General features: G+C 42.4%; 108 protein-coding genes and 1 pseudogene. 39 read left to right on the top strand and 70 right to left on the bottom strand.

The window, feature by feature from the left end; all coding sequences use genetic code 11:
* The first annotated feature begins 275 nt into the window (after positions 1-275).
* Positions 276-914 carry a YczE/YyaS/YitT family protein gene (locus LCM11_RS15150; protein ID WP_224895112.1) on the top strand — a complete coding sequence of 213 codons (639 nt, stop codon included), beginning with the start codon at positions 276-278 and terminating at the stop codon, positions 912-914.
* Positions 915-996: 82 nt separating this feature from the next.
* Here the strand turns inward: LCM11_RS15150 and LCM11_RS15155 are convergent, their stop codons facing one another.
* From LCM11_RS15155 to LCM11_RS15175, 5 genes are all read right to left on the bottom strand, one after another.
* A complete protein-coding gene (locus LCM11_RS15155; protein WP_224895113.1) occupies positions 997-1,284 on the bottom strand; it encodes an HNH endonuclease in 288 nt (95 codons plus the stop codon).
* Entirely contained in the window at positions 1,285-4,986 is a 3,702-nt protein-coding gene (gene addA, locus LCM11_RS15160) for a helicase-exonuclease AddAB subunit AddA (protein WP_224895114.1), read from the bottom strand. It lies immediately after the preceding gene.
* Positions 4,980-8,486 carry a helicase-exonuclease AddAB subunit AddB gene (gene addB / locus LCM11_RS15165; RefSeq protein ID WP_224895115.1) on the bottom strand — a complete coding sequence of 1,169 codons (3,507 nt, stop codon included), beginning with the start codon at positions 8,484-8,486 and terminating at the stop codon, positions 4,980-4,982. Before addB ends, addA begins: the two co-directional genes overlap by 7 nt.
* A 144-nt stretch (positions 8,487-8,630) precedes the next feature.
* The gene (gene lepB, locus LCM11_RS15170; RefSeq protein ID WP_224895116.1) at positions 8,631-9,167 is read right to left on the bottom strand and encodes a signal peptidase I; all 537 of its coding nucleotides are present in this window, start codon (positions 9,165-9,167) and stop codon (positions 8,631-8,633) included.
* Between the two features lie 55 nt (positions 9,168-9,222).
* Positions 9,223-9,870: a TVP38/TMEM64 family protein gene (locus tag LCM11_RS15175; protein ID WP_224895245.1), complete on the bottom strand. Its 648-nt coding sequence runs from the start codon at positions 9,868-9,870 to the stop codon at positions 9,223-9,225.
* Positions 9,871-10,084: 214 nt separating this feature from the next.
* On the opposite strand from LCM11_RS15175, the gene LCM11_RS15180 reads away from it, so the two are divergent.
* Complete coding sequence (locus tag LCM11_RS15180; RefSeq protein WP_224895117.1) at positions 10,085-10,501, top strand: hypothetical protein; 417 nt, start codon at positions 10,085-10,087, stop codon at positions 10,499-10,501.
* Here the strand turns inward: LCM11_RS15180 and LCM11_RS15185 are convergent.
* Both LCM11_RS15185 and LCM11_RS20430 read right to left on the bottom strand, forming a co-directional pair.
* Positions 10,422-10,949, bottom strand: coding sequence for a competence protein ComK (locus tag LCM11_RS15185; RefSeq protein ID WP_224895118.1), 528 nt, complete (start codon positions 10,947-10,949; stop codon positions 10,422-10,424). The genes LCM11_RS15180 and LCM11_RS15185 overlap by 80 nt on opposite strands.
* A gap of 143 nt (positions 10,950-11,092) precedes the next feature.
* Entirely contained in the window at positions 11,093-11,215 is a 123-nt protein-coding gene (locus LCM11_RS20430; protein ID WP_263622596.1) for a hypothetical protein, read from the bottom strand.
* A 54-nt stretch (positions 11,216-11,269) separates the two neighbouring features.
* Here LCM11_RS20430 and LCM11_RS15190 point away from each other — a divergent pair, with 54 nt between their 5' ends.
* A complete protein-coding gene (locus LCM11_RS15190) occupies positions 11,270-11,734 on the top strand; it encodes a DUF3939 domain-containing protein (protein ID WP_224895119.1) in 465 nt (154 codons plus the stop codon).
* A gap of 568 nt (positions 11,735-12,302) precedes the next feature.
* Positions 12,303-12,851: a GNAT family N-acetyltransferase gene (locus LCM11_RS15195; protein WP_224895120.1), complete on the top strand. Its 549-nt coding sequence runs from the start codon at positions 12,303-12,305 to the stop codon at positions 12,849-12,851.
* Positions 12,852-13,596: 745 nt separating this feature from the next.
* Here the strand turns inward: LCM11_RS15195 and LCM11_RS15200 are convergent.
* From LCM11_RS15200 to LCM11_RS15210, 3 genes are all read right to left on the bottom strand, one after another.
* Positions 13,597-15,135: a fatty acid--CoA ligase family protein gene (locus LCM11_RS15200; protein WP_224895121.1), complete on the bottom strand. Its 1,539-nt coding sequence runs from the start codon at positions 15,133-15,135 to the stop codon at positions 13,597-13,599.
* Positions 15,136-15,290: 155 nt separating this feature from the next.
* On the bottom strand, positions 15,291-16,292 hold the full coding sequence (locus tag LCM11_RS15205) for a lipoate--protein ligase (protein ID WP_224895122.1): 1,002 nt from the start codon (positions 16,290-16,292) through the stop codon (positions 15,291-15,293).
* Between the two features lie 68 nt (positions 16,293-16,360).
* Positions 16,361-17,092 carry an MBL fold metallo-hydrolase gene (locus LCM11_RS15210; protein WP_224895123.1) on the bottom strand — a complete coding sequence of 244 codons (732 nt, stop codon included), beginning with the start codon at positions 17,090-17,092 and terminating at the stop codon, positions 16,361-16,363.
* A 118-nt stretch (positions 17,093-17,210) separates the two neighbouring features.
* Between LCM11_RS15210 and yhfH the strand changes: the two genes are divergently transcribed.
* Complete coding sequence (gene yhfH, locus LCM11_RS15215; RefSeq protein ID WP_087946050.1) at positions 17,211-17,339, top strand: protein YhfH; 129 nt, start codon at positions 17,211-17,213, stop codon at positions 17,337-17,339.
* A 305-nt stretch (positions 17,340-17,644) separates the two neighbouring features.
* Positions 17,645-18,109: a hypothetical protein gene (locus LCM11_RS15220; RefSeq protein ID WP_224895124.1), complete on the top strand. Its 465-nt coding sequence runs from the start codon at positions 17,645-17,647 to the stop codon at positions 18,107-18,109.
* Positions 18,110-18,278: 169 nt separating this feature from the next.
* Here LCM11_RS15220 and LCM11_RS15225 read toward each other — a convergent pair whose 3' ends face one another.
* The 5 genes from LCM11_RS15225 to LCM11_RS15245 form a co-directional block, all read right to left on the bottom strand.
* On the bottom strand, positions 18,279-19,292 hold the full coding sequence (locus LCM11_RS15225; protein ID WP_224895125.1) for a LacI family DNA-binding transcriptional regulator: 1,014 nt from the start codon (positions 19,290-19,292) through the stop codon (positions 18,279-18,281).
* Positions 19,293-19,422: 130 nt separating this feature from the next.
* On the bottom strand, positions 19,423-20,838 hold the full coding sequence (hemY, locus tag LCM11_RS15230) for a protoporphyrinogen oxidase (RefSeq protein WP_224895126.1): 1,416 nt from the start codon (positions 20,836-20,838) through the stop codon (positions 19,423-19,425).
* Positions 20,839-20,840: 2 nt separating this feature from the next.
* Positions 20,841-21,776, bottom strand: a complete 936-nt coding sequence (gene hemH / locus LCM11_RS15235) for a ferrochelatase (RefSeq protein WP_224895127.1) — start codon at positions 21,774-21,776, stop codon at positions 20,841-20,843.
* A gap of 12 nt (positions 21,777-21,788) precedes the next feature.
* Positions 21,789-22,826, bottom strand: coding sequence for a uroporphyrinogen decarboxylase (gene hemE, locus LCM11_RS15240; protein WP_224895128.1), 1,038 nt, complete (start codon positions 22,824-22,826; stop codon positions 21,789-21,791).
* Between the two features lie 111 nt (positions 22,827-22,937).
* Positions 22,938-25,112, bottom strand: coding sequence for a transglycosylase domain-containing protein (locus LCM11_RS15245; protein WP_224895129.1), 2,175 nt, complete (start codon positions 25,110-25,112; stop codon positions 22,938-22,940).
* A gap of 97 nt (positions 25,113-25,209) precedes the next feature.
* On the opposite strand from LCM11_RS15245, the gene LCM11_RS15250 reads away from it, so the two are divergent.
* On the top strand, positions 25,210-25,713 hold the full coding sequence (locus LCM11_RS15250; RefSeq protein WP_224895130.1) for an antibiotic biosynthesis monooxygenase family protein: 504 nt from the start codon (positions 25,210-25,212) through the stop codon (positions 25,711-25,713).
* Between the two features lie 33 nt (positions 25,714-25,746).
* Here LCM11_RS15250 and LCM11_RS15255 read toward each other — a convergent pair whose 3' ends face one another.
* The 5 genes from LCM11_RS15255 to liaF all read right to left on the bottom strand — a co-directional run bounded on the left by LCM11_RS15255 (position 25,747) and on the right by liaF (position 29,369).
* Positions 25,747-26,244, bottom strand: coding sequence for a thioredoxin family protein (locus LCM11_RS15255; RefSeq protein WP_224895131.1), 498 nt, complete (start codon positions 26,242-26,244; stop codon positions 25,747-25,749).
* Positions 26,245-26,257: 13 nt separating this feature from the next.
* Positions 26,258-26,665 (bottom strand): disulfide oxidoreductase, encoded by a 408-nt coding sequence (locus tag LCM11_RS15260; RefSeq protein WP_224895133.1) that lies wholly within the window; start codon positions 26,663-26,665, stop codon positions 26,258-26,260.
* Between the two features lie 175 nt (positions 26,666-26,840).
* On the bottom strand, positions 26,841-27,473 hold the full coding sequence (locus LCM11_RS15265) for a response regulator (protein ID WP_224895134.1): 633 nt from the start codon (positions 27,471-27,473) through the stop codon (positions 26,841-26,843).
* Positions 27,470-28,534 carry a sensor histidine kinase gene (locus tag LCM11_RS15270; protein WP_224895135.1) on the bottom strand — a complete coding sequence of 355 codons (1,065 nt, stop codon included), beginning with the start codon at positions 28,532-28,534 and terminating at the stop codon, positions 27,470-27,472. The genes LCM11_RS15265 and LCM11_RS15270 overlap by 4 nt, the downstream gene beginning before the upstream one ends.
* Before the next feature lie 13 nt (positions 28,535-28,547).
* Positions 28,548-29,369, bottom strand: coding sequence for a cell wall-active antibiotics response protein LiaF (gene liaF / locus LCM11_RS15275; protein ID WP_224895136.1), 822 nt, complete (start codon positions 29,367-29,369; stop codon positions 28,548-28,550).
* A gap of 195 nt (positions 29,370-29,564) precedes the next feature.
* Between liaF and LCM11_RS15280 the strand changes: the two genes are divergently transcribed.
* Positions 29,565-30,002, top strand: a complete 438-nt coding sequence (locus tag LCM11_RS15280; RefSeq protein ID WP_089752140.1) for a ferritin-like domain-containing protein — start codon at positions 29,565-29,567, stop codon at positions 30,000-30,002.
* A 430-nt stretch (positions 30,003-30,432) separates the two neighbouring features.
* Positions 30,433-31,617: a M20 metallopeptidase family protein gene (locus tag LCM11_RS15285; protein WP_224895137.1), complete on the top strand. Its 1,185-nt coding sequence runs from the start codon at positions 30,433-30,435 to the stop codon at positions 31,615-31,617.
* On the opposite strand, the gene LCM11_RS15290 is transcribed toward LCM11_RS15285, so the two are convergent.
* From LCM11_RS15290 to LCM11_RS15300, 3 genes are all read right to left on the bottom strand, one after another.
* Positions 31,614-32,321 (bottom strand): EcsC family protein, encoded by a 708-nt coding sequence (locus LCM11_RS15290; RefSeq protein ID WP_224895138.1) that lies wholly within the window; start codon positions 32,319-32,321, stop codon positions 31,614-31,616. The genes LCM11_RS15285 and LCM11_RS15290 overlap by 4 nt on opposite strands.
* Positions 32,322-32,505: 184 nt before the next feature.
* Entirely contained in the window at positions 32,506-33,720 is a 1,215-nt protein-coding gene (locus LCM11_RS15295) for an ABC transporter permease (protein WP_224895139.1), read from the bottom strand.
* Entirely contained in the window at positions 33,713-34,456 is a 744-nt protein-coding gene (locus tag LCM11_RS15300; protein WP_224895140.1) for an ABC transporter ATP-binding protein, read from the bottom strand. Before LCM11_RS15300 ends, LCM11_RS15295 begins: the two co-directional genes overlap by 8 nt.
* Before the next feature lie 147 nt (positions 34,457-34,603).
* Here LCM11_RS15300 and LCM11_RS15305 point away from each other — a divergent pair, with 147 nt between their 5' ends.
* From LCM11_RS15305 to LCM11_RS15315, 3 genes are all read left to right on the top strand, one after another.
* Positions 34,604-35,038, top strand: coding sequence for an HIT family protein (locus tag LCM11_RS15305; protein WP_224895142.1), 435 nt, complete (start codon positions 34,604-34,606; stop codon positions 35,036-35,038).
* A gap of 128 nt (positions 35,039-35,166) precedes the next feature.
* Positions 35,167-35,721: a tryptophan transporter gene (locus LCM11_RS15310; protein WP_224895144.1), complete on the top strand. Its 555-nt coding sequence runs from the start codon at positions 35,167-35,169 to the stop codon at positions 35,719-35,721.
* Positions 35,722-35,911: 190 nt separating this feature from the next.
* Positions 35,912-36,325 (top strand): YtxH domain-containing protein, encoded by a 414-nt coding sequence (locus LCM11_RS15315; RefSeq protein WP_224895145.1) that lies wholly within the window; start codon positions 35,912-35,914, stop codon positions 36,323-36,325.
* A gap of 42 nt (positions 36,326-36,367) precedes the next feature.
* On the opposite strand, the gene LCM11_RS15320 is transcribed toward LCM11_RS15315, so the two are convergent.
* The 3 genes from LCM11_RS15320 to proV all read right to left on the bottom strand — a co-directional run bounded on the left by LCM11_RS15320 (position 36,368) and on the right by proV (position 39,413).
* Entirely contained in the window at positions 36,368-37,315 is a 948-nt protein-coding gene (locus LCM11_RS15320) for a glycine betaine ABC transporter substrate-binding protein (RefSeq protein ID WP_224895146.1), read from the bottom strand.
* 66 nt (positions 37,316-37,381) lie between these two features.
* Positions 37,382-38,227, bottom strand: a complete 846-nt coding sequence (locus LCM11_RS15325; protein ID WP_224895147.1) for an ABC transporter permease — start codon at positions 38,225-38,227, stop codon at positions 37,382-37,384.
* Complete coding sequence (gene proV, locus LCM11_RS15330) at positions 38,211-39,413, bottom strand: glycine betaine/L-proline ABC transporter ATP-binding protein ProV (protein WP_224895148.1); 1,203 nt, start codon at positions 39,411-39,413, stop codon at positions 38,211-38,213. Before proV ends, LCM11_RS15325 begins: the two co-directional genes overlap by 17 nt.
* Positions 39,414-39,696: 283 nt before the next feature.
* On the opposite strand from proV, the gene LCM11_RS15335 reads away from it, so the two are divergent.
* From LCM11_RS15335 to LCM11_RS15355, 5 genes are all read left to right on the top strand, one after another.
* Positions 39,697-40,203: a GbsR/MarR family transcriptional regulator gene (locus LCM11_RS15335; RefSeq protein ID WP_224895149.1), complete on the top strand. Its 507-nt coding sequence runs from the start codon at positions 39,697-39,699 to the stop codon at positions 40,201-40,203.
* 142 nt (positions 40,204-40,345) lie between these two features.
* Positions 40,346-40,921: an HTH-type transcriptional regulator Hpr gene (locus LCM11_RS15340; protein ID WP_224895151.1), complete on the top strand. Its 576-nt coding sequence runs from the start codon at positions 40,346-40,348 to the stop codon at positions 40,919-40,921.
* 427 nt (positions 40,922-41,348) lie between these two features.
* Positions 41,349-41,897 (top strand): DUF3267 domain-containing protein, encoded by a 549-nt coding sequence (locus LCM11_RS15345; protein WP_224895152.1) that lies wholly within the window; start codon positions 41,349-41,351, stop codon positions 41,895-41,897.
* A gap of 126 nt (positions 41,898-42,023) precedes the next feature.
* Positions 42,024-42,206: a hypothetical protein gene (locus LCM11_RS15350; protein ID WP_041601224.1), complete on the top strand. Its 183-nt coding sequence runs from the start codon at positions 42,024-42,026 to the stop codon at positions 42,204-42,206.
* A 187-nt stretch (positions 42,207-42,393) separates the two neighbouring features.
* Positions 42,394-43,311 carry a peptidylprolyl isomerase gene (locus LCM11_RS15355; RefSeq protein WP_224895153.1) on the top strand — a complete coding sequence of 306 codons (918 nt, stop codon included), beginning with the start codon at positions 42,394-42,396 and terminating at the stop codon, positions 43,309-43,311.
* A 66-nt stretch (positions 43,312-43,377) separates the two neighbouring features.
* On the opposite strand, the gene LCM11_RS15360 is transcribed toward LCM11_RS15355, so the two are convergent.
* The 7 genes from LCM11_RS15360 to LCM11_RS15390 form a co-directional block, all read right to left on the bottom strand.
* Positions 43,378-43,572, bottom strand: coding sequence for a sporulation YhaL family protein (locus LCM11_RS15360; RefSeq protein WP_224895155.1), 195 nt, complete (start codon positions 43,570-43,572; stop codon positions 43,378-43,380).
* Between the two features lie 120 nt (positions 43,573-43,692).
* Complete coding sequence (gene yhaM / locus LCM11_RS15365; RefSeq protein WP_224895157.1) at positions 43,693-44,640, bottom strand: 3'-5' exoribonuclease YhaM; 948 nt, start codon at positions 44,638-44,640, stop codon at positions 43,693-43,695.
* Between the two features lie 772 nt (positions 44,641-45,412).
* On the bottom strand, positions 45,413-45,976 hold the full coding sequence (locus tag LCM11_RS15370; protein ID WP_224895158.1) for a GbsR/MarR family transcriptional regulator: 564 nt from the start codon (positions 45,974-45,976) through the stop codon (positions 45,413-45,415).
* Between the two features lie 89 nt (positions 45,977-46,065).
* Entirely contained in the window at positions 46,066-48,966 is a 2,901-nt protein-coding gene (locus LCM11_RS15375) for an ATP-binding protein (RefSeq protein ID WP_224895160.1), read from the bottom strand.
* Positions 48,963-50,213 carry a metallophosphoesterase family protein gene (locus LCM11_RS15380; RefSeq protein WP_224895161.1) on the bottom strand — a complete coding sequence of 417 codons (1,251 nt, stop codon included), beginning with the start codon at positions 50,211-50,213 and terminating at the stop codon, positions 48,963-48,965. The genes LCM11_RS15375 and LCM11_RS15380 overlap by 4 nt, the downstream gene beginning before the upstream one ends.
* 278 nt (positions 50,214-50,491) lie before the next feature.
* Entirely contained in the window at positions 50,492-51,745 is a 1,254-nt protein-coding gene (locus LCM11_RS15385) for an ABC transporter permease (RefSeq protein ID WP_224895163.1), read from the bottom strand.
* Positions 51,738-52,637 carry an ABC transporter ATP-binding protein gene (locus tag LCM11_RS15390; protein WP_224895164.1) on the bottom strand — a complete coding sequence of 300 codons (900 nt, stop codon included), beginning with the start codon at positions 52,635-52,637 and terminating at the stop codon, positions 51,738-51,740. The genes LCM11_RS15385 and LCM11_RS15390 overlap by 8 nt, the downstream gene beginning before the upstream one ends.
* Before the next feature lie 149 nt (positions 52,638-52,786).
* Here LCM11_RS15390 and LCM11_RS15395 point away from each other — a divergent pair, with 149 nt between their 5' ends.
* On the top strand, positions 52,787-52,972 hold the full coding sequence (locus LCM11_RS15395; protein ID WP_224895165.1) for a YhzD family protein: 186 nt from the start codon (positions 52,787-52,789) through the stop codon (positions 52,970-52,972).
* Between the two features lie 80 nt (positions 52,973-53,052).
* Here the strand turns inward: LCM11_RS15395 and LCM11_RS15400 are convergent, their stop codons facing one another.
* The 3 genes from LCM11_RS15400 to LCM11_RS15410 form a co-directional block, all read right to left on the bottom strand.
* Complete coding sequence (locus tag LCM11_RS15400; RefSeq protein ID WP_224895166.1) at positions 53,053-53,823, bottom strand: enoyl-CoA hydratase; 771 nt, start codon at positions 53,821-53,823, stop codon at positions 53,053-53,055.
* Between the two features lie 182 nt (positions 53,824-54,005).
* Positions 54,006-54,365 carry a YlbF family regulator gene (locus tag LCM11_RS15405; RefSeq protein WP_014642448.1) on the bottom strand — a complete coding sequence of 120 codons (360 nt, stop codon included), beginning with the start codon at positions 54,363-54,365 and terminating at the stop codon, positions 54,006-54,008.
* Between the two features lie 84 nt (positions 54,366-54,449).
* Complete coding sequence (locus LCM11_RS15410) at positions 54,450-55,586, bottom strand: DUF445 domain-containing protein (protein WP_224895168.1); 1,137 nt, start codon at positions 55,584-55,586, stop codon at positions 54,450-54,452.
* A gap of 577 nt (positions 55,587-56,163) precedes the next feature.
* Between LCM11_RS15410 and LCM11_RS15415 the strand changes: the two genes are divergently transcribed.
* Positions 56,164-56,340 carry a hypothetical protein gene (locus LCM11_RS15415; protein WP_224895169.1) on the top strand — a complete coding sequence of 59 codons (177 nt, stop codon included), beginning with the start codon at positions 56,164-56,166 and terminating at the stop codon, positions 56,338-56,340.
* Positions 56,341-56,394: 54 nt separating this feature from the next.
* On the opposite strand, the gene LCM11_RS15420 is transcribed toward LCM11_RS15415, so the two are convergent.
* Positions 56,395-56,676, bottom strand: a complete 282-nt coding sequence (locus tag LCM11_RS15420) for a metal-sensitive transcriptional regulator (RefSeq protein WP_041601223.1) — start codon at positions 56,674-56,676, stop codon at positions 56,395-56,397.
* Between the two features lie 131 nt (positions 56,677-56,807).
* On the opposite strand from LCM11_RS15420, the gene LCM11_RS15425 reads away from it, so the two are divergent.
* Both LCM11_RS15425 and LCM11_RS15430 read left to right on the top strand, forming a co-directional pair.
* Positions 56,808-57,704, top strand: a complete 897-nt coding sequence (locus LCM11_RS15425) for a PucR family transcriptional regulator (RefSeq protein WP_224895170.1) — start codon at positions 56,808-56,810, stop codon at positions 57,702-57,704.
* A 123-nt stretch (positions 57,705-57,827) separates the two neighbouring features.
* Entirely contained in the window at positions 57,828-58,925 is a 1,098-nt protein-coding gene (locus LCM11_RS15430) for an ABC transporter ATP-binding protein (RefSeq protein ID WP_224895172.1), read from the top strand.
* A gap of 100 nt (positions 58,926-59,025) precedes the next feature.
* On the opposite strand, the gene LCM11_RS15435 is transcribed toward LCM11_RS15430, so the two are convergent.
* The 3 genes from LCM11_RS15435 to fumC form a co-directional block, all read right to left on the bottom strand.
* Complete coding sequence (locus LCM11_RS15435) at positions 59,026-59,175, bottom strand: hypothetical protein (protein WP_224895173.1); 150 nt, start codon at positions 59,173-59,175, stop codon at positions 59,026-59,028.
* A gap of 111 nt (positions 59,176-59,286) precedes the next feature.
* Entirely contained in the window at positions 59,287-59,505 is a 219-nt protein-coding gene (locus LCM11_RS15440) for an alpha/beta-type small acid-soluble spore protein (RefSeq protein WP_014642441.1), read from the bottom strand.
* Between the two features lie 124 nt (positions 59,506-59,629).
* Positions 59,630-61,018 (bottom strand): class II fumarate hydratase, encoded by a 1,389-nt coding sequence (fumC, locus tag LCM11_RS15445; RefSeq protein WP_224895175.1) that lies wholly within the window; start codon positions 61,016-61,018, stop codon positions 59,630-59,632.
* Positions 61,019-61,366: 348 nt separating this feature from the next.
* On the opposite strand from fumC, the gene LCM11_RS15450 reads away from it, so the two are divergent.
* Positions 61,367-62,278: a zinc dependent phospholipase C family protein gene (locus LCM11_RS15450; RefSeq protein WP_224895176.1), complete on the top strand. Its 912-nt coding sequence runs from the start codon at positions 61,367-61,369 to the stop codon at positions 62,276-62,278.
* A 335-nt stretch (positions 62,279-62,613) separates the two neighbouring features.
* On the opposite strand, the gene LCM11_RS15455 is transcribed toward LCM11_RS15450, so the two are convergent.
* Positions 62,614-63,909 carry an MFS transporter gene (locus LCM11_RS15455; RefSeq protein WP_224895177.1) on the bottom strand — a complete coding sequence of 432 codons (1,296 nt, stop codon included), beginning with the start codon at positions 63,907-63,909 and terminating at the stop codon, positions 62,614-62,616.
* 102 nt (positions 63,910-64,011) lie between these two features.
* Here LCM11_RS15455 and LCM11_RS15460 point away from each other — a divergent pair, with 102 nt between their 5' ends.
* On the top strand, positions 64,012-64,632 hold the full coding sequence (locus tag LCM11_RS15460; protein WP_224895178.1) for an NAD(P)-dependent oxidoreductase: 621 nt from the start codon (positions 64,012-64,014) through the stop codon (positions 64,630-64,632).
* Positions 64,633-64,672: 40 nt separating this feature from the next.
* Here LCM11_RS15460 and LCM11_RS15465 read toward each other — a convergent pair whose 3' ends face one another.
* The 3 genes from LCM11_RS15465 to wrbA form a co-directional block, all read right to left on the bottom strand.
* The gene (locus tag LCM11_RS15465; RefSeq protein WP_224895179.1) at positions 64,673-65,521 is read right to left on the bottom strand and encodes a D-alanyl-D-alanine carboxypeptidase family protein; all 849 of its coding nucleotides are present in this window, start codon (positions 65,519-65,521) and stop codon (positions 64,673-64,675) included.
* A 398-nt stretch (positions 65,522-65,919) separates the two neighbouring features.
* Positions 65,920-66,162 (bottom strand): IDEAL domain-containing protein, encoded by a 243-nt coding sequence (locus tag LCM11_RS15470; RefSeq protein WP_224895180.1) that lies wholly within the window; start codon positions 66,160-66,162, stop codon positions 65,920-65,922.
* 523 nt (positions 66,163-66,685) lie between these two features.
* A complete protein-coding gene (gene wrbA / locus LCM11_RS15475; protein WP_224895181.1) occupies positions 66,686-67,291 on the bottom strand; it encodes an NAD(P)H:quinone oxidoreductase in 606 nt (201 codons plus the stop codon).
* Positions 67,292-67,623: 332 nt separating this feature from the next.
* Here wrbA and LCM11_RS15480 point away from each other — a divergent pair, with 332 nt between their 5' ends.
* On the top strand, positions 67,624-68,496 hold the full coding sequence (locus tag LCM11_RS15480) for a cation diffusion facilitator family transporter (RefSeq protein WP_224895182.1): 873 nt from the start codon (positions 67,624-67,626) through the stop codon (positions 68,494-68,496).
* A 47-nt stretch (positions 68,497-68,543) separates the two neighbouring features.
* Here LCM11_RS15480 and LCM11_RS15485 read toward each other — a convergent pair whose 3' ends face one another.
* From LCM11_RS15485 to LCM11_RS15500, 4 genes are all read right to left on the bottom strand, one after another.
* Positions 68,544-69,080: a GNAT family N-acetyltransferase gene (locus LCM11_RS15485; protein WP_224895183.1), complete on the bottom strand. Its 537-nt coding sequence runs from the start codon at positions 69,078-69,080 to the stop codon at positions 68,544-68,546.
* Between the two features lie 99 nt (positions 69,081-69,179).
* Positions 69,180-69,635, bottom strand: a complete 456-nt coding sequence (locus tag LCM11_RS15490; protein ID WP_224895184.1) for a hypothetical protein — start codon at positions 69,633-69,635, stop codon at positions 69,180-69,182.
* Between the two features lie 60 nt (positions 69,636-69,695).
* Positions 69,696-69,989 (bottom strand): AzlD domain-containing protein, encoded by a 294-nt coding sequence (locus tag LCM11_RS15495; protein ID WP_224895186.1) that lies wholly within the window; start codon positions 69,987-69,989, stop codon positions 69,696-69,698.
* A complete protein-coding gene (locus LCM11_RS15500) occupies positions 69,986-70,723 on the bottom strand; it encodes an AzlC family ABC transporter permease (RefSeq protein WP_224895187.1) in 738 nt (245 codons plus the stop codon). The genes LCM11_RS15495 and LCM11_RS15500 overlap by 4 nt, the downstream gene beginning before the upstream one ends.
* Positions 70,724-71,968: 1,245 nt before the next feature.
* On the opposite strand from LCM11_RS15500, the gene nhaC reads away from it, so the two are divergent.
* Together nhaC and LCM11_RS15510 are read left to right on the top strand one after the other, a co-directional pair.
* Positions 71,969-73,369, top strand: coding sequence for a Na+/H+ antiporter NhaC (gene nhaC / locus LCM11_RS15505; RefSeq protein WP_224895188.1), 1,401 nt, complete (start codon positions 71,969-71,971; stop codon positions 73,367-73,369).
* A gap of 89 nt (positions 73,370-73,458) precedes the next feature.
* Complete coding sequence (locus tag LCM11_RS15510) at positions 73,459-74,265, top strand: MBL fold metallo-hydrolase (protein WP_263622616.1); 807 nt, start codon at positions 73,459-73,461, stop codon at positions 74,263-74,265.
* A 24-nt stretch (positions 74,266-74,289) separates the two neighbouring features.
* On the opposite strand, the gene LCM11_RS15515 is transcribed toward LCM11_RS15510, so the two are convergent.
* A complete protein-coding gene (locus tag LCM11_RS15515; protein ID WP_224895191.1) occupies positions 74,290-75,060 on the bottom strand; it encodes a cobalamin-binding protein in 771 nt (256 codons plus the stop codon).
* Positions 75,061-75,157: 97 nt separating this feature from the next.
* Here LCM11_RS15515 and LCM11_RS15520 point away from each other — a divergent pair, with 97 nt between their 5' ends.
* From LCM11_RS15520 to LCM11_RS15530, 3 genes are all read left to right on the top strand, one after another.
* Entirely contained in the window at positions 75,158-75,985 is an 828-nt protein-coding gene (locus tag LCM11_RS15520; RefSeq protein WP_224895193.1) for an alpha/beta fold hydrolase, read from the top strand.
* 21 nt (positions 75,986-76,006) lie between these two features.
* Positions 76,007-76,864: a hypothetical protein gene (locus LCM11_RS15525; protein WP_224895195.1), complete on the top strand. Its 858-nt coding sequence runs from the start codon at positions 76,007-76,009 to the stop codon at positions 76,862-76,864.
* 194 nt (positions 76,865-77,058) lie between these two features.
* Positions 77,059-77,256 (top strand): cold-shock protein, encoded by a 198-nt coding sequence (locus LCM11_RS15530; protein WP_014642423.1) that lies wholly within the window; start codon positions 77,059-77,061, stop codon positions 77,254-77,256.
* A gap of 344 nt (positions 77,257-77,600) precedes the next feature.
* On the opposite strand, the gene map is transcribed toward LCM11_RS15530, so the two are convergent.
* Both map and LCM11_RS15540 read right to left on the bottom strand, forming a co-directional pair.
* Positions 77,601-78,356 (bottom strand): type I methionyl aminopeptidase, encoded by a 756-nt coding sequence (gene map, locus LCM11_RS15535; RefSeq protein WP_014642422.1) that lies wholly within the window; start codon positions 78,354-78,356, stop codon positions 77,601-77,603.
* Positions 78,357-78,445: 89 nt separating this feature from the next.
* Positions 78,446-79,000: a sugar O-acetyltransferase gene (locus LCM11_RS15540; RefSeq protein WP_224895197.1), complete on the bottom strand. Its 555-nt coding sequence runs from the start codon at positions 78,998-79,000 to the stop codon at positions 78,446-78,448.
* A 90-nt stretch (positions 79,001-79,090) separates the two neighbouring features.
* On the opposite strand from LCM11_RS15540, the gene LCM11_RS15545 reads away from it, so the two are divergent.
* The 3 genes from LCM11_RS15545 to LCM11_RS15555 are packed head-to-tail and all read left to right on the top strand — an operon-like array spanning position 79,091 to position 82,016.
* Positions 79,091-79,597, top strand: coding sequence for a GNAT family N-acetyltransferase (locus tag LCM11_RS15545; RefSeq protein WP_224895199.1), 507 nt, complete (start codon positions 79,091-79,093; stop codon positions 79,595-79,597).
* 60 nt (positions 79,598-79,657) lie between these two features.
* The gene (locus tag LCM11_RS15550) at positions 79,658-80,380 is read left to right on the top strand and encodes an ABC transporter ATP-binding protein (RefSeq protein WP_224895200.1); all 723 of its coding nucleotides are present in this window, start codon (positions 79,658-79,660) and stop codon (positions 80,378-80,380) included.
* Positions 80,373-82,016 carry a putative ABC transporter permease subunit gene (locus tag LCM11_RS15555; protein ID WP_224895202.1) on the top strand — a complete coding sequence of 548 codons (1,644 nt, stop codon included), beginning with the start codon at positions 80,373-80,375 and terminating at the stop codon, positions 82,014-82,016. Before LCM11_RS15550 ends, LCM11_RS15555 begins: the two co-directional genes overlap by 8 nt.
* Positions 82,017-82,075: 59 nt before the next feature.
* Here the strand turns inward: LCM11_RS15555 and LCM11_RS15560 are convergent, their stop codons facing one another.
* Positions 82,076-82,282, bottom strand: a complete 207-nt coding sequence (locus LCM11_RS15560) for a zinc ribbon domain-containing protein (protein ID WP_224895204.1) — start codon at positions 82,280-82,282, stop codon at positions 82,076-82,078.
* 85 nt (positions 82,283-82,367) lie between these two features.
* On the bottom strand, positions 82,368-82,787 hold the full coding sequence (locus tag LCM11_RS15565; RefSeq protein WP_224895209.1) for a universal stress protein: 420 nt from the start codon (positions 82,785-82,787) through the stop codon (positions 82,368-82,370).
* Positions 82,788-83,736: 949 nt separating this feature from the next.
* Between LCM11_RS15565 and LCM11_RS15570 the strand changes: the two genes are divergently transcribed.
* Positions 83,737-85,209 (top strand): SulP family inorganic anion transporter, encoded by a 1,473-nt coding sequence (locus LCM11_RS15570; protein WP_224895212.1) that lies wholly within the window; start codon positions 83,737-83,739, stop codon positions 85,207-85,209.
* A gap of 40 nt (positions 85,210-85,249) precedes the next feature.
* Here the strand turns inward: LCM11_RS15570 and LCM11_RS15575 are convergent, their stop codons facing one another.
* Together LCM11_RS15575 and LCM11_RS15580 are read right to left on the bottom strand one after the other, a co-directional pair.
* A complete protein-coding gene (locus tag LCM11_RS15575) occupies positions 85,250-85,801 on the bottom strand; it encodes a GNAT family N-acetyltransferase (protein WP_224895213.1) in 552 nt (183 codons plus the stop codon).
* A 41-nt stretch (positions 85,802-85,842) separates the two neighbouring features.
* Complete coding sequence (locus LCM11_RS15580; RefSeq protein WP_224895214.1) at positions 85,843-86,115, bottom strand: hypothetical protein; 273 nt, start codon at positions 86,113-86,115, stop codon at positions 85,843-85,845.
* Positions 86,116-86,302: 187 nt separating this feature from the next.
* Here LCM11_RS15580 and LCM11_RS15585 point away from each other — a divergent pair, with 187 nt between their 5' ends.
* Both LCM11_RS15585 and LCM11_RS15590 read left to right on the top strand, forming a co-directional pair.
* Complete coding sequence (locus tag LCM11_RS15585) at positions 86,303-87,175, top strand: DMT family transporter (protein ID WP_224895216.1); 873 nt, start codon at positions 86,303-86,305, stop codon at positions 87,173-87,175.
* Between the two features lie 243 nt (positions 87,176-87,418).
* The gene (locus LCM11_RS15590; RefSeq protein WP_224895218.1) at positions 87,419-88,606 is read left to right on the top strand and encodes a cation:proton antiporter; all 1,188 of its coding nucleotides are present in this window, start codon (positions 87,419-87,421) and stop codon (positions 88,604-88,606) included.
* A gap of 924 nt (positions 88,607-89,530) precedes the next feature.
* Here the strand turns inward: LCM11_RS15590 and abc-f are convergent.
* The gene (gene abc-f / locus LCM11_RS15595; protein ID WP_224895219.1) at positions 89,531-91,114 is read right to left on the bottom strand and encodes a ribosomal protection-like ABC-F family protein; all 1,584 of its coding nucleotides are present in this window, start codon (positions 91,112-91,114) and stop codon (positions 89,531-89,533) included.
* Positions 91,115-91,386: 272 nt separating this feature from the next.
* Between abc-f and LCM11_RS15600 the strand changes: the two genes are divergently transcribed.
* Together LCM11_RS15600 and LCM11_RS15605 are read left to right on the top strand one after the other, a co-directional pair.
* On the top strand, positions 91,387-91,908 hold the full coding sequence (locus tag LCM11_RS15600; RefSeq protein WP_224895220.1) for a dihydrofolate reductase family protein: 522 nt from the start codon (positions 91,387-91,389) through the stop codon (positions 91,906-91,908).
* Positions 91,909-91,986: 78 nt separating this feature from the next.
* Positions 91,987-92,967: a S66 peptidase family protein gene (locus tag LCM11_RS15605; protein ID WP_224895222.1), complete on the top strand. Its 981-nt coding sequence runs from the start codon at positions 91,987-91,989 to the stop codon at positions 92,965-92,967.
* A 53-nt stretch (positions 92,968-93,020) separates the two neighbouring features.
* Here the strand turns inward: LCM11_RS15605 and LCM11_RS15610 are convergent, their stop codons facing one another.
* Positions 93,021-93,779, bottom strand: a complete 759-nt coding sequence (locus LCM11_RS15610) for a (S)-benzoin forming benzil reductase (protein ID WP_224895223.1) — start codon at positions 93,777-93,779, stop codon at positions 93,021-93,023.
* 150 nt (positions 93,780-93,929) lie between these two features.
* On the opposite strand from LCM11_RS15610, the gene LCM11_RS15615 reads away from it, so the two are divergent.
* Positions 93,930-94,565 (top strand): YczE/YyaS/YitT family protein, encoded by a 636-nt coding sequence (locus tag LCM11_RS15615; protein WP_224895225.1) that lies wholly within the window; start codon positions 93,930-93,932, stop codon positions 94,563-94,565.
* 52 nt (positions 94,566-94,617) lie between these two features.
* On the opposite strand, the gene LCM11_RS15620 is transcribed toward LCM11_RS15615, so the two are convergent.
* The 8 genes from LCM11_RS15620 to LCM11_RS15655 form a co-directional block, all read right to left on the bottom strand.
* Positions 94,618-95,058: a hypothetical protein gene (locus LCM11_RS15620; RefSeq protein WP_224895226.1), complete on the bottom strand. Its 441-nt coding sequence runs from the start codon at positions 95,056-95,058 to the stop codon at positions 94,618-94,620.
* 114 nt (positions 95,059-95,172) lie between these two features.
* On the bottom strand, positions 95,173-96,063 hold the full coding sequence (gene dat / locus LCM11_RS15625) for a D-amino-acid transaminase (protein WP_224895228.1): 891 nt from the start codon (positions 96,061-96,063) through the stop codon (positions 95,173-95,175).
* Positions 96,064-96,148: 85 nt separating this feature from the next.
* Positions 96,149-96,898, bottom strand: a complete 750-nt coding sequence (gene pyrH / locus LCM11_RS15630) for a UMP kinase (protein WP_412098154.1) — start codon at positions 96,896-96,898, stop codon at positions 96,149-96,151.
* A gap of 186 nt (positions 96,899-97,084) precedes the next feature.
* A complete protein-coding gene (locus LCM11_RS15635; RefSeq protein ID WP_224895232.1) occupies positions 97,085-97,612 on the bottom strand; it encodes a hypothetical protein in 528 nt (175 codons plus the stop codon).
* A 144-nt stretch (positions 97,613-97,756) separates the two neighbouring features.
* Positions 97,757-99,169 (bottom strand): SpoVR family protein, encoded by a 1,413-nt coding sequence (locus LCM11_RS15640; RefSeq protein ID WP_224895233.1) that lies wholly within the window; start codon positions 99,167-99,169, stop codon positions 97,757-97,759.
* A gap of 92 nt (positions 99,170-99,261) precedes the next feature.
* Positions 99,262-99,759, bottom strand: a complete 498-nt coding sequence (locus LCM11_RS15645) for a GNAT family N-acetyltransferase (protein WP_224895235.1) — start codon at positions 99,757-99,759, stop codon at positions 99,262-99,264.
* 471 nt (positions 99,760-100,230) lie between these two features.
* A complete protein-coding gene (locus LCM11_RS15650; RefSeq protein ID WP_224895236.1) occupies positions 100,231-100,770 on the bottom strand; it encodes a YhcN/YlaJ family sporulation lipoprotein in 540 nt (179 codons plus the stop codon).
* A 126-nt stretch (positions 100,771-100,896) separates the two neighbouring features.
* The gene (locus LCM11_RS15655) at positions 100,897-101,364 is read right to left on the bottom strand and encodes a hypothetical protein (protein WP_224895238.1); all 468 of its coding nucleotides are present in this window, start codon (positions 101,362-101,364) and stop codon (positions 100,897-100,899) included.
* Positions 101,365-101,555: 191 nt separating this feature from the next.
* Between LCM11_RS15655 and LCM11_RS15660 the strand changes: the two genes are divergently transcribed.
* Complete coding sequence (locus LCM11_RS15660) at positions 101,556-101,789, top strand: YhdB family protein (protein WP_224895239.1); 234 nt, start codon at positions 101,556-101,558, stop codon at positions 101,787-101,789.
* A 106-nt stretch (positions 101,790-101,895) separates the two neighbouring features.
* Here LCM11_RS15660 and LCM11_RS15665 read toward each other — a convergent pair whose 3' ends face one another.
* From LCM11_RS15665 to LCM11_RS15685, 5 genes and pseudogenes are all read right to left on the bottom strand, one after another.
* Positions 101,896-102,621, bottom strand: coding sequence for an SDR family oxidoreductase (locus LCM11_RS15665; protein WP_224895240.1), 726 nt, complete (start codon positions 102,619-102,621; stop codon positions 101,896-101,898).
* A gap of 15 nt (positions 102,622-102,636) precedes the next feature.
* A complete protein-coding gene (locus LCM11_RS15670; protein WP_224895241.1) occupies positions 102,637-104,199 on the bottom strand; it encodes a GNAT family N-acetyltransferase in 1,563 nt (520 codons plus the stop codon).
* A 321-nt stretch (positions 104,200-104,520) separates the two neighbouring features.
* Entirely contained in the window at positions 104,521-105,942 is a 1,422-nt protein-coding gene (locus tag LCM11_RS15675; RefSeq protein WP_224895242.1) for a dihydrolipoyl dehydrogenase family protein, read from the bottom strand.
* Positions 105,939-106,340, bottom strand: coding sequence for a DUF1499 domain-containing protein (locus LCM11_RS15680; protein ID WP_224895243.1), 402 nt, complete (start codon positions 106,338-106,340; stop codon positions 105,939-105,941). The genes LCM11_RS15675 and LCM11_RS15680 overlap by 4 nt, the downstream gene beginning before the upstream one ends.
* A gap of 74 nt (positions 106,341-106,414) precedes the next feature.
* Positions 106,415-106,889: pseudogene (locus LCM11_RS15685) on the bottom strand (hypothetical protein); the annotation flags it as partial.

A 106,889-nucleotide genomic window follows, 5' to 3' on the forward strand; every position in this document is an offset into this window, starting at 1 on the left:
CGAGGAAGCTCACCGTTCCCCCATAGGAAAGCGAGTTATTTCCCCACCAGCCCTTTTCCACATAAAGTAACGGACCCGTTTATCTCGAAACTGAGTCTTCAACAAACGGGAGCTTTACCTTAAAAGCATCACTAAAGTTAAAAAAGACGGAAAAATAGCAACTTTTATCTGGAGAATTTTGTGCATTGACGCACTAAATAATCGCTAATAGAATGTGGTCACGATTTTAGAGAAACCCCTCTAATGTCAATCTATTTGGAAGGGAGGAGTACCTCATGCTTTATCGATCCTTGGTTTACTTATTCGGAATGCTCGTCAACTTCTTCGGAGTCGCCCTCTTAATTAATGCGACACTTGGGGCAGGATTCTGGACATCCTTTTTTATTGGAGTTTCTGATCATCTTGGTTTTACGGTTGGATTCTGGTATGGTGCTTTTCAGCTGCTTATTATATTTATTAATGCGAAACTAATGAAGAATCTGCCCGAGGTAAGAGCCGTCGTACCTGTTATTATGGAAAGTCTGATTCTCGACTTTTGGCTTGAGATTGTATTCGCAAATGTCGATCTATCGACAGCTCCATTTATTCTGCAAACCGCAGCTCTGTTCACCGGCGTAGCTATCATTGGACTGGGAGTAGCCATTTATATTCTACCTCAGTTTCCGCGTGCCCCGGTTGACCAATTGTTCTTAGCAGTTAGTGCACGGTTTAACTTGAGCCTCCAAACAGGTCAAACCCTGGTTGCGGTAACCATGACGTCTCTTGCCCTGCTCATTGGAGGCCCAGTAGGACTTGGAACTCTAGCCCCTATGCTGTTTCTCGGTCCTGTCATCCAGTATTGTTATACCAGAGCCTATCCACTTTATTATAAATTTCACCCTGATGGTGAAAGGGTTTATCAACAAGCAGTATAATGCACTTATATGTGAAATCCGCATGGTTCGAAATAGAACCATGCGGATTTTTTCATTGATATTTAATTCGGACATTGTCTGGTTATCTTCGGCGTCTGCGGTTGGACTTTCTGGTGGTGACTTCTTTTTGAGGATCCTGCTTTTTAATCCAGTTCAAATATTTTTCCATATCAGGATGTTCACGCAGACGCTCAAGAGTATGATAAAAGTTCGCAAGTTCTTCATTGGTGAAAAGAGCATGAACCTGCCGGTGACAGGCATCACACAGCCACACCGTCACGCCCATGGCTCCCCCATGCTGTCTTGGAATTAAGTGGTGCTCCGTCGTTCTGACCGGCGTACGAAAACACAATTCACATGTACCTTCCATTTAATCGACCTCCACAAGTATCGACCCTTCAAACAAGTACAGACAACTCTTACGAACGGGCTCTTTCCATATCTTTTCTAGTGCATACCGATACATTTCTATTTGGGTGCGGTAGCGATCCTTCATAGTTTCTTCTACCGACTTCTTCTCAGGATCAATTTGATCAGATTTGTAATCCAGGATCATCCAGCCATCTTCATAAGGAATCATAGCGTCAATAACCCCCTGAATAAAGACCTGTTCATTTTCTGGTGACTCCCAATCAGGATACACCTCATGAGCCGGCAGCGTGAGACTGAACGGCACCTCGCGCTCCACGTGATCCGCTTCGAGTACAAATTGACCCACAGAGGTTTCAAAGAATGCTGCAATAGCTGCTGTGTCAATAACATCTGCTTCTTCACGACGAAGCACGTCTGTTAGTACCAGATGTTCGACAAACTCTTCTACTTCTTCAGAATTGTGTTTATGGGACAATGGAATATGCTGCATGACCGTATGCATAGCGCTTCCTTTCTCAGCCGCTGATAATCTTTGATCAGCTTGCATAAATCTTGGCCGTTTCTGGATTGGAGCCTGATAAGGCACCAGGAGCTGGTCGCTTGAATACTCATCTTTCGTTTCGCGCTGCCTTTTAATTTCTGTAACGGTCTGTTTAGCCCGCGAGTAGGCCGCTTTATGATGAGGATAAACGAAGCTTAACCGCTTCTCGACCATATCTTTTTCTTGGTCATAGTCTTCTGCAGGCTGCCACTCTTCAATAGCAGTGCGCAGCTCCTCATCCCTCTTCTCTTGGGATTCATCAAGGACGGCGAATTGACTGCCATGCGCTATATTCACTTTCCACTCTGACGCGTCTGCATAAATGTCATCGGATGTGGTCACTTCAATACTGCCTCGGAGCTCTTCCGCATGCCGATGGCGGATCAGTGCAGGTCCTACCCAGTCCAGGTAGGATTTAGCATCAAGCCGATCATGAGGCGGGAGCACCCATTCCGGTGTATCCAGAAATGTCTGCCACTTTTCCTGTTTTTTATCGAAAGAAGCAACATTCCCCACCATAATCAGCTTTTCCTTGGCACGGGTCATGGCTACATATAAGACTCGCATTTCCTCTGCCAGCAGTTCTCTTCTCTTGGCCTGCTTTAAGGCGTGATAAGCAAGCGTCGGATACATCAGCCGCTTATGGGGATTTATATATCTTGAACCAAAACCATAATCTTTATGAAGCAAGTACCGATCCTTCAAGTCCATCATATTGAACTGTTTATCCATCGCCCCTAAGATGACGACAGGAAACTCCAGGCCTTTACTTTTGTGAATGGTCATAATCCGGACCACGTCTTCCTGTTCGCCAAGAGCACGTGCCGCTCCCAGATCATCGCCTCGCTCTTCCATCCGTTCAATGAACCTCAAAAATCGGAACAGTCCTCGGAAGGATGTAGTCTCATAGGATCTCGCTCTGTCATAAAGAGCGCGGAGGTTGGCCTGACGCTGACGTCCGCCTGGCATGCCTCCCACGAAATCATAATAACCCGTTTCTCGGAAAATATCCCAGATCAGTTCTGATAAAGCTCCCTGCCTGGCCCGCTCTCTAAAGCTTTCAATCAGTTTGAAAAAGTTGGCTACCTTTCTGCCTAATTCATCATTTCCAGGGTACTCTTTCATAGCTTCGTAATAGCTGACCCGCTTTCTGGCGAGTCTCAGCCTTGCGAGCTCGTCCTCATTCAGTCCGACGATTGGAGACTTCAGAACAGAGGCGAGGGGTATATCCTGCATCGGATTATCAATAACTTTTAACAAACTGAGCATAATCTTAATTTCAATTGCTTCAAAATAGCCGGTCGAAAGTTCCGCATAAACCGGAATGCCCTGCTGTTTCAGTTCATCCACGATCATTGGCGCCCATGTCATGGAACGCATTAACAGGACAATATCCCGGTACTGAATCGGACGCTTTGTTCCCGTTTCCTTATCCATGACTTCAAGCGGCGGTTCTCCGTCGTGACCAAGCCATTTTCGAATCATCTGGCCGTATGCTCTCGCTTCTAACTGGGCTTTCTCCAGGTCCTTATAATCCTCATTCTCTTCCTCATCATCCTCTTTGGACTCCCGGTCGATTACAAATAGTTCAGCTTCAGGACTTGAAGGTGCCCATTCGTCATACGTTTGATTACTATAGATAAGCTCGGCTTCTTTCTCATATTCCATTTCCCCGACTTCTTCATCCAGCACCTGACGGAAAATATAGTTGGTCGCGTCCAGCACCTGCTTCCGGCTTCTAAAATTGCGGGCTAAGTCAATCCGTTCCCCTTCATTTTCAAGATAGCCGTACGATTTATATTTTTGGAGAAACAAAGAAGGTTCGGCATGACGGAAACGATAAATACTCTGCTTCACATCCCCTACCATAAATAAGTTCCCGGCTTCCGGAGCATCGGTTAATAAACGAAGCAGCGTCTCCTGTACCAGGTTCGTATCCTGATATTCATCAATCAGTACTTCACTGAACTGCTGATGAAAGCCGGCTGCTACTGAGGAAGGAACCGGCTGTTCCGGCGTAGAGGATTCATCAAGCAGAATCTGCAGGCAGTAATGTTCCAAGTCTGAGAAGTCCACAATTGCTTTTTCTTTCTTTAACTGTTCATAGCGCTGCTTGAAATCTTTCACCACTACAGCCAGTTGTTCCATGACCGGATAAAGCTCCTGCATATCCTGTAAATAACTGCTCAAGGATCTTGAAAACCATTCATCACGCATTTCATTCCAGCGTTTCTTATAGCGGTCCCGGATTTTCTTGGCCTGTTCTTTCTTCTCTTCATTACATTCCATTTTCTTTTTAGAAAGGGTAGCGAAGGACTGCTCACTAATATAAGATTGTAATTCTTCCCAGGAGTGAGCCATCGCCCCTTTTGCCTGTTGAATCATTTCAAGATCGGAGTCAGCGGTTTCCCCGTACGTATAAGGACCATCCGGCTCTTTGGTAAGATCCATAAATTTCTGAGCTTCCGCTTCCATTGCTTTTAAATGACTGCTGACTTCATCTTTCAATAGATGAAGCCATGGTAGCTGATCTTCTCCATCTACTTCCTGGACGTTGTACATCTCCACCATTTGATCCAGCCATACTTCCGGCCAAGGGTTCTGCGTAGCAAACGTGTACAACTCAAGAATCACCTTCTCTACATCCAGATCACTGCGATCACTCGAGAAACGGTCCACAATATCAAAGAATCTCTCCTGCTCTTCTCCTTCTTTTCCATACCAGTCCTCAAAAAGCTCCTCTAATACTTCCTGCTGAATGAGGTCGGCTTCTACCGTATCGGCAATTCGAAAGCCCGGGTCAAGATCAAGCCGGTAAGCATACCTCCGCACCACTTCCATACAAAAAGAGTGCAGCGTCGAAATGGATGCATTCTGTAGCAGCGACAGCTGTTTCTTCAAATGATGGGAGCCAGGATTTGCTTCCAGCGCTTTACTTAACGCCTGCCCCACTCGATTTCTCATCTCCTGCGCTGCTGCATTCGTAAACGTAACGACCAGTAAAGAATCAATGTCCGCTGGATCCTCTTCATGCAGCAGTTTTTGAATAATCCTTTCAACAAGAACCGCTGTCTTCCCTGAGCCAGCGGCAGCAGCTACCAGAATATTTGATCCATGCGTATAAATCGCCCGCTCCTGTTCTTCCGTCCAACTTACCAAGCAGATCCCTCCTCTCTATTCACCATTCGTTCCAATACATCTTCATCCTTCAGTTCTTTCAGTTTCCGGAAATTATTCTCCTCAAGGGTAGGGTCAAATTGACAGACGGAACGGTACGGACAGAAATTACAGGCGCTTTGCTGTTTCTGCTGATAAGGATTCAAATCCACTTTTCCGTCCGTAATATTTGTGCCCGCACGGCTCATCAGCTCGCGGATGTAATGGCTCAGCTGTTGGAAACGTTCAGCATCAGCGGTTTTAGAATTTTTATAAAAACCGCCTTTCGCTTTCAAACCAGCCGGAACGATCTGACTGTGGCCTTTTTCAAGTCCTGTATCCATCATCTGGATGATACGCTCGTTTTCAAGCAGAAGCCCCTGCATTTTGAACTTCTTGAAAATCTCTTCTTCGATCGCCGCATCCTGAAGCATCCGGCTGCCTGTAATCATAGGATTATGAACGTGGAAATAAAGAACCCCGGCCGGTGAAGCTGCTGTTCCAAGCCAGTGCTCGGCATTGGTGAGGACCACGTCCAGATAAGCGAGCATCTGGAGGGACAGACCATAGTAAACATCCATCAAACTTAAGCCCTTGGCGCTTGATTTATAATCTATAATTCTCAAGTAAAGGTCTTCTTCTGTTAAGGCTTTATCCACACGGTCAATCCGGCCGCGCAGCATCAGTTCATAACCATTAGGTAAATCCAGGGAGAGCGGCGGAAGTTTTGCATCATTACCTGTTCCAAATCCTAATTCCAATCCTACAGGTGAAAAGTCACTGCTTCTCGCCTGCTCACTCAGTACGAACGCGGCACGGGCGATGACCTGCTGCAATTTCTTCTGGATATATTGATATCGGTTGGAACTATGAAGAATCTGATTTTGAAGGATCGGAGCCAGCTGTTCAGTCGCTTTAGCGGCATAGCTGTTCGTTTCCTCTTTGTTCAGCTGGGCAAAATCCCGGCCTTCTCCTTGTATCCACTCTGTAATCTGCTTCAACGCCTCATGGAAAAGCTGCCCGATATCCGGAGCATCCAGTTTATACGTACGGCGCTCTTCCAGGTTCAAGCTATGTCTCGCAAAATATTGATAGGAACAGCTGTGATAGGTTTCAAGTCTTGATACACTCGTTTTCACCTGCTTGTCAAACAGCTGTCCCGTCGTTTCTTCCCCGAGATCCACCGGCTGATTATTGTAAAACAGACTTTCCAGCACACGATGGGTTAAGCCATTGGAATCTTCCCGTTCGATATACCAATTCAGCACACTCCACCATACAGGCTGCATCGCATATCCTTTTAAATACCTGGCAAGCTGTGAAGTAAGGGCTGATCTCGTTTTGACCGGTGTCGTAATAAAACGATCCGCTTCATGAAGATCATCTGGATCCTGCAGCAGGACATGGTCTTTGCAGGAAGGAAATAATTCTTCCAGTCTTTGAATAATCGATGCCGGAACTTTTGATTTGCCTTCTTCATTGCTTAATGGGTAGCTGACCCACAAATGATTTTTAGGCATGGTTAAGGCTAAATATACATAAAAGCGGTCATCAAGCAACTGCCGGTTACTCCCGTCTGCGAGCTGCAGTCCGTGCTCCGCCAAAAGAGAACGCTCCTGTTCGGAGATCATCCCGTCACTAGGCGGCTTCATCGGCCACAGACCATCGGTGACCCCTAACAAAAACGAGGCCTTAATACCCGTGATTCTGGAACGATCCACACTTCCGACAATCACATGGTCCATACTCGGAGGCACGTGAGCGAAATTAAGAGATTCGAGGCCACTGTCCATCGTATTCCGGAACACCTGGAGAGACATTTTTTCATCTCCTGCCATTTCCACCATTTCGTCCAGAAGCTGAAGGAACGCATCATACACCTGCTCCTGTTCACGGCCTCTCTCGATCTCACCGTTTTCATCATAGCGGTTACGCCACTCTTCAAGCTGTCTGGGTACTTGCAGGTGTTCAAGCCACTCGTAAATAACAACGGCTTTTTCTTCAATCGTGTCAACGGCGCGAAGTCGTTCGTCGAATTCCTCCAGCGCATCGCGTACCTGCTTCCGGTACGCATTAATCCGCTGTTGTTTTTGCTTTTCCTCATCGGTCTGAGAAGCCTGCTCAAATCCTCTAAATCGCTGATAAATCCAGTCCTTACTTGAGAACCACTGAGTCCTCGAGCGGATACCGTATTCGAGGACATAGTTCTCCAGCTCATCGATCGCATTCTCATTGAGCGGATACGTTCGATTTGTCGCCGGAATAAACCCAGTTTTCAACAGGCGGAAAAGCGCATCGTACCGGAAGTTTCCTTCTACGACATCAAGTCCTGAGCGGATGAGCTCAATCATAGGGTGATTCAGCATCGTCCTTTTTTCATCAATAAATACTGGAATTCCGTAGTCATTAAACAAGGTTTCAATTAAGCTGTGATAAACCTCAGGTTCCCGCATCAGAATCGCCATATCCTTATAACGATATCCTTCTTCACGTACCAGCCGTAAAATTTCCTGAGCCGCACCTTCCACTTCGGCACGAGGGTGAACTGCCTCCGCAATGTGAATGGGTGCCTGCCCTTCAAAAGCAGGAGCCGGGCGCTGATCAAAGTATTTCTCCAGATGCTGAAAGGCCGGCTGATCCTTCATGCGGCCTTTCGTATGATCGAGAATGACCACCTCATCCACCTGAGACCCAGCTATCCTTGTAATTTCTTTTAAATTCAAATACGTTTCTTTCGTTTCATGAAAGAGATCAAGTTCCGGATTTGCATCTCCCTCCGGCCGTTCCGTCGTTAGAGTAACGTGAACCTTGTCCACCTTTTTCAATAACTCTTCCAGCACACCGCATTCCTGGGGCGTGAAACTATGGAAACCATCAATATAAACTTCTGCGCCTTCCAAAAAACCTGCTTCCGGAATTTTACTGGCGAGCAGCTGCAATTGATCTTCGCTGTCTATGTACTGCTCGCGTAAAGCGTCCACCAGGCGGTCGTAAATATAATTCAAATCATCAAGCTTATCCCTTAGTCCTTCTTCCTGGCTCGTTGTGTGCTGAAAGCGGTCGAGCCCTTCCATTTGAGCATGAAGGTGTTCCGGAGTAATCCGGTACCGCTTGAATTCTGTTATCATACCTTCCAGCTGTTCAATAAACCCCTGCTTTTCGATCGCCTTCTGAAATACTTTCCAGTCGGAGGTACGCTCTTCCACGATTTTACGAAGCATCATTTGCACACCGGTAGACGTCAAAAACTTCTTCGTACCGCCCCCGGTCTCCTGTAAAACCCTCCAGGCCAGCCGTGAAAAGCTGAACACTTGCGCCCGTATCGATCCTTCAATGCCCTCCCGTTTCAGCAGCGCGTATTCCTGCTGAAACGTCATTTGTTCTGGAACAATATAGATAATAGGAGGCCCTTTAGGGTCTTCTTTTAATCTGCTTTCAATTTCTTCTAAGCATCGTGTGCTTTTCCCTGCTCCTGAGCGGCCGAGCAATAAACGCATCCCCATAAAACACACTCCTTCCTTCCATTTCCTTTCCTACTAGTTTATCATTTTTTTCGTATTCTGCAGCCGAATGTGCTTTCTTTTCACGAACCCGTTATTAATAAATCCACATAAAAAAACCGCCCGACGGACGGCTGGAATTATCTTCTAAAATTGTAAAGCTAACTGGGAAAATGGCCAGTAGCGGACATCCACTTTTCCCACTACCGCTTCGATCGGTACGAAACCAAAATAGCGGCTGTCCAGACTGTCCCTGCGATTATCTCCTAAAACGAACAGGTGACCTTCAGGAACCTGCACCTGACCAGTGACCCCTACTAAGGTAAAGTCGCTTGTGAAAGCCTGACCGTCATGCGGTCTCAACGGTTCCAGGTACGCCTCGTTTACGCGCTTTCCATTCACATAAAGCTCGTCATTGCGCATAGCGATTTTATCTCCACCTACACCGATCACACGCTTCACATAATCTTCCTTTTCGTTAGCATGGAAAACGATCACGTCCTGTCTTCCAATGTCCTGTAAATCATAGACGACTTTATTGACCATCAATAAATTTCCGTCATACAAAGTAGGTTCCATGGACTCACCGTCCACGATATAACTTGCGAAAAAGAAAGAACGAAAAACGAAAGCTAGCAATAAAGCAAGCAATACAGTCCGGATGAGATTACGATATTTTTTCATAGTTTAATCCTCCAGGTCTTCTTTCTAACCTTATTTTACCCTTCCCGGATTAAACTTAATCACTTATGCTCCCCCTTCTCTCTGCTCTTCTCTGAATCCGTTTTTCTATGTATTTGCCTGCCGTCCAGAATAATAGAATACAGATTCCAACAATGACCGATTTCATCGGATTTTGAGCAAACGAAGCGATACTTGAGCCCACATAAGCAATCGTAAAAATCATAACCGACTTTCCTAATATCGCTGCCAGCATAAATTGCTGCCGGCTCACGTTCGATAGACCTGAAACGACATTAATAATGGATGAAGGTGAAAATGGAAAGCACATTAAAAGAAACAAGGGACCGAACCCATGCTCTTCCACCCACGTCATGACTTTTTTCACCTGTTCATGACGTGTGATAAAGCGAAGAAACCGTTTTCTTCCAAGCTTTCGAATAATAAGAAAAACGCAGAGAGCGCCCGCTACGGAACCAATCCATGAATACAAAAACCCTTTAAACAAGCCGTATACGACCGAGTTTGCCAGTACAAAAGCCACTAAAGGCAGGATCGGAAGAAAAGCTTCCAGCAAAGGAAAGAGGATTCCCGGCAGTGGCCCAAAGCTTTCTAATTGCTCCAACTGCTGGATCACATAATCAAAAAGCTGATCGTTTTCAGCCATTCTTCTGTAACGTTCAAGTGAGAAAGTAAGTAAGTACATGAGACGGTGCTGCTCCTTATTCACACCGAAAAAACCAGTGCTTCTTTTCTCCATTTTATATGAAACCTTCTCGTATGCCTACCACAAATCTGTTTATTCCTAGCTTCCCCATCTATTGCCATTTATAACCTTTTCCGAAATTTACTTGCATAATACGTTCCCTCACGTGATATAATAAAAACAGAACAAACGTTCCCTTTTGGAGGAGAATAGTATGCGTTATTTAAAACAAAAAGAGCTGGATCTGGCTTCACGCTATTTATTTCTTTCAATGGCGATTGCCGTCATCAAGCAGGATCGAAAGCACTTTGAATTAGGGAAATTCAAAATAAAAGAACCTTATTTAGAACTGTTGGGAAAGATGGAATTGGAAGCCCGCGAAGAACGGAGAAAGCTCCGCCAGAAAATGGATCATCACAAGCTGCAAGTCGTGGAAACTGGCAGGAATGATTCCTTCACCTCATTCCTCTTCTTAGCTCATGGCTACGAAGAGAAACGAAACTACTTTAACCCGGCCATCCGCAAGAAAGTAGAAGTGATTCTATCAGAACTTATGAGGAGGTCCCAAACCTCAAATCGTGAGAAGCATCCAGCGGGGGTGGAGAAGCGTGCAGGCGATCCTCAAGAATAAATCTGAAATGAGCGGTACGGTGAAGCTGGTTAGCAAACATTCCCACCGATACGGGGAGATTGAGGCTTGTCCCATTGGAAAATTGTATCGTTGTCGTATGATCGCTTTCACCCTTGTGGGTATGGATGTATTTTAAAGCGATCCAGGAGCACTCTTTACGTTTAGGAGAAATAATGGGGAAGAAATAGATACCCATCGCTTCAGATATCACAATAGGAGGTTTGTGGGTATAGCTGGTCACTTGCTTTGTACCTAGAATACGACCTTCCAGACTGCTTGCAAAATAACGGCAGGAATCATCGACCACCTGGCTTGGACATTTTAACACTTCAAAGCTTCCATGCTGCTCAACCACATGTGTAATCACCTGCCCTTGCTGATCATACTTAGCAATCAAGGCCATCGTTTGAGGGTTCACCTCATATTCTTTTTTTTGAAGATACTCCATTCTAGTAATCATCCTTTCTATTAAGCCGGCGGTAGTTCTTCCTGGACCCCGCCGCTTATCTTCTTAAATTTACCATAATACTGAGTATAAAGTCTAAACATTCTTAATAAATGTGGAATTATACCAATTCTGATATACTACGGTTATGCCTCCTCTTTTTGCCTGGCTTGTTGTTCTCTGTCTCCTTCTTCCTCCCTTTGACCGAAGTCCGGATTCAGCAATGTAAAAAAATCGAGTTCTGGCTGAAGATTTGGTTTGTCTTTCATCTGATGTGCCCCCATGTCATTTTCAATTTCAATTATTCTAAAGGAGGAATATACGTGTGGAACCGTAAAAAAAAGCAAAAACCTAATCATAATGATCAACCTCTGGAAATCAGTGATCTCTCCATCGACGATATCAGAAAAGCGGTTCATGCTTTTGCTGATCATAAACCTAACGAAGTTCCTCTTAGTGTCGTGATCAATCAGGATTTAACGCTTGATTACGAACTTCTTGCTCCCTATTTACACGCTATTCCCAGAAAAAACTTTTACATGTCACGAAAAACGTACGAGCTGTTTGAAGAGGAAGATTTACAACTTGCTAAAGATATTGATGCCGTGCAGCAGGCTGTAGATGAATACATGAAACAAACTCAGGAAGTTCCCATAATCGATAATGACCCCTATAAGAAGATAAATTATTATAAGCTTGAAAAGCTCGACCTGTTACACGAAAGGCCAAAACGGGACTTTTATATGACTACGGAAGAATTTATGATTACGTACAAGAAACCAAAGTAAGCGAGTCTGGATAGAATCGAGCAGAAATGCTTTATTAAAAAAATACAAAAAAAGGACCAATGCTATTAGAAGCATTGGCCAAAGAGACGACTGGTTAACTTTTGAGTGAGGGATTAAATTTGAAAAAGTTCCTGTAAGGAAACTCCTTCACAGAATACACTCATCAGTAACAAAGTTACTGACCTATTTATGATCACCACATCATAAATAGTAAATCGATAAGCTTCATCGCTTATCTATTCTTATTGTAATATACAAATAATCCAGATTCACCGAAAAGATATTGCGGAAGACCGCAACCGATTGCGAAGTTACTAGGATATGACATCTTACATCCAATACTTTACAAGAGAACCGCTTATACTTGGGCTATATAGCTTCATTTGCACCTTGTCCATTCAAATATTCTCCATTGCCTTTCCAGGACAAAAAACATGCAAACTCTTTAATTAATTGATTTTCTTTTTTTGTTTGCGGGGTGCCGCAGTAGCTGCATGCACTCTTCCGAAAGGTATATTCAATAATTTTGTAAGATAAAATCCTTTTTCCGCTAAGAAAGGAGCTGACCATGAGAATTCATTTCGTAGAATTAAAAGATCCGGACGACCATCTGGTTGATACATTTAACCGATGGGAAAACGATCCTGAACTGATCCCACTCACACGGCCTAATCAAAACCAGTCTGAGGTAGAACGACGGTCGTTTATGACCATGGAAGATTTACACGAAAGCCTCGCTCATCACAATATTTATCTTATCTACATGAATGAACAACTGGTCGGCTCGATGAATTACATGATTGATCCAGCACACCTTTACAAAAAAGAACCTGGAACAGCCTGGATCGGGATTACAATTGGCGAGCCGGAAGCAAGGGGTAAAGGAGCGGGGTACAAAGCGATCCGATTTTTGGAAAAGCAAATCAAAGTGCAAGGTCTCGTCCGTATCGAACTGGGAGTATTTGCGTTTAACCTCCCCGCCCAGAAACTATACAAGAACCTGGGCTATAAAGAAATTGGCCGCATTCCTGAATTTACTTATTGGCAGGGACAGATGTGGGAAGATATCCGCATGGAAAAGTATACGGAGGAGATTGAATTAACCCCCTCAAAATAGTAACCCGTAGGAACCAAAAAAAGATTCCAGAGAACAATATGTTCCCGGAATCTTTTTTAAATGGAGACATTGATAAAACGACACTGTCAAACTCCCTGTTAATTATTAAAGATAAGCTCCCATTATTTGAAGACTCGATTTCGAGATATTGGGTTATGAAGAAGGTCCTCCGGGGGACGATTTCGCTTTCCGCGGGCATGTGTTGAGCCTCTTCGAGCAAGCTCTGCGGGGTCTCACCGATCATGTTCATCCCGCAGGAGTCTGCATCATCCCCCTCCGGACTTGCCAAATCAGAAACTCGAAAACCTCCAAAAATGTCTCCTATAATGAACCGGAGAGCACAAGAACATCTAGCTTATTTAAGTGTACAATCCCTTACATATAAGGATTGATTGCTTATCCAGAACGATCATCTCACTTATAGAATGGTCCGTTCACTCCTCGTCATAGGGTGGCGGAGGAAACAGCGAGACTCCCGCGGGAGAAGGAGCTAGGCGAGACCCCACAAGGAGTGGTAACGACTGAGGAGGCTTGCCAGTTCCCCCGCAGGAAAGCGAGTTGTTTCCGTAGCCAGCCCCTCTCTATATCAGCAACGGACCAAATATATCTCAAAGTCGAGTCTTACAGTAACCGGCCCTATACTTTAATAAGCCTCTTATGAATAATCATCAGAAGTTTATAAAGCAAACAATCCCCTATCTACTCATATAATCTCTGTACCATCTCCATTTTAGAATCTAACTCATTAAGATTGGGCCAGTTTTTCGCGCAGATTCTTCCGCAGGATCTTACCAGTCGTGTTTTTAGGCAGTTCCTCCATGAACTCTATCCGGGAAGGAACTTTATATTTAGCTAAATGCTCCCGGCAGTACTCATGCAATGCATGTTCATTAATAGAAGGATTGCTGGATACTACAAAGCTGATGACGGTCTCTCCAAGTTCTGGGTCTGGTGCTCCGACCACAGCGACTTCTGTAATATCCGGATGATTATATAATACTTCTTCAACTTCTCTTGGATAGACATTGTAGCCGCCTACAAGAATCATATCCTTTTTACGATCCACAATATAAAAATAACCTTCTTCATCCATCCGTGCCATATCCCCTGTGTAAAGCCAGCCCTCCCGTATGGTTACAGCTGTCTCCTCAGGAAGCTTATAATAGCCTTTCATCACGTTCGGACCGCGGACGATCAATTCGCCTACCTCCCCGACCGGTACCTCATCCCCAAGTTCGTCCACCACTTTATTTTCTACATTACGAATGTTGCTCCCAATAGAACCTGCTTTTCGAGGGCGATCAAGAGGATTGAAGGTCGTAACAGGAGAAGCCTCTGATAAACCATAGCCTTCTGAGATTCGCACATTAAATTGTTTTTCAAACGACTCCAGCAAAGCAACAGGAAGAGAAGAGCCGCCGGATATACAGAGTCTCATATTGGAAAAGGTGTGAACTTGATCCTTGCCGGTTTGCTGCAGGTAGTTATACATAGTTGGTACGCCTGCAAAGACGGTAGCTTGATATTCCTCAGCTATGGTAAAGACATTCTGAGGGGAGAATTTCGGTACAATTAAGACCGTCCCTCCGTTCATAATCGGAGCATTTAAAGCGACCGTTAAGCAGAAGACATGGAACATAGGTAATGTAGCTATCACGCGATCGTCCGATGATATTTGCAAGTAATTCGCGACATCTACCGCATTGGAATACAAGTTTTTGTGCGTGAGCATGGCTCCTTTGGGTTTACCTGTCGTGCCGGAAGTATAGAGGATAACGGCCGTATCTTCACTATCCAGACTTGGGGGTTCGTAATCCAGTTTCCCTTCGGATAATACAGTTGTAAACGATTTCATTTTTTGGGATAACGGAGAGTTGTTCAAATCAATGCCTGAACCTGTGTCTGCAGTAAAATAGTGATACACCTCTAACTGATCGTCCATTTTCTCAAATAGTTCAAGTAATACATCCATCGTGATAACAGCTTTCACATCCCCGTTCTTCAGGATGTAGCTCATTTCATCGGCCGTATAAGTCGGATTGATGGGAATAACCGTAATCCCTGCGCGCAGTGCTCCGTACAAGCCGATCATAAACAGCGGACTGTTTCCACTGACAAGGGCAATGTGGTCATGCCTCCCGTAGCCTAATTCGGTCAATCTGGAAGCAAACTTGGTAACCGATGCATCAAATTCCTGATAACTTACTTTTTGTCCCTGAAATATGTAAGCATCTTTAGTAGGGTTACGCTGAGCTGTTATGGACAACTGTTCACTTAAGTTCATGAATGACTCCCCTTTTTTTATTCTGAATGAATAATCATTCATATTTTATTTTTAAATTTTCAATCTAATTATAAAATACTGACAATTAATTAGCAAGTTTCGCCAAAGAAGTATAAAAAAGATCCCTCATCGCATGAGGAATCTTTCCTTAGAGTTTAATATACGATATCCAAAAATTGATCCATACTGATTTTACCTAAATACTGGGAAATATCAATGTCTTCTAGAGTCTCTGCAATTGCCTGACGATTGTATTGCGTGCCGATCAGCTTCTCTTCTACATCACGGATGTCCCCTACGCCGAAGAAGTCGCCATAGATTTTAGCGTTTTTAATATAGCCTTTTGCTACATCCAGACGTACATCATAACTGCCGGCACCTTCAATGCGCTCGGTATGCTGAATATTGAATTTAGGAGATTTTCCATAATTCCAGTCCCAGTTACGGTATCTCTCTTCTGATAGCTTATAGATCTTCTCCCAATCTTCTTCCGTTAATTTATACTGAGGCACATCTTTTACATCTTCAACGTCGAAAATATGGCGTAGAATAAGGTTTTTGAATTCCTGCATGGAGATTTTTTCTTCGAGAAATTCAGAAATATTTGCTACGCGGCTGCGGATGGATTTGATGCCCTTGGATTTGATCTTTTCGGTTTTTACATTAAGAGCAGATACTACATTTTCAATCTCTGAATCCAGCATGAGCGTTCCATGACTGAACATCCGTCCTTTGGTTGAAAATTGAGCATTCCCTGAAATTTTCCGACCATCTTCAGCAACTACATCATTTCGGCCGGATAATTCCGCATTCACACCGATCTGCTTCAGCGCTTCTGTTACTGGTTTGGTGAATTTAGCAAAGTCGTGAAAGCTGTCACCGTCGTCCTTTGTAATAAAACTAAAGCTTAAATTACCAAGGTCATGGTAAACCGCTCCTCCGCCAGATAACCGGCGTACGACATGAATACCGTGCTCCTCCACATAATTGGTATTGATTTCTTCAACGGTATTCTGGTTTTTCCCAATGATAATGGAAGGCTCGTTCACGTAAAAAAGCAGGTATGTTTCGTTAATATCCAGGTTTTTCAACGCGTACTCCTCAATCGCAAGGTTAATCGTAGGGTCATTGATTCCTTCGTGATCAATAAAAAGCATTATTCTCATCCTTTCTGAAAAGACTGTTCTAATTTCTTATTGTAATGGTTTCGACATGTTTAGACAATCTATTCCCCCCACGTTAAACCTTCCGCAGCTATTTGGATCGTTCCCTGAAACACATCCTGCGCTTCCTGCAGAAGTCTTCCCTGTACACCGAAATGAGGAAGATGGCTGAGCCATAAGGTACCCACGGAAGCCTCAGCTGCAATCGAAGCTGCTTCTGTACTCGTCATGTGTCCAGGTCCTTTTCCATCCATTCCTTTAAAGAAATTCGTATCCGTGATGAGAAGATCGGCATTCTTAGCAAATTCCCCCCACTCAGAGAAGTAACTAGTATCTGCTGTGTAAACAACTGTTTCATTTCCATCCGTAATGCTCATCCCATAACAAGGCACCGGGTGCTCTGTTTTTTGAAAATCAATTGTAAAAGGCCCTACCTGCAGACTCTTGTCCGGGTCATACTCCACCCCTTTGGTGTATTGATGAGTCAAAGATTTAAACGCTTCTTTATCTTTCTTGTGGCCGTAAATTGGAAGAACTTCTTTGGTGTCATTCAGGGAGTTCTGTACAAGATAAGCGTACTGTAAAGGGCCAATGTCGGCTATATGATCGTGGTGGTAATGAGACAGTACCACCGCATCCAGGTCCATAAGGTTAGTGAATTGCTGCAGCCTGGATAGCACACCACTCCCACAATCAATAAGCATTTTGAACCCGTCCTGTTCATATAAATACCCTGAAGTAGCGCTTCCCGCCTCAGGATAAGCGCCCCAATAACCGATTACTGTAACTTTCATCTTTACCACTCCTTGTATCTTTATGCCTATTTTTAAATTGTTTTATAACAGACTGTTGATTTCTGCATATTGTTATAATACAATGACTTTACACTAAATTAATTGGAGGCGATGTAACATGATGAGCGTAATTGAATTCTTCCGTAATTTGCCCGAGAAACAATGCTCCAAGTGCGGTGATGTTATCCAGGAAAAAGCTGATTGCTACGGTAACGTTTGCGACGAATGCGACCACCCGGCTCACTAATTCTAGTATTCCACAAAAAAATGAATCTGGAACATGTAATTTGGAGCAGCTGAGCAAAAGCTGCTTTTTTTTTGTGATTTTTTTTAACGTACAGAGGCGGCTGATATCCAAGATTATCTTTTAAAATATTATTATTGGAATCTGCAGGCAAGTGATGGGAGCCGGACTTGTATATAGAGATCATCCTTGAACTGCAGCAGCTAAAGAAACATGCCGCGAACTTACATAAATTAACATTTATAACAAATACGTACTGTCCCATAATAATAATGACGGTCATTACTAGCCATTAGGGGGACTCCACTTTGCTGATTAATATTGTATTAGGATTTATTTTTCCCTGGATCAGCGGAGTTTATCTTTACAAACGCGCCCGGGTGTTATTTTATACCGTTGTTCCAATTACTGCTTTGTTTTCTGTGACAGGTAATCAGTTAGGCGTGCAACTGGGCTTATGGCTCCTAATTCCTGATGGAAAAATTTCGTTAATCAATACCATCTTTATAGATTTTGGTTATAATCCCATCATTGCTGCATGGTTTATTTTTTTTCTTTACATGAAGCAAATCAGTCGTTGGATTATGTATTCCTTGTTTATGGTGATCTTAAATGGTCTTGAGGTTTTCGCCTTATCAATAGATAAAATCATCTACGATCATGGGTGGAACATCCCATATTCCGTAATGGCTTATGGAATAGGTCTAATCCTTATCGATTGGTATTTCTTCAAATTTAAAAAAGCCGTTACATCCTTCTCAAACCTTTCCTGAATCATCGTTCTAATTACTTCATTCCCCAAGTTCGCTCCCCTCCGAAGCGAAAACAAAAAGGGTGTATAACTAAATACAGCACGTACTGGGGCACATTCACCGTCCAGGTAAAGAAACTGAAATTAAACAGAGGACTTTCTAAAACAAAAAACCCACTAAGTAGTGGGTTTTAGTGTATAATTAATTCTTCTTTTCTTGTTGATCCCCTGACTACGAGTTTGTGGTCAAAAACATGACTCTTCCTGCGCACGGGATCGGGATGAAGCAACTGTTTCAGTAAGACTTCCACAGTTTTATCAGCTAACTTCTTTACAGGCTGCTCTATTGTTGTAATGGAAGGCACCATAAGAAGGGAGAGCATCTGATTGTCAAAGCCGACCACCGAAAGGTCTTCTGGAATTTTCCAATCAGAATGGGCAGCTTCATAGATAATCCCGGCCGCCACTTCATCCGAACCCGTAAATACTCCATCAATATGAGGCATTTCTTTTTTAATATAGGTGAACAAATGTCTTCCGTCCCCCACATCCATCGGCCCCTGGATCACTTGCTCCTCCGAAGAAGAAAGACCATGGTCCAGCAAAGCTTGTTCAAAGCCACGTTTTCTTTCTAATGTTAAGTGACCTTCCTGCCCTCCATGAACAAAAGCTAAGTGTTTACATCCTTGCTCAATTAAATGCTGCACTGCTTCATAAGCCGCCTGCCTGTGGTCCATATGAATCATCGGTACAGGTTTATTTTCCATATATTCATTACATAATACAATGGGGCCATGCTCCAGGTAAGGATGTATCAGCTCCCAATCATTTACTAAAGAAGTCATAATAATGCCATCTACTTGCTTCGTTTTTAATAACTGCAGGTAATCAAGTTCTTTCTTCTTTGAATCATGGGTTTGACACACAATCACTTGATAGCCTGCTTTAGAAGCTTTCTGCTCCATGGACTCTATTAAATTTCCGAAGAAAGGATTCGTTATACGCGGAAGCAATACAGCAATGGTTTCGGTGCGCTGGCTGCGCAGGCGCCGAGCGGAAGAGTTAGGAACATACCCCAGTTCGTCCATTGCATGAAGGATGCGCTGTTTTTTCTCATCTGTTACATAGGGCTGGTCATTAATGACTCTGGATACCGTCGTTCTGGATAAGCCAGCCAGCTTTGCTACATCTTCTATCGTAGCCATTTGATCTCCCCCTGATGATGTTTACGATAACTTGAAAACGTTTCCAATTTAAATCATACTAATCCTTCTCTTTTCTTGCAAGCCCTTTCATAACTTAAGAGAAAAAAACTGCCGCCCGCGGGCAGCAGTTTTAAATATGATTATCTTTTATAGAGCTAAGCACCTTTTCTACCGCTGCTTCCCCTTGGTCAATACAATCAGGAAGGCCAATTCCACGGTAGGAACCTCCTGCTAAACAAATACCAGGCAGATGCTGTTCCATTTGTTCTGTGATCTCTCTTAAGCGGTCTTTATGTCCTACCTGATATTGAGGCATAGCATCATACCAGCGGGTCACAATGGAGAAGTCAGGCTTATCGGTAATATTCATCGTTTTATTTAAATCGTTCAAGGCGATTTCCACAATGTCTTCATCCGGCAGATTCACCACGTCCTGGTCATCCGGCTTCCCTACATAGCAACGCAGCATGACTTTTCCAGCCGGGGTCGAATGAGGCCATTTTTTATGCGTCCACGTGCAGGCCGTAATTCTGAAGCTGCTGTTCCTTGACACAACAAAGCCTGTACCGTCGATATCTTTTTTGATAGCAGACGCGTCAAAAGCCATCGCGACATTAGCTACAGAGGTAGCATTTACTTCTTTAAATGGATCCATAAAATCGAATTGAGAAAGCATACGCTGCGCCTGAAAATGAGGAACAGCCAGTATGACAGCATCTGCTTCTTCTACAGTTCCATCACTCAGGAGTACATGATAACCTTGAGGCTTTCTTTCGATATGGTCGACTTTTGTATTCTTTCTTACAGAGCCTGGCTCAAGTTTTTCATCCACAGCATCTACCAGGGATTCAAGCCCATGCTCAAGTGTCCGGAACATGCTTGGTTTCTTTTCCCCTTTTTTTGGTTTACTGATGGAACGCGTTTTGCGTAACCCTTTAATTAAACTTCCGTATTCCTGCTCTAAACGGTAAAAATCAGGGAAGGTGGCTTCAAGACTCAGCTTATCAATATCCCCTGCATAAATGCCGGAAAGAAGGGGTTCGATTAAATTCTCCACCACTTGACTGCCAAGCCGCCTGCGGAAAAAGAGACCTAATCCCTGATCGCCTTCCACCTGTTTCTTAGGTTTAATTAAATCTAAGGACGCTCTTACTTTTCCCGCGGGGGTAAACAGGCCGGAAAATAAGAAAGGCCGAACTCGAGTCGGGATCCCCATAAATGAACCACTTGGCATTTTATGAAGTTTACCATTGACCAGAATGTAAGACTGACCCGTTCCATTTGGCACAAGCTGATCGCCAAGACCGACTTCTTCTGCCAGTCTTGCAGCGCTTTCTTTACGAGCAAGAAAAGAATCAGGTCCTCTTTCAATCGTAAAACCATCTCTCTTTTCTGTCTTAATTTTGCCTCCCAATTGATCACTTGCTTCAATCAATTGAACATCAAGAGGTAAGTTCTTCTGTTTTTGTTCTTTTTGCAGATAATAAGCTGCTGTTAATCCTGAAATGCCTCCGCCGACAACAAGTACTCGTTTTTGCTCTGTCATCTTTATCGCTGCTCTTCTGCTTTTTCAAGTACGACACCAGCAAGCGTATGAATAAACTTATCGTTGGTGTTAGGCATTTCAGGACGGTAGTAATCTGCTCCTACTTCATCACAAACGACCTTACACTCGTAATCATTATCATACAGAACTTCCAGATGATCGGATACAAAGCCTACGGGAGCATAAATAAAGGACGTGTACCCTTTATCATGATACAGGTCTTTGGTCAGATCCTGCACATCCGGTCCAATCCAGGGATCCGGTGTATTGCCCTCACTCTGCCAACCGATTTCGTATTGAGTAATTCCAGTTGCTTCACTAATCATTTCAGCGGTTTTTTTCAGCTGGTCCGGATAAGGGTCGCCGCCTTCTAGAATCTTCATTGGAAGACTGTGAGCCGATACGATGAGGCACGTATTTTTCTTCTCTTCTTCTGCAATTTTCGAATACTCTGCGAGGATTTTTTCTTTCCAGAAGTCGATGAAGCCTGGAGCATCATACCAGCTTACTACGGAACGAATGGTGATGCCATGCTTTTCAGCTTCCTCTTGAGCCCTTCCGTTATAAGATTTAACGCTGAAGGTAGAATAATGAGGAGCAAGTACAATCGACACGGCCTCTTCAATTCCGTCTTCTTTCATCTGTTGAACGGCATCCTCGACAAAAGGTTCGATGTGTTTAAGCCCAATGTATAATTTGAATTCAATTTCGTCCTGATTTTCATTCAAGTCATTTTTAAGAGCTTCCGCCTGGTTGTCCGTAATTCTTGCTAAAGGAGAAATACCTCCAATGGCGTCATAACGGTCTCTAAGATCCTGAAGCATTTCATCCGTGGGCTTCCGTCCGCGTCGAATGTGTGTGTAATATCGCTCTAAATCTTCTTCCTTATATGGCGTACCATAAGCCATTACCAGCAATCCCATTTGTTTTTTACCCATGATCGTCACCTCTTACTTAGATTTTGAATACTCATGGACCAGATTGGTCAATCGTTTCAATGTTTCCGGTTTGATATCAGGTGTGACGCCGTGTCCGAGATTAAATATGTGAGCCGGATGCTCGCGCCCTTCATCAATAATACGCTTCGTCCGCTCTTCCATCACGTCCCAATCAGCCAGGAGTAGAGACGGATCCAGATTTCCCTGCAACGGCTTTGTAATGCCATTACTTCTTGCTTCGGTAATGGACATTCTCCAATCAAGTCCCATCACATCTACAGGCAGGTCATTCCACTCAAGAGCCAGATGGCGGGCACCTACACCGAATAGAATAAGCGGTACTCCCTCGGATCGTAACTCGCTGAAGATTCTTTCCATAACTGGTTTAATATATGTGCGGTAATCCTCTACATTTAAAGCACCAACCCACGAATCAAAGATCTGAATCGCTTTTGCGCCTGCTTTCACTTGAGCACGGACATAAGTAATTACCATATCAGCCAATTTGTCCATTAAAGCAAACCATGTCATAGGTTCGCTGTACATTAAGGATTTGGTCTTATTATAGTTTTTGGAAGGACCACCTTCCACCATATAACTCGCCAGTGTAAATGGTGCACCACTGAAGCCAATTAAAGGAACCGTCAGCTGCTCTTTTGTGAGAAGTCTGATCGTATCCAGTACATAAGGAACATCGGATTCAGGATCAATGGTTCCCAGGTTTTCCACATCGGCTTTGGAGCGAATTGGATTGTGAATTACCGGCCCGATCCCCTTCTTAATCTCCACATCTACGCCCAGTGCGGGGAGAGGAGACATAATATCTTTATAAAGAATGGCGGCATCGACTCCGTACTGTTCCACGGGAAGGCGGGTCACATAAGCGCAAAGTTCAGGCTCGTGTGTAATTTCAAATAACGAATACTTCTCTTTTAATTTACGATATTCAGGCTGGGATCTTCCCGCCTGGCGCATAAACCAAACCGGTGTATGCTCCGTCTTTTCTCCTCGAAAAGCCCTTAATATCGTATCGTTTTCAATTTTATTCATAATCACCTAGCTCCTTTATCCACGTTCATCGTTCATCCGCTTTCCACTATAACGATATATCCCTCGTCTGTATAGAATAATGAACTAATTTTCACGAGATTGTTCGTTTTTTCACAGGTCCCAATTCAGGGTTACTTTATTGGACGGTTTCCCTTCTCTTCCGGTCAACGGATCAAAAGGAACGATGTAATACGTGGTCTGATCGAATATTCCAAAGGCATTCACTTTAAACTCGCCTTTTCCAGTTACTTCCCCTACTTTTACATCTTCTCCTTCTTCTTCTCTGTAAATACGGTAAACCAGACGATCGTCGTCCGCAGGTGTCCAGCTTATGGTTCCGCGGAATCTAGCAAGTCCCGATAAGCTTAATGATCCTGATGCGTCTTCGATAACAGGCATTTCAATCGGTTCCGGCAAATCTTCTACTCCCTCAGGACGTTCAAAACTTTCCTGTAAGTTCTTCTGCTCGTCGATCTGGGATAATATTTCCTTCATCAGTCTGGTAGGATAACTGCTTCCACCCTCTAGCCGGAAATTATCACCAGCCTGATCATAGCCCATCCACAACGTTCCAACATACTCTGGAGTATATCCTGCGAACCAGACGTCCTTGTTATCCCCTGCAGTGTGCTGCTGGGTTCCCGTTTTTCCTGCCAGTGCTTTTCGGTAATTGCCTGCACTAGCCGTGCCCTCACTGACGGCACTTTGCAGCATTTCCGTCATGTACCAGGCGGTTTGTGGACTGAATACTTCCGTTTCTTCTTCACTTTGATGTTTATGGATCACAGCCTCGGACCTATCCTTAATTTGTGTAATCGTATAGCTTTCTGTGACCTTTCCGTTTTGAGCAAAACTGCGATAAGCTTCTGTCATCTGGAGAGGGGTATATCCTTCTGAAAGTCCTCCAAGAGCAATGGCCAGCCCTTTATCTTTCGTATCAAGACCAAGCTTTTTCAAATAACCTTTTGCATAACCAATACCCATTTGATCCAGAAGCCACACAGCAGGGACGTTTTTGGACTGGCTAAGTGCCTGATAAAGAGACACAGAGCCGGCATATTCACCGTCGTAATTTTCCGGTGTCCAATTATCCGCGAATTCCTGCTTTTCATCTGGAAGCACCGTATAAGGGGTGTACTTTTCAGTCATTAGGGCTGGTCCATAAACGGCAAGAGGTTTGATGGCAGAAGCCGGCTGATGCGAGGTTAATACACGGTTAATATCACCGTGTTTAAAATCTCTGCCTCCGACAATTGCGCGCAATGCCCCTGTTTTATGATCCATCAATGTAAATGCCCCTTGAACTTCCCCGTTCGTGCCTGGAACAAATTCCCCATTCTTCACATTTTCAGCGGCAATCCGCTGGGCAACAGGATCCATTTCCACAATCACGCGGTATCCTCCACGCTTTAACTCGTCCCTGGAAATGTCATATTTCTCTGCAGCTTCTGCGATTACTAAATCCACGTAACTATTCGTCCACGTTTCGCTTTCAGATTCAACTTCTTCCGCTCCCAGAGTTGCACCCTGATAGCTCTTCATATCGGCAGCCGATATACTTCCTGTGTCATGCATGCGCGAAAGAACAAGGTTACGCCGTTCTTTCGCTTCTTCCGGGTTATCAAAAGGAGAATAGGAATTCGGAGCTTTCGGCATACCGGCAAGCAGCGCACCTTCAGCTACCGTAAGTTCTGAAGCAGGACTTTGAAAATAGTGCTCGGCAGCGGCCTCAATTCCATAAACACCCTCTCCAAAATAGATCCGGTTTAAATAGAGTTCCAAAATTTCATCTTTCGTAAAATTCCGCTCCAAATAAATAGCAGCCATAACTTCTTTCGTCTTCCTCATCCACGTTTTATCATTAGATAAAGATATATTCTTTGCAACCTGTTGTGTAATGGTACTGGCTCCTTCAACCTTCGCCATAGCGATGATATCTTTATAAACGGCTCGAACAATCGATTTAAAATCAATTCCTGAATGTTCATAGAAGCGGCTGTCTTCAATCGCTACAAACGCCTGCTGGACGTGCTCAGGGACATCGGATATATCGATAATCTCCCTGTTTTTCGTATAAATCTCTTCAATAACCTCTCCATCTTTTGTTTCAACAAACGATTTTTCGTCTAATACCAGATCTTCTTCACTAACGACTAAACGTCCTCCAAACAGGATGGTTATATACCCTAACACACCGGCCATGACCAGGATAGCAAGGATTATGCCAGCCCATCGTACACGTCTTGCTGCACGCTGAATTGGCTTAAGATAATCATATTGTTTCACTTTCTATGCACCCTTTCTTGTGCAATCTCTTTCAAACTTGCGGGTTCACCATTCCAATTGCTAAACTGAAATTAATGTTGGAAAGGAGACATCCATTATGAAAGTATCGATGACAAATGGCACTTTGAATTACTTAGCTAAATTAGACAAACAACACCCAGATGCTCACCTCTTATTTATGCAGGACCAGGATAAAACAGTGGCTTATTACGAAGGAGAGAATCCAATTTTTGAAGAAGGGCGCGAGTACGAAATTGTGGACTCCGTCGGCAGCCTTCAACCTAAGGGATATGTTGTAATGAATAATATCCCTGTAGCTGACGAGGGACGTCCTGTATTCGAGGACCGTTTCAAAAATCGTGCAGGGAATGTTGAGAATAGGGAAGGCTTTCAAGCGCTCCGTATTCTGAGACCTGTCAAAGGCAATACGTACGTGGTGCTGACTCAGTGGCGCAATGCACAGGACTTTGAAGATTGGAAGAACTCCCAATCCTTCGAGCAGGCTCACAAAAATTCAGGACCAAAGCACGAGAAAAAACCTTCATTTATTGATGGAGATGCCTACATTACCAAGTATCAAATGCTTCAATTAGAGGAATAAACGAAAAGTGAGCGGACAGTGCCGCTCACTTTTTTATTCTTCTGACTGTCCGGACTCCTCATCTAAAACTTCTTGACGGAAAAAGTTATCAAAAGTGGTTACGGGCTGTTCGCCTGAAATCCGTGCCGTTTCTTCGCCATTCTCAAAATGAACGATGGTCGGCGTTCCTTCAATACCATATTTATCCCATTGATCTTCAAACTCAAGCAGATTCAATTTCTTCATATCAACGCCAAGCTCCTGAGTCATCGGCACAACGACAGGAGTCGTACGCTGGCAATGAACACAGGTAGGGCTGTAAAAGTAAACGGTTGTGTCTTCACCGGATTCAATTTGTTCTTCTAATTCGTCAGGCTGAATTTGGTTTTTATAATTTTCATTATCCAGCTGATCGATTGTTGCTTGATTAAGGTTATCCTTACCATAAGGATTATCGGCTGTCTTCTGACTGTTCTGGTAGTTCACTACAAAGATCAATACAGCGATTAATACAGCCAAGCCTGTACCAAAAATGACCATTTTTTTCTTCATGTTAAATTCCCCTTTACTTCCTTACCATGGATAGATGAGTAATGAAAATAATAATAAATGCTGTTCCTGCCAGAAAAGGAATGGTAATAAAGCCAAAAACATTAATGTACTGTACGTTACATGGAACCAGTCCACAAGCATCCCCTGCACCTATTGCGGGAACTTTCTGCAATAAGTAATGATACAGGGAAACAATGGTCCCAATTCCACTAAGAATGAGCCCCGGCAGCGTCATAGCTGCATTTTTCTTAACCAGTCCAACCCCATATATAATCACAAGCGGATACATGAGGATACGCTGGTACCAGCATAGCTCACAAGGTTCATAGCCCATAAACTCTGAGAAGAATAAGCTTCCGGCTGTGGCGGTAAGCGCGGCCGCCCAAATGATAAACAATCGATTTTCATGATTCGCCTTCATTCGTCATTTTCCTTTCTACCTCTCTAACTTGATATTATACTAGGGATTGTTTCGAAAACAAAATAGTTTTGCATCTAATCTACACTTATCACAAAGTTGTCACAGAAACGAAAAAAGCCACACGAAGTGGCTCTACATGTATCGAGAAAGTAATGGCTGTGTAAAAAACTTGGGCTTATGATTCCTTTTTCAAAAGACCATTGCGGTGGACATAGACGGCAGCTTGAGTACGATCCTGTACTTCTAACTTGCTGAGCACATTGCTCACGTGCGTTTTTACTGTTTTAATCCCAATGAAAAGGTGGTCACTAATCTCCTGATTAGTCATCCCTTCTCCAATACATAATAAAACTTCCCGCTCACGGTTGGTCAATTCTTCATGAGGTTTCTTATCCTGTCGGAAACGAGTCATCATCTTAGTGGCCACTTTAGGCTCAATCACGTTTTCGCCACGATATGCTTTTTTGATTGCTTCGGCAATTTCGTCAGCTGACGAAGTCTTCAGCATATAGCTGAACGCCCCGGCTTCAAGTGCCGGAAACACCTTTTCATCGTCGTAAAAGCTTGTCAGAATAATAATACGGCATTTCTCTGTTTTCATTATTTCTCTTGTAGCTTCAATTCCCGTTCCGTTTTCCATAATTAAATCCATTAACACAACGTCTGGTTTTAATTCTTTTACTAGGCTTGCTCCTGTATAACCATCTGAGGCTTCCCCCACAATCTCGAGCTCCTCTTCCGTATTCAGGTAGGCGATCACGCCTTTGCGAACCACTTCATGATCATCAACTACTACGACACGTATCATTCCTCTGCCTCCTTTAAAGTTAACTGTTTGGGAACTCGGAGATCGATGTGAGTCCCTTCTCCTACGCGGGAACGGATCGTGAATTCGCCGCCTACCTCTTCACAGCGTTCTCTCATCGTTTTCAACCCATAGGATGCTTTGTTGTCTTGTTTGTGTTCTGCATGAAACCCCGCACCGTCATCAGCAATATGTAAAAACACTTCCCGGCCGGAGCTCGTCATTTCCACCCTCACTTCCTTAGCGTTGGCATGTCGGAGGATGTTCGAAAGCGCCTCCTGGACTACTCTGAAAAGGTGTTCCTCCGTCGTCTTCGACAAATCTGAAACCTCTTCCATTTGAACCTTAAAATCAAGGGAACATTTTTGCTTCAGTTCTTCAATAAGCGAAGCAATCCCCTGTCCCAGGGGTTCACCTGATAAGTGAACCGGCCGTAAATGCAGAAGCAGTGCTCTCATTTCTGTTTGAGCCTGCAAAGCCATTTGAGTAATTTCCTTCAGCTGTTTTTTGGCTTGTTCAGGTTTCTTTTCAATTATACGGTCAGCCGCCTGAGCCATCATCGTTAAAGCAAACAGCTGCTGACTGACCGCATCGTGAAGATCTCTTGCCAAACGCTGCCGTTCTTCAATGGTCGCTGCTTTATGTGCAGAACGTGCTAACTCCCCTTTTTCATCCGCAAGTTTTAGAAGAGATTCCCGCTGCTGATGCAGTTTCTCCCCAAGGGTGTTCAGCTCGTCAGCGATTCCTGTAATTTCGTCCTCCTCATTAAAATAAAGCCGTGATGACAACTCGCCGCGGGCAAGTCTGGTAATCATCGTAGAAATATAGTCCATGCGCTGCTTCATATCCCCGCTCGATTTGAATCCGGCGTAGACCGCCATTACAAATCCCACTAAGAGATAAGAAGCGATAAAAAACAATATCGCACCAGGGTGAAGCCAGGCGGGATTAAACCACACATGAACAGAAAGAAGAAGAGCAAGCATAATAAATATATTCAAGATAAGCCCGTACAAATGCGAACGGATGTACATATATCGAATACTGTTCAACTGCTTAAACATACTGCTTCCCCCCCTACACACGCTCGACCTTAATTGAACCGACATTGAAATCAATCCAAAGAGATAATCTCCTATCAGCCGTCTGGTAATCATCTGTTTCATACACAATCTCTCTTCGTAGACCATCAGCTGTCTGGCCGCCCACTTTTATATCCCCCGTCTTAATTTTCGCTTCAACACGGAACGCAAGGTTATTTGGAATAATCATTTTCACGTCTCCAATCCAGCCTCTTACAATGATCGGAGTATCCCCATCGGGAATGAATGCTCGTGTAAAATCAAACTTGTAGTCCCCTATGCCATTCCATAAATCCATGGGTTCGACCTTCCAGTTCTCAGCATTATAGGAATGATCTCCAATGAGCATCTTAGTTGATTTTCTCTTCTTGCCTGAAGAAGGTTCGTGGTAGGAAGCTTTAACTGTATCAAATTCAAATTTTTTCGTTTTCTGACCACCTAGAAAAATACTGAAACCGATATATATAAATAACAACGGCCACAAACGCAGAACATCCGCAAATTGAAATGTGATCACTTCAAAACGATCCATAATCAGTAGAACTCCAAACACTGTAAGAAAGGAGCCTAACGTCCAGGATCCCCCTTGTTTCAAAAGAGAGTCTCCCCACAATTTCAACCCAAACCCAGCTAACAGAACTGGATAAATCGTAGCCCATGAAAACTCTATTTCCAAGGAAATAATCCCGAGGTTGGCTAATAGAAGAATGGCACCAACCACAACCAATCCTGTGGCTAATAAAATATTTCCTGCTCTTTTTTTCAATTGAATCACCCTTTTTTCATCCTGCGATGAGTTATTCTCTATTTCTTCCAAGAATCCCTTCCTCAAAAAAGAAACGTTCTCCATATCCTTACTTTAGCGTTTATCCTGTTACTTAGAAACAAGCGCAAGATGGGTTTATTCTCCGCCTTAAGTCGGAGACTTAGAAAATAAAGAGATAGGGTTTAAACAGCAAGTCTCAGGGAATATCTAAACTGTGCAACTTTTTTATAGAAAGGATGTTGTCATATGGATGAAAAAATGAAGGTATTAATCGAGGGACTAAATGAAGACTTGGCCAACGAATATGCCGCTTCAATCATGTACACGTATAATGCAGCGGTCGTTTCCGGTCTATATCGTTCTGTATTGAAACCATTTTTCGAAAGCGAAGTGGCTGATGAACAAGGACATGCCCTTTACTTATCCGAGAAAATCAGCATACTTGGCGGCACGCCTACTACAACTCCAGCAGAAGTGAAGCAGCATACTGAAGTGAAACCGATGCTTGAAGAAGCTAGAGAAGCTGAACGTCAAACCATCAAGCGTTATGAAGAGCGTAAGGTTCAGGCAGAAGAACTAGGCCTGACTGAACTCTCAGTTAAACTTGATGACTTGATTTCTGATGAAACAGGTCACTATGAAGAAATCGGTCGTATGCTACAGGATTCTCGATTAGCTGAATAAATGAATTCAAAACCGCTGCTCAAGCAGCGGTTTTTTTGTACCTAATAAATGTTATAAAAATTAAAAAAGATATTACACAATAGGACCGAATAGTTGAAGACTCAGTTGCGAGATATCTTTGGCCCGATACTTAATACAGAGGAGGGATGGCTACGGAAACAACTCGCTTTCCTGCGGCCCTACAAGACGTAGGATCGATCGACGTTGCATCGTGCAGGGCCGAAAAGCGAAATCGTCCCCCGCAGGACCAAATTCTCACAAAAGTCTCGAAACTGAGTCTTACAGAAAAGGGAGCTTTTGTTGAAAGACTAGAGATTTAGCAGAGTCTTTTAAACCTCTCATTTTTTAGACTAATCTAATTTGTTTGAGAATTAGGGTTACTTATATTACACTTTATGCAATCTATAGAAATCATAGGAGGAAATTACGAATGTGGAATGACGTCTTTCAAGCAATCGATGAACAATATGAAAAAATGGTTCACACACGCAGGCACCTGCACCAGCACCCTGAAGTTTCTTTCTATGAAGAAGAAACTGCCCAGTACATTGCAGATACATATAAACGTTTAGGGGTTCCCTACGAAGAAAAAGTAGGCGGTAATGGAGTGCTGGCTACACTTGAAGGTGGAAAACCCGGAAAGACAGTAGCCTTAAGAGCGGATTTTGACGCTCTTCCAATACAGGAAGAAAACGATCATCTTGAATTCAAATCCCAAAACGATGGGGCTATGCATGCGTGCGGTCACGACGGCCATACTGCAGCTCTGCTTGGTCTCGCCGAAGCACTTGTCCCTTTTCAAGACGATCTCCCCGGCACAGTGGTCTTTCTGCACCAGCACGCCGAAGAATATGCCCCTGGTGGAGCCAAGCCGATTGTGGAATCAGGCAAACTCGATCATATTGATGCTGTATTCGGTACTCACTTATGGGTTAACACGCCCATGAATGTAATTGAAACAGCAAAAGGACCCTTCATGGCAGGAGCCGATCGTTTTGAAATTGTCATTCAAGGTAAGGGCGGGCATGGAGCTCAGCCGCACCAGACGAAGGATGCAATTGTCATTGCCTCTCAGCTTGTCACTTCTTTACAGCAGGTGGTCAGCCGCAGAGTGGATCCACTTAAAACAGCCGTATTATCTGTAGGAACATTTGAAGCCGGCCATACATTTAACATTATTGCCGATTCAGCTAAGCTGACAGGAACAGTCAGAACGTTCGATCCCGAAGTACAACAGCTGATCATTGAAGAAATGGAAAAAATCATAAAAGGTACATGTACAGGCTATGAAGCTGACTATTCCTTTAACTATGAAAAAGGCTATCCGCCAGTAGTCAACCATGAAGCAGAAGCCGAACTTGTCCTGGATCGGGCTCACGAAGCAGACAGCAGTCTCCGCACTCAAGAAGTGGAGCCGGTCATGGCCGGTGAAGACTTCGCTTATTATCTGTTGGAAAAGCCCGGCGCTTTCTACTTTACCGGAGCTCAAATTCCCGAACATTATTATCCACACCATCACCCAAAATTTGATTTTGATGAAAAAGCGATGAACCATGCAGCAAAAACTTTATTGCAGGCTTATCGAAGTTATCAGGAAAGACACCAGAATTCTTAATTATTCAGTAAACGGAGGCGGCTGGCATTTTTAGTCGTCTCCCCTAAATGCTGAAGCAGCCTTCCATTCGCAATATACCCTACAGCCGCTCCGATTCCGGGAAAGAGCTGCAGCAATTTCACGAAATCCAATGTATCCCGGTATTCAATCTGCAGCGTTTTCCAATCAATTTGTTTACGACTTTCTGGAATCTGCTCCCAGTCCAATACCACATCTTTCATATCTCTCCGGGCATCATCACTGGAAAATGCCAGCATGAATATGTGCAGTAGGTATACTTTTTCTTCATATGACTCCACATTAAACCCGTAGAGCTGTCCTGCATCGAACAGGAACTTCATTTTAATACTAAGGAACAAAGGGAAATCTGCTAAACCGAGCCAAAATCCACCGAAACCCGTTCCTGCTCCCTCAAAAGCTGCCGTCTGTTTATACTGCTTTAGAATTTCCTCTAACTTTTCTTCTCTTTCCTCTAAAGTCCATTCAGGATTTACTTCCAATGGACGGATGTACTCAGAAGTTGTAAGTGCAGTTTCAATCATCCTTCGAATACTTTCTGTCACCACGCTATGAACTTTGTCCGGAATTTTGTTATTAACAGCCGCCTGGACTCTTTTCGATTGCCTCTGCATTAAAGAAGATCTTTTGTCTAAAGAACGTCTCCAGCGTAAAGCTTCCTTCAGCGCTTTTTCTTCATAGCTCACAAGTAACAACTCCTCTTTATTCAAATATCTTTACCATACAATTAAACACACTTTAAAAGCCCTCGTGACGAAACGTCCAAACATTAATGAAACACTCACTAGTTCAAGTTGTTCTTTCAAAGCAATTCATTAATTAAGATTAAAACTTTATAAAAGAGGAGCGCATCACTTTGCGCCCCTCTTTTTACGTTAACTTCTGTTTAACATAACCCTGGATAAAGGCAATGCTGAAGGCACTTCCTCCAATCCATACGATCAACAGCCCCAAAAGGTTCCACTGAATAATAAACAGCACCCCAAATACAAACGTTTGAAAAAGCATAATCTGACGCAGCCAATCCAGTAATGCTCCTTGCTTCCACTCTTTTTTTATAGGATATAAATCGAGCCATATATTCGTACGGTGATGATTCCAAAGCGTCATCATCTGGAAAGCACTCAAATATAAAAATAAAATGGCAAAGGCAACTTTCATCCAAATGTTTGGCACAAACCAGATCGCAAGTCCACCGATCACCATTAAACGAAGATACATCCCTAGATAATCACTGCTCCGGATAAACGTAATCCGGTACAGATACGTAAAGGTGTGGCTTTGTTTGTACGTAACCGGTTTAAGCAATGTCCGGATGAGCGAATGACGCTTCTTGACGGTATTTTTCAAATGCGGTACATCGATAAACATGTTCGCAATGCGATAAAACGTTCTCATTCTCTGCTGATCTTTTTCAACCAGCAGATCCCAGGCGAGGCCGGCTTTTTTACTTGAAAGACTGTAGGTGTACAACACGAGTGCAGCGAGCAGAATCGTTACAATACTTGCATACAGCCATTCACCCTGTGACAGAAAGTAGAAGATCATAATGTTCAAAGCGACTTTTACCACTTGGTCCGTATTCCGGATCCTTGCATTTCTTTCCTTCAGCATCCACCAGTTGGAGAGCATATTCCAAATTTTCACCACAAACACAACACCAATCATTACAAGGTAATGACGACTTCCAAGATCAGGATAAGAAGCAAAGTAGAGCGGTCCCAGTGCTGCCGCCACAAGAAGAACCATATAAATCTGCACGATAAAGCTGTAATAAAGACTTCTTTTAAAATAAGCATCCAATTGATATTCAGCTGGCAAAAGAAAGACCAGGTCAGGTTCTTTCAGAAGGGTCCGTACAGGACTGTAGCTTGCAATCAACCCAAAGGCAATTCCCACTACCCAGTTGGTCGGGAATGCTTCCGGAAGATCAGCCAGCCATTGCTGATAATAATAAGCGAGAGCCGCTAGAAAGAAGAATAAAGCTATACCAATATGCTCGTTAAAGATATACTTTAAGTAACGGCTTGTCTCTTTCATATGTTCCGAAAATCGGCGCTTCCAGAGTTCTTTAGCATTAATCATGATCGTCTTCCTTTGTCAGCTGAACGTAAATTTCGTCCAGAGAGGCACGCGGGCGTCCAAAGGACTGCCTTAATTCCTCCAGCGTCCCCATTGCACGTATTTTGCCATCATGAAGAATAATAAAACGGTCACAGTATTTTTCAGCAGTAGCTAAAATGTGAGTCGACATGAGCACACCGGCCCCTTTGTCTTTCATTTCTTCCATCAAGTGCAGATACGACTGAATCCCAAGAGGGTCGAGACCCACGAATGGTTCATCAACAATATATAATTCCGGCTCAATTAAGAAGGCGCACATGATCATGACTTTTTGACGCATCCCTTTCGAAAAATGAACAGGAAACCACTTAAGCTTCTTCTCCAATCGGAACTCCTTCAATAAAGGATCCAGACGTTTCTTAAACACATCTTCCGGGACATTATAAGCCATAGCTGTTAATTCGAGATGTTCAAACAAAGTCAATTCATCGTACAGAATCGGCATTTCGGGTATGTAACCAAGCTGCTGGCGGTATTCCTCAGGGTTTTTCTCAAATGATGTTCCGTTAATGGAAACTTCTCCATCCTTCGCCTGCATCATGCCTATAATATGTTTAATCGTTGTACTTTTCCCCGCTCCATTTAAACCGATCAGCCCGACAATTTCACCAGGCTGTACTTGAAACGAGATTCCATGCAGCACATTTTTATGGGTATAACCTCCGTGAAGGTTCTTTACTTGAAGTAACGAATTCAACTTGATCCCTCTTTTCATAAGCATACATTCTTATCAAATTCTACCACAATTCCTTCAAGACTTGCATAGACGGAGATAGGAGGCTGACCATCGAGGTCCCACCTGCTTTTATGGTACAATATAACAAAAGTTAAAGGAGTGTTGGACATGTCTGAAGCACAAGATTGTGTTTTCTGCAAAATCGTAGATGGAGATATTCCATCAGCTAAAGTTTATGAGGATGAAGACGTTTATGCGTTTCTTGATATCAGTCAAGTAACGAAGGGCCACACGCTGGTCATTCCTAAGCAGCATTCCAAAGACATTTATCATACGCACCCGGATGTGGCGGAGAAATTATTTTCCCGCATTCCAAAGATTGCGAATGCCCTTAAAGAAACCTATGATCCTATTGGAATGAATGTTTTGAATAACAACGAAGCCCCGGCTGGTCAATCTGTTTATCACTTACATATCCACCTGCTTCCAAGATATGGAGACCAAGATGGATTTGAAGCCAAATGGGAAACACATGCCGATGATTATTCCCCAGAAAACTTACAAAGTATTGCCGGAGAAATCAATCAGAATATCCCTAAATAACTTTGCGATGCTTTGATTTTTCAACATTTGTTTTGGTATAATACAGCTATGCATTCGCAAGCGGCCACGAGGGCACGTTTGGATTGTAAATTAAAAAGAGACTAGTTTAGTTGAGGAGAGATGTACAAATGAATACTCGAGTGTTAGTCATGCTATCTTTATTTGTTGGTATTGGAGCCGTTCTGCACGCTATTGTCCCCCCGTTCTTCCTGGGGATGAGGCCGGATATGATGCTTGCCATGATGTTCTTAGGTATTTTATTATTCCCTAAGCTTCCGTATGTGCTCATTCTATCGATTGCTACCGGTTTTATTTCCGCATTAACTACGACGGTACCAGGGGGTCAGTTAGCGAATTTAATTGATAAACCTGTAACAGGCTTAGTCGTGTTTGGAATTGTTTTATTGATTCGTCCTTTACGCACTTCCAAGTGGGGCGCACCTGCCTTGGCAGCTGTGGGGACCGTAATCAGCGGGACGATCTTTTTAAGCCTTGTTCTAAATGTTATCGGTTTAATGCAAGCAAGCTTTTCTGCCATGTTCCTAACAGTTGTTTTACCAACTGCGGCCCTGAACCTCGCGTTCATGGCGGTTATATATCCAATTGCTGTTTCCATTTTAAGAAGATCCAGCATAAAGGAAGTTCTCCCCGCTTCTTTCCCTTCCATTTCTAAAGGGAACTGAAGGGTTATTAGAAAGAAATAGTAAGAAGTTAAAGGCACTGCAGCAAATGTAGTGCCTTCTATTTACCATCACCCGAGAAATCTCACCTACAGTTTATCTTCATGATGCTCTATTTTATTTATTATTTTATGTTTGGTTCTTTTAATATAAGAGAAAATAATAAAACAGGAGATAGGAAAGGAGATTTTTTATGCCAAATGCAAAATCTTTAACTTTAGGTTTTATCGTAGGCAGTATCGCAGGAGCCGCTTATACACTTCTCAGCGCCCCTTCATCTGGACGTGAATTTAGAGAAGGCGCCCGCTTAAAAAGCGAAAACTTAAAAAACACCGTACTCAGTCTGCGGGAAGAAGGTATGCAGTTGAAGGATCAAATTGCCCAGACCTCCAAAGAAGGAGCAGATTTGATCAAAGAACTATCTGAAGATGTAAAAACATCGATTGAAAGCTGGAAAAAAACTGTAGAGCCCCACCAGAAAAACATCCAGAAATACTTAGAACAAATTGAAGAAAGTCTAAAAGAGTTGGAAGAGAAGGCAAAAGCTGAGCAGGGAAATGATGTCGAGGATGATAATCCCCCCAAAGATGAAGTAAATAACCATTAAAAAAAATCGGAAGGCGGTTTCCCGCCTTCCGATTTTTTATTATTATTCAGCTGGTTTTAAATCTTCAATGGAGTCAACTTCCATATACTTCGGAACAACTAATCCAACTCTAGCGCCTTCTAGATTTGCACCTAGGTCTTCCAGGTTATCCTTATGCTGTTCATAAAGGTCACCATGTGTTGCTGGAAGCCAGGCAGCTACCATTCCGGTTACTTCTCCTTCTGAGACAGCTTCCCACATTGGTCCATTATCAAGTGGTGTAATGGTCACATTAAAACCTTGCTGTTTCATTACTTCCGCTACTACGTTCGTAGAAGCAATTTCTGAATCCCAGTTTACAAAAACAAGTTCAACTTCTGTGCCGTCCACTTCTTCTGTACCTTCTGTCCAAGAGTTCACAGCTTCCTGGTTATTCTCAATCCAGTTTTTCGCTGCCTCTGCAGGTTCAGCCCCTTCATTGATTTCAAGCATAACTTCTTCCATATCAGCGGCTGTCCAATTAAACTGATCTAAAATTTTGTAAGCATTTGGTTTTTCTTCTTTCAAACCTTTACGTACCATTGTTTTAATTTGCTCTTCTCCACCAAAAACTTCTTTAGGATCTTCAAGATACTTCAAATCGTATTTAGCGAATTTCCAGTGTGGTGTCCAGCCTGTTACAATAATAGGCTCTTCATTCTCAACAGCCTGTCCTAGAGCTGTAGCCATCGCACCTGAAGAGGATGTAGATACTTCCCATCCAGCCAGGTTTTCATATTCTTCTACAGCGCTTTGAGCAGCCTTAACAACACCTGCACCTGCCTCGATACCTGTAATTTCATAGTTCATTTCTTCTCCGTAGTTTACTTCTTCTGAAGTAGATTCTCCACCTTCATTGCTATCTCCACTTGTTCCTTCAGAACCTTCATCAGACGATCCACAGCCTGCTGCTACAAGAGTCAGTGAAAGACCAGCTGCTACACTAAGACGTTTCCAATCAAATTTAAACATGTCATTTGCTCCTTTTTATAATTTATTAGATGAGGACTGGGCTATCCAGCCCTCACTTAAAAACAATTATTCACCACGCTGGGTGTTCAAATTCTGGGTAAAGCGGTCAATAATAATAGCCAGAATTACAATTCCAAGACCGGCCACAAAACCTGTACCTACGTCAGCACGCTGGAGTCCGGTAATAACCGTTTGCCCCAGCCCTTTGGCACCGATCATGGAAGCAATAACAACCATAGACAAAGCAAGCATAACCGTCTGGTTAATTCCTGCCATAATCGTTTTCTTAGCCATTGGCAATTGAACTTTAAATAATTTCTGCGTGTTCGTTGTACCAAAGGAATCAGATGCTTCGATTAATTCGTGAGACACCTGACGAATTCCCAGGTTAGTAAAACGCACTGTAGGCGGTGTCGCGAAAATAACGGATGCAGCTACCCCTGGAACCATTCCAATACTAAAGAATGCTACAGCCGGGATTAGATATACGAAGGCCGGCATCGTCTGCATAAAGTCCAGAATAGGTGTCAGGATTTTCTCCACAGTCGCGCTTTTGGCCATCCATATGCCAAAAGGAACACCGATAATGACAGAGATCAAACTGGCGAATATGACAAGTGTGAATGTATTCATTAGTTCTTCCCATAGTTCCTGGTTGGAAATGAACCACAGGCCTACAACCGAGAAGGCGGTTAAGCCCAGTTTCTTACCAGAGATAAAGAAAGCAATAACACCTACAACAATAATAAATAGCCAAATTGGAATATTCATTAACCAGTCTTCAGCAAACATTTCAATAAAATCGCCAAAGTCATTTTTTATAAAATCAAATAAAGGTTCAAATGTATCGGTAACCCACTCCGTAAAAGAGGATACCCAATCGGCTACAGGTATTTTAGGAATCAATTCCATTGAGATTCACCTCATTTCCAGCTAGTGCGGCAATTACTGCTCCTCGAACAATAATGCCTAATAATCTGTCGTTTTCTACGACGGCGACAGGGACCGGTGCATCATGAATCAGGTTGAAGATTTCCGACATGGATGTGTCTTTTTCAACTTTCAGAATGTCCGTACGCATAATCTCTTTCAGATCTTTCTGCTCATTTTTAACAGCCTCAGCCACATCATCGGCCATTACGTATCCATACAGCTTACGTTTGGCATCCGTAACGTAAATGCTTGAAAGGCCTTCCTTACGCATTCGCTCAAGTGCTGTTCTTGGCCCATGCTTCTGAACATCAACAGTTTCAGGACGTTTCATAATGTGTTCGGCCGTTAATACTTTGGAACGATCCACGTCTGCTACGAACTTCTCTACATAATCATTCGCCGGGTTGACCAGAATTTCTTCCGGCGTACCTATCTGAACAATTTTACCATCATTCATCAAGGCAATTCGATCTCCAATGCGGAGAGCCTCATCTAAATCGTGTGTAATGAATAGGATGGTTTTCTTCATTGTTTGCTGCAATTCCAGCAGCTCATCCTGCATCTCTTTTCTAATTAATGGATCTAAAGCTGAAAAGGCTTCGTCCATAAGCAGAACTTCAGGCTCGTTTGCTAAAGCACGGGCAAGTCCTACACGCTGCTGCATCCCGCCAGACAATTGCGACGGGAACTGATTAATATATCCGCCAAGTCCCACCATTTCTAACGACTCGCGAGCTTTTTTCTTTCTTTCTTCTTTATCGATGCCCTGAACCTCTAGACCAAATTCGGCATTTTCAAGGATTGTTCGGTGCGGAAACAAAGCAAAGCGCTGGAAAACCATGCTTAATTTTTGACGGCGGACTTCCCGAAGACTTTTACTATCCATTTTGGCTAAGTCCTGTCCATCAATATAAACGCTTCCCTCTGTCGGCTCAATCAGTCTATTGACCAATCGAACGAGCGTTGATTTACCACTTCCGGATAACCCCATAATTACGAAGATTTCTCCCTCTTCAACATTAAAGGAAGCCCGATTGACCCCTACGGTATTACCAGTTTTCTCCAGGATCTCCTCCTTGGATAAACCTTCGTCCAAATACTTGGTGGCTTTCTTAGCCTGCTTACCGAAGATTTTGGATAAGTTCTCAACTTGAATAATCGGCACGTCTATCACCTCTAGTTTTTATTATTATGGTACGTCTATGTCGAAATTTTATCCGCACTCATCTTTCCACCTTATAACTGTAACCTATTTGTAATAAATAGTTCAAACTATAAATTCATTTATTTTAGTTTGAAATTTACGTACAGTATAAACTTTACAGAATGATTTCAGTAATTTATTTTGAATTACTCTAAAATACTTCATTTTACTTGCTTATAGTGAATTTTCATTTTTATCCATATAATAGTAATGTGAATGTAGCAATGAATTGAAGGAGGATCTTATGGTATTAAAAGATCATCAATCACTGGAAGACATTCATACAAAAGTCATAACCGAATTCTCTAAAACCTTAGAAATGTTTGGATTAACACCCGCAGAAGCGAGATTATTCGTTACGATCTACATTAATCCTCATCCTATGACCCTCGATGAAATGAGTCAGGCTCTTGGTAAGAGCAAAACCTCCATGAGTACAGGTGTCCGTTCCTTGATAGATCAGGGGCTGGTGAACCGTGTATGGAAAAAAGGGGTACGCAAAGATTTGTTTCAAGCGAATAAAAGCATCTATAAAATTTTCATGTCCTCCTATATTAATAAGTGGCAGACGGCCACCAACGAACAGGAAACGAATTTAAAAAAAGTAGAAAATCAGCTAAAAAATCGTTATCGCGAGTTTTCCAGTGAGAAGCAGATGGAAGAAGCTGATCTTTTATATCAAAGGCTGGAACAAATGATAGGATTTCATGAAAATATATTGAAAACATTCCATAAATTGGACCCAAAATAGTCTTTATTTGTTGGAAGCTACTAAACAGGACGGAAAATATTAGAATTGCTTTACAAAAATAACATTCTTGCGCATTATCACTTTCAATATGTAAACAAACCTGTCACAATAGATGTAACCTATACGTAAAGAAGGTGAGATGATGAAGGAAAGAATTTCCAAGCGAGAAGCTATTTTTTATAGTCATAAAATGGCCCAGCTATCCAAGGCGCTTTGGAAAGCCATCGAAAAAGATTGGCAAGAATGGGCGAAGCCCTTTCAGCTCAACATCAATGAACACCATATTCTATGGATCGCCTATCATTTGAAAGGGGCCAGCATCTCTGAAATTTCCAAGTTTGGAGTCATGCATGTCTCTACAGCGTTTAACTTCTCAAAGAAACTTGAAAAACGCGGTCTCCTTCAATTTTCCAAGCGTGAGAATGATAAAAGGAATACGTATATAGAACTTACGGATGATGGTAACGAGCTTCTTGAGGCTACGTTAAGCGAATATAACCCGGAAGATAATTCTGTTCTTCGCGGTTCACTTCCAATGACGGAAATGTACGGTAAATTACCGGAATTTCTAGACTTATCCGCCCTCATAAAGGAAATTTACGGGGAAGAATATATGGAAATCCTTGAACGATCATTGGAAAACATTGAAGATGAAGCTTCCGTTCAAGAAGAGCCTGCTGATCTTGAAGACTTTAAAAACCAAACTAAATCTTCCTAATCATTTCCCTTCCATGAAGTCACCACTTCAGGAAGGGATTTTTTTGTCTGGGGAAATATTCAAAACATTTTTCCTGTTGCCTGACATAGACCATCTTTTTACAGGATGCGCGGAATTGCCCCTCCTCTTTAGATCTCTTCACGCTTTTAAACACCCTGTCACTATGCCATTCCTATCCTGCTGCTTAATTTTTCACAATTTTCCTACTTTAGTCTTTCATCTCTCCATAATTCTCTCCACGTTCAGCCCCACCATGGCGGTTTATAAAGCAATTATTTTTTTTACGAAAAACCTATTGCTTTTTCCTTGTAAAGGTACTATTATTCCAAATGTGCAAGTCAAACAAGAACGCATTATAAATACTAATTTTATATAAAATTATCGTAACTTACTCACACCAATTTCTGCAGTAAAGGGGGATTCTATGATGAATTGCTGGAAATCAGTGAACATCAATAAAGAATTCGGTCTCAATCGTGTTTATCTGATGTCATTTTTAACAGGACTACTGTCCTTTTTGTTACTATATCTTCCATTTTCCATGCTGCATGGCACGCATGATATGAAAGATCATGGCTTTCTGCCATTAATTGTTATTTTATTCTTTTTACCGGCTATACATCGGCTTATGCATATTTTGCCTTTAGTGCTGCTTTACAAGCGTTTTAGTGTAAAATTCAAATTCAGAAGAAGAATGCTGCCGACGTTCACTTACCAATGTAAATCTAAATTATCAAAACAGACATCCATGATGATGGCCTTAGCGCCGACTTTCTTTATTACGATTCCAACACTCATCATGAGCTGTGTTTTCCCTAATTACTTTGCATATTTGGTAATTTTTGCAGCAGTTAATATTGGATTATCATTTCCTGACTTTCTATATTTAAACTATTTTGCAAGAGCACCTAGAAAATGCGTGATCGAAAACGCTAAAGATGGCTACGATATTTTAATCCGTCAAAGAGAAGCGTAACCCTTTTAATTAAGCAGCTTGCACCCCTGTGTATCAGCTGCTTTTTATTTTTCACGCCTTTCTTCTGTTCAATTACTGGAAATTTTGATAGAGTAGTTTCATAGGGAATAAAGGAGGTACATCGTCATGGCATTCGGATTCATCTTGTATGCGCTCGTTATTTTATTCGTATTCAATTCACTCACTCATTCCTTATGCTTGAAAACAAAGATGTCGAATGAAAAGCAAACTCGCGTATTCCGGACTATCAATGTCCTCATTACAATATTACTCATATCTTCATATGTAGAAGTGCTTATAACACTTTAAACAGACAGGCCCGGTTGCCCATACAGCCCGGCCTGTTTTTTAGATTCGGCAGGTCGTAAACAGCCTGTCACAAATTTTTAATGAAGAATATGGCAGTCGCCAGTCATTCTGTGTTATATTTACTCATGGGCTTGAAGAAAACCTCTACGTTAACCATAATAAAATGTTTTATAGGAGTGTACGTGATATGAAAAAAATAGCAATTACAGCGGCTCTTGCAGCTAGCGTATTCACTTTATCTGCCTGTTCTTCCAATGCGGATGAATCAGAAACCGTAGTAGAAACCAGTGGCGGAAACGTAACCAAAGAAGAATTTTATCAGGAACTGAAAAGCAAGAACGGTGAACAAGTACTTCAGCAGCTTGTGATGAAAGAAGTTCTTGCCGATAAATATGAAGTATCCGACGAAGCCGTTAATAAAGAACTTGAAGCATTAAAAGAACAATACGGTGACCAGTTTGAAATGGTTCTGCAACAAAGTGGTTTTTCCGATGAAGAACAATTTAAAGAAACCATACGATTCAGCCTTCTTCAGGAAAAAGCAGCAGCTGAAGATGTAGACATTTCAGAAGAAGAAATGAAACAGTACTATGAACGTATGAAGACGGAAGTACAAGCGAGTCATATTTTAGTCTCAGACGAAGAAACGGCTAAAGAAGTAAAACAGAAGCTTGAAGATGGTGGCTCATTTGCCGAACTTGCCAAAGAATATTCGTCTGACGGATCTGCTCAGCAAGGCGGCGAACTAGGATGGTTTGGCCCAGGCAAAATGGCTCCGGAATTTGAAGAAGCAGCTTACGGTCTTGAAAAAGGTGAAGTCAGCGATCCAGTTAAAACTCAGTTCGGCTTCCATATTATTAAAGTGACTGACAAGCGTGACGCTGAAGATGTTAAGCCATACGAGGAAGCGAAAGAGGAAATTAAACGTACCCTTGTCAGCCAAAAGGTAGATCAGGCCAAACTTCAGGAAAAAATGAATAAAATGATGCAAGAAGCTGAAATTGATGTCAAGCTTGACGAATACAAAGATCTATTTAAACAGCAGGCAGAACCTGCACAAGCTGAAAATGGCTCTTCAGAGGAGAACAGCTCTACTGAAGAATAACATTCATTCTACAGCGAAAAAGTCCCTGATGTGTATAAACACCAGGGACTTTTTCATATTATTAACTTACATCATCACTTTTCTGTGTTGATTGCGTCTCTCTTTTTCTTCTTCCATACGAGTTAAATAAACTTGTCCTTCCTGCTCAATATGCTGCTGTTCCAGATGATATTCCGCTCGCATTGCTCGCAGAGCCATATAACCGCTAACAAATATAAACACAATACAAAAGAAGACCCAAATTGGAATTCCGAACAACATGGTTGTTTCCTCCCTATTCCATTTGTATCTATTCTATGAGCAGCATTTAATAAATATGAACAAGCTTAGAGATCCGCTTCTATTTAGTCTATTAAACTTACAGGACAAGCCTTGCCCATTCTACTTATCTTCAAACGAAGGTTTATAAAAAGCTCGCTGTTCCATTGGGTAAATCTTCTCCGTAAACTCGCCTGGAGCTGTTTTCTTCAAAGCTCTGTCCAGCATATTCATTCGTGCATCCAGCATATCGATGTGGTGTAAAAGCTCGGCTTCTCTAATTAAAGGCGGCCTTGGACTACCCCACTCGCTTTTTCCGTGATGGGAGAGAATCATATGCTGCAGAACCGTGACTTCTTCGCCTTCAATCTGAAGGTCATTAGCGACGATACGAACCTCTTCTGCCATGAGCGAGATATGGCCAATTAACTTTCCTTCCGTGGTATAAGACGGAGCCGTGGCATTGGAGAATTCTTTTATTTTGCCGAGATCATGCAGGATAATTCCAGCGTAAAGCAAATCTTTATCAATATCTGGATAGAGCTTACTCATCTCCTTCGCTATGTTCAGCATACTGACTATATGATGGGCGAGTCCCGATACATATTCATGATGATTTCTCACAGCTGCCGGATAACTGAGCAAATCTTCCTGATACTGTTTTACAAACTGGCGTGTGATGCGTTGAAAATTAGCATTTTGCATTTCAAAGATGGCCTCTGTAATCCTCTCCATCAACACTTCCTTATCCACCGGAGCTTTTTCAATAAAATCGTTATGAAAGACACCATCTGTGGGCTGGGAAGGCCGAATACTGTGGATTTTCAGTTGAGGCTTATTGCGAAACTGGCCTACTTCCCCAGTCACCTTCACTAGTTCTCCCTGTTGGAATACCCTCTCATCTTCCGAGCTTGCTTCCCAGAGTTTAGCATCAATTTCGCCGGTCTGATCTTTAAGCAGGAGGGTTAAGAATGGCTTGCCATTGCTTGCTACTCCTTTTACTGCCGTTTTTATTAATAGAAAGTAGTCAAATGAATCTCCGATTTGGTAGTGTGCTATTCCCTTTTTCAATCCTCCCACTTCCTTTCTTTGTTATTTTACAAGTTATTATCATCGATATTTCTTCAATAGATTGTTTCACTAAAGGGTCGGTTAGTTGAAGACTCGAGTTCGAGATAAATGGGGGCCGTTGCTATGAAAGAGAGATGGATGGCTACGGAAACAACTCGCTTTCCTGCGGGGGAACTGGCAAGCCTCCTCGTTCGTTTCACTCTCTGTGGGGTCTCGCCTAGCTCCTTCTCCCGCGGGAGTCTCCTTGTTTCCTTCGCCATCCTATGCTTGAAAAGCGAACGGCCCTTCTATAGGCGATAGAAAGGTGTTTGACCCGCCTCAAATGCTTCTATAGCAGGAGTTCCACAGACGTATACGCTTATTTAAAGTTGATCTCCATCATAAACCGGCGCGTTTCGAACAAGATTTCGAGCTCCATATATCGCAAGGTCCGGAGGGGGACGGTGAAGACTCCTGTGGGATGAACATGATCGGTAAGATCCCGGAAGGCGAAGCCTGAGGAAGCTTACCACAAATAGGAAGTTCGACTAAGACCGCCACATCCTGTGGCAACGTCGAACGACCCTGCGTCGTGCAGGGCCGGAAAGCGGAATCGTCCCCCGAAGGACTGTCCTCTCAACCTAAATATCTCGAAACTGAGTCTTCAAGTAATGGGAGCTTTTCTTTAATAGTCAAGGCGAAGGTATAATAGAGCCTATAACAAAGAAGCTGGACCCTTCCCTCAGCATGTGATTTTAGCTAATGGAATAATAAGCCAGCTTCTGTCTGTTCTTTATTTCTTTTTTTCCCGCTGATCAATCTTTGGAACATATTTAAAAATCTCACCGGATTCCACCACATGAATAAATTTAATTAACCATCGGTAATAATCCTGGGCATACTCCAGTCTGTATATGTCCTGATCAATTTTCTCCTGAAGTTCCTGATCAGCTGTGTTCTCTTTCAATTCTCTCAATTCTTCAAGAGCTTCATCAGCTTCTTCAATATTGGTTTCAGTATGGTGTTTCCAACGGCTGCTGAATAAAGAAGTAAAGGACTTGTACCAATCTTCTTCTGATTTATACAAGTCTTTACGTACCCCTTTTTTAAAAGACGGCTCCACCATCTTCATATCCGAAAGGGCCCGTACACCAGTGGACATACTGGTCTTGCTCATCGCCAGAGCTTCTCTCATATCATCAAGAGTCATTGGCTCCTCCGCAAAATATAAAACCCCGTATAAACGGCCGATTGAAGGAGTGATTCCGTACAAACTCATGTTTTTAGCAATCACTTGTATGAATTGTTCGATTGTCTCTTCATATTTATTCCATTCTTCGTTGTGTGTGTTTGGCAATGGAAACCCTCCATTTGCTATTTCCTCTTTATAATCTTAAAACATTTTATCACTAATGACAGTACTTTGCGACCTTATTCCCTATTTTACTAAAGTTTATGCTCCTCAGCACTTTGGAAACTACTGGAGAGATCGCTTCTCCATGTAAAAAGAATAGTCTGATGGTCGTTAGACATCTCTTCTATGATCTCCAGCATGACTGGGAGACGCTGCTCGTCAAAATGTACGAATGCATCATCTAAAAGAAAGGGAAGCCGGACAGTTTTGGCCATTACTTTTCCTAAGCTTAAGCGTAAGGACACATATAGCTGGTCCCTTGTTCCCCGGGAAAGCTCAAACACCTCATAAACCTTACCGTCATAGTCTTCTATCCTTAAAGCTTCACGCTCCTCAAGCAAGTGCACAGCCACATATTTACCGCTCGTTAAACGGGAAAAATACTTTCCTGCCTGTTCTAGAACTTGGGGTAAGTAAGTTTGTTTATACTTCTCTTTTGTTTTGTGAACCACATGTCCCGCCAACTGGTATTTAGCCCATTCAATGGCGAGGTCTTTAAGCTTCGATCGTTCCGCTTCGTAATGGTGAACCAGTTCAGAATATTGCCCGGAACTTTCTAAAGTCTTCAATTTACTTTTCGTATCAGCCACCTGCTGCTGCAGTTCCCGCTGCTCCTTCTCTTTATCCTGCCGTTTTTCTTTGATGGCATTCCATTGCACCTGCAACTCGGATTCATCAGGGGGATGCTGCCAGACAGCAAATTGCTTCTGCTCTTTTTCAGACAAAAGCCGGTGGATCTGCTGAATAAGTGAATGATGTCGAGCATTTTGCTCTCTTAAGGTTTCGGTCTGCTTTAGTCGAAGGTAAAATGCTTCTTCTGAGGGAACCCCAGCTTGATTGAATAAATCCTGACGCTTTTCATAGTAGACATGAAGTCTAGCGTTGATTTCTTTCAGCTGTTGTTCTGTCTGGGAGATTTGTTTGTTCACGGATGACAATTCGCTTTGAAGCTGCTGTTGCTGGTTTGCCCAGCTTCTCAGATCGCTCCATATATCAAGTGCCTCTTTGGAATCCGATTCCCAATTCAGACGCTCATAAAACCTTTTCAAGTCATGAAGAACACGTTGTATCCATTCCTCATGTTCTGTAATGGAGCGTTCCAGCTTTTCAATTTCCGACCACTTCTGCTTAGCCTGGGTTAGCCAGTGATATAATTTGTCCCAATGATCAATAGACAAAGATGCTAAAAATGGATAGAGGGTTTCCTGCTCCTGTATTCCAGCTTCAAGCCTTTTTTTCCGCTGATTCAGGTGTCTCCTTCTTTCTTCCAGGCGTATTTCTTCCTGGCTGACGTTTCGCTCCTGATCTTCCAGATGAGCACGTTCAGCTTTATCCTTTTCATGCTCAGAAAGCTTTTGCTGAATTTCCGATACGGAATGGACAGGTGCGGAAGGATTCTCTTTTACTGGTACCACCTTCTGCAAAGAGCGATGGCTCCGAAAAGCGCAATAAACAGTTATTCCACTCGCGAGCGTTGCTAAGAGACCTATTACCATAAGGGATGAAAGCAAAGCGATCGTCCATCCGGCTGTAAACAAGATCATGGTAACGACAATCCACATCAAGCGATAAACTTTCAATAACTGAGCCGGTGTATGTTCAGGAGAAGAAGCTCCAGTCTGACCGTGCATAGTTAACTGTTCTGAATAGCTTCTCACTTCGCTTTCATCCATCATCTTTTGTGCCAGGGATTCCTGACGCTTGTGAATGGAATGCTTTTCCACTTTCAGCTCAGAGTCCCATTCATCTAAACGAGCCTCTTCTTGATCAATCGATTTCGCTTCCTGTTTTAAACTGCTCCAAGTTTCTTCTATATAAAAAGGAAAAGAATAATCGTTCCACTCGTCGTCCTGAATAGGAACATGCATCTGCTGACGATCATACTCTAATTTCTCCTGAAGCTCAGCTTTTCTCTTCTTCCACTGCTCTATATCATAAGAGGCACGTTCAAAGCCAGCCTGTTTTTCAAGAAGAGATTCCGCTTCCTTCCAATCCTCTTCTGAGACGAGCTGCTGCTTAATAGCTTGCTGTCTCGATAACCATTCCTCCTGCTTTGTCTTTGTTACATGTTTTTCACTTTCCAATGGAAGAATAGCTTCTTTAATTTGCTGATAGCGCTCACGGCCTTCTTCCGGAAATGAACGATCCACATCAGCTTCATGCATTTCAGATTTTAGTTGATGGAATTCAAGGACGAGCGGTAGAGCTTTAGTCATTTGCTCTAAACTATACTGCTCGTTTCTTTTATCAGCAATCTCTTCGTTCGTTTCCTTCACCTGTTCGATCCATTTTATCAAGTCTGATTTTAATTTCTGGTAGGAGCCTTCTTCTTTTTCTGCCATGGCTTGTTTTCGATATAAATCCTCCACAACTTGAAGCTGCTGATTAAATTCCGGTTTTCTGCCCTTAGGTTTAAAAAGTTCCTGGCTCATTTTGTCCAGCCATTTTTCAGTCTGGTAAATTTGTTCCGAGCCAGTTAGTCCTATGTTTAATAGTACTTCTCCAATCTCACTCCCTTTTAATTGGTTCAGGTTTGTTAAGTCTTCGGCATTAAAACTATAAATGGAATCGTACACATTCCGGTTCATTCTGCCAAGCTGGTACTTAAGCCACTCTTCTCCTTCTTCCCTGCCGTCCTTCATGCGGCAGACGACTTTACCGTTATCTTTTTCATGCAGCCTTTCAATCCCTACCTCTCCGAACTCGCTAGTGGACACGATCAGCTTTCCACCTACCGATCCCCCGCTTTTAGGACGATAAGATTCGCGTTCCTTTGGAGGGAGTCCAAAGAGGATAAAGAGAATAAACTGATACAGTGTAGATTTGCCAGCTTCATTCTGGCCGGTTATGAGCGTAACCTGCTCGTTCTCAAGCTTTATAGAATGGTCCTTCCATCTTCCAAATCCATAAATATGGATTTCTTTAATCTTCATGAGTGCTCACCCTCTTTTGTTAACAGCCGGTTCAATGTGAGTGTTTTTGCTGCCCCAATGATTTCCTGTTTTTCTTCGTGGGAAAGCGCATCTAAGAACCTGGAAGCCTTCCGGTGTCGAAATAAAGCGGACAGGCAATCCTCTAATTCTTCTTCTCCCAGTCCATCCATTTCTCTAAGCAGTTCACCGGTAAAATGCTCACCTTTTCTTAGATCTTCTTCATCCTGTAACGGCTTATCTTCAATACGGACGCGATCGATCCACACCCATTGATCTTCTTCCCCTTCATCTTCATTCATAAGCTCTATCCAATCTAAAAGCACTCCCTCAGACTGCCATTTCTTAAGACGCCCATGAGTAGAAGTAAGAATAACTTCCAGCATGACGCCCCCCTCATTTCGTTGTACCAATGATTTAGCTTCATCCAGGACTTTTTCAAGGTCTTGAGGAGTACCCATGCTTTCCCCTGAAAGAGATATGGTGTCATACACGAAACTCTGCAGAGGCAGGAATGTTTTTTTCCACTCCCCTTTATCATAATCAATCAAGTAACAGCCTTTTTCACCCGATTCCTTCCTTGAACGTCCCTGAATATTCCCAGGATAGACAATCGGTGGATCTTCCGATAAGAACTGACGTTTATGGATATGACCAAGCGCCCAATAATCCATTTGCTTCTCATACAGTTCTTCCAGACGGAACGGGGCATACACATCGTGTTCGGTATTTGTATCGAGACTTCCATGAAGCATAGCGATATGCAGAGGAGCTCCACCTTCGCGGATATACTCATTCACCTTACGATCTGTGACCTTCTTCTCCACGTAGCTGAAACCATATAGATTAGCCAGCGCCTCTCCCTTTTTCTTATATGTAAAAGCTGCTACATCCTGAGAAGAAAATATATGTACATTTTCGGGAAAATCAATGGGGTAATGAGCCCCTTGTAAAAAATCATGATTTCCATAACTGACATACACCTGTACAGCATGATCGCGCAGCCTTTCAAAGCCTTTTCTCAAGTGTATTTGAGCTTTCAGACTTCTCATTTCCTCATTGAATAAATCACCAACAATTAAAACGAAATCTACCTGAGACCGGATAGCGGCATCGATAAGCCGGTCAAAAGCTTCGAAGGTACTCATTCTTAAACGTTCTAACAGCGCTTTAGATACATGACTTTTACTTTTAAACAAACTGTCCAGATGTAAATCTGCCGCATGAATAAATCGAAGCTTTTCTAGCATATCCTCACCTCTCTTTATCTATTTTCCTTTATTTTAACAAAGGTATATTTCGAATGCACGTTCGCCTTTTTAATTTCTATTTTTATCTAGGCACTGCTTTTACAGGGAACCTGACTATTTCGTTGCGAAAAGTTGATATTTGCGAGGTGAATCTTCTTTTTAAGTGATCAACCCGCCCTGTATCATGCTAGTAGTGATCCTCTTCCTCCTGTCCATAAGTGTATAGTTAACGAAGGAAATAGAAAACCGCGCTCCCATTTCGGAAACGCGGATTGGTTCTATTTTTCCTTTTTAGAAAGCTGCAAAGCTGTTTTCAAATCCTTCAAGGATGAAGACTTTCCATACATGAGGACTCCACCCCGATAAATGCGTGCTCCCAGGAAGGCAAGCAAGGCAATGGAACCAATTAGTATTCCGATGGAAAGCAGCACTTCCCAAATCGGTATATCGAGCATCCCCACCCGCAGAAACATGGTCAGGGGAGCGAAAAATGGAAAGTAGGAACTGATGGTGATAAAAGCAGCATCCGGCTGCGCAAGGCCAAACATAGAAATAAGAAATGCAGCAATAACCAGCATCATCATAGGGGCTACGATTTGCTGGGCATCTTCAAGCCGACTGACTAGTGAACCCAGCGTGGCGGCGAGTGTAGCGTATAGCAAATAACCAAGCACAAAGAATACAAGGGCGTATACCACAGTTAAAGGATCTACATTTGTGAGCCCGAATGATTCAAGCAACGAGCCGGTTCCGGAATTTTTGCTTTGTTGAATACCTAAATAACCTACCAGAATAAAAATCCCGTACTGCGTCAACCCAACCAGAGCAATGCCGATAATCTTGGCAAACATCTGTTTTACAGGAGATACACTTGAAATCAGAATTTCCATAACCCGGCTGGATTTTTCAGTGGCTACTTCAGTTGAAATCATATTGCCATACATCATCACAGCAAAATACATGAAAAACAGCATAACATAGACGAGACCTCGTGTCTGGTTCAGCTCCTCCGCCGTTTTCGCACTTTCTTCAAGTGCATTTAATTCAAAGGCTACAGGAGCCGAAATCTGTTGAAGGACTTCATCATTCACGTTCGCTCTTTCGGTAATAATTTGAACTTTAAGCTGCTGGAGAGCCTGCCTGATCGGTTCACTCGTTCCTGTATTTGCAACCTGATTGGCATAATAATCAGCTTGAGGCAGGCCATTCTCTGCTTCTTCAAGAACCGTAACGGATTGAAAATCTCCCGCTTCCACCTTCTCTTGTGCCTCTTCCAGACTTCCACTGTAGGCTTCAACAGCCACTTCCTGATTTGTCCCCAACTGCTGCTTAATGGATTCAATCCAATCTTCGTTCTCAGCAATCATGGCAACCGTCTTTTCTTCTTCGTCACTACTAAAAGAATTAATAATTTGCTGTAAATTTGTCAGTCCAAAAATAATAAGCACTGTAATGATCGTGGTAATTAGAAACGATTTTGATTTTACACGGTTCCGATAGGTGTGCCCCATCATAATGAAGAACTTATTCATAAGAAGCCCCCACCTTCTCAATAAAGATATCGTTCAAAGTCGGCTCCTCCAGGTCAAACGTGCGGACAAACCCTTTTCCTTGCAGTTCTCGGAAAACTTCCTGTGAAATGCTTTCGGATTCTACTTCCAGTTCACAACCGTCCTGCACAGGCTTATATTTGGTTACGCCAGGAATTTGCTCCAGGTAAGTTGTGTCAAAGTCCGCATGCACACGGATGTTCTTTTTGCCAAAGGAACGCTTAATATCTTTCAAACGTCCACGAACCACCGGGGTTCCGTGATGAAGGATACATAGATACTCACAAAGCTCCTCCACATGCTCCATTCGGTGAGAAGAAAAAACAATGGACGTTCCCGATTCTTTCAAGTCCACGACCGCTTTCTTCAACATTTCTACATTTACTGGATCAAGGCCTGAAAAAGGCTCATCCAATATGAGCAATTTAGGTTTATGTAACACAGCTGAGATAAATTGAATCTTTTGCTGGTTTCCCTTGGACAGTTCCTCTACTTTTTTATTTTTATATTCAGGTACTTTGAATCGCTCCAGCCAATAATCCAGTTCTTTTATCGTCTCAGTTTTGTTCATCCCTCGTAGTTTAGCTAAGTAAATAAGTTGTTCCTGCACTTTTAATTTCGGATAAAGTCCTCTTTCCTCTGGTAAGTAACCAATCAAATGGCTTTGGTCATATCCGATCGATCCCTCGTTCCAGGAGATGGACCCTTTTGTTTGATCCAGAAGTCCAAGAATCATACGAAAGGTCGTGGTTTTTCCTGCTCCGTTAGCCCCCAGAAAGCCAAAAATCTGCTTTTCGGGAATCTCCAGCGATAAATCATCGACCGCTGTAAATGATCCGAATTTCTTAGTTACATTCTCTAGTCGTAAAGTCATCCTCTGCACCCCTCTCTTTCTAATTCTACTACGAAAAGCCCACCGTTTAGTTTCATTTAATTAAAAAATTTTCTAGAAGGCAGGAATTTCATTCATCAATCGCTAATGTAAAATAATGAACACTTATTCAGTTCAAGGAGGAAATAGTTGTGAAGACGTATTTTTTAACCGTATTTAAGAGTGATGGCACGAATGTGCTGGATGAGACCTTCCAGGCGGAAAATGATGATGAAGCAAAAAAAATAGGGCAGGAAAGATTAGCAGAAGAAGGGTACAGTGAACAGACTCATCGCTGTGTTGCACCTGAGGGACACCTGGTTTTGTTTCACAGATAACAATTGCCCGCTATTCATTAAACCTGTCATAACCGTAATAGTCTCACGTAAAAAAGCCGCGCTTATCTGCGCGGCTTTTTTTATTCTCCCTTAAAATTAGGCTGTCTTTTTTCTTTAAATGCTTTTACACCTTCATGATGATCGTCTGTCTGTTTCATATCCCACTGGGCTTTGCGTTCCTTTGAAAGGTAAAGCATTAATTGATCAAGTCCATACTGATGATAAATCTCCTTCGTCGCAATCATGGATTTTAAAGGACGCCTGCTCCATTTCTTAGCGAGTTCATGAGCTTCTTCCTGCACGGATCCGTTCACAACGATATCCACCAGTTTGTGGTCATACGCCTCTTTGGCCCTCATCTGTTCTCCTTTCCAGGCAAATTGCTTCGCCTGGTGAGTCCCTAGACGCTGCTGGAGCCAAAAGTGAGCCCCTCCATCCGGAATAAGACCAATGCCAATGAAATTCATTGAAATCGTAGCATCCGGCTCCGCCACTACGTAATCCGCTGCAAGAGCTATGCTTAACCCAAGCCCTACTGCTGGACCATGGATGGCCGAGACTACGATTTTCGGCATGGTATAGATGGAAGACACGATGGTTTCAATATGGTTCATTACCTCATCATATTGTTTTGCATCACTCACAGTGTCCATCATGCTAAGATCTCCGCCGGCGCAGAAGCCATCTCCTTTTCCAGAGAGCACCACTACCTGTCCTTCATATTCTTTAACCTGTTGAATCGCTTCGGCGAATTCCTTCAGCATTTCTGCATCCAAGGCATTGTATTTCTCACCACGGGCTATCTTCAAATGGACCACATTGTCTATTTCTTCAATAACGAAATATTTCATTCTCAAACCCCTTTATAAAAATTCTCTCTCTTTATTCTATTTCTCCATTTGTAAGAATTTTCCCTGCACAAAACGACATAAAACTGGAGATAGAGACACAAGTATGCAGGAGGTCTCCCCTCCCCGTTCTATTAATGAATACACCATAAAAAAAGCCACCCTCGAGGAGGATGACTTTTTTATTATTGCTGTGGCTCTTCCGGATTTCCGTAAAGCTCTTCCAACGGCTTAGTGATGATTTTACTAACATCATTGATAACCGTGTTCAAGCGCTGCTCTTCTTCCATCAGTTTAGAAATCTGAGGGTGCTGTTGAACAAGTTCAACAACTTTACGAGCTTCTTCAACTTCTTCTTCAGAAATCTCTTCACCTTGCATTTGTTTCTGTTGAAGAGTTACTTGGGTCTGACGGAAATCTTCAAACATTTTTTTAGCAGCTTCATCATTCATAACTGCTTCGTAAGCTTCTTTCAAGCTTGTGAATTCCTCACTGTTTCTAATTGCTTTTTCAAGATCATACGCGTGATCGTAGATATTAGACATAATTAAAAGCCTCCTAAATGGTTTCGTTCTTTGACTCCTACACCACTATAACAAACTGAAGATGTGATGTATAGGAATCCCTATTTATCCGAGAAATAAAACAATTAAACCCTGCAGCAATCCAATTAGACCACCAAGCAATGCCCCTAGATATGTGATCATTTTGAATTCCCGCCGGGAGATTCCAAGAACCATTTCCTCCAGCCGATCAACCTGAAAAGCTTCCACTTCTTCCTGTACAATTTCTGAAAGGTGCATGGATTCCATCATACTTTCCATCTTACCGGATAATAGAACGCTTGCCTTCTTAACGAGAAGAGGCACGAATTCCTGAAGAATTTTATGCTGATAAGGTTTGGACCATTCCGCTACCGTTTTCTGAAGCCATTCTTCAAGCGGAAGGGCTTTCGCGACGGCTTGCCCTAATGTATGACCAACGGCCGTTCGCCCGATCTTATCTTCATAAAACCCTACAGGCTGCTTCATCGCCCGCTGTAGTTCGGACTGAAGCATGCCCCTGAGCCAGTAAGTCATTTCTTTATCTGAAACGTAACGAATAATCGCAGGGTAGATGCGCTCTGTAATCCCGTCCGGTCCCATAAAAGAGGAAATCATATTTCCAAGAAACCCTTGGTTATCCAGATAATTGTCTATTAGTGCAGTTACTTTATATCTGCCTTCTGGACTTTGAAAGTACAATGTAACCTGCTCTTGAATATGATCAGCCAGCTGATCCGCTCCCACCTCAATTTTTTCTTTCCATTCATAGGAGAGGAGATTTTCCAAGGTTTCTTCCCGGTAGTTATCCATTACAGAATGATAGCGATTCTCTACCCAGCTGGAAATCGACTGTTCAAGATGAATCGTATTCATGTCCAGGTCAAGTTCCTCAAGCATCTCTTGAAGAGTGGCCGGATGGTTAAGTATTTTCTCAATCTCTTCTTGAGCCCATTCCGTCATTTGGGTTTGGAAAGCAGGCCGTTCCAGTTTACGACGCAGACCTTCTGCGGTCAGTAAATGCTCGACCACCATTCGCCCCAATTGTCTGGCGAGTTCTTTCTGTCTCTTTGGAATCAATCCAGGGGTGAAAGGCAGGCGGAAATTCTTAATATACAACGCACGATAAGGTCGAAAAAGCATCTTTATAGCAAGGGAGTTGGTCAGTCCTCCGATTAACGCACCGATTCCTATCATCATTAACACGAGCAATACAGGATTCATGGGTACAACCTCTCTTTATTTAATCTCACCCAAGTATAAGACATTTCAAGGGTTGTGCCAATTTTTATGTAAAAAATCCGCCTGCTTATCATTTCCTTTAGCTTTAGCTCTAATAAATATCGATATTGTTTTTTGCGGAAAAACTCCTATTACTTTAAGACTCAGTTTCGAGATAAGTGGGTCCGTTACTTTTTGTGGAAGAGGGCTGGCGGGGAAATAACTCGTCTTGTTCTATCACCCAGACACTCGAGACATAAGCCGTTCATCAACGGACGGAAAGACCACCGTCCTTTTGATGCTCGGCTTATGCTGGTCGTGTCTTGCGGGGTGATGCCACATTTGAACACTTTCCTATGGCTCTACACGACGCAGGGCCGGAAAGCGAGCCGTTCCCTGGAGCCCCTTCTCCACACAATATCTCGGAACTGAGTCTTCAACTATCCGGCCCTCTTCTTAAATAAGCGTCCTATGGGCAATCATTACATTATATAGGAAATATAAAAATCCATGAGGGCATCTTTTGAAACCTTCATGGTTCTTTTATTACGGGACAAACTAATAAGGGAGGTGAATTGTTATGAAGAAAAATGAAAACAATCGAGTTCCTGAAGGAAAAGATAAGTATGAACTTGATGTCGATCGCATGATCAACGAAGGAATGGCCGGAGGAACTGTGAAACCCGTACATGGGCATGAACAACTTGGTGAAGCACACGAAATTCCAGAACAGCCCAAAAGAAATTCCCAGCACTAACGATTGGCAAAGATGAAAAAAGCCGGTGATGCTTCGTACATCTCCGGCTTTGTGTTATCGGCTTTTTACAATCATTTGTACAGCTTCATTAATTAAATCTTCTGCAGATTCGCCTTCTTCATGGGCTTCCCTGATGCAGCCTTCCAGGTTTTTGGCTACAATATATCCGATCGCACGATCCATAGCTGAACGGGCGGCTGATAGCTGAGTTATGACATCTTTACAGTCTTTATCTTCATCCATCATTTTTAATACGCCTCTGACTTGTCCTTCAATTCGCTTTAAACGGTTTTTTGTTTCCTGACCGTATAAATTACTGTCTTTCACTTGTTCCATAGAGGAACGACTCCCTTCTATACCTATAAATTAGGCCTATACCATAAACCCATCTGCGGGGTGCTGATTTTAAGTTTATTGTGCAATGTACTACTATAATAGTAAAGAATCTATAAAAAAGGAAGATATTCATGACCATAATTGCCGAGCTTAAAGCTATCTACCCTTCATTAATCATATCAGATCCTGAAGGAACCGACCATTCCGATGCCTACAATTGGTATTTAACCCCTTCAATGGACACTATTGGTATTTCAAAAGAAGAAACGGAGACACGAGATACCAAACTTCTTTCCGTTTTTCTCACTCCAGCACCGGTTGATCTTCCGGCAGAAACGGAACGGGAAACGGCCTGGAATGACTTTTTAAAAGGCAGCCAGGATCAACTGGCAATTCAGTGGCCAATTCAATATCGGTTTGTGTTCTTTTCAATAGCGAACCTTCCTGAAGATAAAGAATCCTTTCAAGAAGCGTTCCAATCCCTTTTCCCGAGAAAAATGCCAATTATATGGGAAAACAGTGGAGAAGGATTTATTATTGAAGAAATTCATGAAAAGAACCAGGAGCCCTTATCTTTCCAAGGGATTGTGGATGTACTAATGAGTGATTTTTACACCAATATCCAGTTCTATATCAGTGAATTCTCTCAGGATATCCCTTCTTCGCCATCCATCTATAAGTGGGCGGCCTACTGTCATACGATTGCCTTAAAATACCGGATTGATTCGGCCGTTACTTATAAGGAGGTTATGCCTTATTTGTTTATCGAAGCGATTCCCGAGCATCAGTGGGAGCATATTCATCGGTCTATCTTTCAGGATATTAAGAAAGATAAAGACCTATTGCAGACTATTAAAGTTTTTCTTCAATCCGGCTCCAATGCGACCCTGGCAGCTAAAAACCTTTACATGCACAGGAATAGTCTTCAATACCGGGTCGATAAATTTATTGAGAAAACAGGTATAGATGTGAAACAGTTTGAAGGAGCCATGATTACGTATCTCGCCTTGATCACTCTGGATCACTAACAAAGTGCACAAAGATCAATGACGAATCTTTGTGCACTTTGTCCATTTACCCATTTTTCAGAATTCGCTACACTGTAAACAGTAAAGAAAGCGATTTCAAAAAACACATTGGAGTGACTCATAATGGCAGAATTGAAACTCAATAATATCGAAAAAGTTTATGATAAGAATGTAAAAGCAGTTGAAGACTTTAATTTAGATATCAATGATAAAGAATTCGTCGTATTCGTAGGTCCATCTGGTTGCGGTAAATCTACAACGCTAAGAATGATTGCAGGACTTGAAGAAATAACCGGCGGCGACTTTCTGATTGATGATAAACGTATGAACGACGTAGCACCGAAAGACCGGGACATCGCGATGGTTTTCCAGAACTATGCTCTTTACCCTCACATGAACGTTTATGACAACATGGCTTTCGGATTGAAGCTTCGTAAAATGGACAAAAAAGAGATTGAGCAGCGTGTAAACAATGCAGCCAACATTCTTGGTCTGGAAGCTTTACTTGACCGTAAACCGAAAGCTCTCTCAGGTGGTCAGCGTCAGCGTGTTGCGCTTGGACGTGCCATCGTTCGTGATGCTAAGGTATTCCTGATGGACGAACCGCTTTCCAACCTGGATGCTAAACTTCGTGTACAAATGCGTGCGGAAATTCAAAAACTTCACCAGCGTCTGCAAACTACAACAATCTATGTAACACACGACCAGACAGAAGCGATGACAATGGCCACTCGACTTGTCGTTATGAAAGACGGCATCATTCAGCAAGTCGGTAAGCCAAAAGATGTTTATGACAAACCAGAGAATGTTTTTGTAGGCGGATTTATTGGTTCACCAGCCATGAACTTCCTGCAGGGTACCTTAGAAGAAGGTAAAGTTGACCTTGGTACCGTCAAGATTACGGTTCCAGAAGGAAAAATGAAGACGCTTCGTGAACAGAACTATGTAGGAAAAGAACTGATCCTTGGCGTTCGTCCAGAAGATATGCACGATGAGCCGGTATTCATTGATGCTAACCAGGACAAGAAGATTACAGCGCATATCGAAGTAGCTGAAATGATGGGATCTGAGTCTTACCTTTATTCTCGACTTAATGATCAGGAATTTATTGCTCGTGTAGACTCCCGTACAGATATTAACGGCGGTGAAGACATCGAGCTTGCAATTGATATGAACAAAGTTCACTTCTTCGATAAAGATTCTGAATTACGTATCCGCTAATAGCTATAGCGCAGCTCTTAAGAGCTGCGCTTCTTTTATGAACTTTGAACGTCTTGGAGGTCACACTTGCGGCATATAAACAAATGAATACATTCATCTGTTATTGAAGAATCTTCATCCCCGTCGACCAGATTTGTCCATTTTTGATCCAGGTACGGGCTATAATCATCCAGAAAATCAGTAATTCTACCCCGATCCTCCATCTTTCCGTTGCACTTAGGACATGTTTTTTCTGTCTTACCCCAGCCATTACAAATCCCGCATTCCTGCATATGATGCACTTCTTTCCGCAGTCATAAATTTGAATTTTCCCCACAAAATAAAGAGGAAGGGCGCACCCTTCCTCCTTCGTCACACATATTTATTTTTGTTGTTGTCCGTACTGCTGTCCACCGAACTGTTGTTCAGCCATTTGTACAAGACGCTTAGTGATTTCTCCACCTACAGAACCGTTAGCACGGGAAGTAGAATCAGCACCAAGCTGTACTCCGAATTCTTGAGCGATTTCGTATTTCATTTGGTCTAGAGCTTGTTGCACACCAGGTACTACTAACTCATTTGAACTGTTGTTGTTAGCCATGTTGTCTCACCTCCTGTGTAAAAGTAGTATGAGCCGGTATTGTATTTTTTATGTCAAAAAAATTACTGGAAATTAATGGAGGGTTTTCAACAGACTCATTCCATGGCTAACAACAATTAAATCTCTATGCGTTTGGCTTTGTCATTGCCTTTGGATCAACGTATTCATCAAACTGCTCAGCAGTTAAAATACCAGATTCCACGGCTGTTTCTTTTAATGTTTGATTTTTTTCAAAAGCCGTTTTAGCAATCTTGGCTGCATTCTCATATCCAATATGAGGATTAAGAGCGGTTACGAGCATAAGCGAATCGCGGAGATTCTTTTCAATTTGCTCGTGGTTCGGTTCAAGTCCGCGAACACAGCGCTCTTCAAATGACACCATACTGTCCGCAAGAAGCTGGGCGGATTGAAGGAAGTTATAAGCAATCACTGGTTTAAATACGTTCAGTTCAAAATTCCCCTGACTCGCTGCAAAACCAATGGTCGCATCATTTCCCATAATTTGTGCGGAAACCATAGTGACTGCTTCACTTTGAGTAGGATTAACTTTCCCTGGCATGATGGAACTTCCCGGTTCATTAGCTGGAATGGTAATTTCGCCAATCCCGCATCGAGGTCCACTCGCGAGCCAGCGAACATCATTCGCAATCTTCATTAGATCTGCAGCTAATGCTTTAAGCGCACCATGAGTATGCACAAGCTCATCGTGAGATGTGAGCGCGTGAAATTTATTCGGTGCTGAAACAAATTCTTTACCGGTAACTTCATTGATTTTGGCAACGACTTGCTCCGAGAAATCTTCATGAGCATTTAACCCTGTCCCAACGGCTGTACCGCCAATTGCAAGGTCTTTTACATACTTCGTACTATCTTTAATCATATTTTCAGTTTTATCTAACATACGATGCCAGCCGCTGATTTCCTGCCCTAGAGTAAGAGGCGTTGCGTCCTGCAGATGGGTACGTCCAATCTTTACAATCTCGTCAAACGCTTCCATTTTTTCTTTTAAGGTATCTTTTAGTTGAGTTAATGCAGGAAGAACCACATCCTCAAGTTTCTGAACAGCTCCTATGTGCATAGCTGTCGGGTAAGTATCGTTAGAACTTTGTGATTTATTCACATCATCATTCGGGTGCAGGCGCGTTTCGCTTTCCTGTTTTTTAAGCCATTCATTTCCTACATAAGCAATAACTTCGTTCACGTTCATATTAGATTGCGTGCCGCTTCCTGTCTGCCAAACGACAAGAGGAAAATGCTCTTCAAGATCACCGGAAATAATTTGATCCGCAGCGTGTTCAATAGCATCTGCTTTCTCTTCTTCCAATAATCCCAATTCAAAATTGGCTCTCGCAGCACTCTTTTTTAAAATCGCAAAGCCTTCGATAACTTCTTTTGGCATTTTTTCATTACCGATCGGAAAGTTCTGTTTACTTCGCTGGGTCTGCGCTCCCCAATATTTTTCACTCGGTACTTGTATCTCACCAATTGTATCTTTTTCTATACGGTAATCCATGATAAATCCTCCTTATTTTGTTCATCCGCTCCTCCATTATTGTATCAAGAATCTTTTGAACATTCATCTCAAGCTTAAATTTAAAAAAACAATTTTCGATAATTTATTATCAGATTATTTACAATTTTCAGTTTTTAGTGTATAGTGAGTTTTAATAAAAGAAAGGAGGCAGAAACAATCGTACTTAATACCACAAGGAAGGAGGTCCCCGGTAAAAAGCATTATTGTTTTTGCTCGATCTTTTCAAATGGTCCAGTTAGGTGGGAATAAAAAGAGTCTGTCTGTACAGGCTCTTTTTTAATGAATTCTTTTCAAATTCCTTTATAATAAAGTTTGGAGGTGAGAATCATGCCAAATATTTGGACACATATCTTATTTGTCGATCAATTATGCAACGAGCTGAATCGAAATGATCTTATTCAGACTTCCGGCCATTCTCTTCATTTAGGAGCACAGGGACCGGATCCGTTCTTTTACCATAATTTCCTGCCTTTTTCTCAAGACGAACACGTGGATGAAGTGGGGATGAGATTACATACCGAACAATGCGGCCCACTCTTAATAGACATGATTGAGCGGGGTGCTTATCATAAGAATCACCTTCAGGCCTTCATTCTTGGATTTGTAAGTCACCACATTCTTGACCGCCACACTCACCCTTATATCCATTACCATGCAGGTTATGAGTCCAATAAACATCAGGAGCTGGAAACCATCATTGACACGATTATGCTTGATCGCTTCCGTTCTATAAAAACTTGGAAGAATCCAGTTCACAAAGAAATAAAAAGCAGATCGCTGCCTTCTATTGCTCAACTGATGGACTTGCTCCTGGACACGCATTTCCCAGGCTTATCGGAAGACTATCCTGATAACTTTATTCACCAGTCCTACCGCCATATTCAGTTAGCACAGCGTGTGCTGTATGACCCCTGGAAATGGAAAAACAAATACTTCGGTTCCCTGGTCTCTTCTTTTTCTCATCAACCGGTTAACGATGACAAGGATTATCTCAATGAGCAAAAAAGCCGCTGGCACCACCCAGCGACTAATGAGCCTCATACGTCTTCTTTTCTTGACCATTATGAAGAGGCCCTCGCGGAAGGAAAACTTCTGTTCCAGCTCATTTTATCTTATTGGGAGGAACCCAGTAGAAGCCGCCTTGATGAAATAAAAGTCGTTCTGGGCAACCGCTCGTATGACACAGGAGCTCCTCTATCAGAAGGACTCGTCAACCGTTTCAGCAATCCCATCGTGTGAATTTTTGCAATACCTCCAAATGGATTTTTAGAGAAAAGCTCCCGATACTGGACGACTCAGTTTCGAGATAGTTGTGGCCGTTGCAAACAATTGTGGATGGCGGCTACGGAAACAACCCGTCTTGCTCTCTCACCCATACCCTGGAGACACAAGCCGCTCGTCACCGCCACGTCCTGTGGCAAAGTAGAACGCCCCTGCGTCGTGCAGACCCGTGAAAAGCTAGCCGTTCCCTGGAGCCCCTCTCTCCACCCCATACCTCGAAATCGAGTCTTACTCTATCCGTCGCGTTTGAATAACTTATTAAGAATGAAAAAAGAGAGGAATAGGCTCCTCTCTTACGTATGGATGACAGGCTTTTTATCAGGGTCGGTGTATTGACGGGCTTCTTTCATTCCTTTATCGATGTCCACCTTATACAATAAAAGGATACCGACTACAAAAAATACAATAAGTGATAAAATCCCGAGCCGGCTGGACCCTGTCAGTTGGCCGACAAGGGCAAATACGAAAGGCCCAAAAATAGCAGCGAATTTTGATGATATACCATAAAACCCAAAAAATTCTGCATGCCGGTCTCCAGGAACCATTCTCCCAAAGATCGAGCGGCTTAAAGACTGAGCTCCTCCCTGCACAAAACCTACACATACGGCCAGAATATAGAAGTGAAGAGCAGTCGTCATGAAATACCCAAGACCTACGATGGCAAGGTAGATAAATAAAGCCAGCATCAAAGCACGCTTCGCTGTAATCTTTTTCGCAAGCCAGCCAAAGAAAAAGGCAAAAGGAATACCCACAAACTGAGTAATCAAAAGGGCCGTGATAAGAGCCGTACTATCAATTCCTATATCTCTTCCATAAATCGTAGCCATCTTTATAATGGTGGAAATACCATCGTTATATAACCAGAAAGCAAAAAGAAATAATAACAGCTGTTTAAAATGCTTCAATTCTTTAAATGTTTTCCCTACTCGGTTAAAACCGATGGAAATATAAGAAGCCGTCCGTTTCTCATAGACCTTTTTTTCTTCTACGATATTTTTAAAAAGTGGGATGGAAAAAATCAGCCACCATACCCCTACAGACACAAAAGAAAGTTGTGTACCGGCCAAACTGTCCGGAAGTCCAAACCACTCATATTTCATAATCATCAGCAGGTTAACAGCGAGCAGCACGCCACCGCCTATATACCCAAAGGCAAATCCATAGGCCGAGACCTTATCAATCGTATTTTCATCTGACACTTCCGGCAAGAAAGCATCATAAAAAACGTTCCCTCCTGAAAAACCGATGGTTCCTATAATCAGCAGGAGAGAAGCTAATACATAATCCCCTTCACCTACAAAAGCTAGCAGTACACTCGCAATCATTCCCATAAAAGCGAAGAACATTAAAAATCGTTTTTTCGCCGCTGAATAGTCACTAATGGCCCCAAGAATGGGAGCGAGAATGGCCACGATTAGAACAGCAATAGATTGGGAATACCCCCAGTAACTCGTGGCAAGCGATTGATCTACCCCTTTGGCCGCTACATCATAATAAAAAACGGGAAGGACCGCAGCCATAACCGTTGTTGCGAAAGCAGAATTTCCAAAGTCGTAAAGCATCCAGCTCCATACAGGTTTCTTTTTCAACGAGGTACCCCCTGCCAATTTGTTATTTCATTAAGCTTAGCAGACTATTCCGTCAAACAGATGAATTTTATTCAACTTTTACAACATTTTTGAGGTGAGACTATGAGAATTGCTATTTTTGGTGCCACCGGCCGTGTTGGTCAGGAAGTGGTAAGATTAGCTTTAGCAGAAGGATACAAAATAAGTGCCCTGGTACGAGACGAATCCAAAGCAGAAGAGTTGATTCCCGGGGCTGATTTTATTTATGGGGATGCCACGAATCCCCAGGATATTAAGAAAACCTTGAGTGGTGCTGATCTTGTTTTCAGTGGTTTAAGCACGGACAAAACAGATACGCTTACGAAAGCCGTCCCGGAAATTATCCAGGGAATGAATGAAGCACAGATCAATCGAATTGTCACAATTGGTACTGCCGGCATCTTAGACAGTCGATATGAACCAGGTAAGTATCGCTTCCAGACCTCCGAATCCAAGCGGAAGAAAACGTTCGCAGCAGAAGAACATGCCAAAGTATATGAACAGTTTTTAAAAAGTAGTCTTAATTGGACTATCGTTTGTCCCACTTATTTGCCGGATGGGGATGCTGTCGGAGAAGTAAGGGCTGAGGCTGATCTTCTTCCCAAAGATGGAAAAAAAGTAACCGTTGGGGATACAGCATTATTTGCTTTTCATGAGTTACTACAAAATCAATATGTTCATCATCGCGTAGGGATTTGTTACTAATCCCTAACAAAATCCCCTTCCACACATGGAAGGGGAGCTTTTATGATTCAGAAGGATAATGCCCAAAGAACTCTTCAAGCGTTTCCTCTGCTTTATGAATCTCAGACGATATATCCTTTCCTACATATCTTAAGTGCCACGGTTCATAGGTGTAACCTGTAATGTCCTGTTTACCTTCAGGATAACGGATAATAAAGCCGTATTTGTGTGCGTGTTCGGCAAGCCACTCGCCTTCCTCAGTATCACGAAATGATTCGTCCAGCTTAAAAGACATTTTGGCAGAGGTAACATCCATAGCAAGACCTGTCTGGTGTTCACTCGTGCCTGGACGGGCGGAAAAAGTTTTAGCTTTCTCTTCCCCGTATTCTTCTATATATCCCTTAAACAGGTTCTTTTGACGTTCATAAGAACGATATCCAGAAGCGGCTACAATGTCCTGTCCCTCTTGATCGGCAGCCTTGAACAGCTTTTCAAGCGCACCTGCAGCTTCTTCACGCATCTGCTTCTTGGGGAGCTCTTCATCAAAATAAAAAGGTACATCTGGAACCGTTAAATCCGGAGGCGTGTAACCTTCAGGCAGCTTTCGGTTCTTATTAACAACTACCTGTATACTCTCTGGGTTCTCTACAATTACCAGACCTTCCTCACTGGTTTCATCAGGTTCTTGCTTATTCTGGGAGGATTCCCCGGTTTCTTTTTCCTGTGAGGAATCTGTCCCTGGTTCTTCCGTTTCAGATTTAAAAGCCGGTTTTTCCTTGGAATCTATTTCTTTATCACTCGCAGAAGCTGGTTCTGCCTGCTCATTCTCATCACTCGATGTTTCGGTAATCGAGCAAGCACTTAACAGAATGCTTAGAAGAGATACAGAAATGACTAATAATTGTTTCATCGACATTACCTACCTAAACCTTGATGATAGTTCCACTATAACACTTTTGATGTTTACCGTGTATATTCTCTGCGGTCATTAGGCGGCCTTTTCTTCACCTAACTCCTGGACTACTGTGTTATTCTTAATCAAACCCTACAGATGGATTGGACTGCGATTACTAAATCTAGCACCTGGAACTCATAACGTTATTTTGAAAAGGACCTGCTATGTGAAATAGACTTGGTTTTATGTTGTGATGCTCCATAAGTTATCCCTCCCGCACAGTAACTATCGACTTATAAATTATGTACTATTAACATCGGTACTAACCTTTAAATATTAACAATTACTGTAGGAAAACAAGTCAATAGCACAAAAAAAACCACTGCATGAGCAGTGGTCTGGTACTATCTATTTTATTCCCACGTATAAGGTGTATATTGTAAACTCAATCGTTCGAATTCTGCACGGTCGCCATTGTCAATCGCCTTATTAATTTCTTCATCTAAACGATCCTTATTAAACTCAAAACTCATTTGATCGAGGAACAACCGTGAAGCTAGTTGAATACCAAAGGACAATTCTCTTTTAGCCGTAATCTCTTTCCCTTTATAATCGGGGTCGCGACGTATAACATAGACCATTTTTTGCTTTCTCATGAGAATACCCCCTTCATGCTTTTTTTCATTATGCAGGATTTAAACTTATAACGCAATAAGTTTTCTGAATATTTAGTTATATATTTCCCTGTTTTAATGAATATCAAACCTATTGAGCCTTGTCATGAAAGGGTTTTTAATCTATTAAAATTTTTTAGATTTTTCAGAATTAAAAGGAGTAGTCAGAGGAAAAGGTACGTATGATAGCCATATTCTGGTTCTTTTAAGAGCAGGATTGTGTTATTCAAACTGAATTCCTGGACCGCTCCCCCACAGGAAAGTGTTCAAATGTGGCATCACCCTGAAAGACACGGCTTATGTCTCGAGTGTCTGGGTGATAGAACAAGACGAGTCATTTCCCCACAGCCCCTTCATAATTAACGTAACGGACCCAAATTATCTCGAAACGGAGTCTTACTGTAACCTGCCCTAGGGCGCAATAAGCCTTTTTAAAAATCAACAGTAAACTAAAGCAGAGCCTTTATTAAAAAAAACCCTCTATTTAAAGAGGGTTTTCGTAATTTTAGTTAACAAATTTGCTGGCTACATCAATTGTACGACGGGTTTGGTGGCGTACTGCTTCTTCAACATCTTCTTTCATGTTTCCTTCACCGTCCACACTTACACTTGTTCCGTAAGGGTTTCCGCCTGCTCCAAAGATCGCATTGTCACTGTATCCTGGTGCAGCAATAATCGCACCCCAATGGAACATCGTGGTATAAAAGTTGAGAAGTGTAGCTTCCTGACCACCATGAGGGTTTTGAGCGGATGTCATGGCACTGACAACTTTATTGACAAGTTTACCCTGGAACCATAGACCGCCTGCCTGATCCATGTATTGCTTTAATTGAGCAGGTACATTTCCAAACCGTGTCGGTGCACTGAAAATAATAGCATCTGCCCAGTCTAAATCATCAATTTTCGCTTCCGTTACTGTATCTTTAGTTGCTAAATAATGCTCTTTCCAGGATGGATTCTGTTCAATAGCTTCCATAGGTGCTGTTTCTGGGACACGTACAAGCTTCACTTCCGCTCCTGCTTCTTTAGCTGCATCTTCGGCCCATTGAGCCATTTGATAGTTGGTACCTGTAGAACTGTAGTAAATCACCGCTAATTTTACATTTGCCATGAGTATCTCTCCTTTGATTAGTTGCTCATTACCTATTTTCTTATGGTTTCCAATCGAACCGCTTGGATTCATTAAAATTATATACCCTGCCAGAATAAAACTCAAACTAAAGATTCTTTAATTCGAGATATTTTATATAGTCCTTACACTTGGTTAACATAAGCTTTAGATTTACTATACATAGCATTCGATTTTTTATTTTTGAATGAATGCAAACATCCTAGTCCTGACCAAGCAATCTGCGTATGGAAAGCTTTTTTTCTCTAGACTCATCAATCATGTATTTGGTAAGCTAAGTCAAGCTTTCAAAGAAGACACGGGGGTTACAAAAGATGAGCGAATATCAAAATATAAAAAAGGGAGAAAAAGGAGCCTGGATTAGTATCATCGTCTATTTAGTTCTGGCTGCAGCTAAACTTACGATTGCATCCATAGGTAATTCAGAAGCACTTAGAGCTGATGGTCTGAATAATACGACCGACGTTATTGCTTCTGTAGCTGTGCTGATTGGTCTTAAGATCTCCCGAAAGCCTCCTGATCAGGACCACCATTACGGGCATTTCAGAGCCGAGACGATTGCTTCCCTTGTCGCGGCATTTATTATGATGACCGTCGGGATTGAAGTGATCATCGGGACCATACAGGACATTATCAATCAAGAAGTCACTGAACCTCGATTACTCACAGCTTGGACAGCACTGACAGCAGCCGCCATTATGTATTTTGTGTACCGATACAATCTTAATCTTTCCAGGAAAATAGATAGTAACGCTTTATATGCTGCAGCACAGGATAACCGGTCTGATGCTTTGGTCAGTATAGGAGCTGCCATAGGTATATTTGGCGCTCAATTCGGGGCTTTTTGGCTTGACCCTTTAGCGGGACTAATCGTTGGTTTGATTATTTGCAAGACAGCCTGGGATATATTTAGAGACTCCACACACAGTTTAACGGACGGATTCGATGAGGAAGAAATTGAAAGCATACGAGAAACTATTTCAAAACATCCAGATGTGTGGGCCGTTAAAGATGTTAAAGCTCGGCTGCAGGGCAATCAGACACTTGTGGAAGCCACCATTCACGTAAATCCTCATATTACCATCGAACAAGGCCATACCATCACGGACGATGTGGAAAACACTTTAGAAAAAGAACACCGTATCCTTTATGCCCACATCCACATTGAGCCTTTTGAAAAAGATTAATACCTTAAACGAACAAAGCGGTCACGAAAATATCGTGACCGCTTTGTTTAATTAGCTGCCTCTTCAGCTAATTCTTCTATCGTTTTCCATCCATAAGCTGTTTCTTCATAGGTACCTTGCCCAATCGTTACTTTCTCAGCTTCTACCGGGTGAGCACCCAGTTTTATATAAAATTGGCTGGAAGGATTATGAGTTAACACCCATACTAGCAGTGATTTATAACCCGCTCCCTTCATTGCTCGTGCAAACGTTCGGATCAAGAGCGTTCCATAACCTTGGCCCTGATACTCATCGAGAAGGTAAATGGCATATATTTCACCATCATAGCCGTAGTTTCTGGTACGTTCTTTTCCGCCAGAGACAAACCCAACCACTTCCCGGTTATCATTTTCTATGACGTAGGCAATCTGCCCATTTACAGGTTTCCTTAATATGGTCTGCCAAAGAGCAATTCGATTTTCAACCGTTATATTACTTACATCCCTTTCATCGAGGAGATCTTTGTATGTAGATTTCCAGCTGGCTACATGGATATTCGCTACCGTTTCTGCGTCTTCTAAACGTGCCAATCTAAGCTCCGGCATAGGATCGTCTTCCCTTCTGCATATTCTCTATCCTTAATTGTAACATAATTCATTCTATTCTATAAAAAGAAATGGCGCCAGAGAGTGGCGCCATTATTATTAACATTGAAAATTTGAAATTAAACGGGTATCGAAGCCCGTGTAAACCCATTGACGTCTTCTCCGCTGCCATCGGTAACCAGCAACAGAAGTTCTCCCTATGAATGTTGGATAAAACCAGAAAGAGCGTCCATTTTCCAGTCTGACCCAAGTGTACCGATATAAACATCCATACAGCGATCCAGGATCTACAGCATACACGGAAGCCCCTTGTTGGGACGGAGGTGAAGAAGGAGGCGGCGGTAATTGTAAACCTCCCCCAGTTGGCGGACCCTGGGGCGGCTGGCCAGGACCTCCTCCGAATGGCGGACCTTGCGGCGGCTGACCAGGGCCTCCTCCAAATGGCGGGCCTTGAGGTGGGCCTCCAAATGGGCTGCCTGGTCCGAACTGCCCCCCCTGTCCCTGCCCGGGAATTCCAAAGTTTTGTCCAAATGGGAATCCTTGTTGTCTATCCATCACGATCAATCCCTTTCCGGAAGTATCCCTATACGATATGCACCGGATGGGCGGGCGTGATTATAATGTTAAAAGAAACACTGATGCGATGGCTCCAAGAACGACCAGAATAATATGAAGATCCAGCCACGCTAATAGCACAGCGGTTAAACCGGCAATTACCCCAATTTGAGGAGCTTCCGGCTTTACGCTTAGAATACCAGGAAAAATTAAAGCTCCAAGTGCTGCATAAGGAATAGCATTTAACCAACGGTCTACCCATTTTGGAAACGACACAATATCTACTATAAAGGCCGGCAGTACTCTGGGGATGGCCGTTACAAGAGCCATTCCGATAATCATCCAGATGATCATAGGTCTTCCTCCTCTTCGGATAAGATCCAGATGCCGCTGCATCCTCCGGCAACTGTACCAATAACAATAGCCCACCCCTGACTGAAGCCGATTTGCTGGGCCAGATAATTAATAATCATAGCTAAAACAGCAACTACCGCAATTCGATAATGTTTTTTCACAGAGGGAACTAACAAACCTATGAACATAGCATAAAGTGCGACCCCCATGCTTTCGCTCAATCTTTGAGGCATAATATCTCCAAGAACGCCTCCGAGGTAGGATCCTCCTACCCAGGAAACATAAGCAGTTAAAATAAGAGCTGAGAAAAAGTAAGCTCCATAATCCTGCTTTGCTTCTCTGCGATAAAGAGAGGATACAGTAAACGTTTCATCTGTAAGACCGAGAGTCATCGGAAGCTTCGCTCTGAACGCGATCTTTTTCAACCGATTCACAAAAGAGAAACTCATCACAAAATGTCTAAAGTTCAATACAAATGTTGCTATTACTATTTCAAAAGCCCCTGTACCGGCGGCCAGCATTCCGACCGCTAAAAATTGAGCAGCACCCGCAAAAACGAGGAGACTCATGAGCGTCAGTTCTGAGTTACTCATACCCGATTGACTGGCAAGAACCCCATAGGTAAGAGCAATTGGCAAATAGCCGAGCATGATCGGAGAACCAGCGATCATCCCCCTTCGAATCATATGTATGCGGCCTGCTGTTCCAGACTGTTTAACAGCTTGGGACTGCATTTACTTCCCTCCCTCTCAACCAAATTTCCACTATTATACACAATGAATCCATGAGATTGGAAGATTTTAAACCTTATTAATTCATTATAAAAACCTTATTCAACAATAGGGCCGGATTGTGTAAGACTCGATTTCGAGATATTAGGTTAGAGTGAAGGTCCTGCGGGGGACGATTCCGCTTTCCGGCCCTGCACGACGCAGGGTCGTTCGACGTTGCCACAGGACGTGGCGGTCTTAGTCGAACTTCTTATATGTGGTAAGCTTCCTCAGGCTTCGCCTTCCGGGATCTTACCGATCATGTTCATCCCACAGGAGTCTTCATCGTCCCCCTCCGGACCTTGCCAGATCAGAAACTCGAAATCACTCTGAATCTTACCTGCTTCGTTATCATGATATCAGGGAACTATTTCCTAATTTCTCCTTCCTTACAGTGGAAAACGTTGATATAAAGGCGTTTATTGCAAATGAGTTATGAACAATTCCTCTTTTTCAAAAGGTCCGTTTTTCTTCCTATCGTTGGGTTGGTGGGGAAATGGCGAGACTCCCATGGGAGAAGGAACTAGGTGAGATCCCGCAGGGAGTGAAACGAGCGAGGAAGCTCACCGTTCCCCCATAGGAAAGCGAGTTATTTCCCAACCAGCCCATCTCCATTTAACGTAAAGGACCCAATTTATCTCGGAACTGAGTCTTTCGCTAACGGGAGCTTTTCTTTAATAAGCACCTGGGCAATTATTAAGACACCATTACTTACTGGAAATAACTAACGCAATGTGAGGGTGAATTGATTTTCTAAAACTGATTGACAATTTTCTTCACTTCTTTTACGATAATAGAACTAATACACTTCATCACTTAAAAGCGTTCAAGTAAAAAACAATCCGTATCATGAATTCCGAAGTAAAAGATAGAAGGACAGCAATCAGAGACTGAATGACAGGTGGAAATTCAGGTCTTACTATTTTTGAATTACAGAATTCTTTACCAGTGATACACCAGACGAGTGGGTATGTATGTCTTACCAACGAGGGTGGTACCGCGGAGCGAAGGCTTCGTCCCTGTAATTTTGGGATGAAGTCTTTTTATTTTGTATTCATACAAGTTTCGTTAATTCTTAAAAAACAAGTTATCATTCAAAACCTTCTGATATCCCCTGGCAGAAGAACCACCTTTCTATAGGCGAAAGGTGAATATTCGATAACTAACACTGAGAATGAACAGATCTTAACTATTCGAGGAGGAATTACTATGCTTCACCTACAGCCTAAAAAACTGCCAGGAGTGGTAGAATCAAGTTTAATCCTATTATTAGTCATTGGAATCATCAGTTATTTTATCATTGAAATTCAAACCGTTCCGCATATCCCTATTCTAATTGGAATTCTTCTTATGGTTACGTACGGAATGTTAAAGAAAGTAAGTTTTCAGGAACTACAGCATGGAATGGTGCAGGGGGCCCAGACCGGAATGGGGGCTGTGCTGTTATTTTTCTTAATTGGGATACTCATTGCAAGCTGGATGGCCAGCGGCACGATTCCCGTATTGATGGATACAGCTTTTTACTTAGCAGGCGGGCCATGGTTTTTGGCTATTGCTTTTGCTGTGACAGCCATTGTCGGAGTTGCTCTTGGCAGTTCGTTCACAACAGCAGCTACCGTCGGGGTCGCTTTTATTGGCGCCGCACAGACCATGGACCTTCCCCTGGCCATGACCGCTGGTGCGGTTGTTTCAGGTGCCTTCTTTGGTGACAAAATGTCGCCCTTGTCTGATACGACCAATCTCGCCTCCACTGTAGTCAAAGTGGATTTGTTTGATCATATTAAAAATATGAGCTGGACCACAATTCCTGCCTTTATCCTGTCAGCACTTGCATTTATCCTTCTCTCTCCTGGTCAGCAGGTCTCACCGGAACAATTAGCCGGTTTTCAAAATGGTTTAGCGGAAGCAGGAGTCATTCACTGGAGTTCCTGGCTCCCTTTATTGGTTCTTGTAGTGATGGCTGTTTCAAAGCGTCCAGCCTTTATTTCCCTTGCGGTAAGCAGTTTAGTTGCTATTCTGTTAGCGGGTTTCAGAGGAGTTATGGAATGGTCTGCACTCTGGAGCACGTGGTTTAACGGATACACAGCGGACACCAGCAATGATGCTGTGAATAATTTGCTAACTCGCGGAGGCATGAACGACATGCTGTTTACAATTGCGCTCGTCATTTTAGCTCTTGCTCTAGGTGGACTGTTTTTCAAAACTGGAGTTATTCCTTCAATATTAGCTCGTGTTCAATCCGGGTTAAAATCGGCACGTTCTGCTACACTTTCCACCGCCTTAACGGCGATCGGCATTAATCTGGCGATCGGGGAACAGTACCTTTCCATTTTGCTTACAGGAGAAGCTTACCAGGATATTTATGAAAAAGCCGGCTTAGCTCGTAAAAATTTATCCAGGACTCTGGAAGATGCAGGAACGGTAATTAATCCGTTGGTGCCATGGAGCGTTTGTGGTGTATTTCTATCTGACGTACTTGGTGTTCCTGTCCTTGAGTACCTTCCATTCGCTTTTTTCTGCCTGCTTTGTCCAGTGTTAACCATTATTTTTGGTTTTACCGGCAAAACACTGACTACACAAGCCGCAGAAAAGCAGAAAGCAACGAGCTAATCCTACAACTTAGTGTATAGAACCTTTGTCTCCAACCAAACTATAAAAAAAGAGGTGGAGACGTGGATAAATACGGACATCAAGATGAAATGGACAATGGATGGCATATGGATCAGGCAGTTGCGGAAGAAACGCTTCCAGACGTCGCTTTCTATCGAACTTTAATTGTTAACGTGATCTTTATCGGGGCAGAGGGTGCAAGAGAATGGGTCCTTGTCGACTGCGGCATAGGACATTATGCTAAACGTATTATAGAAGCCGCCCAAAAACGCTACGGCTCTACGCCCCCGCAGGCTATCATATTGACCCACGGTCACTTTGACCATGTAGGCTCAGCGAAAAAATTAGCCGACCACTGGAACGTCCCAATTTACGTTCACCCGCAAGAAATGGATTATGTAACTGGAAAGAGGGACTACCCAGTGGGGGATGCTACGGTTGGCGGAGGCTTATTTTCAATTTTATCTCCGTTCTTTCCAACAGATCCCGTAGACTTGAGTCAATATATTTATCCTCTTCCCAAAGACGGTTCTATCCCCTTCTTACAGGGATGGCGCACCATTCATACACCAGGGCATACCCCGGGACATGTTGCTTTATTCAGGGATGAGGACCGAACACTTATTTCAGGCGATGCTTTTATTACAGTAAAGCAGGAATCAAGCATGGCCGTTTTCATCCAGCATCAGCACGTACATGGACCGCCAGCTTATTTCACTCATAACTGGGAAGAAGCTGAAAGGTCCGTTAAAAAGCTTTCCGCTCTGCAGCCGCGAGTTGCTATTACAGGTCACGGACTGCCTATGGACGGTGAACTTTTAGCCGATCAGCTGGATCACCTGGCTGAAAACTTTAAAGAACTTGCCGTTCCTAAGCATAAAAATAAGCTTCACTAATGTGTAAGGCAGCCTTTGGCTGCCTTACTTTTCGCTTAAAACAGCTATTAACTTTTTCAATCCTTCCAGCAGCCTTGGACTAGGCCGGCAAAAGAAGGATTCTTCAAGTACGTGTATACGATCTTCCTGAACTGCCTTCATTTCAGACCAGCCTGGACGTTTCCGTACCAGGTCTGGATTCATTTTCTCTTCCTTCACCCCGACCCATACCATACAAATGTGATCCGGGTTCCTAAGTTTCACATTTTCCCAGTCCGTCTGAACACTTGCTTCTGATTCTGTATCGAAGATGTTACGTGCTCCGGCCAATTCACTAATCTCAGTTAACCAGTTGGCTTTACCGGGAGTGAAGATGGGCTTGGGCCACCATTCCCAGTACAGAGAAGGTTGATCGCCACGGGTGAGCGCTCCCTGTCTGCACGCCTCAATCTCATTTAAGAATGTTTCTGCTTTTTCTTCTCCAAGCTCTTTCATCCCGAGCTTATCTCCAACTACCTTTAAATCGTCTGCGATCTCTTTCAAACTGTTCGGATCTAAAATAATATAAGGTAGCTCTCTCTCTTTTAACCCTTCTATATTCTTCTCCATTCCTGGAACAGATAGAGAAGCAAGGACCAGATCCGGTTTCAGCTGCTCGACGGCATCCATATCTATGGAGAGGTCAGGACCAAGTTTTGGAAGATCCTTCACCTCCTCAGGATAATCAGAATAATTGTCGACACCAACCAACAGAGCCGTTTGACCGAGATAGGCTACAAGTTCAGTGTTACTGGGGCATATCGACACAATCCTCACAATTCCACCTCTTTTTTCAGAATCCTCTGATGTTTCATTTTCTTTTATTATAGCTTATATTTAAGGTAATGAAAAAAGGAAGAAAGGGATGATCCCGATGACTGCCACACTACTGGATACTTCCAAAGGAATTGTTGAATATACATATAAAGGCACAGGTCCTGCTGTGCTTCTATTAAAAGGAGGCCATTCCACCAGAGAGACTGATTTGTCCCACAGCAGCCTTATTTATGAGGGCTTCTCTCTTCTGACCGTCTCCCGTCCCGGCTACGACTATACTGAAGTTTCGACCGGCAAAAGCCCAGAGATTTTCGCCGAAACGATCATCGAAATACTCGATCATTTAAATATTGAAACAGTCAAAGTTATTGCTATCTCAGCAGCTGGTCCTACAGGTATTGCTTTAGCGGTGAACCATCCGTCACGGGTATCTAAATTAATCATGGAAGCTGCTCTTACTTCACCATGGGAAGAGGCTGTGAAGCAAAAAGCCAGAGTTCTATTTGGTCCAGCCGAACGGATGGTGTGGGGTAGTTTGAAAACCATGCTTAAATTCTTCCCGGACCTTATTATGAAACAATTGATTTCAGAAATGACGACAGAAGATCCTGAAGAATACTTAGAACGCCTGTCCCCTAATGATCGCAGGTTTATCTATGAGATGCTAGCAACCTCCCAGTCAGGAAAAGGGTTCAGTCTTGATATTGACCATTCCGTAACCACGGATATATCCAGGATTCAGGTTCCTGTACTGGGGATGTATTCCCAAAAAGATAAAAGTGTCCCTTATACCCATGCTCTCCTATTAAAGTCCAGGGCCCCAGATTGTGAAATCTTTGAAGTAGATGCAGACAGCCATTTGATTTGGATTGGTAAAAATGCGCAGCAGGTTTGGAACAAGCGTCTCGAGTTTCTATCACGATAAATTAAACTGAGGAGGATCATCGTGGATGATTTAAAAATTAAACAAATGCTGGACCGCTTCCTGTTTTTTTATGATAAAGCCTCCCTTGAAAATGCTGACCCTGAGCGCCGTTATGAATTATGGAAGGAACATTACGGATTTACTTTTGTCCCTCCCGGCTACGAGAAAGATCAATTCGAAAAAGAAATGCTGAACTATGCCTGGGATAAATACTCTCTCGTCTATGATAGAATCAAATACTTTGAAATGGATGAAGTGAACTTACAGGAATTAGTCACTCCTGTTAAACAAGCTCTACAATATGATGAGCCTATTTCACTGACTCTGTTGTTTTTCGTAGGAACGTTTGAAACAGAACCATTCATTCTGGAACAAGATCATGAATATACGCTTTGTTTTCCTATTGAAACAGATTGGAATGAGTTCAAGCTGCTTCAGGAAATTGTCCGCGTCGTCCATTGCTGCAAATCGGGTCTCGCGCCAAGCCAGACTCGTACCCTTGCCCAATTAATCTTTCAGGAAGGCATTGCCTTGCATACAGCCCGGCAGCTCATGAATAAACAGGCAAATGTAAAAACAGAACTCCTGTGGAGCCGTGAAAAATGCAGCAGGGAGCCAAATCGCATTATGATTAATATCATCCCTCATTTAAGTCGGACAGACTATGAAGCCCTTTTTTCCTTCACAAAAGGAACAGGCGCTTCTGGATATGAAAAAGAAGCGAACTTTACGGGCTGGATCGTCGTAAAGCATCTCCTGGATAACGGCCGATCAGTTGGAGATTTAGCTTCCGTGCCTAAAGAAGACGTAGATACTTTCGTGGAGCGATCCCTTTTTTCCTTACTGAACCATGCCTATACCATTCAGCCTCAGGAGTAAACGGGGGTGTCAGGAGAAAGTTTTTTCCTGAAAAGCTTTCTTTCTTAATGGGCTTCTGCTATACTATGGTTAATTATTGTTGTTCGATCAGATTCATGCAAGAGAAGATGTTTCAAAGATGTCGTCTTGATTGAACTTGAAGGGCAAGAATAGTAATACAATGTGGAATATTTCCACACAGGAGGTTTTTGTACATGGTTGAAGGTACAGTAAAATGGTTTAATGCAGAAAAAGGTTTTGGATTTATCGAAGTAGAAGGCCAAGACGACGTCTTCGTTCACTTCTCTGCTATTCAAGAAGAAGGTTTCAAATCTCTAGAAGAAGGTCAAGTTGTAACTTTCGAAATCGAAGAAGGACAACGCGGACCACAAGCTTCTAACGTTCGTAAATAAATACCTAAAAAAGACTCCCCTAACAGGGAGTCTTTTTATTATGCTTAAATTCCATTCCATCTCATTGTTGATTTAACAGGTAAGCTCCCGTTACGTGAAGACTTGTTTTCGAGATATTTGTTGAGCAGAAGGTCCTCAGTGGGACGATTTCGCTTTCCGGCCCTGAAGCCCCTTTTCCATACAATATCTCGCAACTGAATTTTACAGTAACCGGGCCTTTAGCGTAATAAGCCCTTTTATGTTTATTAATAAGACTTCTTCATCTTGGTTCACTATTCCTACAGCATATAGATCACTAATAAAAAATGGCAGGAGCTGGTTACCCAGCTCCTGCCTGCAAATATTTATTCTTCTTCCTGCTGCGTTAGAATCACTGGGCCGTCTTTTGTGATCGCTACCGTATGTTCATACTGTGCAGATAATGAACCATCTACTGTACGAGCGGTCCAGTTATTATCATCCATCTTCGTGCTCCAGCCCCCGATGTTAATCATCGGTTCAATCGTAATGACCATGCCCTCTTTCAAACGAGCACCTTTTCCAGCATTACCGAAATGCGGAATATAAGGATCTTCATGAATGCCTTCACCGATCCCGTGACCTGTGAAGTCGCGGACAACAGAGTAGCCTTCCCCTTCCGCATAAGATTGGATCGCATGACCGATATCACCGATCCGATTCCCAGGTATAGCCTGCTCAATACCTTTATAAAGAGACGTTTTTGTGACATCCATCAGCTTACTCGCTTCTTCACTAACATTTCCTACCGCATGCGTCCAGGCAGAGTCAGCTAGCGCCCCGTTGAGATTTACTACCATATCCACGGTAACGATATCTCCTTCAGCGAGTTTCTCATGGCGAGGGAAGCCGTGACAGACTTCATCATTAATGGAGGCACAAGTATTAAACTCATAACCCTGATAGCCTTTTTGTTCTCCGGTCGCTCCATGTTTGGTTAAATAACGTTCCACAAAATTCTCAATCTCCATGGTGGTCACACCCGGCTTGATAAATGTTCTTAACTCTTTATGAACGTTTGCCAGGAGCTTGCCGGCTTCCTGCATTAATTCAATTTCTCGTTTACTTTTACGTTTAATCATACACCCATTCCTTCCTTATCTCTCTAACGTTTAACTAAGCATCCTATAGTATAATATCGAAAAAATTCCTGTTCGACCACCCCTGGGACTTACTCAATTGCTTTTATCGTTTTAGCAGGGTTTCCTCCAATAAAAACGTTTGAAGGAACGTCTCTTGTGACGACTGCTCCAGCACCAACAATGACATTATCCCCTATAGTCACGCCAGGATTGATCACGGCACTTCCTCCAATCCAAACGTCGTCGCCTATCGTTATGGGTTTTCCCGCTTCCAATCCGCTTGCTCTTGTTTCACGGTCCATTGGATGAGTAGCGGTATAAAGCTGCACATTCGGACCAATAAGTACCCTTTTTCCGATTCGGATAGGACAGACATCCAAAAAAACGCAATTGAAATTGGCGAAAAATCCTTCTCCTACATGAATATTGTATCCGTAATCGCAAAAGAACGGAGGCTCAAGTCCGTATTCTCCTTCCAGAGTACCAAATAGGTCTTCTATCAATTGCTTCCGGTAATGCATTTCTGCGTCTTTCGTTTGATTGAGAGAATAAACAATCTGCCTGGCTCTTGCCCTTTCGTGAACCAATTCCTCGTCCCAGGATTTATAAAGTTCGCCGGCCAGCATTTTTTCCTTTTCTGTCATACACTCACCTTCTTATTATATGTTGAACATCTTCCTTTACTTTACCACAATTTTTAACTAGACTTGGAACAACCGAAGGAGGGATCTGCTATGCAGGTGAGAGAACTAAATGGAAAAGATGCAGAAGACTATTATGAACTGCGGTTAGAAGCATTATTAACAAACCCGGATGCTTTTATTACTACATATGAACAGGAAAAACAAAGACCCGATCCTCTTGTTAAAACAGCGGAACGGCTGGACAGCCCTTCCTCCCGTACTTTTGGATTGTTTGAAGACAGCACACTATGCGGAACGGCTACTCTGGTTAAAGAAAGCCACCCTAAGTTTTCTCACAAAGGGAGTATTGTAGCTATGTACGTAAGTCCAGGGTGCCGCCGGAAAGGCGGAGCTGCCCTCCTCTTACAGGAAGTTATTAATTTTTCGAAGGCAATTGAGTTAGAAGTGCTCCACTTAAATGTAGTTACGGACAATACTCCTGCTAAAAAGCTCTATGAGAAAGTTGGATTTCAATCCTACGGTGTAGAGCGAAAAGCTATTAAAATAGCTGATCGCTACCTGGACGAAGAACTGATGGAACTATTCTTAACGGAGTGAAACCTATCGTCCATCCATATCGTACTTAAAAAGCAGATTATTTAGTAAAGGGTGGACCGTATGATTGAATTAAAGAGCATTTCGAAAAGCTTTACCGGCAAGCATGCTGTTAAAAACCTGAACTTAACGATACCTGACGGAAAAATCTTCGGCTTCCTGGGACCAAATGGTGCAGGTAAATCGACTACTATTAAGATGATGACAGGAATCCTGCCTATAGATGAAGGATCAATTACGATCAATGGTGTGGATATTACTGATTATCCCATGGAGGCCAAACATCTTTTTGGATACGTACCTGACCGCTCAGACATCTTCCTCCGTTTGAAAGGGATTGAATACTTAAATTTTATTGCAGACGTCTTTCAAGTATCAATAGAAGAGCGAAAAGAAAAAATCGAATACCTTACTAAGAGCTTTGGTATATATGAAGCGCTTGATGATCATATCCAGACATACTCCCATGGAATGCGGCAAAAAATTGTTGTAAGTGGTGTACTGCTCCATGATCCAGATGTATGGATTTTAGATGAACCCTTATCCGGCCTCGATCCTAAGTCTTCTCATACCTTAAAAGAAATGATGAGAGAACATGCCGACAGAGGGAAAATCGTCTTTTTCTCCACACACGTACTGGAAGTAGTCGAACAGTTATGTGATGAAGTAGCGATTATTAATCATGGACATGTACAATTTCAAGGAAACATGACAGAAATGAAGCAGCAGTTTCAAGATGATGATAACCTGGAACGACTATTCCTGGAGTTAACAGAAAATGAGTAACGCATGGAAATTAATGAAAATCATGGTGAAAATGCAGCTCTCCTGGGCTGGTAAAAGCAGTTCGGAAAAGGTCGGTTATGTAATTATGGCCTTTGCGCTTATTCCCTTTGGTGCCTTAATCTTATTTTCTTTAAACAATTTAATCGGAAATCTTTACAATGCCCTGGAACCAACTGGAAACGAAAGCGTCATTCTCGCTTTATTTTTTATTCTTATGTTTGTAATTTTTATTGTGACCAGCATTGGAACGGTGTTAAGCTCCTTTTATTTTGCAGAGGATGTAGAATCATTTATTGCTCTTCCCTTTCATCCTTATCAGATTGTACTTGGAAAATCTGCCGTACCCTTTTTGTCTCTATACGGCTTGAATGCTTTAATCTTACTGCCGGTTCTATTGTTTTACGGATTACACAGCAGTGCTGGACTGCTTTATTATTTGTTCGCTATTTTGCTATGGGCTGTTACACCAGTGATTCCATTTGTGCTGCTTTCGATTGTGCTAATGTTTCTCATGCGCTTTGCCAACATTTCCAAGAATAAAGACCGGACCAAAATCATTGTCGGCATGTTCGGCTTCATATTTGCCATTGGAATTAATGTGGTGATTCGGTTAGACAGTGGAGGAGACGGTAGTGGAACCGCCGATTTAATCAGGGAACAAAATGGATTGCTTGAACTGGTTACAGGTTTCTTTCCAACCGCTTATTTTAGTTCGATCGCTCTGACACAGCCAGCTTCTGTAACCGGCGTTCTCTATCTAATGCTGATGCTTGGATTAACGATAGGTTTTGCCATTTTATTTCTAACCGTCGGTCAGAAGATTTATTTCAAAGGCGTGCTTGGATTATCGGGAGGAACACGTGGCCGTTTTAATGAGAGTAAGGTACAAAAGACGATTAAGCGAAAACCGATTATTTATAGTCTATGGCTGAAAGAGATGAGAATCATTTTCCGCACCCCTGCCTTCTTCACACAAATCGTGGTACAGAGTCTGTTTTTCCCTGTCTTTCTGCTTGTCATCTTATTTATGGAATCGAACACTTCCCTGGCAAGCCTCGGTTCTTTACTCACCCAGTTGGAAGGAAAGAAACTGGTGCTAGGTCTGTTTGGTTTTACTTTGCTGTCTGTCGGGATGACCCCTGCCTCGTTTTCCTCGATCTCAAGAGATGGAAAAAGCTGGTTCAACCATTTACATCTGCCGATAGCGCCGCAAACCGTTCTGAGAAGTAAAATTATAACGGCTTTTACGTTAAACCTTCTCACTATTGCTATTCTCAGCTTCGCAGCCTTATTTCTAGTGCAGGTTTCCTTTAAGATTTGGCTCATATGGCTCCTTCTTGCGCTAGTTACCAATTGGGTTACCAGTATAGGAGGGCTCATCATTGATCTTTACAGTCCTAAGCTGGACTGGACTGATGAGCGTGAAGTCTTTAAAGGACGTTTTATTGGACTCGCCATGCTCGCAATTGAAGCAACAGTCTTCGGTACCCTTATTTTAATCCTTTGGAATGTAAGTGCGGTCAACGGAATTTGGGTAACAGCGGCTGTTCTGCTTACCTTTCTGATTATTCTGGCTGCCGCATGTCATGCGGGTTTGAAACGGCTTAGTGATAAGCGGTATTATTCTATCCACTGACCAATCTAAAAAAGACTTCGACCCGCATATCAGGTCGAAGTCTTTTTCATACATAAAGGTTAGTTGCCAAAGAAGTAATCAAACACGTTACCTTCTTCAGAGGCATCTTTATTATAAAATTCAGAGTAACCACAATTCTTACAATAGACCAATGTAAATTGATGATTTTGTACGTCTAATATATTGGACAGACCTGAGCCTGTCATCGATACATGATTTTGTTCGGCATCTTTACTGCCGCATTTGATACAACCTCGTTCGCTCATAGACACACTCCTGTTTTTAATAATATTTCCTCTATTGGTTCATATATGCGGATATGAGGTTCTATTTAGCATAGAAATGATCAATTTATTTAACAATCATAACCGGACATTTGGCTCGCTTCGCTACTTTGTGACTGACACTTCCGAGCACCATTTCCTGAAGAGTATTTAAACCACGACTTCCAATTACCACGATATCAAAAGCTTCCTCGTTTGCAAATTTAACAATCTCAGGACCTGGCTCACCATGTTTTAATGCTACCTGATAGGACAGCCCTTTACTATCCAGCATCTGCTCAATTGGATTCAGCCGCTCGTGACGGCGACGTTCGATCATTCCTTTGTCACCTTCTGATAGTACATCGGATTTTGATTGTTCACCGTCCACCACATAGATGATCGTAATTTCACCATCACCTTGAAGACGGGCTAGTTCGGCTGCACGCTCAGCTGTTCGTACGGAATGTCCTGATCCATCTGCAGCTAATAATATTTTCTTATACATAGAATCCTCCTGTTTTCATAACATCTGCGGTTATTTTAACACGTATGACGAATTCCATGTAATTCAATCACAAATGTTTCATATTTATATGCTATCTTAATTAGCGTTTTATTTCACTAAAAGCCGGTTAGTTGGACTCAGTTTCGAGGTAGTTTGGGTCCGTTACGATATGAGGAGGGGGCTGGTGGGGAAATAACTCGCTTTCCTATGGGGGAACGGTGAGCTTCCTCGGGCTTATCAGCCCTGTGGGATCTCACCTAGTCCCTTCTCCCATGGGAGTCTCGCCATTTCCCCACCAGCCCAGCCGAGTAAGAATAACGGACGTTTTTATAGGAAAGATTGTACTCCTTCTTATCGGTCCTAAATCCTTTTATGACATGCTATTCCACAACGTTATAGCATGAAATAGCCTCATAATCACATGCTTTTTTTCTCATCAATCCGTCGACGTCTTAAATGGTTTCGAGCATCTAATTCGACAAGGTCCGAAGGGGGACGATGTAGACTTCTGCGGGATGAACATGATCGGTGAGATCCCGCAGGGCTGATAAGCACGAGGAAGCTCAGCACATATAAGAAGTTCGACTAAGATCGCCACGTCCTGTGGCAACGTCGAACGACCCTGCATCGTGCAGGGCCGAAAAGCGAAATCGTCCCCCGCAGGACCAAATTCTCACAAAAGTCTCGAAACTGAGTCTTCAAGTAATGGGAGCTTTTCTTAAACATTGGTGTAGTTTAGGCTGAATTGAATTTATAATAAATTTCCACTTTATGATTTTGGGGTCTATATAAGAGTATATAGAAGAATATAAACGTATGTGTCGAATTTATGCGCTTACATGGAGTTATGAAATTCGTTTAATAGATGATATACTCTGTTCGTTCTTGCCGGATATTAGCACTGTTACGGACAGTGCGCTTTTAAAAATCAATAGAAAGAGGTGCGCAATTGAACACACAAACAATTAAAGAACAATGGTTTGGAAACGTAAAAAACGATACGCTTTCAGGCATGGTTGTCGCAATGGCACTCATCCCTGAAGCGATCGCTTTCTCTATCATCGCTGGAGTCGACCCCATGGTAGGATTGTACGCTTCCTTCTGTATCGCCGTCGTTATTGCTTTTATGGGCGGCCGGCCTGGAATGATTTCAGCGGCCACAGGTGCCATGGCTTTGCTTATGGTTACGCTCGTCAAAGATCATGGTCTGGAGTATTTGCTTGCAGCAACTATTTTGACCGGAATTCTGCAGTTTGTCTTAGGAGCCTTAAGGGTTGGACAGTTCATGAAGTTCATACCACGCTCCGTCATGATTGGTTTCGTTAACGCCCTTGCTATTTTGATCTTCACCTCTCAGCTGACCCACTTTGAAGGGGCAAACTGGGCCATGTATGCGATGGTAGCTGGTTCGTTAGCCATCATTTATATTCTTCCGAAGTTTACAAAAGCTGTACCATCACCACTCGTAGCCATTATCGTCATGACTGTAATTGCGATTACTACAGGAGCAGGCTTAAAGACAGTCGGAGATATGGGCGAATTATCTAGTACTCTGCCAATCTTTCTACTGCCGGACATTCCGTTAACTTTTGAAACATTGGAAATTATTTTCCCAATCTCCCTTGCTTTAGCTTTTGTCGGCTTGCTTGAGTCATTATTAACTGCTCAAATTGTAGATGATATGACCGATACCGTCAGTGACAAAAACAAAGAAGCACGCGGTCAGGGTACAGCTAATGTTGTAGCTGGATTGTTTGGAGGTATGGCTGGATGTGCTATGATTGGCCAATCAGTCATAAACGTTTCCTCTGGAGGACGTGGACGTTTGTCCACCCTTGTCGCAGGAGTATTCATGATGCTCTTAATTATCGTCTTCAATGATTTACTGGTGCAGATTCCTATGGCGGTGCTGGTAGGAGTCATGATTATGGTCTCCATTGGAACCTTTGACTGGAGCTCTCTTACTCGATTCCACAAAGTTCCAGTTACAGATACAGTGGTTATGGTGATTACCGTAGGAACTGTTGTTAAAACACATGACTTATCTAAAGGTGTATTAGCAGGTGTAATTTTAAGCGCCATCTTCTTTGTAGCTAAGATCTCTAAAATACACGTAGAAGAAGCGTATGAAGAAAGCACGGAAAAACTAGTCTATCAAGTAAGTGGACAAGTTTTCTTCGCTTCCATTGACAATCTTATGAAGCACTTTGACTTTAATGCGGACGCTAAAGAAGTTGTCATTGATTTCTCAGACTCCCATATTTGGGACGATTCAGCCGTAGCTGCTATTGATAAGCTGGTGCTGAAGTTCAGGGAAAACGACAAAGATGTACAAATTGTGGGCTTAAACAAAGATAGTTCACAGTTAGTCAAACGGCTTGCCGTTCATAATAAACCTAATGCTTCTGTATCCAACCATTAATAAAAAAGTGATTCCCATCTGGGAATCACTTTTTTTATTATCAAGAGCCATGCTTTGCGGCCCATTCATCTTTGAGCATACTGTAAATGCATGAATCCCGCCAGCTTCCTTTTATAAGAAGATCCTGTCGCAAAACTCCCTCTCTAACCATCCCTATTTTCTCCAGAACATAAATGGAAGCCACATTTTCTGGATTGCAGGTGGCTGATACACGGTGAAGATGGCACGCTTCGAAACTGTGCTTCAATATGAGAAGAGCAGCTTCTGTAGCGTAACCTTTGCCCCAGTGTTCCGGGTGAATAATAAAACCGATCTCACCCACACCGTCCCAATCGATAATATTCATTTCAATATTTCCAACAATTCTTCCGGTTTCATTCATTACTATGGCAAATACAAATCGGCTGCGATGCCGAACTTCCCGATCACGAATCGCCTGTTGTACGAAAAAAATTGAATCCTTTTCGCTATTTGGTCCCCAGGGTTGAAATTTACATGCCTCTTGATTCGATGCGTATGAGTGTAAAGCTTCCCAATCTTCAGGAACAATTTCTCTTAGATGCAATCGTTCTCCTTTTTCAAGAATCTCCATTTGACTCACACTCCATTATATGAAAGATATGGGATTAACCTTCACTTCCATTGATGATAAGCCTCCATCCATACCTCAGGAGATTCTTTTACCATATACGTTTTCACTCCCTTAATGGTGTGTAAATACAACAGTCCATAGCTGTCCGAAAATGGTTTATAAGAGACATCGAAAATATCTTTCAGCCGATACGTTTCCGTCGGAGTAATCACTTCGGATTCATAAAGATCTAATGTCGACTGCTCTTCTGTGTACACTTGCTGATTGTCCTTAATGACCCTGGTCTGCCACACAATCGGCTGCGAATAAAACAAATATAATCTTCCTTTCTTTATTCCTTGCTTATTTCATTATACCCGATTCCTGCGCATTCGTATCATTTTGTCTAGTTTTGTCAATTAATGGAGAACCAAGAGTGTGAATGGCTTTCCTTATGGGCACTTTTATATTAGGATGGTAAAGGTGTTTTTGCACAACCTAATCCTAATTGGAGGAACCATTATGAGTGATCGCAATAAAGGAATTCTATTACTGCTTATATCTGCATTCGGATTTTCTATGATGGCCGCGTTAGTGAAATTATCAGGAGATGTGCCTACCGTCCAAAAGACACTGTTTCGGAATCTTGTCTCTGCCATCATCGCTTTTGGATTTGTGCTGTATAATAAAGAGCGTTTGTTCGGAAAGAAAGAAAACCAGAAGCTTCTTCTATCCCGTTCGGCCCTGGGTACCATTGGAATGGTCCTATTCTTTTACGCCATAGATAACCTGGTCCTTTCAGATGCGGATATGCTGAATAAACTGAGCCCGTTTCTGCTTATCATATTTTCGGCTATTTTTTTGAAGGAAAGAGCACGGCTGTATCAAATCGTATCTATTATCATTGCTTTTATCGGTACTCTTTTTATTATCAAGCCGGCCTTTTCCGTAGAGTTCATTCCCTATCTTGCCGGCGTATTTTCAGCCGTTTTCGCAGCAGGGGCCTACACATTGCTGCGTGTTCTCGGAGATAAAGAGAAATTTTATACCATTGTCTTTTACTTCTCATTTTTTACGACGGTTTCTCTTCTCCCTTTTACCATAGCTTTTTATGAACCCATGTCGTTAGAGCAATGGATTTATCTTCTTTCTGCAGGCGGCTTCGCTACTCTGGGGCAGTTTGGCTTAACAATAGCTTACAAATTTGCTCCCGCAAGAGAGATTTCAATCTTTTTCTATTCCACCGTGGTTTATTCCGCCCTGATCAGTATCTTCCTATTTGGACAGGTGCCTGATTGGCTCAGTATTCTCGGCTATATAACGATTTTCGGAGCATCCTTTTATATGTTCTTTAAAAATAATCAAAATGCTAAAGCGAATTATTCCAAAGCGTAAACGAAAGACCTTCCTTTTATCCCTGAGGAAGGTCTTTTATATAGTGTTTTTTAACCCCAGATCCATCACTTGGATAAATAAGGATTAATGAGTCCAATATCGTGGTATTTTTTACTAATGGCTATATATAGCTTAAACCAGTGAGGACCGCTCAATATTATTTATGAGAAGTCGAAATTTCATTTTGAATAATTACCTCTCTGGTCTACTCTAAGGTTATGAAGCCGGTAGGAGGGACTCTGTATGCATACCACACCGTATATCATATTATTGTTCATTGGCTATCTTATTTTCACAATAGATAAGAAAAAAGAAGATCTACCCGTACCCCCGATTTTGACTTTAATAGGGATTAGTCTTTTCTTTATTCCCTACTTCTCATCTATAGAAATTACCGAAAACTTAATTTACCATATATTTTTGCCTGGTCTTTTGTTCACATCCGCTTATCGCTTTCCTCCCTCTGCTCTTAAAGAGAATGGAGGTATTATCGGTTTCTTTGCAACGATTGGCCTTGTACTTACAGTTATTCTGCTTGGTTCCATCATTTTTATTATTAGTACACCGTTTGTGTCTATGTCGTTTGCTGGGGCGATCTTAATTGCCGCCATGCTGACACCTACAGACCCGGTATCCGTGGCCTCCATTTTAAAGCAGTCCTCTGGAGACGAAATGATGGCAGACGTGGTGGAAGGAGAATCCTTAATCAATGACGGCACCAGCATTGTCATCTTCTCTGTTGTATCAGGGATTTTCCTTAATAAGGAGCCCTTTTCCTTCAGCTTCTTTTTAGGAGAGTTCCTGCTAGTCTCACTTGGTGGCATTTTCATTGGCATATTATTCGGCTGGCTGTTCAGTAAAGCTATTCATTTTACTCATCATAAAGAATATCAGGTGATGCTCAGCATTGTAGTAGCTTATGGTATTTTTAACCTTGCTGAATTCCTGGATTTATCCGGGGTATTAGCTACGGTATTCGCTGGTATCATGCTTTCCTTTGAATTCGGCCGGACAATTAAAGAAGATCATTTTCGTGAATCGCTCGATAACTTCTGGGGCATTGTTGAGATCTCTATTCTTTCTTTATTATTCTTACTGATTGGTATTGTATCCGCTGACCATCTGTCCTTTAATTACTGGTGGCTGGCTGTATTGATTTTCATTGCCTCCATTATTGTGCGCTTCATCATCATAGCTGGAACGACGCAAGTATTTCCAAAATGGAGGAAAAAAATCGGCTGGCGGAAGTCCTTTCTTCTCAGCTGGTCGGGTTTAAAAGGAACTATGTCTGTTTTTCTTATTTTAAGCCTTTCCACTCAGGGAGGAGACAGAACAGATCTCTTACTTTCATTAACATTTGCAGCCGTTCTGCTCTCTCTCATTATTCAAAGCATCGGCATTTACCCATTATCAAAGAGACTGCTCAAATAACAAAGCTCTAGTAAAAATAATCGCATTTCCTCATCAAGACTTATTCAACAACAGTGCCGGTTAGTTGAAGACTCGAATTCGAGATAATTGGGTCCGTTACGTTAAATGGAAGTAGAGGCTAGTGGGGAAATAACTCGCTTTCCTGTGGGGGAACGGTGAGCTTCCTCACTCGTTTCACTCGCTGTGGGATCTCACCTGATTCCTTCTCCCACGGGAGTCTCGCCATTTCCCCACCAGCCCCACTTAGTTAGGAGAAACGGGCCCTTCAGAAAAGAAGTGCTTGGCTTCTATTACCTGCCCGAAATGTTTATGTATCGGACAATTAAGCAAAATTATCGACTTTAAAACGCCTTTCACTGCTTCATGTTATTTCCCTGAAAACGGGTACTTTTTGAGTGGTTTCGAGCCTCTCATTCGGCCAGGTCCGGAGGGGGATGATGGAGACTCCTGTGGGATGAACATGTTCGGTAAGATCCCGGAAGGCGGAGCCTGAGGAAGCTTACCCCATGCCCGCGGAAAGCGAAATCGTCCCCCGAAGGACTGTCCTCTCAACCTAAATATCTCGAAACTGAGTCTTCAAGTAACGGGAGCTTTACTTTAAAATCAAAATGGCAGATTTAAAAGAGTTAAAAAAGCATTCCCATTGAGATCTGGGCGGGCACAATTCAATTTTTATGCACTTCCATAGAGAGAGTGAATAAATCTCGATAGGAAAAAGTTAAACGAACAAAAACAAGGAGGATGAAGCATGAATTCTTTATTTATTTCAATCATTATTATGGCTATAAGTGTAGCAGCATTGTTTCTCGTGTTCATACTTGTTCTTCTAAAAAGGAGTAAAAATAAGAAATGAAAAGGAATGTCAGATATAATAAGCCCTTCTGTTCATGAACAGAAGGGCTTATTATGTATTAAAAAGTTTCATCAAGAGTTTTGTTTTAATTGCTTTACTAGCTTTAGAGTTTCTTCATATTCCTTTTCAAGAAGAGATCGGTCTTCATTTATTCCGGGAATACTTAATCGACTAATAAGTTCAGATAGTTTCGTTTCAAGCGTCATCAAATTGTACACGTCCTCCTCTGCTTTCTGGGGTTTATTCAAGGCTTCCTGCCATTCTTGCCACGTTCCATCAAAATAGTTCAGTTTTTCCTGCTCGATGATCCATAACTGATCCGCTGTTTTCTCAACAAACGTCCGGTCATGGGTAACGTACAGAATCGTCCCAGGATAATCCTGCACCAACTTTTCCAAAGCTTCTATGGCTTCTATGTCCAGATGATTGGTCGGTTCATCTAATATAAGCAGCTGTGCTTCACTGACAAGCATCCTGGCCAGAACTAGCTTCACCCGTTCTCCGCCGCTTAACACCTGAATTTTTTTATGAATATCTTCCTCATAAAATCTGAGCCTGGCCAAGATAATCCGAATCATGGACTCCTCTAAACGACTCGTTTTCGACACATAACCTAAAACCGTTTCCTCATCCGGAAGTGCTCCCATATTCTGATGAAAATATTCTGTCTTAACTCCTTTAGGAAACAACACTTTGTGATGATCAAGTAAATGTTGCAGAAACGTCGATTTACCAGCTCCGTTCGCTCCGATAAATGCAGTTTTTGCCCCCGTTTTCAATAAAATATCGTCTATGCGAAACAGAAATCTGTGTCCAGCCTGGATATCTACTTCTCTTAACTGAAAGATATACTTACTATGGATCTTAGATTGCTGGTCCATTTCCAGCTTCACTTGATCCCATTCAAATGGCTTGTCAGGACGCTCTAAACGATTCAGACGGCGTTCAAGAGTTTTCCCTGTTCGCTCTACTTTTTTCTGTCTGGCGGCTGCTTTATTTTTACCAAGCTGCCATTCAGAATTCCCCATACGCCTGGGTGGCTTTCTCATCCCTTTGGATTGGGTCCGCTTTTGCTCAATCCGATTTTCAATTCGTTTCTTTTCCTGAAGGTACTGAAGATGCTTTTCCATCTGTTGTTCTCGTTCCTGGTCTTTTTGCTGCAGATAAAAGGAATAGTTCCCATTAAACTCTCTAAGTATCCCATTTTCCAGCTCCCAGATCTTATGGCACGTTCGGTCCAGGAGTGTTCGATCATGAGAGATGATTACACAGGCACCAGAATACTCCTGCAGGCGCTCCTCTAACGCTTCCATCCGCGACCAGTCTAAATCATTCGTCGGTTCATCCAGAAACAATAGCGGGGCCTCATTCTGAAAGATAGCGTCAAGCTTGGCAAGCGTACGTTCTCCCCCGCTTTGATGCTCTTCTTTTGGACCTTTATGAATTTGGTCTAATCGATCATAATCTGTGTACCATTTAACCTGAGGTATTACCTCCAGTTCTCCGGATAAGTAGCGAAGGAGCATGGTTTTACCCTGTCCGTTCCTTCCCACTAAACCGATTTTCTCACCTTCGTGAATAGCTAATTCTTTTATATCCAGTAATGTTCGTTCTCCGATTGAATAGTGAATATTTTTGGCATTCATCAATAACATAAAAAAATGACCTCCCTGTACGCTCCAGAGAAGTCATAGTCTGCTGCTTCAGCCATCCTTAAAAAAACATAAAGATGCCCGGAAATCATACGTTTAAAGCAAGACAGACTAATCCTGTATCTGGAACGAGTAAAATTTCTTATTTACATACTCGTATAGTGACAGGATTAGTACTTCATCGCTTTAAACGTCAGTCCCTTCTATTTCATCTTCATTTATTATATGATGAACGAGAATATATTTGCAAGAAAATTCGGAAAGGGTGGATCAGCATGGGGAAGGTCGTGTTATACATTGCACAAAGTCTGGATGGTTACATTTCCAGAGAAGACGGTTCAATTGATTGGCTTTGGGATGGACAGGATAGTGGAACGGATTATGGTTTTGAAGCATTTTTCAATCAAATGGACACTGTGATTCTCGGGAGAAAGACTTACGAACAAATTTTTGAATTAGCGAGCGAGTTTCCTTATCAATCTAAAGATGTCTATGTTGTAAGCCGTACGAAAGAAGGTCACGATTCCTATGCTACCTTCATTCAGCCCGAGCAAATCCTTCCGCTGCTGAATGTATTAAAAGAAGATAAAAATATCTGGCTGGTTGGCGGAGCACAGTTAATTGACCATTTTGTAAGCATGGGGCTTATTGATGAATATCATCTGGCGATTCAGCCCACCTTGATCGGCAGTGGAATCCCCCTGTTCAAGCCGCACCAAAAAGAACAGCAGCTTAATTTATTAAATACCGAAAAGTTCGATGATGGGATGATTATGCTTACTTATCAGCTTAAATAGGTAGAGTACTCTAAAATCTACTATTAGTTAGTGGCCCTCATACTTTAATAAAGTTCATCTAGGAAAAGGAGGAAGTTTATGTTTCCAGATAAATTAAAACAAGGGGATGAAATACGGGTAATCTCCCCTGCTGAAAGCCTGGCTATTATTGCTGAAGATCAGCGCAGACTCGCCATTCAGCGCTTGGAACAGCTTGGTGTCCAGGTTAGTTATAGTACATATGCGGAGACACGCGATGATTCTGCTCTTTCCCAATCCATTGAAAAAAGAGTCGCCGATCTTCACGAAGCTTTTACTGACGAGCGCGTTACCATGATCCTTACTACGATTGGAGGTTTTGACAGTAACCAGCTGCTTCGATATATAGATTATGATCTGATCCGTCAAAACCCCAAAATCCTCTGCGGCTTTTCGGACATCACGGTTCTTTCGAATGCCATTTATCAAAAGACTGGCCTTGTGACTTATAGCGGCCCCCACTTTTCTACATTTGGCATGAGAAAAGGAATTGAATATACGTGGGAACATTTTAGGCAGGTGTTCACCCAAACCACTCCTTATTTTATAGAACAGGCGGATCACTGGAGCGACGACCGCTGGTTCCTGGATCAGGAGAATCGTCATTTTTATAAAAATGATGGATATGTTGTCATTAATGAAGGCAAGGCAATAGGCCGTACTCTTGGAGGGAATTTATGTACATTAAATCTTCTTCAGGGGACCGAATTCATGCCTGTACTTGAGAACACCATTCTTTTTCTTGAGGATGATGAATTGACCATGCCGCAAACCTTTGACCGCGATCTGCAGTCCCTTATTCATCAGCCCGGGTTTGAAAAGGTGAAGGGACTTGTCATCGGCCGTTTTCAAAAAGAATCCAACGTCAGCCTGGATCACCTCCACGAGATCATTAAATCGAAGGAGGAACTCGCAAATATCCCGGTCATTGCTCAGGCGAGCTTCGGCCATACCACACCCCAGTTCACTTTTCCTATCGGTGGGAAGGCCGCCATTCAGGCTTTCGGTCAAGAAGCTTCCATTCAAATGACAGAGTACTAACTGCACCCGAATATATTAAACAAAAGGACGGGCTGAGCCGTCCTTTCTAGTTGTTATTCGTTAACCAAATCATACACTTTATATACTTTTCCATTCTCAATGTCTTTAGGTTCATTGATGAGATCCATAAGAATCGATGCTACTTCATGCGGAGATCTCAGCTGACCTTCTTCCTTCATCTGCTTAAATTTATCGACGTCTTTGAACTCTTCTTTAGAAGATGAACGTATTTCGTCTTGCATATCCGTGTCCATGACCCCTGGGCTGAACGCCAATATAACATGCTGATTCCCTTCCTGCTCTAACGCAAGGGTGGATGTAAACCGATTAATAGCTGCTTTTGCACTGCTATATGTACTCCACCCGTGAACTGGACGTTCAGCTGCACCGGAAGTGATATTAATAATCGAAGTCCTGATTTCTTTTTTATTCGCTTCTGCCAGACAGCGATTAATCAAAAGAACAGGAGCTGTCACGTTTACCTGAAAGTGCTTTTGAACAGAAGCAGGTTCTAATTGTCCGACCGGATTAATTGGCTCAATCACTCCTGCATTATTCACCAAATATACATAGTGGGTGTCCTCATGAAAAGCTTCCTTAACAATATTCTCAAGACTTTCCTCCAATTGGCCAGAGTCACTCAAGTCACATGAAATGTGGGTATAGCTGACCCCTCTTTCATCAGCCAGTTTCTGTAAAGATTTGTTTTCGTTTCTGGATACAGAAATTAAATGAACATTCTTTTCAATAAATTGTTTCGCAATGGACTCTCCTAGTCCACGGGATGTTCCGGTAACAATAGCATATTGCATGTAAAAATCCTCCTTTTAACTGCTATTTTTCATTATTCCCGACTTCCTGAATAGAAAACCTAACCGTGCCCGCAGACTGCTTTACATCTATAATAGCAGCGTATATGATAAATGAAGCACGAGTTTGACTGATAGAAGAAGGAGTCTGACATGAAGTATCTCTACTTATTTATCATTTATGCAGGCGGGCTCGTAATCTCCAGTCTGGGTCTTGCCCTGATTATTAAATCTGGTTTGGGAGTAGGACCTGCCGATAGTATAGCTGTAGGTCTATCTATGCGCTTTCCGGTTACGGTAGGATCCGTTATGATTGCAGCTTTTGTCATATTACTGCTACTTAATGCGTGGCTTGAAAAAAAACGGCCGCAGTATGAATCTCTCATCCCCATTATTATAAGGGGGCGGACCGTAGATCTGTTTTTATACGGGATGCTTGAAAACGCAAATTATGAAGTATGGTGGACTCAGTGGGGGACCTTTTCCCTGGGATTGCTCGCAACGGCTCTGGGCGTGGCTGTTTATTTACGCACCCCTTTCCCAAGAATTCCGCTCGACCACTTTATGATGATTATGAATGAAAAAACCAAACAGTCCAAAGGCTTTATCCGGATTATAGCAGAATCAGCTATGGCTCTTGTCGGCTATCTTTTAGGCGCTCCAGTGGGCATAGGAACACTTATCGTCGCTTTATTATTAGGCCCCTTCATCCAATGGTCTTATTTCTGGGCGCGTCCGATTGCAAGGCTATGGTCAGATTCCGCCCGTTCTTCAAGTGCGTCGGACTGAATAACAAAAAAGCGTGAAACAGTGTTTCACGCTTTTTTAGATTTATTTTTCTTTATTCATCGGTGAAATTAAGTTTTGTTACTCCAGTTTCTTCTAACTTCTGACCAATTTTTTCTTCTATTTTCACACGTTCCTCCATCATTTCATCGGTCATCTTGTCCTGACTCGTTCCATAACGCTCGGCCATTTCTTTATCAGCCAGTTTTTCGACTAGCTTATCCCAGAAACTGAACTCATCGTATTCCTCTACGTACGTATCGAGCAGCTTAGATTCATAATCAACATCCAGATCATAAATGTCCATTTCCTCTTGGTGAACAACTCGATCCTCAAGTCCCGCTTCTTTAAACTTGGCAAGAACAAGCTCTCGTACATCCTCAAACTCTTCATCTAATTCCATACGGGTGGAATTAACCATCCAAGTGCCCAAATATACGGTCTCTACTAATTTTTCATACTGTTTCTGAGATAGCTCAATATTGACTTTTCCCATTCTTATTCCTCCATTTCATCAATGGTTCGTAGGAATTATATCATAATTCCTTTCTATAACACCAAAGAACGAAAAAGCGGTATGACAGCCAGGGGCCAAGCATACCGCTTTTACTTATTGAGCTTTTTGATTACTTCTGAAGATGGAGGCATCCGGAGAGATACCGGCTTCCTCTTCGTACCGCTGCTGCAGAATACGCGTCACAGCCCCTGGGTTCCCATCTCCAATCTGCAGATGATCCACTTTTAAGATCGGCATAATCTCAGATGTACTGCTGGATAAAAATAATTCATCTGCGTATTGAAGATCTTCAATTTCAAACGATTCTTCTACAAAATCAATGTTCTGAGAGTCACAGAAAGCTTCCACACGCATTCTTACACACCCATGCAGAATATTTTTCTTAGCGGGGTGTGTATAGACCTTACCATTCTTCACCATGTACACATTGGATGAACTACATTCGGTAACTTCACCGTCTTTATGAAGCACAGCTTCGTAACAACCCTGTTCTTCAGCTGCTTGTTTAGCCATAACATTTGGAAGCAGATTCAGGCTTTTAATGTAGCACCAGTCCCAGCGCACGTCTTCATGGGTTATAGTGTGGACCCCGCCAGCTATTAGATCCGTTGGACGCGGCAAATCTTTAACATAAGCGTACAGATTAGCTGCTGTGTCTTTAGGAAATGCATGATTCCTTGGGGCAGAACCACGTGTAATTTGCAAGTACACTTTCGCATCGCTTTCTACCTTATTGATTTCCAGTAGACGTTTTAAATGATCATACATTTCTTCCTGAGTATAGGGCACATTTATTTTTACAGCGGCTGCTGATCTATATAAACGCTCTACATGCTCTTTTAACAGATAAAATTTGCCGTTATAGACGCGGATCACTTCGTAAATTCCATCGCCGAACTGCAACCCCCGTTCTTCAAACGGATAGCGGAGTTCATCCTGATGAATAAAATCGTCTTCTGTTAGTATGCGATCATAAATGGTCATGAGATCGTCCTCCTTACAAATTCATTCATTAACGCCTAGTTTATCAAAAAAATTTATATTCAAACACGTTTTTACTTATAATCCATCATTTTCCCTCCAGTTCCTCCTGAAATGTAGAGGGATGATTGGAAATGAGTGTACCGAAGTTTTTTCCTTTGCACAAGTCCATCATGACTCCCGACTGATTGAAATTAAAGATGTGTACAGGTACTTGATGGTCCCGAGCTAACAATAAGGCGGATTGATCCATTACCTGAATATCCTGCAGCAGCACATCATTATAATTTAAATTCCCATATAATTTAGCATCCTGATTGGTTACAGGATCCGCTGTATATACTCCATTTACTCCCTGCTTGGCTACGAGAATGGAATCGCACTCCAATTCAATCGCACGTTGTACAGCAGGGTAATCAGTCGTCACAAAAGGCTGACCGTTTCCACCTGCCAGAATGACAATATAACCTTTATCAAGATGATACATGGCTTTTAAGCGTATATAGGGTTCCGCTACGGAAGTAATCGGGATCGAAGTCATTACCCGAACCTCTTTTTCTGTTTTATTTTTTAAAACCCCCCGCAGCATCAGGCTATTAATTACAGTGCCTATAGTCCCTATATTATCAGCCTCGACTCGGTCGATGCCCCACACTTCTGCCGTTTTCCCTCTGAAAATATTACCTCCACCTACAACCAGGGCAACCTCCACACCGGCTTCTGTCAGGTTCAGAATTTCATTCGCTATGTGTTCCAGGCTGGAATGATCAAAATTTTCCTGACTGTCTCCACTGAGTGCTCCTCCGCTGATTTTCAACAGTACTCGTTTATACCTCATCAACATGTCCTCCCCGGTTTAAAAAAAGAGCATAGACAAAAGTCTATGCTCTACTTCTGGAGCGGAAATACCAATTCGGCCATAGGTTTAACCAACTGATGTGTAATGGCCTTCATAGTTCCCGCTCCTCTCCTTTGATTAGCTACTCATCATTGTATCATATGCTGTGAGGGAAGTAACGTTTCTTCACTGTAGGGGAACGTTTACTTGAAAGCTTGGTTGTTCACTAGGAACACCTTCCCCCTTTTTATCCATAAGCGGATAAAATAATAGGGTAAGATCCTCGGTCTTTTCGTGTAAATCAAAATCTTCCACCTGTACATATTGAAAAGTAGAAAATGTTCCCTTTACCGTTCCTGTCGTCTGTCCACTAAAGTTTGTCCCATTTGTATCTACAACCTTAACCAAAAACTGAACAGCACCGTCCTCTTTCTTCCACTTCTTCTTTTGTGCCAGATCTAATTTTCCATATGAAATACCAAGATACAGTTTTCCTGTATCCAGCCCATGATACAACGGCGTAACCTGAACACCTGAACCTTCAATCTCGAGAGGCGACGAAGTTAGAGAAACAGGACGTCTCTCAGGGGAAGCTGTCATAGGATATGCCTGCCCCTGCGCAAGCTGATTAAAGTCTTTGTTGATCTGAAAAAAAATAATAACGATCAGCAGAACAGCCAGAAAACCATACAGTGTCCAACGAAGTGCTTTCATCGCTTCCACCTCACGCATCCGATATAGTGAATCTTTAGAATATTATACCAGATTTTTCATATACGTCCGTGTAACAATTCCAAGATAGTAAAAAAGACTGTCTCCGCGGGATTTAGTAAGTCCCTGCATCGACAGTCTTCGCTATTATAAGTATTTCTTCTGTATTTTTTTACCGCTGTAGCTGAACACTACATCTCTATGTTCTATTCTTGTTTCTAGATGGACAGGACGTCCCCACAATTGATATACATAAGGGATGGTTTTCTCTAAATAACTGACATCCAGTTCAACCTCTTCATAATGATGCTTTAAATACAGCTCTCCGCTCTTTATATAATCTCCGTCCTGAACCGTAATGTAAGGGAAACCTCCATTTACCCTCATTGTGACCAGCTGATCTCTTACAGCCTCATGATCCTTATCTGTAATTTTATATTTCTGTCCTTGCTTCTGAAATAAGTATAAGTCTTCCTGACGCACAAGTTCTTTTGTCAAATAGTTTCGAATAAAGCTTTGATCTGATTCAATTTCACGAACTTCAAACATCTTTTCTCTGCCGGAATTCTTCTGAATGCCATGCTTCATCATTTCTTCCGTCGGGTTATCGTACCTGTACTCAATATCTTCAAATATTTTCAGTCCTAAGTAATAAGGATTGAGTTGAGTTTTTGAAGGCTGCACGACGCTCGCATTCAGCTTGGCAAAGTCGATCACTTCATCACTGGTGAGGTCCATCTCCCTCAAGATTCTGGCATGCCAATAAGAAGCCCATCCCTCGTTCATGATTTTCGTTTCCAGCTGTGGCCAGAAGTAAAGCATTTCTTCTCTCATCATCGTTAAGATGTCGCGTTGCCAGTCCTCAAGCTCCCGGCTGTATTGTTCAATAAATAAGAGCAAGTCCTTTTCAGGTTTTGGCGGAAATTTCTTTTTCTTACGTTGCATGGACTGTTCTTCCGAAGACGACTCATCAATCTTCCAAATATCATCGTAAGGAGTGGATATGGATTTTTCCGAACTCTCTTCGTCTTCATCCATTGTCCAGGCCAATTTCGGCCTTACAATTGATGGATCGATATGCTCCTGAATCGCAAGGACAGCATCTAAGAAAGATTCCACCTCTTCTTTTCCGTATAATTTATCATATGAAGCAATTCGTTCAGCCGTAGCCGCCATACTTTCTACCATATCCCGTTTTGTATTCTGGAAGCGTGCATTATTTTTGAAAAAGTCACAATGGGCAAGTACATGAGCTACAATTAGTTTATTTTGAATTAAACTATTAGAGTTCAGTAAAAAGGCGTAACAAGGATTTGAATTTATCACCAGTTCATAAATTTTACTTAAACCGAGGTCATACTGGACCTTCATTTTGTAGTACTGTTTTCCAAAGCTCCAGTGAGAAAAGCGGGTAGGCATCCCGTATGCTCCAAATGTATAAATGATATCATCAGGACAAACCTCATAGCGCATCGGATAAAAGTCAAGACCGAATCCCTTGGCAATCTCCGTAATTTCCTTGATTGCATTGTGCAGTTGTTTCTGGTCCTCTGGTTTCAAAGGGCCCCTCCTCCTTTGATTTCACTTATCTTACTATATGAGAAGGAGCGAGAGAACATGAAAGATTGATGCTTCTAATCTTTCATTGGGGACTAGAGGATTTTAGCCATAGCATACTCATCTACCCATTGATCGTTTACATATAATGAATCACGTTTGACCCCTTCTTTTATAAAACCAGCTTTCTTATACAGCTGGATGGCCGGCTCGTTATGGACCATTACTGTCAACTCCATACGATGTATTTGATTCTTCCGTGCCCATTCTTCCACTTTGCTAAATAGTTGAGAAGCGATCCCCTTTCCTTGATACATCTTCAGGACACCTGTAACAATCTGAACGGTGTACCGGTTCCGCTCTGCGCGCCCGCCAATACACATAATATGTCCAATTAGTTCCCCGGCGTTCTCAGCAGCCAGTATAACTGCATTCTCCTGATCCCGGACGCTTTCGAGCATATTTTCTGCCTGATCCACACTCATTTGTCTTTCTCCAGCCCCATATAAAAGAAAATCAGTTTCCGCTTCCAATTGATCTCCTAACTTAACGTAAGCTTCAGCCTTTATTGGCGTAAGTGTAATGATTCTCATGATAACCGCCTCCTTTATGTATTACTTTAAATAAACTCCCTGTTGATTTTAAAGAAAAGCTCCCATTACTTGAAGACTCAGTTTCGAGATAAATGGGTTATAAGGAAGGTCTGATCACTCTTCCACCATAGGGTGGCGAAGGTAACGACGAGACTCCCGCGGGAGAAGGAGCTAGGCGAGACCCCACAAGGAGTGTTAACGACTGAGGAGGCTTGCCAGTTCCCCCGCAGGAAAGCGAGTTGTTTCCGTAGCCAACCCCTCTCTATATCAGCAACATACCTAAGATATCTCGAAACTTAGTCTTCAAGTAACCGGCCCTTTAGCTTAATAAGACTTTACTGACAGTGAATATAAACGTTTCAAATTTTCTATCTTCAAATGAATGGCTCTATTATATCAAATTGGTTTAAATGGATACTTCTCTGCAAGCAAAAAACCAGGCCCTCTTATGAGGCACCTGGTTTATCTAAATTACTTTGCTTCTGGAAAAACTCGATCAACCATTTGACCGAACTCCTGGAAAAAGCCACGTACAGGCTTTCCATTTTCCACGTCATTCACGTAATTATTGGTTAAATCAATGAAGTCAGGATTGGTGGAAACATAAACATTGTTTATATCCTGATCTGTATTTTTTACAGCTTTGGTAATATCCTTTTCCACCTTGTCCGTCATATTATCTTCACCGCTGTTATTGTCCATGACCGCTGCCACATACGCATTATCACGCGTTTTTAAAACGTAAGCTTTATCGATGCCTTTAACATTTTTCTTTATATTAATTGCCGCATCTTTAGCGACGTGATAATTCGTATTATGAACCATACCGCGATCGTTGTCGTAACGGTTTGTCCGGTTACCTTCTTGGTACATATTGTCGGCCATACGTTGAAAACGTGTATTTTGTACACCTTCATAATTGTCCTGGCCTGTGCCTGTTTCCTGTTCTGCTTGACAAGCAACCAGAGAGGATGCAGCTAAAAGACCAATAGCAAATGCTCTTATTTTCATGGTTTATTCCTCCTTAGGCAGCTTACACATAGTATGTGAAATTCGAAAGCAAATATGCGATGAATCATCTGCCGGAATAAACCACCAAATTCCATAATAAAAAGGCCTTTCTAAAGAAAGACCTCATTACCCAGAAAACGGTAAACTCCACCAAATATTAAAAAATAATATAAATACGAATAAAATAGCATTAACAAATAACAAAAATATTGGCAGCAATTTAAACGAACCTGTTAGTCCCACATACATTTTCCTCAATAAAATAAAACCGGCAATTAGTACTATGTATAAGAACAAGAACCAAATCCATTTGTAGTCTGTTGAAGCTTCCACCCCAATTTCATATCCAATCGCATAAACCAGCCAAGCCCCTAAAAAAACCATAATGGAGAAGGGGATAAACCTTCTTTCACCATTCAAATGGTGTAAGGAAAGATATGCGATTACTAGTAATGCTATACCTATAACTTCACATACCAAAACCATCACACGGTGTGTTGTCTCTGCTTCAGCTGTTACGAAGCTTAAAAGCAAAAATAACCCAAAGGCGATGACCCCGCCAAAATTTGCATATTCCCATTGTTTCTTGGTCACCACTGTAATCTCCCTTCGTATACCTTATACACATTTAAAAGTTACTATACCATCATAACAAACCACACCAGGGCATGTGGGAAAAAAGCTCAAAAACACTCGTATTTCCCAAAATTGTGACGAACTTTCTGACTGATAATTACCCGAACAGGAGACAATAAAAACAATCCTTTTAAGAAGGATGTGACCCAGTGAATTATCAGGATTATGACAAAGCACTGCATTTTATGATCTGGGGGCAGTGGGATGATTTACTTGTCCTTATGGTACGTACACGAGATCAGTTTTTATCCAAAAAAATTGAGACGTTTCTGCATGCCAGTTACTACCCAGGACATGAAAGCCAGATGCTTGAGTCCCATGAAGCTTTGTTAAATTATATTGACCACGCCCAAACCACCATGGCCTACCCGGTATTTAGATAAATCAAATTGCAAAATGTAAAATAACACCACCTCAGGTCATCCATAATATGGATGACCTGAGGTGGTTATAAATGTAAAAAAGAAGCAGCCAGGAGGTCTGCTTCTTTTACATTCTTGGATAATCCTGATGAATGGAATGAACGTGCATTTCATCAATTACCATATGCTTAGGTGCTTCAAGCATATAAACAATAGCTTGAGCTATATCTTCTACTTTAAGCCAATCTGACTTTCTCGGTTCTCCTTGTGTTGTGTTTGCAAAGTACGTGTCCACTTTACCAGGGTTAATAGTACCCGCACGTATGCCATCACTGCGCACTTCCTGCGCCAGTGAACCCATGAAGCCTTGTACCGCATATTTGGTAGCTGTATATAGAGAACCATTCTCAGGAATCGCATATCTCGCTACATCAGAAGCTACCGTCACTATCGTACCCGATTTTTGTTTTCTCATAATCGGAAGTACAGATTTTGAGGCAAGAAACACACCTTGTACATTAATATCAAACGTCTTCTTCCATTCCTCGACGGTTATAGATTCTACGGGTTTGCTTTCCCCAATCCCTGCATTGTTAATTAAAATGTCGATTCTGCCATAAGCATTTTTCGTTGCCTCAACAACATGATCCACATCGTTCTCATTACTTACATCAGCTGTAAATGAAAGTATATCTGCATATCCATAAGCCTTTAAATCTTCACCCGTCTTATGAATATCCTCAGAACTGCCAAGAATCGAAAGTTTAATTCCTTTGGCCGCTAATTGGAAAGCCAGTTCACGGCCTATCCCCCGGGAAGCACCCGTTACTATAGCCACTTGGTCTTTTAACAAAGGAACCTTCCTCCTTTACGTCCTTTCCGGCTTAAATTCAGTTTTCAGTTTATAGTCCAGCTGAAAAAGATCGTGCCGGCGATCCTGCAATTGTCTAACCGTACCTGACTTGCGCTGGCGTCTTAATATCTCCAGGTCTACATCTCCAACGACCACAGTTTCTACGTTCGGGTTGCACTCTCCGATAATTCCGTCGCGAGCAAACTCAAAATCAGATGGAGTAAAAATCCCGGACTGAGCATACTGGATGTCCATATTTTCTACCTGCGTCATGTTCCCTACCGTACCAGATATGACCGTGTACACCTGGTTTTCCACAGCACGTGCTTGAGCACAGTATCGAACCCGCAGGTAACCTTGCCGGTCATCTGTACAAAACGGAACGAAAATAATGTTCGCTCCCTGATCCACAGCGTACCGGGCCAATTCAGGAAACTGAATATCATAACAAATTTGAATGGCGATTTTTCCACAGTCCGTATCAAACACTTTCACGGCATCGCCAGGCTGAATTCCCCACCACGTCCGCTCATTCGGAGTGACATGAATCTTATATTGTTTCTCAATCGTCCCGTCTCTTCGGAATAAATAAGATATATTATAGATTTTTTCATCTTCCTCTACAAAGTGAGAGCCTCCGATTATATTCACATTATACTTCACAGCCAGATGAGTAAACATTTCAATATAGTCCTCTGTATAATCCGATAATCTTCTTACGGCTTTCGATGGAACTTTTTCTTCTAAAAATGACATGAGCTGGGTCGTGAAAATCTCAGGAAAGACCGCAAAATCACTGCCATAATCGGCAGCCACATCAACATAATACTCACACTGCTTCTTAAATTCTTCAAATGAGTCGATGTTTTTCATCATGTATTGAATAACCATAATTCGAACGGGGTTACTCGTCTTAAAATGCCTCTTGGTACGTGCGCGGTAGTCAATATTATTCCATTCCATCAGCGTTGCATATTTAGAAGAAAGATCGTCATCTGGTAAGTAGTTTGGGTTGATACGCATGACCGTGAACCCATTCATAATTTGAAAGGTGAGCACCGGATCATAAATACTTTGACTCCTGACCTCTTCTACATATTCCCTTGGGGTCATTTCGTTCTCATACTTATGATAATTCGGAATCCTTCCTCCTATGATAATGCTTTTCAAATTCAATTCCCTGGCCAGATCTTTACGTGCTTCATATAAACGGCGGCCAATCTTCATTCCTCTGTATCCTGGGTGAACCATGACTTCAATACCATAAAGATTATATCCATCCGGATCATGGTTGGTGATGTAGCCTTTATCTGTAATGTCATCCCACGTATGCCGATCATCATATTCATCAAAGTTAACGACCAGACTGGAGCAGCTTCCTATAATTTGTCCATCAAATTCTACGACAAACTGACCTTCAGGAAATATTTTCAAATGACTCTCCAAATGGTCTCGTTTCCAAGGTTCCATGTTAGGAAAGCAAAACTGCTGTAATTCAAAAATCTGTTCTATATCTTTTTCCTGCATATGTCGTACAATCATTTTCTTTTCGTATTGAGTTAAATCTATTTTAGACACGATATCCCTCTCCTTATTGTCTTTCTTCCCTCAATTCTATCGTACTTAACTAAAAAAATCCGTGTCCAGCAAACTCTTTCCTAATTTTTCACAAAAAATCCCGAACGTGGAACAACCATTTGTTAAGATCAAAAATCTATTTTTCGTAGGCAGGGTAAATGAAGATATCTAAAATTAGTTTTTCAGAGAGGCGATTTTAATTAGTTTGGTAAGACAGCGTTCTCATTATTCGAAGCAGCCGTCTTACATGTGTTTTTTTAAAGAAGCCTTTATAATATCTTACAAAAAAGAGCTGACCTTAAGACAGGACAGCTCTTTAGCTTATCTAAATTTACGAACATACCATTTCAATGCTTCATTTAATGAACTGTCGAATAATTTCTCTCTCCAGTACAAATCTGCGGTCTGAGACACGGCATTGTTTTTCGCCGGATATGGATGAATGATATTGGATATCGCTTGAAATTTCTTATTCAGAGCCTGAACCGTACCAATTTCCTGCATCCATTCCCCTGCTCCTTCGCCTATAGCATGAGCTCCTACAATCCGGCCTCGATTTGTCGTTAGAACTTTAACAAGGCCGTCGGTATGACGCTCAGCTATAAAGCGATCACTATCGGCAAGTTTTGTCTTAAAGGTCAAGAGTTTTTCACCGTATTGCTCTCTTGCTTCCTCTTCTGTAAGCCCTAGATGATAAATCTCTGGGCCTGTATAGACTACCCAGGGTACTCTTTCGTATGATGCTTTTCTGGATAAGCCAAATACAGCATTGGAAACAGCAATTTTTCCTTCCATACCAGCTACGTGAGTGAACGGCATGGATCCATTACAGTCTCCAACTGCATAAATATGACGCTGAGTCGTTCGCATCGCAGCATCCACAGCAATGGAACCATTGGAAGTTTCAACGCCAGCCTGTTCTAAACCGAGTTTGTCTACATTCGCTTTTCGTCCCGTAGCTACTAATAACTTTTCAACGTTCAGCGAATTGGCTGCACCGTCCTTCGTGTAGTGAAGTTTCACGCCTTCATTCGTAGATTCGAGGCGATCCACATTTGCCCCAGTTATGACGTTCATTTCCTCAGATAACAATCCTTCGGCAAGCCCGGCAATTTCCTTATCTTCTTTAGCTAAAATCTGTTCCCCACCTTCAACGATCGTAACGTCTACACCTAAACGGGACATCGCCTGAGCGAGCTCAGAGCCAATAATGCCTCCTCCGATCACACCGAGTGAAGCCGGTCTTTTACGCAAAGAAAAAATAGATTCGTTTGTAATGTAATCGATACTGTCTATACCCGGTATTGGTGGCACTACAGGAGAAGAACCAGTAGCAATAACAAAACGTTTCGCTGAAATGGTTTCTTCTCCCACTCGTAATGTATGTTCATCTACAAATTCGGCTTCTGCTTCATAAATATCAATTCCCAGTTTGATGAAGCGATCTTTGGAGTCGTGGTTCTGCACATCTTGCACGGCTTCCGCCACACGTTCCATCGCACCTGTAAACAAACGATCATAGTCCGAGTCAGAGAAGTCGGAATACTGTCCAGCCTGATGGACTTCCCGGGCTGCTTCTATTAACGCTTTAGAAGGCATGCAGCCATAATGCAGACAGTCACCTCCAAGTTCACTCTTTCTTTCAATAAGAGCAACGGACGCTCCAAAACTTGCTGCCCCGGCAGCAACAGTGAGACCGCCTGATCCTCCGCCTATAACGGCGATCTGGTAATCATAACTCATGAACTGGCCTCCTTCTCTACGTATCCATAGTAAGCTTCAGTGAAAGCTTTCATTCGTTTTCGGTTTACGCCCATATCAGAATAACCCGTGCGAGAAGCTGAGCGGAAATGCACCTGCTGGCTTGATTCATCTAAATAAAACTCTACATCATCTTTGAATCGTAAAAGCTTTGTTATCACAAGAGCGTGAATATAATGCTCCTCTTCAATTTCTACTTTGGTTCTCTCCATTTCCTGCAAGACTTTCTTCAGTGTTTCTTTCGTTGAATTCAAATCTCCGTGAAACGGTAAAGGTTCCATCTGTTTATCTGATTGATCAGTTTGAGTTGAAACGCAGTTCGGAGAATTAGGACATTCAGCTAATCGACCGTCCTTCACTCCAAGATATTGTTTTCCCATGCTATGAACCACTCCTTTTCTTTACACTACCTCTATATTCACGTTTAATCCAATAAAAAAACACCCTAGACTCTCTAGGATGCTTTTTTACCTGTGTTTTTATGTTTTTTTGCTTTCTCAGATTCGGAAGATTTCTTATCCAATTTTTCTTTTGATTGACTTGAATTCGATTTAGTCTTGTTCTTCTTTTTATCTTTCGAGGACCTTTTATCCGATTTATCCTTCGATCGATCAGAATTGGAGTTTGTCCTGTCCTTCTTATCATCTTTTGAGGACGGCTTATCCGGTTTCTCTTTTGATTGACCCGGATTGGATTTAGGTTTGTCCTTTTTCTTATCTTCCGAGGACCCTTTATCTGATTTATCCTTCGATTGACCTGGATTCGATTTCGCCTTGTCCTTCTTTTTATCTTTCGAGGACGGCTTATCCGGTTTCTCTTTTGATTGACCCGGATTGGATTTAGGTTTGTCCTTTTTCTTATCTTCCGAGGACCCTTTATCCGATTTATCCTTCGATTGACCTGGATTCGATTTCGCCTTGTCCTTCTTT

Source organism: Halobacillus halophilus (assembly GCF_020171985.1).
Lineage (GTDB): Bacteria > Bacillota > Bacilli > Bacillales > Halobacillaceae > Halobacillus > Halobacillus halophilus_A.

Excerpts from the sequence above, each read along its gene's own strand:
- LCM11_RS15150 (WP_224895112.1), top strand. The coding sequence starts at position 276 with ATGCTTTATCGATCCTTGGTTTACTTATTCGGAATGCTCGTCAACTTC.
- LCM11_RS15155 (WP_224895113.1), bottom strand. The coding sequence starts at position 1,284 with ATGGAAGGTACATGTGAATTGTGTTTTCGTACGCCGGTCAGAACGACG.
- addB (WP_224895115.1), bottom strand. The coding sequence starts at position 8,486 with ATGGGGATGCGTTTATTGCTCGGCCGCTCAGGAGCAGGGAAAAGCACA.
- lepB (WP_224895116.1), bottom strand. The coding sequence starts at position 9,167 with ATGAAAAAATATCGTAATCTCATCCGGACTGTATTGCTTGCTTTATTG.
- LCM11_RS15175 (WP_224895245.1), bottom strand. The coding sequence starts at position 9,870 with ATGTACTTACTTACTTTCTCACTTGAACGTTACAGAAGAATGGCTGAA.
- LCM11_RS15180 (WP_224895117.1), top strand. The coding sequence starts at position 10,085 with ATGCGTTATTTAAAACAAAAAGAGCTGGATCTGGCTTCACGCTATTTA.
- LCM11_RS15185 (WP_224895118.1), bottom strand. The coding sequence starts at position 10,949 with ATGGAGTATCTTCAAAAAAAAGAATATGAGGTGAACCCTCAAACGATG.
- LCM11_RS20430 (WP_263622596.1), bottom strand. The coding sequence starts at position 11,215 with ATGAAAGACAAACCAAATCTTCAGCCAGAACTCGATTTTTTTACATTG.
- LCM11_RS15195 (WP_224895120.1), top strand. The coding sequence starts at position 12,303 with ATGAGAATTCATTTCGTAGAATTAAAAGATCCGGACGACCATCTGGTT.
- LCM11_RS15200 (WP_224895121.1), bottom strand. The coding sequence starts at position 15,135 with ATGAACTTAAGTGAACAGTTGTCCATAACAGCTCAGCGTAACCCTACT.
- LCM11_RS15205 (WP_224895122.1), bottom strand. The coding sequence starts at position 16,292 with ATGCTTTTTATTGATCACGAAGGAATCAATGACCCTACGATTAACCTT.
- LCM11_RS15210 (WP_224895123.1), bottom strand. The coding sequence starts at position 17,092 with ATGAAAGTTACAGTAATCGGTTATTGGGGCGCTTATCCTGAGGCGGGA.
- yhfH (WP_087946050.1), top strand. The coding sequence starts at position 17,211 with ATGATGAGCGTAATTGAATTCTTCCGTAATTTGCCCGAGAAACAATGC.
- LCM11_RS15225 (WP_224895125.1), bottom strand. The coding sequence starts at position 19,292 with ATGGCTACGATAGAAGATGTAGCAAAGCTGGCTGGCTTATCCAGAACG.
- hemY (WP_224895126.1), bottom strand. The coding sequence starts at position 20,838 with ATGACAGAGCAAAAACGAGTACTTGTTGTCGGCGGAGGCATTTCAGGA.
- hemH (WP_224895127.1), bottom strand. The coding sequence starts at position 21,776 with ATGGGTAAAAAACAAATGGGATTGCTGGTAATGGCTTATGGTACGCCA.
- hemE (WP_224895128.1), bottom strand. The coding sequence starts at position 22,826 with ATGAATAAAATTGAAAACGATACGATATTAAGGGCTTTTCGAGGAGAA.
- LCM11_RS15250 (WP_224895130.1), top strand. The coding sequence starts at position 25,210 with ATGAAAGTATCGATGACAAATGGCACTTTGAATTACTTAGCTAAATTA.
- LCM11_RS15255 (WP_224895131.1), bottom strand. The coding sequence starts at position 26,244 with ATGAAGAAAAAAATGGTCATTTTTGGTACAGGCTTGGCTGTATTAATC.
- LCM11_RS15260 (WP_224895133.1), bottom strand. The coding sequence starts at position 26,665 with ATGAAGGCGAATCATGAAAATCGATTGTTTATCATTTGGGCGGCCGCG.
- LCM11_RS15265 (WP_224895134.1), bottom strand. The coding sequence starts at position 27,473 with ATGATACGTGTCGTAGTAGTTGATGATCATGAAGTGGTTCGCAAAGGC.
- LCM11_RS15270 (WP_224895135.1), bottom strand. The coding sequence starts at position 28,534 with ATGTTTAAGCAGTTGAACAGTATTCGATATATGTACATCCGTTCGCAT.
- LCM11_RS15280 (WP_089752140.1), top strand. The coding sequence starts at position 29,565 with ATGGATGAAAAAATGAAGGTATTAATCGAGGGACTAAATGAAGACTTG.
- LCM11_RS15285 (WP_224895137.1), top strand. The coding sequence starts at position 30,433 with ATGTGGAATGACGTCTTTCAAGCAATCGATGAACAATATGAAAAAATG.
- LCM11_RS15295 (WP_224895139.1), bottom strand. The coding sequence starts at position 33,720 with ATGATTAATGCTAAAGAACTCTGGAAGCGCCGATTTTCGGAACATATG.
- LCM11_RS15305 (WP_224895142.1), top strand. The coding sequence starts at position 34,604 with ATGTCTGAAGCACAAGATTGTGTTTTCTGCAAAATCGTAGATGGAGAT.
- LCM11_RS15310 (WP_224895144.1), top strand. The coding sequence starts at position 35,167 with ATGAATACTCGAGTGTTAGTCATGCTATCTTTATTTGTTGGTATTGGA.
- LCM11_RS15315 (WP_224895145.1), top strand. The coding sequence starts at position 35,912 with ATGCCAAATGCAAAATCTTTAACTTTAGGTTTTATCGTAGGCAGTATC.
- LCM11_RS15320 (WP_224895146.1), bottom strand. The coding sequence starts at position 37,315 with ATGTTTAAATTTGATTGGAAACGTCTTAGTGTAGCAGCTGGTCTTTCA.
- LCM11_RS15325 (WP_224895147.1), bottom strand. The coding sequence starts at position 38,227 with ATGGAATTGATTCCTAAAATACCTGTAGCCGATTGGGTATCCTCTTTT.
- LCM11_RS15335 (WP_224895149.1), top strand. The coding sequence starts at position 39,697 with ATGGTATTAAAAGATCATCAATCACTGGAAGACATTCATACAAAAGTC.
- LCM11_RS15340 (WP_224895151.1), top strand. The coding sequence starts at position 40,346 with ATGAAGGAAAGAATTTCCAAGCGAGAAGCTATTTTTTATAGTCATAAA.
- LCM11_RS15345 (WP_224895152.1), top strand. The coding sequence starts at position 41,349 with ATGAATTGCTGGAAATCAGTGAACATCAATAAAGAATTCGGTCTCAAT.
- LCM11_RS15350 (WP_041601224.1), top strand. The coding sequence starts at position 42,024 with ATGGCATTCGGATTCATCTTGTATGCGCTCGTTATTTTATTCGTATTC.
- LCM11_RS15355 (WP_224895153.1), top strand. The coding sequence starts at position 42,394 with ATGAAAAAAATAGCAATTACAGCGGCTCTTGCAGCTAGCGTATTCACT.
- LCM11_RS15360 (WP_224895155.1), bottom strand. The coding sequence starts at position 43,572 with ATGTTGTTCGGAATTCCAATTTGGGTCTTCTTTTGTATTGTGTTTATA.
- LCM11_RS15375 (WP_224895160.1), bottom strand. The coding sequence starts at position 48,966 with ATGAAGATTAAAGAAATCCATATTTATGGATTTGGAAGATGGAAGGAC.
- LCM11_RS15380 (WP_224895161.1), bottom strand. The coding sequence starts at position 50,213 with ATGCTAGAAAAGCTTCGATTTATTCATGCGGCAGATTTACATCTGGAC.
- LCM11_RS15385 (WP_224895163.1), bottom strand. The coding sequence starts at position 51,745 with ATGAATAAGTTCTTCATTATGATGGGGCACACCTATCGGAACCGTGTA.
- LCM11_RS15390 (WP_224895164.1), bottom strand. The coding sequence starts at position 52,637 with ATGACTTTACGACTAGAGAATGTAACTAAGAAATTCGGATCATTTACA.
- LCM11_RS15400 (WP_224895166.1), bottom strand. The coding sequence starts at position 53,823 with ATGAAATATTTCGTTATTGAAGAAATAGACAATGTGGTCCATTTGAAG.
- LCM11_RS15405 (WP_014642448.1), bottom strand. The coding sequence starts at position 54,365 with ATGTCTAATATCTACGATCACGCGTATGATCTTGAAAAAGCAATTAGA.
- LCM11_RS15410 (WP_224895168.1), bottom strand. The coding sequence starts at position 55,586 with ATGAATCCTGTATTGCTCGTGTTAATGATGATAGGAATCGGTGCGTTA.
- LCM11_RS15415 (WP_224895169.1), top strand. The coding sequence starts at position 56,164 with ATGAAGAAAAATGAAAACAATCGAGTTCCTGAAGGAAAAGATAAGTAT.
- LCM11_RS15420 (WP_041601223.1), bottom strand. The coding sequence starts at position 56,676 with ATGGAACAAGTGAAAGACAGTAATTTATACGGTCAGGAAACAAAAAAC.
- LCM11_RS15425 (WP_224895170.1), top strand. The coding sequence starts at position 56,808 with ATGACCATAATTGCCGAGCTTAAAGCTATCTACCCTTCATTAATCATA.
- LCM11_RS15430 (WP_224895172.1), top strand. The coding sequence starts at position 57,828 with ATGGCAGAATTGAAACTCAATAATATCGAAAAAGTTTATGATAAGAAT.
- LCM11_RS15435 (WP_224895173.1), bottom strand. The coding sequence starts at position 59,175 with ATGGCTGGGGTAAGACAGAAAAAACATGTCCTAAGTGCAACGGAAAGA.
- LCM11_RS15440 (WP_014642441.1), bottom strand. The coding sequence starts at position 59,505 with ATGGCTAACAACAACAGTTCAAATGAGTTAGTAGTACCTGGTGTGCAA.
- fumC (WP_224895175.1), bottom strand. The coding sequence starts at position 61,018 with ATGGATTACCGTATAGAAAAAGATACAATTGGTGAGATACAAGTACCG.
- LCM11_RS15450 (WP_224895176.1), top strand. The coding sequence starts at position 61,367 with ATGCCAAATATTTGGACACATATCTTATTTGTCGATCAATTATGCAAC.
- LCM11_RS15460 (WP_224895178.1), top strand. The coding sequence starts at position 64,012 with ATGAGAATTGCTATTTTTGGTGCCACCGGCCGTGTTGGTCAGGAAGTG.
- LCM11_RS15465 (WP_224895179.1), bottom strand. The coding sequence starts at position 65,521 with ATGAAACAATTATTAGTCATTTCTGTATCTCTTCTAAGCATTCTGTTA.
- LCM11_RS15470 (WP_224895180.1), bottom strand. The coding sequence starts at position 66,162 with ATGAGAAAGCAAAAAATGGTCTATGTTATACGTCGCGACCCCGATTAT.
- wrbA (WP_224895181.1), bottom strand. The coding sequence starts at position 67,291 with ATGGCAAATGTAAAATTAGCGGTGATTTACTACAGTTCTACAGGTACC.
- LCM11_RS15480 (WP_224895182.1), top strand. The coding sequence starts at position 67,624 with ATGAGCGAATATCAAAATATAAAAAAGGGAGAAAAAGGAGCCTGGATT.
- LCM11_RS15485 (WP_224895183.1), bottom strand. The coding sequence starts at position 69,080 with ATGCCGGAGCTTAGATTGGCACGTTTAGAAGACGCAGAAACGGTAGCG.
- LCM11_RS15490 (WP_224895184.1), bottom strand. The coding sequence starts at position 69,635 with ATGGATAGACAACAAGGATTCCCATTTGGACAAAACTTTGGAATTCCC.
- LCM11_RS15495 (WP_224895186.1), bottom strand. The coding sequence starts at position 69,989 with ATGATCATCTGGATGATTATCGGAATGGCTCTTGTAACGGCCATCCCC.
- LCM11_RS15500 (WP_224895187.1), bottom strand. The coding sequence starts at position 70,723 with ATGCAGTCCCAAGCTGTTAAACAGTCTGGAACAGCAGGCCGCATACAT.
- nhaC (WP_224895188.1), top strand. The coding sequence starts at position 71,969 with ATGCTTCACCTACAGCCTAAAAAACTGCCAGGAGTGGTAGAATCAAGT.
- LCM11_RS15510 (WP_263622616.1), top strand. The coding sequence starts at position 73,459 with ATGGACAATGGATGGCATATGGATCAGGCAGTTGCGGAAGAAACGCTT.
- LCM11_RS15520 (WP_224895193.1), top strand. The coding sequence starts at position 75,158 with ATGACTGCCACACTACTGGATACTTCCAAAGGAATTGTTGAATATACA.
- LCM11_RS15530 (WP_014642423.1), top strand. The coding sequence starts at position 77,059 with ATGGTTGAAGGTACAGTAAAATGGTTTAATGCAGAAAAAGGTTTTGGA.
- map (WP_014642422.1), bottom strand. The coding sequence starts at position 78,356 with ATGATTAAACGTAAAAGTAAACGAGAAATTGAATTAATGCAGGAAGCC.
- LCM11_RS15540 (WP_224895197.1), bottom strand. The coding sequence starts at position 79,000 with ATGACAGAAAAGGAAAAAATGCTGGCCGGCGAACTTTATAAATCCTGG.
- LCM11_RS15545 (WP_224895199.1), top strand. The coding sequence starts at position 79,091 with ATGCAGGTGAGAGAACTAAATGGAAAAGATGCAGAAGACTATTATGAA.
- LCM11_RS15550 (WP_224895200.1), top strand. The coding sequence starts at position 79,658 with ATGATTGAATTAAAGAGCATTTCGAAAAGCTTTACCGGCAAGCATGCT.
- LCM11_RS15555 (WP_224895202.1), top strand. The coding sequence starts at position 80,373 with ATGAGTAACGCATGGAAATTAATGAAAATCATGGTGAAAATGCAGCTC.
- LCM11_RS15560 (WP_224895204.1), bottom strand. The coding sequence starts at position 82,282 with ATGAGCGAACGAGGTTGTATCAAATGCGGCAGTAAAGATGCCGAACAA.
- LCM11_RS15565 (WP_224895209.1), bottom strand. The coding sequence starts at position 82,787 with ATGTATAAGAAAATATTATTAGCTGCAGATGGATCAGGACATTCCGTA.
- LCM11_RS15575 (WP_224895213.1), bottom strand. The coding sequence starts at position 85,801 with ATGGAGATTCTTGAAAAAGGAGAACGATTGCATCTAAGAGAAATTGTT.
- LCM11_RS15585 (WP_224895216.1), top strand. The coding sequence starts at position 86,303 with ATGAGTGATCGCAATAAAGGAATTCTATTACTGCTTATATCTGCATTC.
- LCM11_RS15590 (WP_224895218.1), top strand. The coding sequence starts at position 87,419 with ATGCATACCACACCGTATATCATATTATTGTTCATTGGCTATCTTATT.
- abc-f (WP_224895219.1), bottom strand. The coding sequence starts at position 91,114 with ATGTTATTGATGAATGCCAAAAATATTCACTATTCAATCGGAGAACGA.
- LCM11_RS15600 (WP_224895220.1), top strand. The coding sequence starts at position 91,387 with ATGGGGAAGGTCGTGTTATACATTGCACAAAGTCTGGATGGTTACATT.
- LCM11_RS15605 (WP_224895222.1), top strand. The coding sequence starts at position 91,987 with ATGTTTCCAGATAAATTAAAACAAGGGGATGAAATACGGGTAATCTCC.
- LCM11_RS15610 (WP_224895223.1), bottom strand. The coding sequence starts at position 93,779 with ATGCAATATGCTATTGTTACCGGAACATCCCGTGGACTAGGAGAGTCC.
- LCM11_RS15615 (WP_224895225.1), top strand. The coding sequence starts at position 93,930 with ATGAAGTATCTCTACTTATTTATCATTTATGCAGGCGGGCTCGTAATC.
- LCM11_RS15620 (WP_224895226.1), bottom strand. The coding sequence starts at position 95,058 with ATGGGAAAAGTCAATATTGAGCTATCTCAGAAACAGTATGAAAAATTA.
- dat (WP_224895228.1), bottom strand. The coding sequence starts at position 96,063 with ATGACCATTTATGATCGCATACTAACAGAAGACGATTTTATTCATCAG.
- pyrH (WP_412098154.1), bottom strand. The coding sequence starts at position 96,898 with ATGAGGTATAAACGAGTACTGTTGAAAATCAGCGGAGGAGCACTCAGT.
- LCM11_RS15635 (WP_224895232.1), bottom strand. The coding sequence starts at position 97,612 with ATGAAAGCACTTCGTTGGACACTGTATGGTTTTCTGGCTGTTCTGCTG.
- LCM11_RS15645 (WP_224895235.1), bottom strand. The coding sequence starts at position 99,759 with ATGAGAATCATTACACTTACGCCAATAAAGGCTGAAGCTTACGTTAAG.
- LCM11_RS15650 (WP_224895236.1), bottom strand. The coding sequence starts at position 100,770 with ATGAAAATAAGAGCATTTGCTATTGGTCTTTTAGCTGCATCCTCTCTG.
- LCM11_RS15675 (WP_224895242.1), bottom strand. The coding sequence starts at position 105,942 with ATGAGTTATGATTACCAGATCGCCGTTATAGGCGGAGGATCAGGCGGT.
- LCM11_RS15680 (WP_224895243.1), bottom strand. The coding sequence starts at position 106,340 with ATGGGAAAACAATATCTTGGAGTGAAGGACGGTCGATTAGCTGAATGT.